At 75.0% G+C, this 111,859-nt stretch carries 101 protein-coding genes and 3 pseudogenes (2 of these 104 running past the window's edge); 50 read left to right on the top strand and 54 right to left on the bottom strand.

What is annotated here, in order from left to right; genetic code table 11:
- A protein-coding gene (locus KSE_RS35635; RefSeq protein WP_014140252.1) for a serine hydrolase domain-containing protein crosses the window boundary here: on the top strand, positions 1 to 1,226 show its 3' portion. Its footprint begins 274 nt before the window's first position; 1,226 of the gene's 1,500 nt are visible here — the last part of the coding sequence; the start codon falls outside the window, past its left edge; it ends in the stop codon at positions 1,224 to 1,226.
- A gap of 240 nt (positions 1,227 to 1,466) precedes the next feature.
- On the opposite strand, the gene KSE_RS35630 is transcribed toward KSE_RS35635, so the two are convergent.
- The 3 genes from KSE_RS35630 to KSE_RS35620 form a co-directional block, all read right to left on the bottom strand.
- Positions 1,467 to 2,753: a wax ester/triacylglycerol synthase domain-containing protein gene (locus KSE_RS35630; RefSeq protein ID WP_014140251.1), complete on the bottom strand. Its 1,287-nt coding sequence runs from the start codon at positions 2,751 to 2,753 to the stop codon at positions 1,467 to 1,469.
- Complete coding sequence (locus KSE_RS43170; protein WP_014140250.1) at positions 2,750 to 3,064, bottom strand: hypothetical protein; 315 nt, start codon at positions 3,062 to 3,064, stop codon at positions 2,750 to 2,752. Before KSE_RS43170 ends, KSE_RS35630 begins: the two co-directional genes overlap by 4 nt.
- Before the next feature lie 179 nt (positions 3,065 to 3,243).
- Positions 3,244 to 4,728, bottom strand: coding sequence for an MFS transporter (locus KSE_RS35620; RefSeq protein ID WP_014140249.1), 1,485 nt, complete (start codon positions 4,726 to 4,728; stop codon positions 3,244 to 3,246).
- A gap of 181 nt (positions 4,729 to 4,909) precedes the next feature.
- Here KSE_RS35620 and KSE_RS35615 point away from each other — a divergent pair, with 181 nt between their 5' ends.
- A complete protein-coding gene (locus tag KSE_RS35615; protein ID WP_014140248.1) occupies positions 4,910 to 5,908 on the top strand; it encodes an Lrp/AsnC family transcriptional regulator in 999 nt (332 codons plus the stop codon).
- A gap of 7 nt (positions 5,909 to 5,915) precedes the next feature.
- On the opposite strand, the gene KSE_RS35610 is transcribed toward KSE_RS35615, so the two are convergent.
- Positions 5,916 to 6,263 carry a MerR family transcriptional regulator gene (locus KSE_RS35610; protein ID WP_014140247.1) on the bottom strand — a complete coding sequence of 116 codons (348 nt, stop codon included), beginning with the start codon at positions 6,261 to 6,263 and terminating at the stop codon, positions 5,916 to 5,918.
- A gap of 64 nt (positions 6,264 to 6,327) precedes the next feature.
- Here KSE_RS35610 and KSE_RS35605 point away from each other — a divergent pair, with 64 nt between their 5' ends.
- Positions 6,328 to 6,666 (top strand): putative quinol monooxygenase, encoded by a 339-nt coding sequence (locus KSE_RS35605; RefSeq protein WP_014140246.1) that lies wholly within the window; start codon positions 6,328 to 6,330, stop codon positions 6,664 to 6,666.
- Between the two features lie 42 nt (positions 6,667 to 6,708).
- Here the strand turns inward: KSE_RS35605 and KSE_RS35600 are convergent, their stop codons facing one another.
- From KSE_RS35600 to KSE_RS35590, 3 genes are all read right to left on the bottom strand, one after another.
- Positions 6,709 to 7,437 (bottom strand): succinate dehydrogenase/fumarate reductase iron-sulfur subunit, encoded by a 729-nt coding sequence (locus KSE_RS35600; RefSeq protein ID WP_014140245.1) that lies wholly within the window; start codon positions 7,435 to 7,437, stop codon positions 6,709 to 6,711.
- Positions 7,434 to 9,380, bottom strand: a complete 1,947-nt coding sequence (locus tag KSE_RS35595; RefSeq protein ID WP_014140244.1) for a fumarate reductase/succinate dehydrogenase flavoprotein subunit — start codon at positions 9,378 to 9,380, stop codon at positions 7,434 to 7,436. Before KSE_RS35595 ends, KSE_RS35600 begins: the two co-directional genes overlap by 4 nt.
- Before the next feature lie 76 nt (positions 9,381 to 9,456).
- Positions 9,457 to 10,188, bottom strand: a complete 732-nt coding sequence (locus tag KSE_RS35590; protein WP_014140243.1) for a succinate dehydrogenase cytochrome b subunit — start codon at positions 10,186 to 10,188, stop codon at positions 9,457 to 9,459.
- 84 nt (positions 10,189 to 10,272) lie between these two features.
- Here KSE_RS35590 and KSE_RS35585 point away from each other — a divergent pair, with 84 nt between their 5' ends.
- From KSE_RS35585 to KSE_RS35575, 3 genes are all read left to right on the top strand, one after another.
- The gene (locus KSE_RS35585; RefSeq protein ID WP_014140242.1) at positions 10,273 to 11,187 is read left to right on the top strand and encodes a LysR family transcriptional regulator; all 915 of its coding nucleotides are present in this window, start codon (positions 10,273 to 10,275) and stop codon (positions 11,185 to 11,187) included.
- A 121-nt stretch (positions 11,188 to 11,308) separates the two neighbouring features.
- The gene (locus tag KSE_RS35580; RefSeq protein WP_231873273.1) at positions 11,309 to 11,851 is read left to right on the top strand and encodes an MOSC domain-containing protein; all 543 of its coding nucleotides are present in this window, start codon (positions 11,309 to 11,311) and stop codon (positions 11,849 to 11,851) included.
- Positions 11,852 to 12,288: 437 nt separating this feature from the next.
- A complete protein-coding gene (locus KSE_RS35575; protein ID WP_014140240.1) occupies positions 12,289 to 14,448 on the top strand; it encodes a M4 family metallopeptidase in 2,160 nt (719 codons plus the stop codon).
- An 81-nt stretch (positions 14,449 to 14,529) separates the two neighbouring features.
- Here the strand turns inward: KSE_RS35575 and KSE_RS43165 are convergent, their stop codons facing one another.
- From KSE_RS43165 to KSE_RS35555, 4 genes are all read right to left on the bottom strand, one after another.
- Positions 14,530 to 17,319, bottom strand: coding sequence for a helix-turn-helix transcriptional regulator (locus KSE_RS43165; RefSeq protein WP_014140239.1), 2,790 nt, complete (start codon positions 17,317 to 17,319; stop codon positions 14,530 to 14,532).
- Between the two features lie 182 nt (positions 17,320 to 17,501).
- Positions 17,502 to 19,658, bottom strand: a complete 2,157-nt coding sequence (locus tag KSE_RS35565) for a M4 family metallopeptidase (RefSeq protein ID WP_014140238.1) — start codon at positions 19,656 to 19,658, stop codon at positions 17,502 to 17,504.
- Positions 19,659 to 19,980: 322 nt separating this feature from the next.
- Complete coding sequence (locus KSE_RS35560; protein ID WP_014140237.1) at positions 19,981 to 21,015, bottom strand: formylglycine-generating enzyme family protein; 1,035 nt, start codon at positions 21,013 to 21,015, stop codon at positions 19,981 to 19,983.
- A 104-nt stretch (positions 21,016 to 21,119) separates the two neighbouring features.
- Complete coding sequence (locus KSE_RS35555; protein WP_014140236.1) at positions 21,120 to 22,541, bottom strand: sulfatase family protein; 1,422 nt, start codon at positions 22,539 to 22,541, stop codon at positions 21,120 to 21,122.
- Between the two features lie 271 nt (positions 22,542 to 22,812).
- On the opposite strand from KSE_RS35555, the gene KSE_RS35550 reads away from it, so the two are divergent.
- Positions 22,813 to 23,271, top strand: a complete 459-nt coding sequence (locus tag KSE_RS35550) for a pyridoxamine 5'-phosphate oxidase family protein (RefSeq protein WP_014140235.1) — start codon at positions 22,813 to 22,815, stop codon at positions 23,269 to 23,271.
- Positions 23,272 to 23,381: 110 nt separating this feature from the next.
- Here the strand turns inward: KSE_RS35550 and KSE_RS35545 are convergent, their stop codons facing one another.
- Complete coding sequence (locus KSE_RS35545) at positions 23,382 to 24,014, bottom strand: hypothetical protein (protein WP_014140234.1); 633 nt, start codon at positions 24,012 to 24,014, stop codon at positions 23,382 to 23,384.
- A gap of 155 nt (positions 24,015 to 24,169) precedes the next feature.
- Positions 24,170 to 24,763, bottom strand: coding sequence for an RNA polymerase sigma factor (locus KSE_RS35540; protein ID WP_014140233.1), 594 nt, complete (start codon positions 24,761 to 24,763; stop codon positions 24,170 to 24,172).
- A 348-nt stretch (positions 24,764 to 25,111) separates the two neighbouring features.
- On the opposite strand from KSE_RS35540, the gene KSE_RS35535 reads away from it, so the two are divergent.
- On the top strand, positions 25,112 to 25,945 hold the full coding sequence (locus KSE_RS35535) for an SAM-dependent methyltransferase (protein ID WP_014140232.1): 834 nt from the start codon (positions 25,112 to 25,114) through the stop codon (positions 25,943 to 25,945).
- A gap of 209 nt (positions 25,946 to 26,154) precedes the next feature.
- Here the strand turns inward: KSE_RS35535 and KSE_RS35530 are convergent, their stop codons facing one another.
- On the bottom strand, positions 26,155 to 26,829 hold the full coding sequence (locus KSE_RS35530; protein WP_014140231.1) for a TetR/AcrR family transcriptional regulator: 675 nt from the start codon (positions 26,827 to 26,829) through the stop codon (positions 26,155 to 26,157).
- Positions 26,830 to 26,941: 112 nt separating this feature from the next.
- Between KSE_RS35530 and KSE_RS35525 the strand changes: the two genes are divergently transcribed.
- The gene (locus KSE_RS35525; protein WP_014140230.1) at positions 26,942 to 27,976 is read left to right on the top strand and encodes a zinc-dependent alcohol dehydrogenase family protein; all 1,035 of its coding nucleotides are present in this window, start codon (positions 26,942 to 26,944) and stop codon (positions 27,974 to 27,976) included.
- 10 nt (positions 27,977 to 27,986) lie between these two features.
- Positions 27,987 to 28,685: a hypothetical protein gene (locus KSE_RS42505; RefSeq protein ID WP_014140229.1), complete on the top strand. Its 699-nt coding sequence runs from the start codon at positions 27,987 to 27,989 to the stop codon at positions 28,683 to 28,685.
- 70 nt (positions 28,686 to 28,755) lie between these two features.
- On the opposite strand, the gene KSE_RS35510 is transcribed toward KSE_RS42505, so the two are convergent.
- Positions 28,756 to 29,523, bottom strand: a complete 768-nt coding sequence (locus tag KSE_RS35510; protein ID WP_014140228.1) for a GntR family transcriptional regulator — start codon at positions 29,521 to 29,523, stop codon at positions 28,756 to 28,758.
- Positions 29,524 to 29,792: 269 nt separating this feature from the next.
- Here KSE_RS35510 and KSE_RS35505 point away from each other — a divergent pair, with 269 nt between their 5' ends.
- A complete protein-coding gene (locus KSE_RS35505; protein ID WP_014140227.1) occupies positions 29,793 to 31,310 on the top strand; it encodes an alkaline phosphatase family protein in 1,518 nt (505 codons plus the stop codon).
- A gap of 120 nt (positions 31,311 to 31,430) precedes the next feature.
- Here the strand turns inward: KSE_RS35505 and KSE_RS35500 are convergent, their stop codons facing one another.
- Positions 31,431 to 32,603, bottom strand: coding sequence for an 8-amino-7-oxononanoate synthase (locus tag KSE_RS35500; RefSeq protein WP_051055559.1), 1,173 nt, complete (start codon positions 32,601 to 32,603; stop codon positions 31,431 to 31,433).
- A 119-nt stretch (positions 32,604 to 32,722) separates the two neighbouring features.
- Between KSE_RS35500 and KSE_RS39125 the strand changes: the two genes are divergently transcribed.
- Complete coding sequence (locus tag KSE_RS39125) at positions 32,723 to 33,460, top strand: HAD family hydrolase (protein WP_014140225.1); 738 nt, start codon at positions 32,723 to 32,725, stop codon at positions 33,458 to 33,460.
- 69 nt (positions 33,461 to 33,529) lie between these two features.
- On the opposite strand, the gene infA is transcribed toward KSE_RS39125, so the two are convergent.
- From infA to KSE_RS35480, 3 genes are all read right to left on the bottom strand, one after another.
- Positions 33,530 to 33,754 carry a translation initiation factor IF-1 gene (gene infA, locus KSE_RS35490; RefSeq protein ID WP_014140224.1) on the bottom strand — a complete coding sequence of 75 codons (225 nt, stop codon included), beginning with the start codon at positions 33,752 to 33,754 and terminating at the stop codon, positions 33,530 to 33,532.
- 123 nt (positions 33,755 to 33,877) lie between these two features.
- Entirely contained in the window at positions 33,878 to 34,642 is a 765-nt protein-coding gene (locus tag KSE_RS35485; protein WP_014140223.1) for a GNAT family N-acetyltransferase, read from the bottom strand.
- Positions 34,643 to 34,942: 300 nt separating this feature from the next.
- Complete coding sequence (locus tag KSE_RS35480) at positions 34,943 to 35,296, bottom strand: DoxX family protein (RefSeq protein ID WP_014140222.1); 354 nt, start codon at positions 35,294 to 35,296, stop codon at positions 34,943 to 34,945.
- Positions 35,297 to 35,443: 147 nt separating this feature from the next.
- Here KSE_RS35480 and KSE_RS35475 point away from each other — a divergent pair, with 147 nt between their 5' ends.
- The gene (locus tag KSE_RS35475; protein WP_014140221.1) at positions 35,444 to 36,295 is read left to right on the top strand and encodes a LysR family transcriptional regulator; all 852 of its coding nucleotides are present in this window, start codon (positions 35,444 to 35,446) and stop codon (positions 36,293 to 36,295) included.
- A 75-nt stretch (positions 36,296 to 36,370) separates the two neighbouring features.
- On the opposite strand, the gene KSE_RS35470 is transcribed toward KSE_RS35475, so the two are convergent.
- The 4 genes from KSE_RS35470 to KSE_RS35455 all read right to left on the bottom strand — a co-directional run bounded on the left by KSE_RS35470 (position 36,371) and on the right by KSE_RS35455 (position 38,898).
- Complete coding sequence (locus KSE_RS35470; protein ID WP_014140220.1) at positions 36,371 to 36,865, bottom strand: rhodanese-like domain-containing protein; 495 nt, start codon at positions 36,863 to 36,865, stop codon at positions 36,371 to 36,373.
- A gap of 307 nt (positions 36,866 to 37,172) precedes the next feature.
- Complete coding sequence (locus KSE_RS35465) at positions 37,173 to 37,442, bottom strand: hypothetical protein (RefSeq protein WP_014140219.1); 270 nt, start codon at positions 37,440 to 37,442, stop codon at positions 37,173 to 37,175.
- A 55-nt stretch (positions 37,443 to 37,497) separates the two neighbouring features.
- Positions 37,498 to 38,169 (bottom strand): class I SAM-dependent methyltransferase, encoded by a 672-nt coding sequence (locus tag KSE_RS35460; RefSeq protein WP_033257879.1) that lies wholly within the window; start codon positions 38,167 to 38,169, stop codon positions 37,498 to 37,500.
- Between the two features lie 69 nt (positions 38,170 to 38,238).
- Complete coding sequence (locus tag KSE_RS35455) at positions 38,239 to 38,898, bottom strand: DUF6928 family protein (RefSeq protein ID WP_014140217.1); 660 nt, start codon at positions 38,896 to 38,898, stop codon at positions 38,239 to 38,241.
- A 344-nt stretch (positions 38,899 to 39,242) separates the two neighbouring features.
- On the opposite strand from KSE_RS35455, the gene KSE_RS35450 reads away from it, so the two are divergent.
- Positions 39,243 to 40,004: an acyl-CoA thioester hydrolase/BAAT C-terminal domain-containing protein gene (locus KSE_RS35450; protein ID WP_231873272.1), complete on the top strand. Its 762-nt coding sequence runs from the start codon at positions 39,243 to 39,245 to the stop codon at positions 40,002 to 40,004.
- 739 nt (positions 40,005 to 40,743) lie between these two features.
- Here the strand turns inward: KSE_RS35450 and KSE_RS35445 are convergent.
- The 4 genes from KSE_RS35445 to KSE_RS35430 form a co-directional block, all read right to left on the bottom strand.
- On the bottom strand, positions 40,744 to 41,190 hold the full coding sequence (locus KSE_RS35445) for a hypothetical protein (protein ID WP_231873271.1): 447 nt from the start codon (positions 41,188 to 41,190) through the stop codon (positions 40,744 to 40,746).
- A 343-nt stretch (positions 41,191 to 41,533) separates the two neighbouring features.
- The gene (locus tag KSE_RS35440; RefSeq protein WP_033257882.1) at positions 41,534 to 41,953 is read right to left on the bottom strand and encodes a MarR family winged helix-turn-helix transcriptional regulator; all 420 of its coding nucleotides are present in this window, start codon (positions 41,951 to 41,953) and stop codon (positions 41,534 to 41,536) included.
- 198 nt (positions 41,954 to 42,151) lie between these two features.
- Positions 42,152 to 43,036: a nitroreductase/quinone reductase family protein gene (locus tag KSE_RS35435; protein ID WP_014140213.1), complete on the bottom strand. Its 885-nt coding sequence runs from the start codon at positions 43,034 to 43,036 to the stop codon at positions 42,152 to 42,154.
- Positions 43,037 to 43,321: 285 nt separating this feature from the next.
- Complete coding sequence (locus tag KSE_RS35430; protein ID WP_033257883.1) at positions 43,322 to 43,627, bottom strand: cupin domain-containing protein; 306 nt, start codon at positions 43,625 to 43,627, stop codon at positions 43,322 to 43,324.
- Between the two features lie 398 nt (positions 43,628 to 44,025).
- Here KSE_RS35430 and KSE_RS35425 point away from each other — a divergent pair, with 398 nt between their 5' ends.
- Both KSE_RS35425 and KSE_RS35420 read left to right on the top strand, forming a co-directional pair.
- On the top strand, positions 44,026 to 45,507 hold the full coding sequence (locus KSE_RS35425; protein ID WP_014140211.1) for a chitinase: 1,482 nt from the start codon (positions 44,026 to 44,028) through the stop codon (positions 45,505 to 45,507).
- A 32-nt stretch (positions 45,508 to 45,539) separates the two neighbouring features.
- Entirely contained in the window at positions 45,540 to 47,732 is a 2,193-nt protein-coding gene (locus KSE_RS35420; RefSeq protein WP_014140210.1) for an RICIN domain-containing protein, read from the top strand.
- Positions 47,733 to 47,890: 158 nt separating this feature from the next.
- On the opposite strand, the gene KSE_RS42500 is transcribed toward KSE_RS35420, so the two are convergent.
- Positions 47,891 to 48,265: a VOC family protein gene (locus KSE_RS42500; RefSeq protein WP_014140209.1), complete on the bottom strand. Its 375-nt coding sequence runs from the start codon at positions 48,263 to 48,265 to the stop codon at positions 47,891 to 47,893.
- Between the two features lie 337 nt (positions 48,266 to 48,602).
- On the opposite strand from KSE_RS42500, the gene KSE_RS35410 reads away from it, so the two are divergent.
- Complete coding sequence (locus tag KSE_RS35410; RefSeq protein WP_014140208.1) at positions 48,603 to 49,085, top strand: VanZ family protein; 483 nt, start codon at positions 48,603 to 48,605, stop codon at positions 49,083 to 49,085.
- Between the two features lie 75 nt (positions 49,086 to 49,160).
- Here KSE_RS35410 and KSE_RS35405 read toward each other — a convergent pair whose 3' ends face one another.
- From KSE_RS35405 to KSE_RS35385, 5 genes and pseudogenes are all read right to left on the bottom strand, one after another.
- Complete coding sequence (locus KSE_RS35405) at positions 49,161 to 50,063, bottom strand: class I SAM-dependent methyltransferase (RefSeq protein ID WP_014140207.1); 903 nt, start codon at positions 50,061 to 50,063, stop codon at positions 49,161 to 49,163.
- Positions 50,064 to 50,192: 129 nt separating this feature from the next.
- On the bottom strand, positions 50,193 to 50,771 hold the full coding sequence (locus tag KSE_RS35400) for a helix-turn-helix domain-containing protein (protein WP_014140206.1): 579 nt from the start codon (positions 50,769 to 50,771) through the stop codon (positions 50,193 to 50,195).
- A gap of 78 nt (positions 50,772 to 50,849) precedes the next feature.
- The gene (locus KSE_RS35395) at positions 50,850 to 51,329 is read right to left on the bottom strand and encodes a macro domain-containing protein (protein ID WP_014140205.1); all 480 of its coding nucleotides are present in this window, start codon (positions 51,327 to 51,329) and stop codon (positions 50,850 to 50,852) included.
- A 696-nt stretch (positions 51,330 to 52,025) separates the two neighbouring features.
- The gene (locus KSE_RS35390; RefSeq protein ID WP_014140204.1) at positions 52,026 to 54,314 is read right to left on the bottom strand and encodes a TerD family protein; all 2,289 of its coding nucleotides are present in this window, start codon (positions 54,312 to 54,314) and stop codon (positions 52,026 to 52,028) included.
- Between the two features lie 83 nt (positions 54,315 to 54,397).
- A pseudogene (locus KSE_RS35385) lies at positions 54,398 to 54,919 on the bottom strand (TIGR03842 family LLM class F420-dependent oxidoreductase); the annotation flags it as partial.
- 368 nt (positions 54,920 to 55,287) lie between these two features.
- Here KSE_RS35385 and KSE_RS35380 point away from each other — a divergent pair.
- Positions 55,288 to 56,040 carry a phosphatase PAP2 family protein gene (locus KSE_RS35380; RefSeq protein WP_014140202.1) on the top strand — a complete coding sequence of 251 codons (753 nt, stop codon included), beginning with the start codon at positions 55,288 to 55,290 and terminating at the stop codon, positions 56,038 to 56,040.
- Between the two features lie 40 nt (positions 56,041 to 56,080).
- Here the strand turns inward: KSE_RS35380 and KSE_RS35375 are convergent, their stop codons facing one another.
- The 5 genes from KSE_RS35375 to KSE_RS35355 all read right to left on the bottom strand — a co-directional run bounded on the left by KSE_RS35375 (position 56,081) and on the right by KSE_RS35355 (position 60,129).
- On the bottom strand, positions 56,081 to 56,695 hold the full coding sequence (locus KSE_RS35375; RefSeq protein ID WP_014140201.1) for a TetR/AcrR family transcriptional regulator: 615 nt from the start codon (positions 56,693 to 56,695) through the stop codon (positions 56,081 to 56,083).
- A 108-nt stretch (positions 56,696 to 56,803) separates the two neighbouring features.
- A complete protein-coding gene (locus tag KSE_RS35370; protein ID WP_014140200.1) occupies positions 56,804 to 57,283 on the bottom strand; it encodes a hypothetical protein in 480 nt (159 codons plus the stop codon).
- Between the two features lie 54 nt (positions 57,284 to 57,337).
- Entirely contained in the window at positions 57,338 to 57,760 is a 423-nt protein-coding gene (locus KSE_RS35365) for a hypothetical protein (protein WP_014140199.1), read from the bottom strand.
- A 128-nt stretch (positions 57,761 to 57,888) separates the two neighbouring features.
- On the bottom strand, positions 57,889 to 59,133 hold the full coding sequence (locus tag KSE_RS35360; RefSeq protein ID WP_014140198.1) for an FAD-dependent oxidoreductase: 1,245 nt from the start codon (positions 59,131 to 59,133) through the stop codon (positions 57,889 to 57,891).
- A 231-nt stretch (positions 59,134 to 59,364) separates the two neighbouring features.
- Complete coding sequence (locus tag KSE_RS35355; RefSeq protein WP_014140197.1) at positions 59,365 to 60,129, bottom strand: SDR family oxidoreductase; 765 nt, start codon at positions 60,127 to 60,129, stop codon at positions 59,365 to 59,367.
- A 102-nt stretch (positions 60,130 to 60,231) separates the two neighbouring features.
- Here KSE_RS35355 and KSE_RS35350 point away from each other — a divergent pair, with 102 nt between their 5' ends.
- Entirely contained in the window at positions 60,232 to 61,107 is an 876-nt protein-coding gene (locus tag KSE_RS35350) for a helix-turn-helix transcriptional regulator (protein WP_014140196.1), read from the top strand.
- A gap of 184 nt (positions 61,108 to 61,291) precedes the next feature.
- The gene (locus tag KSE_RS35345) at positions 61,292 to 61,552 is read left to right on the top strand and encodes a hypothetical protein (protein ID WP_033257886.1); all 261 of its coding nucleotides are present in this window, start codon (positions 61,292 to 61,294) and stop codon (positions 61,550 to 61,552) included.
- Positions 61,553 to 61,628: 76 nt separating this feature from the next.
- On the opposite strand, the pseudogene KSE_RS45350 reads toward KSE_RS35345, so the two are convergent.
- Positions 61,629 to 61,859: pseudogene (locus KSE_RS45350) on the bottom strand (IS110 family transposase); the annotation flags it as partial.
- 109 nt (positions 61,860 to 61,968) lie between these two features.
- On the opposite strand from KSE_RS45350, the gene KSE_RS35340 reads away from it, so the two are divergent.
- The 3 genes and pseudogenes from KSE_RS35340 to KSE_RS35330 all read left to right on the top strand — a co-directional run bounded on the left by KSE_RS35340 (position 61,969) and on the right by KSE_RS35330 (position 64,252).
- Entirely contained in the window at positions 61,969 to 62,502 is a 534-nt protein-coding gene (locus tag KSE_RS35340; protein ID WP_157850041.1) for a hypothetical protein, read from the top strand.
- Between the two features lie 224 nt (positions 62,503 to 62,726).
- Positions 62,727 to 63,188, top strand: a pseudogene (locus KSE_RS35335) (maleylpyruvate isomerase N-terminal domain-containing protein); the annotation flags it as partial.
- Between the two features lie 113 nt (positions 63,189 to 63,301).
- Positions 63,302 to 64,252 (top strand): beta-ketoacyl-ACP synthase III, encoded by a 951-nt coding sequence (locus KSE_RS35330; protein WP_014140191.1) that lies wholly within the window; start codon positions 63,302 to 63,304, stop codon positions 64,250 to 64,252.
- Positions 64,253 to 64,317: 65 nt separating this feature from the next.
- On the opposite strand, the gene KSE_RS35325 is transcribed toward KSE_RS35330, so the two are convergent.
- A complete protein-coding gene (locus KSE_RS35325; RefSeq protein WP_014140190.1) occupies positions 64,318 to 64,632 on the bottom strand; it encodes a hypothetical protein in 315 nt (104 codons plus the stop codon).
- Between the two features lie 200 nt (positions 64,633 to 64,832).
- Between KSE_RS35325 and KSE_RS35320 the strand changes: the two genes are divergently transcribed.
- Positions 64,833 to 67,325, top strand: coding sequence for a DEAD/DEAH box helicase (locus tag KSE_RS35320; protein ID WP_081539941.1), 2,493 nt, complete (start codon positions 64,833 to 64,835; stop codon positions 67,323 to 67,325).
- 34 nt (positions 67,326 to 67,359) lie between these two features.
- Here KSE_RS35320 and KSE_RS35315 read toward each other — a convergent pair whose 3' ends face one another.
- From KSE_RS35315 to KSE_RS35305, 3 genes are all read right to left on the bottom strand, one after another.
- The gene (locus KSE_RS35315) at positions 67,360 to 68,064 is read right to left on the bottom strand and encodes a hypothetical protein (protein WP_014140188.1); all 705 of its coding nucleotides are present in this window, start codon (positions 68,062 to 68,064) and stop codon (positions 67,360 to 67,362) included.
- Between the two features lie 60 nt (positions 68,065 to 68,124).
- On the bottom strand, positions 68,125 to 68,544 hold the full coding sequence (locus KSE_RS35310; protein ID WP_014140187.1) for a nuclear transport factor 2 family protein: 420 nt from the start codon (positions 68,542 to 68,544) through the stop codon (positions 68,125 to 68,127).
- Between the two features lie 112 nt (positions 68,545 to 68,656).
- Complete coding sequence (locus KSE_RS35305) at positions 68,657 to 69,505, bottom strand: helix-turn-helix transcriptional regulator (RefSeq protein ID WP_014140186.1); 849 nt, start codon at positions 69,503 to 69,505, stop codon at positions 68,657 to 68,659.
- A gap of 170 nt (positions 69,506 to 69,675) precedes the next feature.
- Between KSE_RS35305 and KSE_RS35300 the strand changes: the two genes are divergently transcribed.
- Entirely contained in the window at positions 69,676 to 70,449 is a 774-nt protein-coding gene (locus KSE_RS35300; protein ID WP_033257888.1) for an SDR family NAD(P)-dependent oxidoreductase, read from the top strand.
- Between the two features lie 58 nt (positions 70,450 to 70,507).
- Here KSE_RS35300 and KSE_RS35295 read toward each other — a convergent pair whose 3' ends face one another.
- Positions 70,508 to 71,053: a chloramphenicol phosphotransferase CPT family protein gene (locus tag KSE_RS35295; RefSeq protein WP_014140184.1), complete on the bottom strand. Its 546-nt coding sequence runs from the start codon at positions 71,051 to 71,053 to the stop codon at positions 70,508 to 70,510.
- Positions 71,054 to 71,073: 20 nt separating this feature from the next.
- The gene (locus KSE_RS35290; protein ID WP_014140183.1) at positions 71,074 to 71,610 is read right to left on the bottom strand and encodes a TetR-like C-terminal domain-containing protein; all 537 of its coding nucleotides are present in this window, start codon (positions 71,608 to 71,610) and stop codon (positions 71,074 to 71,076) included.
- A 246-nt stretch (positions 71,611 to 71,856) separates the two neighbouring features.
- Between KSE_RS35290 and KSE_RS35285 the strand changes: the two genes are divergently transcribed.
- A complete protein-coding gene (locus tag KSE_RS35285) occupies positions 71,857 to 72,867 on the top strand; it encodes a zinc-binding dehydrogenase (RefSeq protein ID WP_014140182.1) in 1,011 nt (336 codons plus the stop codon).
- Between the two features lie 160 nt (positions 72,868 to 73,027).
- Here KSE_RS35285 and KSE_RS35280 read toward each other — a convergent pair whose 3' ends face one another.
- Both KSE_RS35280 and KSE_RS35275 read right to left on the bottom strand, forming a co-directional pair.
- Complete coding sequence (locus tag KSE_RS35280) at positions 73,028 to 73,483, bottom strand: VOC family protein (RefSeq protein WP_014140181.1); 456 nt, start codon at positions 73,481 to 73,483, stop codon at positions 73,028 to 73,030.
- Positions 73,484 to 73,542: 59 nt separating this feature from the next.
- Positions 73,543 to 74,751 (bottom strand): MFS transporter, encoded by a 1,209-nt coding sequence (locus KSE_RS35275; protein ID WP_014140180.1) that lies wholly within the window; start codon positions 74,749 to 74,751, stop codon positions 73,543 to 73,545.
- 127 nt (positions 74,752 to 74,878) lie between these two features.
- Between KSE_RS35275 and KSE_RS35270 the strand changes: the two genes are divergently transcribed.
- The 10 genes from KSE_RS35270 (at position 74,879) to KSE_RS35225 (ending at position 89,319) form a co-directional block, all read left to right on the top strand.
- Entirely contained in the window at positions 74,879 to 75,868 is a 990-nt protein-coding gene (locus KSE_RS35270; protein WP_014140179.1) for a DUF5937 family protein, read from the top strand.
- A 166-nt stretch (positions 75,869 to 76,034) separates the two neighbouring features.
- Positions 76,035 to 76,820: a hypothetical protein gene (locus tag KSE_RS35265; protein WP_014140178.1), complete on the top strand. Its 786-nt coding sequence runs from the start codon at positions 76,035 to 76,037 to the stop codon at positions 76,818 to 76,820.
- A 68-nt stretch (positions 76,821 to 76,888) separates the two neighbouring features.
- Entirely contained in the window at positions 76,889 to 77,818 is a 930-nt protein-coding gene (locus KSE_RS35260; RefSeq protein WP_014140177.1) for a phosphotransferase, read from the top strand.
- Positions 77,819 to 78,009: 191 nt separating this feature from the next.
- Positions 78,010 to 80,952, top strand: a complete 2,943-nt coding sequence (locus tag KSE_RS35255; RefSeq protein ID WP_014140176.1) for a discoidin domain-containing protein — start codon at positions 78,010 to 78,012, stop codon at positions 80,950 to 80,952.
- 350 nt (positions 80,953 to 81,302) lie between these two features.
- On the top strand, positions 81,303 to 82,088 hold the full coding sequence (locus KSE_RS35250) for a maleylpyruvate isomerase N-terminal domain-containing protein (protein WP_014140175.1): 786 nt from the start codon (positions 81,303 to 81,305) through the stop codon (positions 82,086 to 82,088).
- 81 nt (positions 82,089 to 82,169) lie between these two features.
- Entirely contained in the window at positions 82,170 to 83,333 is a 1,164-nt protein-coding gene (locus KSE_RS35245) for an AAA family ATPase (protein ID WP_014140174.1), read from the top strand.
- Entirely contained in the window at positions 83,330 to 83,818 is a 489-nt protein-coding gene (locus KSE_RS35240; protein ID WP_014140173.1) for a bpX5 domain-containing protein, read from the top strand. Before KSE_RS35245 ends, KSE_RS35240 begins: the two co-directional genes overlap by 4 nt.
- Positions 83,815 to 85,542: a hypothetical protein gene (locus KSE_RS39120; protein ID WP_014140172.1), complete on the top strand. Its 1,728-nt coding sequence runs from the start codon at positions 83,815 to 83,817 to the stop codon at positions 85,540 to 85,542. The genes KSE_RS35240 and KSE_RS39120 overlap by 4 nt, the downstream gene beginning before the upstream one ends.
- A complete protein-coding gene (locus tag KSE_RS35230) occupies positions 85,539 to 88,544 on the top strand; it encodes a bpX6 domain-containing protein (RefSeq protein ID WP_014140171.1) in 3,006 nt (1,001 codons plus the stop codon). Before KSE_RS39120 ends, KSE_RS35230 begins: the two co-directional genes overlap by 4 nt.
- A gap of 283 nt (positions 88,545 to 88,827) precedes the next feature.
- A complete protein-coding gene (locus tag KSE_RS35225; RefSeq protein WP_014140170.1) occupies positions 88,828 to 89,319 on the top strand; it encodes a nucleotidyltransferase domain-containing protein in 492 nt (163 codons plus the stop codon).
- A 269-nt stretch (positions 89,320 to 89,588) separates the two neighbouring features.
- On the opposite strand, the gene KSE_RS39115 is transcribed toward KSE_RS35225, so the two are convergent.
- Positions 89,589 to 90,146, bottom strand: a complete 558-nt coding sequence (locus KSE_RS39115; RefSeq protein WP_014140169.1) for a hypothetical protein — start codon at positions 90,144 to 90,146, stop codon at positions 89,589 to 89,591.
- 103 nt (positions 90,147 to 90,249) lie between these two features.
- Positions 90,250 to 90,621 (bottom strand): ArsR/SmtB family transcription factor, encoded by a 372-nt coding sequence (locus KSE_RS35215; protein WP_014140168.1) that lies wholly within the window; start codon positions 90,619 to 90,621, stop codon positions 90,250 to 90,252.
- 100 nt (positions 90,622 to 90,721) lie between these two features.
- Here KSE_RS35215 and KSE_RS35210 point away from each other — a divergent pair, with 100 nt between their 5' ends.
- The 3 genes from KSE_RS35210 (at position 90,722) to KSE_RS35200 (ending at position 93,891) form a co-directional block, all read left to right on the top strand.
- Positions 90,722 to 92,725 carry a heavy metal translocating P-type ATPase gene (locus KSE_RS35210; RefSeq protein WP_014140167.1) on the top strand — a complete coding sequence of 668 codons (2,004 nt, stop codon included), beginning with the start codon at positions 90,722 to 90,724 and terminating at the stop codon, positions 92,723 to 92,725.
- Positions 92,726 to 92,891: 166 nt separating this feature from the next.
- Positions 92,892 to 93,305: a hypothetical protein gene (locus KSE_RS35205; RefSeq protein WP_014140166.1), complete on the top strand. Its 414-nt coding sequence runs from the start codon at positions 92,892 to 92,894 to the stop codon at positions 93,303 to 93,305.
- An 82-nt stretch (positions 93,306 to 93,387) separates the two neighbouring features.
- A complete protein-coding gene (locus KSE_RS35200; protein WP_014140165.1) occupies positions 93,388 to 93,891 on the top strand; it encodes an RrF2 family transcriptional regulator in 504 nt (167 codons plus the stop codon).
- A 102-nt stretch (positions 93,892 to 93,993) separates the two neighbouring features.
- Here KSE_RS35200 and KSE_RS35195 read toward each other — a convergent pair whose 3' ends face one another.
- The gene (locus KSE_RS35195; RefSeq protein WP_014140164.1) at positions 93,994 to 95,409 is read right to left on the bottom strand and encodes an MFS transporter; all 1,416 of its coding nucleotides are present in this window, start codon (positions 95,407 to 95,409) and stop codon (positions 93,994 to 93,996) included.
- Between the two features lie 8 nt (positions 95,410 to 95,417).
- Complete coding sequence (locus tag KSE_RS39110) at positions 95,418 to 95,669, bottom strand: hypothetical protein (RefSeq protein ID WP_014140163.1); 252 nt, start codon at positions 95,667 to 95,669, stop codon at positions 95,418 to 95,420.
- Positions 95,670 to 96,021: 352 nt separating this feature from the next.
- On the opposite strand from KSE_RS39110, the gene KSE_RS35185 reads away from it, so the two are divergent.
- The gene (locus KSE_RS35185) at positions 96,022 to 97,245 is read left to right on the top strand and encodes an MFS transporter (protein ID WP_231873269.1); all 1,224 of its coding nucleotides are present in this window, start codon (positions 96,022 to 96,024) and stop codon (positions 97,243 to 97,245) included.
- Positions 97,246 to 97,267: 22 nt separating this feature from the next.
- Here the strand turns inward: KSE_RS35185 and KSE_RS35180 are convergent, their stop codons facing one another.
- Complete coding sequence (locus tag KSE_RS35180; protein ID WP_014140161.1) at positions 97,268 to 98,002, bottom strand: hypothetical protein; 735 nt, start codon at positions 98,000 to 98,002, stop codon at positions 97,268 to 97,270.
- Between the two features lie 184 nt (positions 98,003 to 98,186).
- Here KSE_RS35180 and KSE_RS35175 point away from each other — a divergent pair, with 184 nt between their 5' ends.
- The 6 genes from KSE_RS35175 (at position 98,187) to ligA (ending at position 106,940) form a co-directional block, all read left to right on the top strand.
- Complete coding sequence (locus tag KSE_RS35175) at positions 98,187 to 98,483, top strand: hypothetical protein (RefSeq protein WP_033257892.1); 297 nt, start codon at positions 98,187 to 98,189, stop codon at positions 98,481 to 98,483.
- Positions 98,484 to 98,736: 253 nt separating this feature from the next.
- Positions 98,737 to 99,987 carry a biotin synthase BioB gene (bioB, locus tag KSE_RS35170; protein ID WP_014140159.1) on the top strand — a complete coding sequence of 417 codons (1,251 nt, stop codon included), beginning with the start codon at positions 98,737 to 98,739 and terminating at the stop codon, positions 99,985 to 99,987.
- Positions 99,987 to 101,336 (top strand): adenosylmethionine--8-amino-7-oxononanoate transaminase, encoded by a 1,350-nt coding sequence (locus KSE_RS35165; RefSeq protein ID WP_014140158.1) that lies wholly within the window; start codon positions 99,987 to 99,989, stop codon positions 101,334 to 101,336. The genes bioB and KSE_RS35165 overlap by 1 nt, the downstream gene beginning before the upstream one ends.
- Positions 101,337 to 101,414: 78 nt before the next feature.
- The gene (gene bioD, locus KSE_RS35160; RefSeq protein ID WP_014140157.1) at positions 101,415 to 102,146 is read left to right on the top strand and encodes a dethiobiotin synthase; all 732 of its coding nucleotides are present in this window, start codon (positions 101,415 to 101,417) and stop codon (positions 102,144 to 102,146) included.
- A 388-nt stretch (positions 102,147 to 102,534) separates the two neighbouring features.
- Positions 102,535 to 104,688 carry a vWA domain-containing protein gene (locus KSE_RS35155; protein ID WP_014140156.1) on the top strand — a complete coding sequence of 718 codons (2,154 nt, stop codon included), beginning with the start codon at positions 102,535 to 102,537 and terminating at the stop codon, positions 104,686 to 104,688.
- A 119-nt stretch (positions 104,689 to 104,807) separates the two neighbouring features.
- Positions 104,808 to 106,940 (top strand): NAD-dependent DNA ligase LigA, encoded by a 2,133-nt coding sequence (ligA, locus tag KSE_RS35150; RefSeq protein WP_033257893.1) that lies wholly within the window; start codon positions 104,808 to 104,810, stop codon positions 106,938 to 106,940.
- Positions 106,941 to 107,026: 86 nt separating this feature from the next.
- Here ligA and KSE_RS39105 read toward each other — a convergent pair whose 3' ends face one another.
- Positions 107,027 to 107,572: a DUF7919 family protein gene (locus KSE_RS39105; RefSeq protein ID WP_014140154.1), complete on the bottom strand. Its 546-nt coding sequence runs from the start codon at positions 107,570 to 107,572 to the stop codon at positions 107,027 to 107,029.
- 107 nt (positions 107,573 to 107,679) lie between these two features.
- On the opposite strand from KSE_RS39105, the gene KSE_RS35140 reads away from it, so the two are divergent.
- Both KSE_RS35140 and KSE_RS35135 read left to right on the top strand, forming a co-directional pair.
- Positions 107,680 to 108,171, top strand: coding sequence for a GNAT family N-acetyltransferase (locus tag KSE_RS35140; protein ID WP_014140153.1), 492 nt, complete (start codon positions 107,680 to 107,682; stop codon positions 108,169 to 108,171).
- 77 nt (positions 108,172 to 108,248) lie between these two features.
- A complete protein-coding gene (locus tag KSE_RS35135) occupies positions 108,249 to 110,132 on the top strand; it encodes a hypothetical protein (RefSeq protein WP_014140152.1) in 1,884 nt (627 codons plus the stop codon).
- A 72-nt stretch (positions 110,133 to 110,204) separates the two neighbouring features.
- Here the strand turns inward: KSE_RS35135 and KSE_RS35130 are convergent, their stop codons facing one another.
- Entirely contained in the window at positions 110,205 to 110,801 is a 597-nt protein-coding gene (locus tag KSE_RS35130) for a TetR/AcrR family transcriptional regulator (protein ID WP_014140151.1), read from the bottom strand.
- A gap of 95 nt (positions 110,802 to 110,896) precedes the next feature.
- On the opposite strand from KSE_RS35130, the gene KSE_RS35125 reads away from it, so the two are divergent.
- Both KSE_RS35125 and KSE_RS35120 read left to right on the top strand, forming a co-directional pair.
- A complete protein-coding gene (locus KSE_RS35125) occupies positions 110,897 to 111,478 on the top strand; it encodes a dihydrofolate reductase family protein (protein WP_014140150.1) in 582 nt (193 codons plus the stop codon).
- A gap of 56 nt (positions 111,479 to 111,534) precedes the next feature.
- Positions 111,535 to 111,859, top strand: partial view of a dienelactone hydrolase family protein gene (locus KSE_RS35120; protein ID WP_051055554.1) — the 5' portion only. Its footprint extends 440 nt past the window's final position; the window shows 325 of its 765 coding nt (coding positions 1-325); its start codon is at positions 111,535 to 111,537; its stop codon lies off the right edge, out of view.

Below are 111,859 nucleotides of genomic sequence, written 5' to 3'. Positions count from 1 at the left end.
TGGTCGACCTGCTGCCGGAGCACGTCCCGGCGGACGCCTCCGCGCAGGCCCGCCGGATCACCGTCCACCACCTGCTGACGATGACCGCCGGGCACCCCCGGAACAGCCTGGAGGAAGCCTGGCGGCGGGAGCCCGGCGACCTGGTCCGCGGCTTCCTGGGGCTGCCGTTCGACGCGCCCGAGGGGACCCGGCACGTCTACGACGACGCGACCGCCTTCCTGCTGGCCCGGATCGTGGAGCGGGTCACCGGCCGCGGCCTGGCCGAGTTCGTGGACGAGCGGCTGTTCGGGCCGATGGGCGTCGGGCCCGCCGAGTGGGACCGGGTGCGCGGTGGCGCGGTCTTCGGCTTCCAGGGCCTGCACCTGACCACCGAGGCGGTGGCGGCCCTCGGCGAACTGCTGCTGCGCGGCGGCAGTTGGGGCGGGCGGCAGCTCGTCCCGCGCGCGTGGGTCGAGCTGGCGACGCGCCGGCACATCGACTCCGAGCCGTTCATCGAGGGCGCGGACGACCCCGACTTCGCGTGCGGCTACGGCTACCAGTTCTGGCGCTCCCGGCACGGCTTCCACGCCAACGGCGCCTACGGGCAGCAGTGCGTGGTCGTCCCCGCGCACGACCTGGTGGTCGCGGTGACCGCGCAGGGCAGGTCCCAGACGGTGTTCGACGCCCTGTGGGAGTTCCTGCTGCCCGGCCTCGCCCCGCTGGAGGGCCCGGACGGCCCCGACACCGCAGCCGGCCCCGACCGCCTGGACACCGCCGACGGCCCGGAGCAGGACGCGCTGCTCGCCGAGCGGCTGCGGCGGCTGTCGCTGCCGCTCGTCCCGGGCACCGCCGAGCCGGGCCGGGCGGCCCGCGCGAAGCTGGACGCCGCCGCCGCGGAGTCGGCGCTGCCGGACGGCACGCAGGCCGCGGTCGAACCGGTCGACGGCGGCTGGCGGGTCAGCCTCGGGCCGCTGCCCGACACCGGGACGGTCCTCGACTTCGAGGTGGGCCACGGCGGTTGGCGGGAGAGCGCCCCGCTCGGCCGCCCCGTCGTCGCCGCCGGCGGCTGGCAGGACGGCCGCTTCCACGCCGACCTGTACGTGATCACCACCCCGCACCGGGTCCGGCTGACCCTCGACCCGGCGGCCGGGACGGCGACGGCGCTCTGGAGCACCCCGCCGCTGACCGGCCCCCGGCTCGAACTGCACCTGCGCGCACCGCTGCTGACCAGGCCGGACGTCTGCTGACCTGGCGCTCCGCCAGTGCCGCGTCAGGCAGCTTTTGCCGTCAAGGAGCGGCTCCCCAGCCCCCAGGGGGGGTTGGGAGGTGCCCCCTTGGGGCGTGCTCTCGGCGGGCCGGCCGGAAGCCCTCGTCCTGGATGTACTCGGGCTTCCGGCCGGTGCGACGAGCGGGCCCCTCCTGCCCGGTGGCGGGCAAGGAGGGCGCGTGCCGGGCGTCGCGACGGGCGAAGGCCGCCTGACGCGGCGCTAGGAAGCGCCGCCGTCGTGGGCCAGCAGCAGCGCGGCCCAGCGGTCCGGCACCCGGAGCAGGGCGCCGCGGCCGGGGTCGGCGGCGGCGTGGCAGCGGACCAGGCCGGCGGCCCGGGTGAAGGAGACGTAGGCGGGGAAGCCCTCGAAGGCGTGCACCAGCAGCCCGGCCCCGCGCAGCGGCGCGCCGAAGGCGGTGAGGCCGTCGGGCAGGGTGACGCTGCTGACCACCAGCGGGCTCGCGTCGGCGCGCAGCGCGGCCGCGTACAGCCGGACGCCGAGTCCCGGGGCGACCCGGGGGGCGAGCAGGGCGCGCAGCGCGTCGCGCCGGCGCCGGGAGCGGGCGGCGGCGGTGCGGCGGACGACCGCGGCGAGGGCCGCGTCCAGGGTGTCGGCGCGCTGCGGGAGGCGCAGGCGGTGGACACCGAGCCGGTTGCCGGGCAGGTGCCGTTCGGCGGGGGTACGGGTCGACATGACGACACTGGCCACGGCGGGGCGCCGGGCGTCGTCGGAGTGGTGTTCGCGGCGCAGGTCGGCGAGGACGGTGCCGAGCGCGGCCAGCGCGACCTGGTGGACGGTGGCGCCGTGGGCGTCGGCGATCCGGCGCAGCACCGGGAGCGGGACGTCCCGGCCGGCGGTCTGCCGGGCGCTGCCGAGGCCGGGGCCGGGGTCGGAGTCCGGGGCGGGCGGCGGCGTCCAGGCGCGCGGGCCGGCCAGGGTGCGGGCCAGCTCGTACAGGGTGCGGGCGGCGGCCCGGAGGGTGGGCGGCACGGACGGGTGCAGGCGGGCGCCCTCGGCGGGCGTGTCGGCGAGCAGCGCGGCGGCGGCGTGGGTGGCGCCGACCCCGTCGAGGAAGCCGTGGTGGGTGCGCAGGCAGATCCGGAACGTGTCGGGGCCGGTGATCAGGTGCAGGTCCCAGGGCGGCGGTTCGGTGCCGAGGTCGAACGGGAGCCGGGAGATCCGGTCGGTCTCCGCGTCGAGCGCGGCGGCGTCGGGGGCGCGGCCGGGCCGCAGGCGGGCGCCGGGGTCGGGCGTGGCGTGGAAGGCGGGCAGTCCGGGCGCGCGTTCGGCGAGGCGGCGGCGCAGGGCGGCCGGTTCGGGGGCCGGGCCGGGGAAGTCCAGCACGAGGGTGACCACGGGCTGCTGCGGGCCGTCGTGGGCGAGCAGCGCCCGGTCGAGCGGGTTGGGGCCGGGGATCCGGCCGGCGAAGACGGCGGGGGCGTCGGGGACGGCCGGGGCGGCCGGGGCGGAGGTCTCGACGGCGGGTGCGGGTGCGGGTGTGGTCACAGCAGGACGTCCAGGCGGGCGGGGCTGCGCTTGACGAAGCCGGTGCGGGTGGGGTCGAAGGCGGGCGCGGGGCGCAGCCGGGGGAAGGCGTCGAGCAGCAGGCCCGCGCCGGTGGTGAGTTCGGCCCGGACGAGGTGGGAGCCGAGCCGGAAGTGCCGGCCGTGGTCGAGAGCGTCGGTGCGGCCTGGGTCGAGAGCGTCGGCCGGTGACGGCGGCGTCTCGAACGGCAGGCGCAGCCGTGGCGGTGCCGGCGGTGCCGGCGGTGCCGGCGGTGCCGAGAGCGGACAGGACGGCGACAGCGACAACGGCACCCGGACGTCTCCTCGATGGCCACGACGGACGCCCCTCCGCGCCCGTACTTGGCACCGAGAACCGCCCGGGGAGCCGCCGGGGCACGGCCGGGGTCCGGCGGTCACCCGATCGCCCGCTCCGACTGCTCCGTCCGGGAGGCTCGGGCGGACGGCCCGGGCCGGGCTTTCCGGGCCGCCGATCAGCCTGTCGTACCGGCCGATACGGGCGCGTCGGCGGTCGGGCCGGCGGCGGTCGGCCCCGCTCCGGACGCCGGGGCGGGGGTCGGACGGCGGACCAGCAGGGCGGTCAGGGCGGCGGCGAGCAGGGCGGCGGCCGCGGCGGTCAGGTAGACGTGGTCGAGGGCGGTGGCGTAGGCGTGCCGGGGGTCGGTGCCGGGGCGGTCGCGCAGGGTGTTCTGGAAGACCGTGCCGAGGACGGCGATGCCCAGGGTGAGGCCGAGTTGGCGGGCGGTGTTGAAGGCGCCGGAGGCCATGCCGGCGCGTTCGCGCGGGACGGCCGCGAGGGCGGCGGACATCATCGGCGGGGTGGCCAGGCCGACGCCGACGCCGGCCAGCAGCTGGCCGGGCAGCAGGGCGGTCCAGCCGCCGGCGGGCGAGACCAGGGTGAGCAGCAGGGAGCCGGCGCCGATCAGGGTCAGGCCGAGGGTGATCGGCAGCACCGGGGGCCTGCCGCGCAGCAGGCGGGTGCCGGCCGGGGCGGTGAGGAACGCGGCGGCGGCCAGCGGGCTGAGTGCCAGGCCGGCGGTCAACGGGCCGAGCCGGAGGACCTGTTGGAGCCAGAGGCCGGTGTAGGTGAGTTCGGCGAAGGCGGCGGCGGTGAGCAGCAGTCCGGCGGCGGCGAGGCCGGCGAAGGCCGGGGTGCGCAGCAGGCGCAGGTCCAGCAGCGGGCGGGCGGTGCGGAGTTCGACGGCGGTGAAGGCGGCGAGGGCGAGCGCGGCGACGGCCAGCGGGATGAGCACCCGGGCGTCGCTCCAGCCGCGTTCGCCGCTCTCGATCAGGCCGTGGGTGAGGGCGGCGGCGAACAGCGTGAAGGCGGCGGCGCCGGGGAGGTCGAAGCGCCCGGCCGTCCCTGCCACTGCCCCTGCCCCTTCCGGGCGGGCGGCCGGGCGGGGCCGGTCGGCGGTGAGGTGGCGGACGGTCAGCCGGGCGGCCAGGGCGGCGATCGGCAGGTTGACCAGGAAGATCGAGCGCCAGCCGAACTGCTGGGTGAGCAGCCCGCCGAGCAGCGGCCCGGCGGCCGCCGCGGCGCCGTTGACCGCGCCCCAGAGGCCGAACGCGGTGGCCCGGTCGGGGCCCTGGTAGGCGGCGTTCAGCAGGGCGGTGGTGGAGGTCATCATGGCGGCGCCGCCGGTGCCCTGGACCGCGCGGGCGACGATCAGGGTGACGGCGTCGGGGGCGAGCGCGCAGCCGAGCGAGGCGAGGCCGAAGACGGCGAGGCCGGCCAGGTAGAGGCGGCGGTGGCCGAGGCGGTCGCCGAGCGAGCCGAAGGCCATCAGCAGGGCGGCGAGGGTGAGGGTGTAGACGTCGATCACCCACTGCAGGGCGGTGAAGGTGGAGTCGAGGTCGGCGGCCATCTTCGGCAGCGCGGCGTTCACGATGCTGGCGTCGACCAGCAGCATGAAGGCGCCGGCGCTGACCGCCGTCAGGGGGATCCACTTGCGCACGGGAGGGTCGTCCTTCCGGGACGGAGGGGTCGTCGACCGCGGGGTCGGCGACTGCGGGGCGTCGGCCGCGGGATGTCGGCCGCGAGGGCGTTCGTTCCTCCGCACTGTCCGCCGTCGGCGGCACTTCTCCCTACTCGATCGGCTTTCGGCGTCGCTTTCCGACACCGCGTACGCTGGTGCGGTGGGATCCGACACGTACGACGCGCTCGATCGGCAACTGGTGCACGCCCTGCAGTTGGCGCCGCGGGCGGCGTTCAGCCGGCTGGCGGCGGTGCTGGGGGTGTCCGACCAGACGGTGGCGCGGCGGTACGGGCGGCTGCGCGGGGCGGGGCTGGTCCGGGTGCTGGGGCTGTCCGATCCGGAGCGGCTGGGCGAGGCGCGCTGGCAGTTGCGGGTGCGCTGCACGCCGGATTCGGCGGGGGCGGTGGCGGCGGCACTGGCCCGCCGGGAGGACACCGTGTGGGTGTCGCTGAACTCGGGCGGCACCGAGATCGCCTGCTCGACCCGGACCCCGCCGGACCGTTCGGACCACTCGCTGCTGCTGCAGCACCTGCCGCGCACGCCCAGTGTGTCGAGCGTGACCGCGCACTGCGTGCTGCACACCTTCTTCGGCGGCGCGCAGAGCCTGGCGGTCAAGTCCGGTGCACTGACCGCCGGGCAGGTCGCGGCGCTGACCGAGGCGGGTCCGCGACCGGCCGAACCGGGCGGCCCGGCCGTGCAGTTGGACCGGACGGACCTCCGGCTGCTGGCCGTGCTGGCGGTGGACGGGCGGGCCCCGCTGGCCGAACTGGCCGCCGCCTGCGGGAAGTCGGAGACGACCGTGCGCCGCCGGCTGGACGAGCTGGCCGGCTCCGGCGCGCTGTACTTCGACCTGGACGTGGACTGGCGGATCTTCGGGCTGCGCACCCACACCTGGCTGTGGCTGAACGTGGTGCCGTCCGAACTCGCCGCCGCCGGGGCGGCGTTGGCCGAGCATCCGGAGGTGGCGTACGCCTGCGCGACCACCGGGCCGAGCAACCTGCACGCGGTGGTGATCACCCGTGGCGCCCGGGAGCTGTACGGCTACCTGACCACCCGGGTGGCGGCGCTGCGCGGGGTGCAGCACGTGGAGACCGCGCCGACCATCCGGATCGTCAAGGGCCCGGGGCCGCGCCCGCTCCAGGCCCCGCGCGACATCTGACGGAGCGTCAGGCAGGTTGCGGGATCCGGGCGGTGAGGTCGGCGAGGGCGTCCCGGGCGGTGGCGAGTTCGCCGATCCGGGCGTTCAGTTCGGCGAGTTGGGCATCCAGCCGGTCGCGGACGCAGGGGTGCAGTTCGCCGTCCTCGTAGCAGGGCATCAGTTCGCGGATGGTGCGGCTGGTGAGCCCGGCGGCGAGCAGCGCCCGGATCCGGCCGACCTGGACGGGCGCGTCGGCGGCGTACTCGCGGTGGCCGCCCGGGGTGCGGTGCGCGGAGAGCAACTCCTGCTGCTCGTAGTAGCGCAGCAGCCGGACCGGGACACCGGTGGCCCGGGACAGCTCGCCGATCCGCATCATGTGACCCACCCCACACCGTCGCGACTTGAACCTCACACCGGTGTCACATCCTACGGTTGCCGACATGACGACGAACCAGAACACGAACCAGAACACGGACGGAGCCGGCTCCGACGAGCCGGTGGCGCTCTACGGCTTCCTCACCCCGAAGGACGGCCACCGCGAGCAACTCCGGGAGCTGCTCGCCTCGTTGGTGGAGCCCTCGCGCTCGCACCGGGGCAGCCTGGTGTACCGGCTGCAGGAGCAGGAGGACGGCCGGTTCTTCCTGTACGAGCTGTGGGCGAGCCGGGCGGAGCTGGCGCTGCACCACGGGACGGCCGTCCTGAAGGACGTGCTGGCGCGGCTTCCGGAGCACCTGGCGGGCGCCCCGGAAGCGTACGAGGGACGGCTGGTCGGCGAGTGACACCCGCGGCGCCCCGCCACGCCCCTTTCAGCTCAGCTCAGCTCAGCTGCGCAGGAACTCGCGGTTGAGGCGGGCGATCCCGGTCAGCGGGATGCCCTTGGGGCAGGCGGTGGCGCACTCGCCGGTGTTGGTGCAGCCGCCGAAGCCCTCGTCGTCCATCGCGCCGACCATGTTCCGTACCCGGGAGGCGCGTTCCGGCGCGCCCTGCGGGAGGACGTTGAGGTGGACGACCTTGGCGGCGGTGAACAGCATCGCGGAGCCGTTCGGGCAGGCGGCGACGCAGGCTCCGCAGCCGATGCACTCGGCGTGCTCGAAGGCCAGGTCGGCGGCCTCCTTGGGGACGGGGGTGGCGTGCGCCTCGGGGGCGGAGCCGGTGGGGGCGGTGACGTAACCGCCGGAGCCGATGATCCGGTCGAGCGCGGAGCGGTCGACCATCAGGTCGCGGACGACGGGGAAGGCGCCGGCCCGCCAGGGTTCGACGTCGATGGTGTCGCCGTCGGTGAAGTGCCGCATGTGCAGTTGGCAGGTGGTGGTGCGTTCGGGGCCGTGGGCCTGGCCGTTGATGACCATGCCGCAGGCGCCGCAGATGCCTTCGCGGCAGTCGTGGTCGAAGGCGACCGGGCGCTCGCCGCGCAGGATCAGCTCCTCGTTGAGGGTGTCGAGCATCTCCAGGAAGGACATGTCCTCGCTGATGCCGGAGACCCGGTACTCGGTCATCTCGCCCGGGGTGTCCGGGCCTTGCTGGCGCCAGATGCGCAGGGTGAGGTTCACGCGTAGCTCCGCTGGGTGGGGTGGACGTGCTCGAAGACGAGCTCTTCCTTGTGCAGGACGGGGGCGGTGCCGGTGCCGGTGAACTCCCAGGCGGCGGCGTAGCCGAACTCCTCGTCGCGGCGGGCGGCTTCGCCCTCGGGGGTGGCGGACTCGGTGCGGAAGTGGCCGCCGCAGGACTCGGCGCGGTGCAGCGCGTCCAGGCACATCAGTTCGGCGAGTTCGAAGTAGTCGACCAGCCGGTTGGCCTTCTCCAGCGCCTGGTTGAGCTCCTCGCCGGTGCCGGGCACCTTGATCCGCCGCCAGAACTCGTCCCGGATCCGCGGGATCCGGTCCAGCGCGCGGCGCAGTCCGGCCTCGTCGCGGGCCATTCCGCACTCCTCCCACAGGAGTTCGCCCAGTTCGCGGTGGAAGGAGTCGGGGGTGCGGTCGCCGTCGACGGCCAGGATCCGCTCCAGCCGGTCGGCGGACTCGGCTTCCACGGCGGCGAGCTCGGGGTGGTCGGCGGGGACGGCGGGCAGCTTGGTGCGGCCCAGGTAGTCGTTCAGGGTGGGCGGCAGCACGAAGTAGCCGTCGGCCAGGCCCTGCATCAGGGCGCTGGCGCCGAGCCGGTTGGCGCCGTGGTCGGAGAAGTTGGCCTCGCCGATCGCGAACAGGCCGGGGATGGTGGTCTGCAGGTCGTAGTCGACCCACAGCCCGCCCATCGTGTAGTGGATCGCCGGGTAGATCCGCATCGGGACGGTGTACGGGTCCTCGGCGGTGATCCGCTCGTACATCTCGAACAGGTTGCCGTACTTGGCCTCGACGGCGTCCCGGCCGAGCCGGGCGATCGCGTCCGCGAAGTCCAGGTAGACGCCCTGCCCGCCGGGGCCGACGCCGCGGCCCTCGTCGCAGACCACCTTGGCGGCCCGGGAGGCGATGTCGCGGGGCACCAGGTTGCCGAACGCCGGGTAGATCCGCTCCAGGTAGTAGTCGCGCTCGTCCTCCGGGATCTGCCCGGCGGGGCGGGTGTCGCCCTTCGCCTTGGGGACCCAGATCCGGCCGTCGTTGCGCAGCGACTCGCTCATCAGGGTCAGCTTGGACTGGTGGTCGCCGGAGCGCGGGATGCAGGTCGGGTGGATCTGGGTGAAGCACGGGTTGGCGAAGTGCGCGCCGCGCCGGTGGGCCCGCCAGACGGCCGTCGCGTTGGAGTTCTTGGCGTTGGTGGAGAGGTAGAAGACGTTGCCGTAGCCGCCGCTGGCCAGCACCACGGCGTCCGCGGTGTACGAGCGGACCTCGCCGGTGACCAGGTCGCGGGCGACGATGCCGCGGGCCCGGCCGTCGACCACCAGCAGGTCGAGCATCTCGGTGCGCGGGTGCATCTCGACGTTCCCGGCGGCGATCTGCCTCGACAGCGCCTGGTAGGCGCCGAGCAGCAACTGCTGGCCGGTCTGGCCGCGGGCGTAGAAGGTGCGGGAGACCTGGACGCCGCCGAACGAGCGGGTGTCGAGCAGCCCGCCGTACTCGCGGGCGAACGGGACGCCCTGCGCCACGCACTGGTCGATGATCTCCACCGAGACCTCGGCCAGCCGGTGCACGTTGGACTCGCGGGCCCGGAAGTCGCCGCCCTTGACGGTGTCGTAGAACAGCCGGCGCACCGAGTCGCCGTCGTTGCGGTAGTTCTTGGCCGCGTTGATGCCGCCCTGCGCGGCGATCGAGTGCGCGCGCCGCGGGGAGTCCTGGAAGCAGAACTGGACGACGTGGTAGCCCTGTTCGGCCAGCGTCGCGCCGGCCGCGCCGCCGGCCAGGCCGGTGCCGACCACGATCACGGTGTGCTTGCGCCGGTTCGCCGGGTTGACCAGCTTCGCCTCGAACCGCCGCCGCTCCCAGCGCTGTTCGATCGGCCCGTCCGGCGCGGCGGCGTCACGGACGGGGTCGCCGACGGTGTAGTCGAGGTAACTGCTCATCGGGCGCCTCCGGCCGTCGCGGATGTGGTTGCGGGTGTGGTCGCGGGCGTGGTGACAGGCGGGCGGGTCATCGGGCTCACCGGACCAGTCCGGTCATCACGGCGACCGGCACCGACAGGAACCCGGCGGTCAGCAGCAGCGCCAGCCCGTTCGTGCCGAGCTTCAACGCCCGGTCGCGGCGCGGGTTGTTGACGCCGAGCGTCTGCGCGGCGCTCCAGAAGCCGTGCCGCACGTGCAGGCCGAGCGCCAGCATCGCCAGGCAGTAGACCGCGCCCGAGTACCAGGTCGAGAACGAGGCCACGATGTTCTGGTACGGGTGCCCCTCCTCGGCCGCCGGGTTCACCGTGAGGGTGGTCAGGTCGAGGATGTGCCAGACGATGAACAGCCCGAGGATCACCCCGCCCCAGCGCATCGTCCGGGTCGCGTACGTCGCCTGCCGCCGCCGGTGCGCGTACTTCACCGGCCGGGCCCGCAGGTCGCGCCGGGAGAGCTGGTACGCGGCGGTGCCGTGCGCGACCACCGCCGCCAGCAGGACGAACCGGGCCAGCCAGAGGAACCAGCCGTGGTGCAGCAGCGGCTGCCCGAGGGTGCGCAGCCAGTGCGCGTAGCCGTTGATGTCGTCCGGGCCGAAGAACACCTTCAGGTTGCCGAGCATGTGGGCGACCAGGTACGCCAGCATCAGCAGCCCGCTGACCGCCATCACGGCCTTCTTGCCGACGGAGCTGCGCCACAGCGCCGCCAGGGAGGACGGGGGCCGGCCGGGGGCCGGGGTCCGGGTCGTCCGGGTCGTCCGGTGAGCAGAAGCCATGAGCATGACCGTAGGCCGGGCCTGTCGCCGCTGTCCAAGACATGGAAGTGCTGATCACGATAGGCAGTGCCTATGCTGGCTGGTGTGCAGTTGCAGCAGCTCGCCTACTTCGTCGCGGTCGCCGACGCCCGGCACTTCACCCGGGCCGCCGAACTCAGCCACGTCTCGCAGCCCTCGCTCTCCCAGCAGATCCGGGCCCTGGAACGGGAGCTGGGCGCCGAACTGTTCCACCGCTCGCGCTCCGGAACGGCCCTGACCGACGCCGGGGAGGCGCTGCTGCCGCTGGCCCGGCGCATCCTCGCCGACGCGGACAGCGCCCGGCGGGCCGTCGCCGAGACCGTGCAGCTGCGCCGCGGCCGGGTCCGCTTCGGCGCGCCGCCCTCGCTCTGCGCCAGCCTGGTCCCGCAGGTGCTGCGGGCGTACCGTGCCCGGCACCCCGGCGTCGACCTGCGGCTCACCGAGGGCGGCTCCGGCGACCTGGTCCGCGACCTGGAGGCCGGGCAGCTGGACCTCGCGCTGGTCATCGCCCCCGCCACCGCCCCGCCCGCCCCGCTCGACGTCACCCCGCTGCTGCACGAGGACCTGGTCCTCGTCTCGGCCACCCCGCTCCCCCGCCGCGCCCGGATCACCGATCTGCGCGGCCAGGACCTGGTGATGTTCCGCGAGGGCTACGACGTCCGGGAGAGCACCCTGGCCGCCTGCCGGGCGGCCGGCTTCGAACCCTCGTACGCGGTCGAGGGCGGCGAGATGGACGCCGTCCTCGCCGCCGTCCGGGCCGGCCTCGGACCCGCCGTCGTCCCCGGCATGGTCGCCGCCAGCTCCGGCCTGCCCGCCACCCCCTTCGCCCCGCCCGGCCTCGGCCGCACCATCGCCCTCGCCCACGGCCGCGACCTCCCGCTCACCCACGCCGCGGCCGCGTTCCACGCCACCCTGCTCGCCTACCTCCGGGAGGCCGACCGCACCGACACCCTCCCGCCGGGGACCCGGCTGCTCCGGTAGCCCGCACCCGCCGCGTCCGTGCCGCGTCCGTGCCGCCCCGGCCCGGGGGCGCGCAGCCGGGCAGGCATAGGGTGAGTGCGCGAAGCATCCATGTGCGGGACGTGAGAGGAAGGTGGGCCGGGTGGCCGGGAGCGTGGTGGCGGTCGGCAGGAGCGAGGGGCACTCGTTCAGCAAGCCGAACCTGGACGGGATACGGCTGGTGGCGGGCATCGGCGTCGAGGGCGACACGCACGCCGGGGTGACGGTGCAGCACCGCTCCCGGGTCGCGCAGGACCCGACGCAGCCGAACCTGCGGCAGGTGCACCTGATGCACCAGGAGCTGTTCGAGGAACTGGCCGAGGCCGGATTCGCCGTCGCACCCGGCGACTTGGGCGAGAACGTGACCACCCGCGGCGTCGACCTGCTCGGCCTGCCGGTCGGGGCGCTGCTGCGGCTGGGCGAGGACGCCGTGGTCGAGGTGACCGGGCTGCGCAACCCGTGCGCGCAGATCGACGACTTCCAGCGCGGCCTGCTCAAGCAGCTGGTGCGGCGGGCCGAGGACGGGTCGCTGATCCGCCGGGCCGGGATCATGGGCGTGGTCCGCTCCGGCGGCGAGATCCGCCCCGGCGACGGCGTCACCGTCACACTGCCGCCCGAACCGCACCGCCCGCTCGACCGGGTCTGAGCGGGGCCACCGCGGCGGCACAGCACGGCGCGGCGCGGAAATCGCCGGGAAACGGTCGGGAATTGCGCGCGCCGGGGGAATGACGGGTCTCATTCGGGCAAAGTCCGGCCATCGGCGGGGTTCTTCCGCCCTCCTCGCCGGGGAATTGCGGGGGCCAAGACTCCTTGCGGTGACGGCCGCCGCGGGAGTAGCTTGACACCGTGCTCAACTTCCTTTTCCCACAGCTTTACTGAGGCTCCGACAGGTGCCGGAGGGAAAGGGCTCCCCTCGCCGGAGACGGCTTTTCCCTTGCGATTCCCTTGTTGATTGTCGGGGGCGTGTCGCAGCGTTCCGTCCCCGTCCTAGCGTCCTGCCGCCGAGCCGTCACCGGCCGCGACCCCACACCCATCGGAGTCGCGGCCGCCCCCATCGACCCCGGCTCGGCGGGAGGAATTGCGATGAACCGCAAGACCGCTCTGGCGGCGGCTGTCGCGGCGGCCCTCACCCTGGGCACCGTCGTGATGGCGAGTTCGCAGGACGTCGCGCTGGCGAGCGGCCCGGCCGTGCCCGGCGCCGGGTTCCGGGCGATGAGCGCTTCGGACCGGGCCTCGGCCCTGACGCAGGCCGGGCAGGAGGCCGGCGCGGTGGCGAAGGCGCTGGGCCTCGGCCCGGACGAGCGCCTGCTGCCGAAGGACGTGCTGGTCGACAACGACGGTGCCCGGCACGTGCGCTACGACCGCAGCTACCGCGGGCTGCCGGTGCTGGGCGGCGACCTGGTCGTGCACCGGGACGCCAAGGGCGCTGTGCTGTCGACGAGTTGGGCGCACCAGGGGGCGATCTCGCTGGCCGGCGTGACGCCGAAGCTGTCGGGCCAGGACGCCGCGGCGACGGCCGAGCGCAGCGCCAAGCACGTCCGGCAGGCGCGCACCACCAGCAAGGACAGCGGCCAACTGGTGGTCTGGGCACCGGCCGACGGTGCTCCGGTGCTGGCGTACCGCACCACCGTCACCGGCGCGGGCGAGGCCGGCGCCGACTCCCGCGAGGCGGTGCTGCTGGACGCGGGCACCGGCGCGGTGCTCGACCAGTACGAGGTGGAGCAGGGCGTCTCCGGAACCGGCAACGGCGTCAACGTCGGCCAGGTGACCATCGAGACCAGCCAGGGCGGCAGCGGCTACACGCTGACCGACGCGCTGCACGGCGGCACGATCGTCTACGACTCGTACAACAGCCCGCAGTCGAACCCGGCGCAGAACGCGCGGGCCTTCTCGAAGTCGTCCAACTCCTGGGGCAACGGCTCGACTTCGAGCCGGGAGAGCGCGGCGGTGGACGCCTCCTACGGGCTGGCGAAGACCTGGGACTTCTACCAGAGCGCCTTCAACCGCTCCGGCATCCGCAACGACGGCCGGGGCGCCCCGGCGTACGTGCACGTCGACAACCAGCTGCTGAACGCCTTCTACGACGACTCGTGCTTCTGCATGTCGTTCGGCGACGGCTCCTCGCAGAACGGCAACACCCCGCTCACCGCGCTGGACGTCTCGGGCCACGAGATGAGCCACGGCGTCACCGCCGCCACCGCCAACCTGAACTACTCGGGCGAGAGCGGCGGTCTGAACGAGGCCACCTCCGACATCTTCGGCACCATGGTCGAGTTCTACGCCGGCAACACCACCGACCCCGGTGACTACTACATCGGCGAGAAGCTGAACATGGGCAACGGCTACCTGCGGCGGATGGACAACCCGGCCGCCGACGGCAACTCGCTGTCCTGCTACAACTCCGGCGCGGGTTCGGTGGACGTGCACTACTCGTCCGGCATCGCCAACCACTTCTTCTACCTGACCGCCGAGGGGACGGGCGCGAAGACCATCGGCGGGCTGCCGCACAACGGCACCCCGTGCAACGGCGACAGCTTCAACGGCATCGGCCGCGACAAGGCCGCGCAGATCTGGTACCGCGCGCTGTCGACCTACCTGACCTCGACCAGCAACTACGCCTCGGCCCGCACCGCGACCCTCCAGGCCGCCGCCGACCTGTACGGCGCCAACTCGCAGGAGCGCTACATCGTCTCCAAGGCGTGGGCCGCCGTCTCGATCGGCACCGCGCTGCCCGACCCGGGCAACGGCAACCCGTCGCCGTCGCCGACGCCCACCTCCTCGCCGACCGGCAACCCGAACCCGGGCGGCAACGCGCTCACCAACGGCGACTTCGAGCAGGGCGCCACCGGCTGGACCCAGAGCGCCAACGACATCACCAACTCGACCCAGCAGTCCGCGCACGGCGGCAGCTGGTACGCGTGGATGATGGGCTACGGCTCGGCCGCCACCGAGACCCTGTCGCAGTCGAACATCGCGGTGCCGTCCACCGGCAGCCCGAAGCTCACCTTCTGGCTGAAGGTCACCACCCAGGAGTCCGGCACCACCGCCTACGACACCCTCAAGGTGAACGTCAACGGCCAGACCCTGGCGACGTACTCGAACGCCAACGCCAGCGCCGGCTACGTGCAGAAGACGATCGACCTGAGCGCCTTCCGGGGCCAGAACGTCAACCTGACCTTCGCCGGGCAGGAGGACGCCTCGCTGTCGACGATCTTCCTGCTGGACGACGTGAAGATCGGCTGACCCGCCGCCGCCGGGGGTGGGCGCTCGGAGCCCGCCCCCGGCGTGGCGCACCGCCGCCCGGTCCCGGTGGCGGGCCGCCGCTCAGTCCCGGTGGCGGGCCAGTTCGGCCCGGCCCCGGACGCCGTACTGGCGGTAGAGGCGGGTGAGGTTGGCCTCGACGGCCTTGACCGAGAGGTGCAGCCGGGCGGCGATCTCGCGGTTGGTGGCGCCGGCCCGGATCAGCGCGAGGATCTGCTGCTGCATGGGGGTGGGGTCGGCCTCCAGGGCGTCGAGGGCGGCGAGCGCGGCGGCGGTGTGCTGCTGCCAGGGCAGGCAGCCGGCCGCGGCGTACCGGGTGTGGGCCTCCTGGAGGGCGGCGCGGGCGGCGGCCCGGCGGCGGGCGCGGCGCTCCAGGGTGCCCAGGGCGAGGTGGGCGCGGGCGAGTTCGAGGGGGTAGGGGTGGCTGTCGGGGATCAGTTCGCGCAGCGTGTCGGCGGCCCGGCGGGGGTCGGCGGCGGCGGTGAGGTGGGCCTCGGCGCGGTGCAGGCCGAGGGTGAGGACGTCGCGGCCGAGGCCGGTGGCGCGTTCGCGGGCGTCGGCGAGGGTGGCGGCGGCCTCCTCGGGGCGGCCGGAGAGCGCGAGCGCCTCGGCGAGGTCGGCGTCGACCAGGAAGAACGCGGGGTCGGTGAACTCCATCCGGCGCAGCAGGTGCAGGCAGCGGCCGAGGTGTTCGGCGGCGGCCTGGTGGTTGCCGCGGAGCAGTTCGACCCGGCCGCGCAGGCCGTGCGCGTAGGAGAGCCACTCGCGGTCGTGGTCGTCCTCGGCGGCGCGGATCGCGGAGTCGAGGAGTTGGGCGGCGCGTTCGGCGGTGCCGCCGTTGAGTTCGGCGGCGCCGCCCAGGACGCGGGCCGGGCCGGGGCTGGGTTCGATGCGTTCGCGCAGGTCGTGCGCGGCGCGGCCGGCGGCGTACGCCTCGGTGCAGCGGCCGGCCCGTTCGTAGACGGAGGCGGTGATGTAGAGGACGTTGGCGAGGTCCTCGGTGCGGCCGGCCGCCTCGACCTCGGCGCGCAGGGCCTCGACCTCGGCGACGGCGCGGGGCAGGTCGCCGCTGCGCAGGGCGGCGACGGCGAGGCCCTCGCGGCAGAACACGGCGGCGGCGGTGGCGGGGCGTCCGGCGGCGAGGCGGCAGCCGCGTTCGAGTTGGGCGAGGCCGAGGGCGGGGTCGGTGAGCAGGGTGAGCGGGGCGCGCTGGGCGAGGAGTTCGACCAGCAGGTCGGGGTCGTCGGCGAGGTCGGCGTGCTTCTCGGCGGTGGCGAGTTCGGCGAGTCCCTCGGCCCGGTCGCCGCGGTGCAGGGCGCGGACGGCGCGTTCCTGGTGGACGGCGGCGGTGAGCGCGGGGTGGCCGCCGGTGTCCTCGGCGGCGGCGGTGAGCAGCGGTTCGGCGCCGGGGTGGTCGGGGCCGAGCAGGCGGGCGAGCAGCAGCCTGGCGTGCACCCGGACGTCGGCGGCGGGGGCGGTGGCCAGGCGTTCGCCGCAGGCGCGGGCGAGGTCGGGCAGGCCGGCGGCGGTGGCGTTGCGGGCGGCGGCGAGCAGGTGGCGGCCGGCGGTGTCGGGGTCGGGGGTGTGGTCGGCGGCGAGCCGGAGCAGTTCGGCGGCGGTGCCGGGGGCACCGCGGGTGAGGGCGGTGTCGGCGGCGGCGGCGAGCCGGTCGGCGAGGTCGGGGTCGGCGGCGTCGGCGGCGAGGGCCTGGTGGCGGACCTGTTCGACGGGGTCGTCGGTGAGGTCGGCGAGCAGCCGATGGGCGGCGCGCAGCTCGGCGGGGTCGGCGGCGGCGAGGACGACCTCGGCGACCAGCGGGTGGCTGAACTGGGGGTGGTCGGGGCGCGGGGTGCCGGCCGGGACGGGGCGGACGATGCCGTGCCGTCGGGCGGCGCCGAGCGGTTCGGTGACGGTGTCGGGCAGTGCGGTGCCGGGCCGGGCGGCGGCCAGGACGGTGAGCGACTGCCGTGCGGGGTCCGGGAGTTCGCCGAGCCGGGCGGCGACCAGGGCGCGCAGCCGGTGCGGGACGTCGAGCGGGCGGGCCGGGTCGGCGGCGAGCGCGCTCTCGCTGCCGTCGGCGGCCAGCGAGCGGCCCAGTTCCAGGGCGTAGTAGGGGTTTCCGCCGCTGACGGCGTGCACCCGGGTGAGGGTGAGGCCGCTGAGGCGCAGGTCGAGGCGTTCGCGCAGCAGGGCGCCGGTGCCGCGTTCGCCGAGCGGGCCGACCGGGATCTCGCGGGCGGCGGGCGGGCAGAGCGCGACCATCTCGGGTGCGGTGCCGGCCTGTTCGACGCCTTCGGTGCGTTCGGTGACGGCGAAGCGGACCTGCCGGTCGGTGAGCCGGCGGGCGGCGAAGGCGATGACCTGCCGGCTGGCCTCGTCGAGCCACTGGGTGTCGTCGAGCAGGACGAGGACGGGGCCGCGCTGGGCGAGTCGGCGCAGCGCTTCGAGGACGGCCACCCGGACGGCGAGCGGGTCGGTGGCGGTGCCGGGTGCGGGGGCGCGGTGCAGCAGGGCGCGTTCGAGGGCCTGCCGCAGGTGGTCGGGCAGGTCCTCGGCGAGGCCGGGGAGGGCTTCGCCGAGCAGGTCGATGAGCGCGAGGTGCGGCAGGTCGGCCTCGGCGGCGGTGGGGCTGCTGCGCAGGACGGTCTCACCCGCCCGTTCGGCGTCCCGGGCGAGTGTGTCGAGCAGCGCGGTCTTGCCGATGCCGGCCGGTCCGTGCAGCAGGACGCCGCCGGTGGCGGTGAGCGCGGCGCGGATCTCGGCGAGCAGGTGGGCGCGGTCGACGAGTGGGGGCTCGGTCGGCTCCGCCGGGGTGGTGGCGGGGCCGGCTCCGCCGGGGAGGATGCCGGTCATGGCGGTCAGTGTGCCGCCTCGGAACCGGCTGCGCGAGGGTGTCGCATGAACACGACACCCTCACGACCCGCTGTTAAGTCCCTTTTAAGGCTTGATCATTGGGGACTGTGCCGGGAACCTCCGGAACCTCCGATTCCGCTGGTCAGCTGCCCGACCGGTCAGGCGGTGGGGCGGTGGGGCGGTCAGCCGACGCTGACGTCGTCGAGCAGGAAGGTGGTCGCCAGGTAGGCGTCCTCCTGGCCGGCGAACGAGATGCTGACGTTCTGGCCCCGGAAGGCGCTCAGGTCGACGGTCTTCTGCACGTAGCCGGCGCTGGCGTTGGCGTTCGAGTACGTCGCCAGGGTCTGGCCGTTGACGTTCACCTTGAGGGTGTCGTAGGCGGTGGTGCCGGACTCCGCGGTGGTGACCTTCAGCCAGAAGGTGAGCTTCGGGCTGCCGGTGGACGGCACCGCGATGTTCGACTGCGACAGGGTCTCGGTGGCGGCCGAGCCGTAGCCCATCATCCACGCGTACCAGCTGCCGCCGTGCGCGGACTGCTGGGTCGAGTTGGTGATGTCGTTGGCGCTCTGGGTCCAGCCGGCGGTGCCCTGCTCGAAGTCGCCGTTGGTCAGCGCGTTGCCGCCCGGGTTCGGGTTGCCGGTCGGCGAGGAGGTGGGCGTCGGCGACGGCGACGGGTTGCCGTTGCCCGGGTCGGGCAGCGCGGTGCCGAGCGAGACGGCGGCCCACGCCTTGGAGACGATGTAGCGCTCCTGCGAGTTGGCGCCGTACAGGTCGGCGGCGGCCTGCAGGGTCGCGGTGCGCGCCGCGCTGTAGTTGCTGGTGGAGGTCAGGTAGGTCGACAGCGCGCGGTACCAGATCTGCGCGGCCTTGTCGCGGCCGATGCCGTTGAAGCTGTCGCCGTTGCACGGGGTGCCGTTGTGCGACAGGCCGCCGATGGTCTTCGCGCCGGTGCCCTCCGCCGTCAGGTAGAAGAAGTGGTTGGCGATGCCGGAGGAGTAGTGCACGTCCACCGAGCCGGCCCGGCTGCTGTAGCAGGACAGCGAGTTGCCGTCGGCGGCCGGGTTGTCCATCCGGCGCAGGTAGCCGTTGCCCATCCGGAGCTTCTCGCCGATGTAGTAGTCACCGGGGTCGGTGGTGTTGCCGGCGTAGAACTCGACCATGGTGCCGAAGATGTCGGAGGTGGCCTCGTTCAGGCCGCCCGACTCGCCGGAGTAGTTCAGGTTGGCGGTGGCGGCGGTGACGCCGTGGCTCATCTCGTGGCCGGCCACGTCGAGCGCGGTGAGCGGGGTGTTGCCGTTCTGCGAGGAGCCGTCGCCGAACGACATGCAGAAGCAGGAGTCGTCGTAGAAGGCGTTCAGCAGCTGGTTGTCGACGTGGACGTACGCCGGGGCGCCCCGGCCGTCGTTGCGGATGCCGCTGCGGTTGAAGGTGCTCTTGTAGTAGTCCCAGGTCTTCGCCAGGCCGTAGGAGGCGTCGACGGCGGCGCTCTCCCGGCTCGAAGTCGAGCCGTTGCCCCAGGAGTTGGACGACTTGGAGAACGTCCGGGCGTTCTGCGCCGGGTTCGACTGCGGGCTGTTGTACGAGTCGTAGACGATGGTGCCGCCGTGCGCCGCGTCGGTCAGCGTGTAGCCGCTGCCGCCCTGGCTGGTCTCGATGGTGACCTGGCCGACGTTGACGCCGTTGCCGGTGCCGGAGACCGTCGGGTTGACCTCGTACTGGTCGAGCACGGCGCCGGTGCCCGCGTCCAGCAGGACGGCCTCGCGGGAGTTCGCGCCGGCCTCGCCCGCGCCGGTGACGGTGTTGCGGTACGCCAGCACCGGGACCTTGCCGACCGCCCAGACCAGCAGCTGGCTGGTGTCCAGGTTGGTGGTGCGGGCCTCCTTGACGTGCTTGGCGCTGCGGGTGGCGGTGGACGCGGCGTCCTTGTCGGACAGCATCGGGGTCACGCCGTTCAGCTTGATCGCACCCTCGTGCGCCCAGCTGGTCGAGGTGATCCTGCCGTTCTTGGCCCGGTGCACGACCAGGTCGCCACCGACCACCGGCAGCCCCCGGTAGGTGCGGTCGTAGCGCACGTGCCGGGCGCCGTCGTTGTCGACCTGCACGTCCTTCGGCAGCAGGCGCTCGTCCGGGCCGAGGCCCAGCGCCTTCGCCACCGCGCCGGCCTCCTTGTCCGCCTGATCCAGGAGCGCGAGGCGGCCGACGGTGGTCATCGCCTGCGGTCCGGCACCGTTCGCGGTGGTACCGCTGGCCAGTGCGGGCGACTGGGAACTCGCGACCATCACGGTGCCCATGGTGAGGGCGGCCGCAACAGCTGCCGCCATGGCGGTCTTGCGGTTCATCGGGTTTCCTCCCACCGAGCCGGGGTTGATGGGGGACGGCCGTGACACCGGTTGGGGTGTGGTGCCACGGCCGGTTTCAGCTCGGCGGCAGGACGCTAGGACCGCGGACCACCCCGGCGACATGCCCTCGCCGAGTCGGCAAGGGCCGGTCAAGGGTGAGTCATCCCCTCCCCCAGGGAACCCCCGACGCCCCTTCGGCCCCACCCCGCCCGTGGCCTCCGGACGGGGCGGGGCCGGGCCGGGGGAACGTCAGGGCGGGGCTGGGCGGCCCGCCACCCGCCTGGCCGACCACCCGACCGCCCGTCTGCCCGGCCGCCTGCGGTCAGCGGGCCACCCGGAAGCCGATGTTGCCGCTGGAGCTGTCGGGGGTGTTGGAGGAGCGGGCGGCCAGCCGGTAGCGGTTGCAGTAGGAGGCGTGGCACATGTGGGAGCCGCCGCGCATGACCCGGGCGGTGCCGGTGGGCGGGCCGAGGGGGTCCTGGCGGGTGGCGGGGGTGTCGGGGCGGTGGTGGTCGGGGCTGAAGTGGTCGGCGCACCACTCCCAGACGTTGCCGAGCACGTTGTAGAGGCCGTGGCCGTTGGGCCGGTAGGAGCGGACGGGGGCGGTGGAGCGGTGCCGTCCGGTGTTGCGGGTCGGGAAGTCGCCCTGCCAGATGTTGAGCAGTTCCCGGCCGCCCGGGGCGAGTTCGTCGCCCCAGGGGTAGCGGGTGCCCTCGCTGCCGCCGCGGGCGGCGTACTCCCACTGGGCCTCGGTGGGCAGCCGGGTGCCGGACCAGGCGCAGTACGCCTGCGCGTCGTTCCACGAGACGTGCACCACCGGGTGCTGCTGCCGGGCGGCGAAGCCGCTGCCGGGGCCCTCCGGGGTGCGCCAGGCGGCGCCCTCGACGGCCCGCCACCACGGGGTGGCGGCGACCCGCGGGGAGCGGGCCCGCAGCCGTTCCGGCAGGAAGCCCTCGAAGACGAAGCTGGAGCCGAAGCGCTCGGCGTCCGTGACGTACCCGGTCTCCCGGACGAAGGACGCGAACTCGGCGTTGCTGACGGTCGTCGCGGCGATCGCGAACGGCCCGAGCAGCACCTCGCGGACCGGCCCCTCGCCGTCCCCCGCGATCCCGTCCGGGTCCTGACCGCCCATCCGGAACGCCCCGCCGGGCAGCTCCAGCAGCCCGCGCCCGGCCCGCACCGCGGCGGGCGAGAGCGCGGGTGCGGGCGCGGGCTCGGGCGGCGTCGGCACGGGCGGCGTCGGCACGGGCGGCGTCGGCACGGGCCTCGGCTGCAGGGTGAGCAGGGTCGACGGGGGCGACAGGGTCGGCAGGCCGAGGTCGGCGGGCTCGTGCCCGGGAGCGCAGCAGGAGGGCATGACGGCCTCGTTCCTTCACGGGAGTGCGGTGTGGTGCGGGTCCGGCCGGCCGCCGGGGAGACGACCGGCCGGGGCTCGGGGCGGGGCGGGTCAGGCGAGGCGGGTCAGGCGGCCCGGTGGGCGGCGAGCGCGGCCGCGAGGGCCGGGATGCCGAGCGCCTGCTCCTGCGCCGGGGTGGCCTGGTACAGCTTGTTGACCAGCTGGTAGGGGTCGGCGTCCAGGTCGTAGTACTCGCGGAAGTCGAGCGCCCCGGTGCCGACGGGCTGCCCGTTCGCGTCCGTGTGCAGCTTGTAGTACTCGGTGTACTGCTCGGTCTTCGACAGGTAGGAGGCCCAGGTGTGCGGCCGCCCGGCCTGGTGGACGCCCTGCTCCCAGTACTCGACCAGCAGGTGGTCGCGGCTGTACGAGCCGAGCAGCGAGTGCCCGTCGACCGCCCAGTCCGGGGTGATGCCGGCGGCGTCCAGGATGGTCGGGGCGAGGTCGATGTTGGCCACGATCCGGTGGTCGGCGGGGCTGCCCGCGCCGAGGCCGCCGGCCGGCCAGGAGACGTAGAACGGCACCTCGACGGACGGCAGGTAGGGGACCGACTTCTTCGACCAGCCGTGGTCGGCCCAGGTGTAGCCGTTGTCGCCGAGGTAGATGACCAGGGTGTTGTCCAACTGCCCGAGCGCGGCCAGCTTGTCGTGCAGCGCCTGCACGGCGTCGTCCACCGAGAGCAGGGTGCGCAGTTGGCGGGCCCGCAGCTGCCGGGCGGTGGCCAGGGTGCCGGTGGAGTTCTGGATCCACTCGGGCTTGTCGCTGCGGTCGGCCTCGTCGACGGACGGGCGGCCGTTCCAGACCGGGACGACCGTGTCGGCGTACTTCGGCTCCGGCGTGTTGGGCTCGTGCGAGGCCTTCGGGGCGACGAACGCGAACCACGGGCGCGGGTCGGTGGCGGCCTTGTCGAGAAAGGCCAGCGCGTGGTCGCGGATCACCGAGGTCGAGTAGCCGGGGATGGTGTGGACGGTCCCGTTGTCGTTGTACTGCCCGTCGTTGTAGACCACCGGCGCGGACAGCAGCCACTCGTCGAAGTGCGGCGGGTTGTCGGCCGGCTGCCAGGCGTTCAGGTACTTGCCGAACAGGCCGGTCCGGTAGCCGGCCTGGTGCAGCGCCCGCTGGACGGTGTCGTGCTGGTCGAGGTTGTACGGGTGGCCGTTGTCCCGGACGCCGTGGTGGTGCGCGTACTGGCCGCTGAAGATCGACGAGCGGGACGGCGCGCACAGCGGCGTGGTGACGTGCCCGGAGGTGAACCGGACGCCGTGGCCGACCAGCCAGTCCACCGTCTTCGGGGTGGCCCACTCGGTCTGCTTCGGCTGGTCGTCGGTGAGGATCACCAGGATGTTCGGCCGGGCCCCCGCCGCGGCGGCGCCCCCGGCGCCCACGGTCAGCGGCAGCGCGGTCGCGGCGGCCACCGCGGCGGCCCCGGCGAGGAATTCACGGCGGCCGAGCTTCGACCGGTCGCGCGGCGGTTCGGTGTTCCGACTCATGGCGTGCGTACCCTTTCGACGGCGTGCGGGAGGGCGGACGGGAGGGCGTGCGGGCGGAGCGAGTCGGCGGGCGTCCCCGGCCGGGCGGAGCGTTGAACGGTGTGCGGCGCGCTTGACCGTGAACCTACGGGCGCCGCTGAGCAGGCCGCAATTGCCTGCGGACAGACAACGCACGCTGTTCACGGCCCCGTTGCAATGTTTCGCACACTGTCCGAAATCCTTGCGAGCCCCCGTCAGGAACATCCGCCCCACCGGTGCCGTTGCTCACGTCATGACCAAATCCGTACCGCCCCGCAGGCTCTCCGAGGACGCCCTCTCCGACCTGCTCGCCCGCCAGCGCTTCGGCACCCTCGCCAGCGTCCGGCGCAGTGGCCACCCGCACCTGACCACCATGCTCTACGGCTGGGACGCCCCCGCCCGCACGCTGCGCTTCTCCAGCACCGACGACCGCGCCAAGGTCGCCCACCTGCGCGCGAACCCGCACGCCTCGCTGCACGTCCAGGGCGAGGACGTCTGGTCGTTCGCCGTCGCCGAGGGCGAGGCCGAGGTCTCCGCACCGACCACCGTCCCCGGCGACGCGGTCGGCCGCGAACTCCTCGCCATGTTCCCGCCCGACCTGCGCCCCGCCGACGAGAACGCGTTCTTCGCCCAACTGGTCGCCGAACGCCGGGTGGTCGTCCGCCTCCGGGTCACCCGCCTCTACGGCACCGCCCTGGACATCGAGGGCTGAACCACCGCCAACCGCCGCCGCGAGGCACCGTCAGCCACCGCGCAGGCCCCAGTCGTCCAGGCCCTCGTAGACGAGGGCGAGCCGGGAGCGGTCGTGCGCGCGGGGCGCCCTCAGCCGGCCAGGTCGCGGACCAGGGTGCTGCTGACCTGCGGGAGTTCGCCGTACTCGGGGTCGTCGCAGTCGACCGGCAGCTGGTGGATGACGGCGGCCAGCCGGGGCGGGAGCTTCACGTCGAGGCCCTCGTGGCAGAGGGTGAGGATCTCGGCGAGGACCCCGGCCGGCAGCAGCGCGTCGCGGACCCCCAGGACGCGCGGGGGCCGGCGGGGGCCGGTGGCGAGGGCCTCGGCCTGGCGGCGCCAGAGCTCGGCGTCGAGGAACTCCCCGAGGCTGCGGTGCAGCAGGCTCAGACAGGACGCGGCGGTGTAGGAGCCGCCGCCGGCCGCGAACTGCCACCAGAACTGGGCGGCGTCGCGGTGCCGGGCGGTGTGCAGCAGCGCGCCGAGGACGAGGGCGCCCTCGGGGTGGATCCGCCGGTCGTTGACCAGCAGGTCGAGCGAGGCGGCGGCGGTCGGCATCGCGAGGACCAGGGAGGCGGCGAGGTCCAACTCGTGGGCGGCCTGCAGGTTCTCGGACGGGAACGGCCGCGGGGCGGTCAGCAGCCGCTCCCAGGACACCCCCTCGTCGTCGGGGCGCGGCGGCGCGGAGCGGGTGGGTGAGTGGAGGCTGTCGCTCCCGGCGCTCATCTGGTTCCCCCGTCCGTCCGTCGTCCTGCGGCCGGTAGTGCCGCGCTCGGTCGTACTGCGTTCAGTGGTCCTGCGTTCGCGTTCTGCGGTGCTGGGTTCGCGTTCGGTGGTGCGGTGTTCGGTGGTTCCGCGTGCCCGTCACCGGCCACCGTGGGTCACCACTGGTCCCGGTACTCCCGGCGTTCGCGGTGGCCGCCGCCGAGGGCGGCGGCCAGGCGGTCCAGGGCCTGGAACGCGGTGGAGCGGACGTGGGCCTCGGTGGTGGCCAGGCAGTCGGCGATCTGGGTGTCCGTCAGGCCGAGCAGGTAGCGCAACACCATGACGTCGTGGCGCCGTTCGGACAGCCCACACAGCGCAGCGTACATCCGCTCGTGGCCGACGCCGGTCTCCGGCAGGTGCCGGGCGCGTTCGGCGGCGGCGCGCAGGGCGCCGACCCAGTGCGGGACGGGCTCGGGGGACCCGTGGGGTTCGAGGGGTATCGCTCCGCCGTCGATCATCCGGTGCAGCAGGGCGGCGGCGACCTCCTCCTTGAGGATCGTCCAGGCCTGGAAGGCCGGGTACTGGTCGCGCAGGATCCGCGGCCACTCCCGCCAGACCCGGTCCTTCGCGGTGTTCACGGCCTCGCGCGCGGTGGCGGTGTCGCGCAGGCGGGTGCCGGCGAAGCCGGACCACGTCCGCTGGTGGGTGTCGCAGAACGCGTCGAACGTCAGCCGGTGCCGGTCTCCGACTGCCCGGTCGCTCTCGTTCATGCCGTTCCTCCTTCCCGGACCGTCGGCGCGGCGGGGGAACTCGCGTCCCCTGGAGGAACATTAAGACGCATCAGGTGTCCAGATGCTAATCCGGCACAAGGGGTTTCAAGATCAGACATAAGTCGTTCGAACCGACAAGCTGCCCATCTTCAACTCTGAACGTTCATTGGCGATATGAGATCGATACCGACCGTTTCGGTCACGGCGGCCACCGAACCCGGTCGAAGCCCTTGATTGCCCGTTCGCCCGCATGGGCATAGTGGGTGCGATCGACGGAAGATCAGCGGAAGACCGACGGCAGCGCGACGGAAGCACGACGGAAGACCAGCGGGCGATCAGGGGGAGCAGATGGCAGACGCACACGGCACGGCCGACGGGGCCGGACTGGAGACCGGGGTCGAGGTCAACCTCGACATCCACCTGGCGCACTCGGCCCGGATGTACGACTTCTACCTCGGCGGGACCACCAACTTCCCCGCCGACCGGGAGGCCGCCGGGCGCGCGCTGGCCGTCTTCCCGTACGCCCGCTCCGCGGCCCGCGCCAACCGCGCCTTCATGCGCCGCTCCACCCGGCTGCTGGCCGAGCGGGGCATCAGGCAGTTCCTCGACATCGGCACCGGCATCCCGACCTCGCCGAACCTGCACGAGGTCGCCCAGCGGGTCGCGCCGGACGCCACGGTCGTCTACGCCGACAACGACCCGATCGTCCTGCTGCACGCCCAGGCGCTGCTGCGCGGCACCGACCAGGGCGTCACCGCCTACGTCCAGGCCGACGTGCGCGAACCCGAGGCCCTGCTGGAGGCCGCCGCCCGCACCCTGGACTTCGACCGGCCGATCGCGCTCAGCATGAACGCCCTGCTGCACTTCGTCCCCGGCCGGGCCCACGGGATCACCGAGTACTTCAAGGACCGGCTGCCCAGCGGCTCCGCCCTCGTGATGAGCCACCTCACCCCGGACTTCGCCCCGGACGAGACCGCCCGGCTGATCCAGGTCTACACCGCCGCGGGAACGCCCGTCGCGTCCTGCACCAGCGAGGAGTTCGGCCGCTTCTTCACCGGCTGGGACGTCCTCGACCCCGGCATCGTCGCCACCCCCCGCTGGAACCCGTCCCCCGACGACGACACCGAACGGATCAGCGACGCCGGCGCCTCCTGCTACGGGGCGGTCGCCCTCCGCCCCTGAGGCAGAGGGGTTCCGGCAGGTACGGAGCCCCGGCAGCCCGTCGCCGCCCAGCGGCCCCTCGGGGGCCTCGGCGAGGGGCGCCGCCTCCGCCTCCGCGCAGGCCGCGCGCAGCCGTTCCGGCGCGGAGGCGAGCGAGGGAGGCGCGGGGCAGCCGGCGACGGCAGGGCCGTGAGCCCGCCGCCCCGCTCCCCCGCGACGCCTCGGCCCGGCTACTCCCCTTCGGCCGGGGCGGATTCGGCAGGGGCGGATTCGGCCGGGACGGCTTCCGGCGGCACGGATTCCGCCAGCACGCGTTCCGCCATTTCGCGGGCGACGGCGACCGGCTCGGTCCCCGGGCGGGTGGCCGCGGCGGCCATCGCACCGTCGATCAGCAGCAGCAGTTGGGCGGCGGCGCGGTCGGGGCGGGGGTGGCCGAGGGCGCGCAGTTCGTCGGCCAGTAGCGCGGCGACCTGCTCGCGGTAGCGGCGGGTGACCTCGTGGCCGGGGTGCTCGGGGTCGGTGAGGGCGAGGTCGGCGGCGAGGTAGCGGCAGCCGCGGAAGCCGGGTGCGGCGACGACGACGGCGAGCCGGTCGAAGACGGCGAGCAGCCGGGTGCGCGGGTCGTCGCCGGCCGCGCCGAGGGTGCGCCGGTAGTCGGCGGCATCCTCGGCGGTGCTGCGGCGGAGCACTTCGACGATCAGGCCGTCCTTGCCGCCGAAGTGCTCGTACAGCGAGCGGCGGGCCACGTTCGCGCCCTTGAGCAGCGCGTCCACGCCGACGCCCATGCCGTGGCGGTACGTCAGCTCCTGGGCGGCCGCGAGCAGTCGTTCGCGCGGCCCGGGCCCGACCGCCGCGCCTGCCGCACCCGTCCTGTCGGTCCTGTCCGTCCCGTTCGCCGTGGCCATGGGTGTCAGCCTGCCAGGGGTTGACCGGTAGATCAAACGGTCTATACATTCACGCCCCATATAGACCGACCGTTCTATCTACTGCTCTCCAGCCCACCGGAGGAACCAGCCCATGCGCAGCTACCACCTCGACAGCGGTGCCGGGATCGACGGCCTCACGCTCCGCGAGCACCCGGATCCGGAGCCGGGGCCCGGGCAGGCCCTGGTCGCCGTCCGCGCCGTGTCGCTGAGCTTCCGCGACCTGATGGTGCTGCGCGGCGACTACGTGCTGCCGGTGAAGCCGGACGTGGTGCCGGTCGCCGACGGCGCGGGGGTGGTGGCCGCGGTCGGGCCCGGCGTCACGGCGGTGCGGGTCGGCGACCGGGTGGCCGGCAACGTGTTCCCGAGCTGGCGGGACGGGCCGTTCGACCTCCGGCACCTGGCGCAGCTCGGCGGCTCGCTGGACGGCACGCTCACCGAACTCGCCCTGCTGGACGCCGACTCGCTGGTGCCGCTGCCCGCGCACCTGTCCTTCGCGGAGGCCGCGACGCTGCCCTGCGCGGCCGTCACCGCCTGGAACGCGCTGACCGGCGACGGCGTGGGGCTGCGTCCGGGACAGACCCTGTTGACCCTCGGGTCGGGCGGGGTCTCGCTGTTCGCACTGCAGCTCGGCCGGGCGCTCGGGGCGCGGGTGATCGCCACCACCAGCGGCCCGGCCAAGGCCCGCCGGCTGGTCGAGCTGGGCGCGGACGAGGTGATCGACTACCGGACCGTCCCCGACTGGGCGGGCCGGGTCCGCGAGTTGACGGACGGCCGGGGCGCGGACCGGGTGGTCGACGTGGCGGGCCTGCTGGAGCAGTCGCTGCGGGCGGTACGGGTCGCGGGCCACGTCGCCTGCGTCGGCTTCGTCTCGGACACCGCCCCGCCGCTCGACCCCCGGGCGCTGTTCGGCTCCGGCGCCACGGTGCGCGCGCTGGCCGTCGGCAGCCGGGCCCAGTTCCTGGAGCTGAACGCCTTCCTCGAACGCCACCGGCTCCACCCGGTGCTCGACCGCTCGTTCCCCTTCGACCGGGCCGCCGACGCCTTCCGGCACTACGCGTCGGGGGCCGCGTTCGGCAAGGTGACCATCGGCCTCCCGGCCTGGTCACGCCCGCACGGGGCGCTGTAGCGTGCCCGCCATGGCGATCGGCAGCACGACGGACGGCGACACCGCGAACAGCGACTCGGCGGGCAGTGACTCGGCGCGCAGCGACTCGGCGCGCAGCGACTCGGCGGTGCGGACGGCGGCGCCCGGCGTGGTGCCCCTGGTCCTGGCGGCGGCGGTGGCCGGCGCGTGGGGCTTCGGCGCGGCCGCAGCCGGGGCGTCCTGGGCGGACGGGGCGCGCGCGGCGCTGCGCGGGGACGGCCTCGCGGTGTTCGCCGGGTACGCGGCGGCGGTGGCGGCCGGGAGCCTGCTGCGGACGGCGGCGCCGGCGTACCGCACCCGGCCGGTGGGCGCGGTGTGGGCGGGGGCCGTCGTGGCGCTGCTGTTCGGGGCGCTGGTGGCGCTGCTGGCCTGGCCGGTGGCGGGGATCGCGCCCGCCTCGGGCCACGACCCGGTGTCCAACCGGGACCCAGGCTTCGTCTACCCGCTCTGGCTGGCCTCCACCCTGTTGCCGCCCGCGCTGGCCACGGCCGGCGTCCGGATGGGTCTGCCGTACTCCCCCCGGCGCCCTCCCGCCCCGAGCCCCTCTCCGGACTGCTCTCAGGCCGCCGCCCCGGCCGCCGCGCCGCGCCTCCCGCTGCCCGCCGACGGGACGGTGCGACGCGGCGTGCTGCGCGGACTGGCCTGGGGCGCGGCCCCGTTCGTCCTGCTGCTGTTCCTGTCGGCGCTCTGATCACCGCGATCGCGCCCGCGTCCGCGCCCGCGTTCCCGCCCCTGCCCGCGTCCCCGTCCCCCCTCCGCCGTCAATCGGTGGTGGGGGCGGTCAGGTCGAGGGTGAAGCTGAACCGGTCGCCCCGGTAGAGGGTGCGGACGAGTTCGAGCGGGTGCCCGTCGGCATCCCGGCTGCGGCGGTGCAGCAGCAGCATCGGGAGGGCGGGCGGGGTGCCGATCAGCAGTGCCTCGCGCGGGGTGGCGAGCACGGTCTCGATCCGCTCCTCCGCTCTGGCGAGGCGCACGCCGCGTTCGCGCAGGTGCTCGTAGAGCGAGCCGGCCGGGTCGAACTCGGCGGCCAGGTCGGGTACCCGGGCCACCGGCAGGTAGGTGGATTCCAACCCGACCCGCTCCTCGTCGGCGCGCAGCACCCGTTCGAGGTGCCAGAGTGGTTCGCCGGCCGGGACGGCGAGCCGTTCCGCCGCCACCGGGTCGGCGGGCAGCCGGTCCAGCGCGATCAGGGTCCGGCCGGGGCGCAGGCCCTGCCGGGTGACGCCCTCGGTGTAGCTGGCCAGCGACAGCGGCTGTTCGATCTTCGCCCCGGCCACCACCGTGCCGCGCCCCTGCCGCCGCAGCCGCCCCTCGATCAGCAGGTCCCGCAGCGCCTGCCGGACGGTCGCCCGGGCCACTCCGTACCGCTCCGCCAGCCCGGCCTCGGTGGGCAGCCGGCCGCCGGGGCCCAGCTCGCCGATCAGCTCCTCCAGTTCGGCCTTGACCAGGTAGTACTTGGGCACCCGGCCGTGCTCGGGCACCCCCGACCTGGCGGGGGCGAGGGGGGTGCGGGGCGCGGCGTGGTTCACCTCCCCAGCGTAGCGAGCGCCCTCCCCCCGAGTGTCCGGCCCCGAACGTCCGGCCCCGACCCCGAGCGTCCGGCCCGCCCCGTCCTCCGCTTGCTTCCGCCACCACTCGCATCGTCGGCGAATCATCACGGAACGATAACTGGTCTGGACTGAATTTTGACGCTTGTTCATACAACCGTGGATTCGGTGCGGGCTCGCGCTCGCCCGCCCGGCCCATCCTCGGTTGCCGGTGCAACCGCACCGCGTCGCTTTCCCGTTGGGAGCCCCCCGTGCGCAACTCCCGTTCCACCATGGCCCTCTCCCTCTCCGCCGCGGCCGTCGTCGCGGCCGCGCTGGTACCGCTGAGCGGTTCGTCCGCCGTGGCGGCGACCGGCGCCTACAACGGCCTGCCGAACGGCAGCAAGCAGGCCAAGACGCTGGTGATCGGCATCGACGGCACCCGGTACGACAAGATCGCGGCGGCGGACGCGCCGAACCTGAAGGCGCTGATGGCGTCGGGCACCACGGCGACGTCCAACCTGTACGCGAACCCGCTGGCGCCGACCCTCTCCGGGCCGGGCTGGTCGACCATCGCGACCGGTGTGTGGCCGGACAAGCACAAGGTGCTGGACAACAACTTCACCGGCTCGCGCTTCGACCTGTACCCGGACTACGCGAGCCGGCTGGAGGCCGCCGACCCGTCGAACTCGACGCTGGTGATCGGCTCCTGGAACCCGATCACGGCGAACGTCTTCAACGGCACCGCCGACCTGCGGATCCCGGAGAGCGAGAACGACGCGAAGACCGCCTCGGACGCCGCCGACTACCTGGCGCACGGCAACCCGGACTCGGTGTTCCTGCACTTCGACGAGGTCGACGAGGCCGGGCACTCGTACGGCGGCGCGTCCGCCCAGTACCTGTCGGCGATCCACGGCGCGGACGCCCTGCTCGGGCAGGTGCTGACCGCGCTGAAGTCCCGCGCCACGTACGCCGCCGAGGACTGGCTGATCGTGGTCACCACCGACCACGGCCACACCGACGCGGGCGGCCACGGCGGCAACAGCGCCAACGAGCGGCAGACCTGGATGGTCCTCAACGGCCGGGGCCACGCCGCCGGGGCGCGCCGCTACGACGTGAAGCCGGTCGACATCGCGCCGACCGTGCTCAAGCACGAGGGCGCGCCGATCGACCCGGCCTGGGGGCTGGACGGCAAGCCGGTCGACGAGATCGCGCCGGACGAGTTCGACGCGCTGCGGCCGAGCCTGCAGACCCGGGTCGACGAGACCGGCATCGGCTCGACGGTCAAGGGCTTCACCCACACCCCGCCGGCCGGCTGGACCATCGACAACTCGCGGATGCCCACCGGCGGCGTCACCGAGTGGCGCGGCTGGGCGTTCGCCACCGACGAGTTCTGGACGGCGGCGCAGCTGGGCCAGAGCCGCGAGACCAACGTCCGGGCCCGCAACGTGTTCGCGGTCGCCGACTCCGACGAGTGGGACGACAAGACCCACGGCGCCGGCCAGTTCGACTCGACGCTGGTCAGTCCGGCCTACCCGGTGGCGGGCCGCACCCGCGGCACGCTGTCCTTCGCCACCGACTACAAGGTCGACGGCCCGCAGACCGGCGACGTGTACGTGTCCTTCGACGGCGGCGCCGCGCAACTGGTGAAGTCCTACCGGGCCGACCTGAACACGGTCGAGCACCTGGACGTGACCGTGCCGGCCGGGGCGTCCACGGCCCGGTTCCAGTTCCGCTACACGGGCACCAACTCGGCGTTCTGGACGGTCGACCAGGTGGTCTTCAGCTGACCCGCGCTCCCGGAGCGGGCGGGCGTCCTCGTCCGGCCCGCCCGCTCCGGGGCCGCCACGGGTCCGGGGCCCGACCCGCCCCGGACGCGTGACGGCCCGGCCTCACGGGCCTCACGGGCCTCAGCGGGTCTTCAGCACCACGCCGGCCGCGAACGCGACCTGCTCGGCCGTCAGGTCGGCGCGGGCGGTGAGCCGCAGGCGCGGGACGCCGTCGGGGACGGACGGGGGGCGGAAGCAGCCGACCGCCAGGCCCTCGCCCCGGCAGGCGGCGGCCCAGCGCACGGCGTGTTCGGGATCGTCGGCGCGGACGGAAACCACCGCGCCGTCGGGGGCGGAGGCGTCCAGGCCGGCGTCGGTGAGCCGGTCGGCGAGTTCGCGGGCGACCCGGAGGGCGTCGGCGGCCCGGCCGGGTTCGGCGCGCAGCAGGCGCAGCGCGCCGAGGGCGGCGCCGACGGCGGCGGGGGCCAGGCCGGTGTCGAAGATGAAGGTGCGGGCGGCGGAGACCAGGTGGCGGATGACCCGTTCCGGGCCGAGGACGACGCCGCCCTGCGAGCCGAGGGACTTGGAGAGCGTCGCGGTGGCGACCACGTCGGGCTGTCCGGCGATGCCGGCGGCGGCCCCGGCGCCCGCGCCGCCCGGGCCGAGGACGCCCAGGCCGTGGGCGTCGTCGATGACCAGCGCGGCGCCGTGCGCGCGGGCGGCGGCGAGGTGGCCGGCCAGCGGGGCGGCGTTGCCGTCGACCGAGAAGACCGAGTCGGTGACCACCAGGGCCCGGGGTTCGGCGCGGGCGGCGAGGGCCGCGCGCACCGAGGCGGGGTCGCAGTGCGCGGCGCGGGCGACCCGGCCCCGGGCGAGGCGGCAGCCGTCGATCAGCGAGGCGTGGTTGTGGGCGTCGGAGACGATCAGGGTGTCGGGGCCGGCGAGCGCGGTGAGGACGGCGAGGTTGGCGGTGTAGCCGGAGGAGAACACCAGGGCGGCCTGGTAGCCGCAGAACTCGGCGAGTTCGCGTTCCAGCGCGGTGTGCTGCTCGGTGGTGCCGGTGACCAGCCGGGAGCCGGTCGCGCCGCCGCCCCAGCGCAGGGCGGCCTCGGCGGCAGCGGCGGTGACGGCCGGGTGGCGGGTCAGGCCGAGGTAGTCGTTGGAGGCGAGGTCGAGCACCGGGTCGTCGGCGGGGCGGCTGCGCAGCCGCCTGGTCAGCCCGGCGGCGTCGCGGACGGCCGCGGCCCCGTCCAGCCAGTCGAACACCCGCTGCGGAGCCTCGTCCGCTCCGCTGACCTGCGCGTCTGCCACCATGCCCGGCACTCTTCCACCCGGCGCGCGACCGGGGCAACGCGTACCGTCCCGATGTGCGGTGTCCCACACTTCGGGACGACGGCGGGCGGCGGTGCGGCCGGTTCCGGCAGACTCCCCCGATGGATGATCTTCGTCGCCCCACCCACCTGCTGTTCGACTTCTTCGGCACCCTGGTGGACTACTCGCCCAGCCGCACCGAACAGGGCTACCCGCGCTCGCACGCGCTGCTGCGCGGTTTCGGCTCCACCCTCGACTACGACGGCTTCCTCGCCGCCTGGTCGGCCGTCAGCGCGCGCTTCGACCGGGAGACGGCGGCGGACGAACGCGAGTTCTCGATGGACGAGCTGACCGCCGCCTTCCTCACCGAGACGCTGCCCGCGGCGCCGACGGAGGGCCAGGTCGCCGGGTTCGTGGCCGCGTACCTGGCGGAGTGGGGCGCCGCGATCCGCCCGGTCGAGGGCGTCGCCGAGCTGCTGCGCACCCTGGCCGGGCAGTACCGGCTGGCGGTCGTCTCCAACACCCACAGCCCGACCATGGTGCCCGCGCTGCTGGACGATCTGGGCGTGCTCGACCTGATGGACGCGGTGGTGCTGTCCGTGGACACCGGCCACCGCAAGCCGCACCCGTCCATCTACCGGGCCACCCTGGAGCGCCTCGGCCTCTCCCCCGCCGACGCCTGGTTCATCGGCGACTCCGCCGCCCCCGACTACCACGGCCCGCGCCGCACCGGCATCCCCGCCCTGCTCATCACCCCCGCCGACGCCGCCGGCACGGCCGACACCGCCCCCGACGTTCCCCCCGCGCACCGGATCCCCTCCGTCCACGCCCTCCCGGGCCTGCTGGCGGCGGTCTCCTGACCCAGGAGGGACGTGCGCGGGGCCCACGGGACCCACGGGACCCGTGGGATGGCGGGGCCTGAGCGCGGGTCAGTTGCGGTAGCGGAACAGGATGCGTCCCCTGGTGAGGTCGTACGGGCTGAGCTCGACCAGGACGCGGTCGAACGGGAGGATCTTGATGTAGTTCTTGCGGATCTTTCCGCTGATGTGGGCCAGTACCTGGTGGCCGTTCTGCAGCTCAACCTTGAAGGTGGCGTTGCGCAGGCATTCGAGGACGGTGCCCTCGAGTTCCAGGCCCTTTGCTACTCGTGGCAAGAGTGGTCTCGATTCTCTGGTGGGAAGAGCGGGATGTCTGCCGGGTACGCCGGTCCGCGCCGCCCGGTGAAGGCCGGTGAAGGCCGGTGGTAACCAGTGGTGGCCGGTGGTGATCGGTGGCGTTCAGTCGCGGATCAGTTGCAGGACGTGGCCGGCCCGCTGCGCGCCGAGGCCCTCGAAGAGGGCGGTGGCGGCGGCGTGGGACTGGTCGACCTCGGCCCGGGCGGTGGCGGTGCCGGATTCGTGCAGGGTGTGCAGGGCGTGCGCGAGCAGGGTGCGGCCGAGACCGTGCCGCCGGTGGGCGGCGCGGACGGCGAGCAGGCCGATCCGGGCGGGGCCGCGGTGACCGCGGACCACCCGGACCAGGCCCGCGTACCGGCCTTGGTGCACGGCGACGGCGTACAGCGAGGGGTCGATGAGAGTGTCCCCCGGAGGGCCGGGTCGAACCTCCGCGGGCATGGTGTGCCAACCGGGTCCGGCCGCGACCTCGGCCCGGATCTCGCGGTCCAGCACCCGCAGCCGGCCTTCGTCGGCCGTCCCGGCGGGCAGGACGGCCACGTCCGGGGCCGGACTGGGCAGGTCGACGGCGGTGGACAGGACGTACTCCCACTCCCGCCGCTCGGGGACGAACCCGGCCCGCTCCCAGCGGGCGGCCGCGTCGGTGTCACCACCCTCGACCAGGGTACGCAGCGGGGTGGCGGGGAGGGCGGCGAGCATCGCGGCGGCGAGCGGTTCGAAGGCCGCGTCGTCCCACACGTCGACGCTGACGAAGTGTCGGCGGTCGGGGCGGACGGAGACGTCGGCGTGGCCGACGACCACGCCGTCGGCCAGGGCCTGCCACCGGGTCTCGTCGACCCGGGCGATCTGCACGGTGTTGTCAGTGTTCATGGCTTTCGCCTTTCGGGAGTGCCTGCGTTGTCACGCGAGCGCTCCCGACGACACCTGTGTCAGTCGTTGCACCGTGGGAAAGGGGGGAGCACCCGCCTGGATCCTGCTCTCATGGGGAACTCACCTCCTCGTTTCCGTTCACGGCGATCCGAACAGTAGCAACCTCCGGCGGCCCCTCCAACTCATTTATTCTCCACCGTTCTCCGTCCCGTTCTTGATCCGGCTCCCTGTGACCCCTGCCAGCCCCTGACTGCCCCGGCCCGTCCCCGGCCCGTCCCCTGCAAGCCACCTGACGGTTGCTCAGAGCGACAGCGCGAGGCAGCCGGCCGCGACGGCGAGCAGGGCGAGGTTGAGGCCGATCCGCCGGTCCCCGCCGGTCAGGTGGACCGGTATCGCGCCCAGTTGCAGCAGGAGCAGCCCGCTCGCGGCGGCCGGGGCGAGCCAGCCGGCGGTGCCGGTCAGCGGGGGCAGCAGCAGGCCCGCGGCGCCGAACAGTTCGGCCGCGCCGAGGGCGCGCGGCGCGGGGCGCGGGACGCGGTCGACCCAGGCCATCATCGGGCGCAGCCGCTCGGGGTCGCGCAGCAGCTTGAGCGTGCCCGCGTAGGCGTAGAAGAGGGCGAGCGGGTCCGCGAGGGTCCAGTAGGCGATGTCCATGGTTCCCGTCCGTCCGTGGGGCCCGGTCGACCGGGCCCGTCGTCGGCGCCGGCCGGACCGGCCGCGCCCCACGAGTCCACCGCCGGGGCCGGGCCGCTGTCCAAGACCCGTTCCGCACGGCCGATACCGGATGGGTATCGTCGCAGCGTGGAGCTACGGACCTTGCGCTACTTCGTGGTGGTCGCCGAGGAGCTGCACTTCGGCCGGGCCGCCCGCCGCCTGCACCTCAGCCAGCCGCCGCTGAGCCGGGCGGTCCGGCGGCTGGAGGACGACCTCGGCACGCCGCTGCTGGTCCGCTCCCCGGCGGGCGTCGCGCTGACCCCGGCGGGGGCGGTGCTGCTGGCGGAGGCCCGGGAGCTGCTGGCCCGGGCCGACCGGGTCCGGGCCAGGGTCGGCACGGCCGCCGGGCGGGCGGGTCTGACCGTCGGCCTCCTGGGCGACGGCACCGACCCGGGCGTGGCCCGGCTGGCGGCCGCGTTCCGCCGTGACCACCCCGGCGTGGACGTGCTGGTCCGGGAGACCGACCTGACCGATCCGACCTGCGGACTGCGCGCGGGGCTGGTCGACGTCGCGCTGACCCGGGCACCGTTCGACCCGGACGGCCTGGCGGTGCGGGTGCTGCGGTCCGACCCGGTGGGGGTGGTGCTGCGCGCGGACGACCCGCTGGCCCGCCGCGAGCGGCTGCGGCTGGCCGAGCTGGCCGACCGGCGCTGGTTCAGCTTCCCGCCGGGCACCGACGTCCGCTGGCAGTCGTACTGGCACGGCGGCGTCCCGCGCGAGGGCCCGGTGGTGCGGGGTGTCCAGGAGTGCCTGCAGGCCGTCCTGTGGAGCGGGACGGTCGGCCTGGCCCCGCTCGGCCACGACCTGCCCGCCGAACTGGCCGTGGTCCCGCTGGCCGACCTGCCCCCGAGCCGGGTGGTGGTGGCCTGGCCGGAAAGCCGGACCGACCCGCTGCTGCACTCCTTCGTCGAGGCCGCGACCGCCGCCTACCGGCCCTGACTCCCAGCAGCCTTCCGGCGCGGTCCGCTGGACGGCCAGCGGACCGCGCCGGGTTTCCACAGGGCTGAGCAGGGCTCAGCAGGCGCAGGAGATGCCCGAGCGCGGAGCGGTCAGGTCGTCGACCGGGCGCTGCTCGCTGCCGCCGGCGGTGTCGTACGCGAAACCCTCACGGGCCCAGTACTCGAAGCCGCCGAGCATCTCCTTGACCCGGTAGCCGAGCCGGGCGAAGGCCAGCGCGGCCCGGGTCGCGCCGTTGCAGCCCGGGCCCCAGCAGTAGGTGACCACGGTCAGGGCCGGGTCGATGCTCCCCGGCGCGAGCTCGGCGATCCGCGCAGTGGGCAGGTGGAGGGCCCCGGGGATGTGCCCCTGGTCCCAGGCGGCCTTGCTGCGGGTGTCGACCACCACGATCCCGGGCACCCCGGCCGCCAGGTCGGCGTGGACGTCGGAGACGTCCGCCTCGAAGGCGAGCCGCGCCGCGTAGTGGGCGGCGGCCTCGGCCGGGTCGGCAGCGGGAACGTTCAGGACCGCGCTGGTGACGGCGGTGGCGCTGACGGTGGCGGTGGCGGACATGGGGTGCCTCGTTTCTGGTGGTGCGGCGGGGCGGCACAGGTTGCGGCGGCGACACAGGTCCCCGGCGGTGCGGGGTCCGGTGGGCCTTCCTGGTTTCCCGGCCCGGTGGCGACGACCTTGAGTCTTCCGCCTCGCCTCCACCCCCCACGAGTGGCGTGAGCGCCTATGGCCATCAAGATCCCGCCAAGCCCTCCGCGTCCTCCTCACCAGCGCTCCATCGCGCGCAGGGCCCGTTCGAGCTCGCCCAGGTACTGCCACAGCTCGAAGCGGACCTCCTCAACGATCCGGTCGTCGGCCCCGGGGTACATCAGTCCGCTCCAGACCACCATCCGCCCCCGGAACCCGACTGCCGCACCCACTTCCTCCCCCGCCCCGCCTCCATCACGTCCACGGTGCGGGCCCGGTCGGTCGGCCAGAGCTGGCCGCCGGGGCGCAGCAGCCGTCCCGGCACGGCACCGCGGGCGTTGACGTTGCTGCGGCTGATCAGGTCGAGGCCGTCCACGAAGAGGTACGTGTGGGTGGCCGTGCACTGCGGCGGCCCCGGACAGACGCCGAGCAGCAGCGTACTGATCGGCAATGTGCCGTTCTGTCCGTACGCCCGGCGACTGCCGGCGCTGCCCGCGTGCAGGAGGCTACGCGGTACCGGACACCGGGGCGGCCGCCGGGCGCGGATCCGCTCCGGCCGGGGCTCGGTAGAGCAGCAGGTAGCGCCAGAAGAGCAGCCGCCGCATCCGCGCACCGGGCAGCAGCCTGGCGGCCTCCTGCCGCGTCCATGCGTAGGTCATCGTCGGCGGGGCGACCGGTGCCCGTACCGCGTTCGGGCCGGTCGGACGGGTGCGGCGGGCCCGTTCGATGAACGCGACGACGGCGCGCGCGGCCGCATTGACGGGGACGGCGGCCAGGCTCCACAGCCAGTCCGTGCGCGACTTCTCGGGGTAGCAGCCGAGGATGACCAGCACCCCGCCCGGGGCCAGCGAATCGCGCAGCGCCCGGACGGTCTCGAACGGCATGTGGTGCAGGCTGGCCAGGCAGGAGACGAAGTCGTAGTGCCCGGAGGGTAGTTCGGCCCGGGTGGCGTCCTCGCACCGGAACCTCGGCGCCGGCCCCTCTGCGGCGGACGTGACCGCCCGGGCCGCCTCGATCGCCTCCGCCGAGGGGTCGACGGCGTCCACCTCCACTCCCCGCGCGGCCAGTCGCCGTGCGAAGCGGCCCGTCCCGCAGCCGACGTCGAGCGCGGTCCGAGAGCCTACGGGGAGGTGCCGCAGCAAAAGGCGGTGGTAGTGGTCGTTGTGGTCGAAGGGCATAACTCCGACCCTGCCACAGCCCAACCACGCCGCCGGCAGTGTCCCGCGGATCCACAGGCACCGGCCGGCTCAATCCGTGATCGGACCGCGCATCAGGAAGTCGTGCAGCCCGACGGCCGCGGTGTCGATGTCGGTGGGACCCGGTGGGCCGGTCAGGTTGATCCTGCACAGGGCGCGCAGCGCATCCGCGCCCAGTGCCAGGGCGTGGAAGGGCAGCGCGTTCGGGTCCTCGGCCCGGTCAGGCCAGGAGTCGCCGACGACGGCTCGGTCGGCCTCCTGGTACGGAACCTCGAAGAGGAGCGGTTCGCCGATGTCCTCGATGATCCCCTCGTCCGGACAGAGACTCAGTGAACGGACCAGCCGCCGGTCCTCCCAGACCCCGAAGGCGGACCAGTCGACGACGCTGTGCATGGAGTGCGCCACCAGCCGCCGACCGGCGCTGGCGGCGATCAGCCGGACAGGGAGTGCGGACGGCCGTTCACCGACCAGTCGCTGCGCACAGATGACGTCGATCCCGGGAAAGCTCCCCGCGCAAACCCGCCCGAAGGGCGGCCACATACCTTCTGCGAGGGAGGCCGGACCCATGAGCTCGATCGCGCAACCTGGTAGCAGCCGCCGCAGCATCGTGGTGGTCCGCCCGAGGTCCGCCGGGCCGGCAGGGCTGACCGTTCTCGGGCGGTCAGCCACGTCGCCATCGGTATAGACCAGCAGGCTTGTCCTGAACCCCACGGTCTTCCCCTTCCCGGCATACGCCCCGGCCCCTCCGGCAGACTAACCGGCCGCGCCGACGGCGGGATCGGCCTCCCTTCCGCCTCCGGTGCCCGTTCGCCGGGGCGTTCGCCACACGCCGCGTTCCCCGGTGGGAACCCGCTCTCGCCCCGTCGTCCGAGCGGCGCTTGCCAGGCGTACCGAAGACGGGTGAGGGTGGGGTCTTGAACCGGAACTGGTACAGGGGAGATGGACGGGTGGAGGTCGTCGAGCGCGCGGTGACGGCGCCTTGGGAGGGAGTACGGTGCACGCCGGTCGGAGGGAGTGACGTCGGGGTGGTGGTGCTGTCGGGGTCAAGCGGGCGGGTGGAGCTAGCCCGGGCCCGGGTGCTGGCCGCAGCAGGGTTCGACGTGCTGACGTTCCGCTGGTTCGGCGGGCCGGGGCAGCCGCCGGGAGTGTGTGAAGTCCCGTTGGAGACCTTCACGGCGGCGGTCGACCTGCTGCGGGCGGAAGGAGCGCGGCGGATCGGCTTCCTCGGGACGTCGAAGGGTGCAGAGGCCTCCCTGCTGACAGCGGTGCACGACCCGCGGGTGGACGCGGTGGTGGCACTGGCACCGACCTCCCTGGTGTGGTGCAACGTGGGACCGGGCGCGGACGGTGCGAACCGCCCGTTCCGCTCGTGCTGGACGTGGCGCGGGCAGCCACTGCCGTTCGTTCCGATGGACGAGACCTGGACGCCCACCGAGCCGGAGGGCACCCCGGCCGCCATCCGCGGCTGGTACGAGCAGAGCGAGCGGACGTTCGCCGACGCGCTGCCCGCCGCGACGATCCCGGTGGAGCGGGCCCGTGCCGACCTGCTACTGATCGCGGGCGGCGCGGACGCGATGTGGCCCTCGCTGCCGTTCGCCGAGCAGCTGCGCGCCCGACGCGAAGCCGCCGACGCGTCCGTCCGCTTGCTCACCGACCCGGAGGCCGGCCACCGCCTGTTGCTGCCAGGCGAGTCGCCGCTGCCCCCGTCCCTGGTCTTCGAACACGGCGGCGGCCCGAAAGCGGACGCCCGCCTGGGCACGGCGGCCTGGCCGTACGTCCTGGCCACACTCGGCGGCGGACTACCGCAGACGAACTGAGCGACTGACGCTGCATCAGCTCCCGCCGCCCAGAGGGCGGCCCCGCAGAGCCCGATGGCGGACCGCCGCCCCCGCACGCGGGCAACCGGGGCCGGGCCTGCGCGGGTGCTACCCCGAGACGGCGGCCGTCCACCGTCGCCCGCGCCCGAGCGGCCACCGAGAGCCGGAGCCAAGACCAGACCCGGACCCGGGACCGGGACCGGGACCGGGACCGGGACCGGGACCGGGACCGGGACCGGTCCTGACAGCAGGGACGCCACACGGCGGAACCCAGCCGCCAGGCGAGTCGTGAGCCACCGTACGGCGCCGCGCCACATCTTCTTCGTTTTCACTCCGACAAGAGTTCGCATGCCCTCAAGGTAGTCAGCCGCACATCTGCTGTCTCTGGAGGTAGGTTCCGTCTTTTCGGTGTAGCCAGCCCCACCGAAAAGACGGAACCTACCTCCAGAGACAGCGCCTCGCCGATCAGTGAACCTTGGATCCAGTGAGCGCCAGGACGATACAAGGCCATGGAAATTCAATGATTTTGATTTTTCATCAGACAATCGGAGGAATACATGACGGCGAACATGCGCGCAGTGCTCAGCAGGCCCGCGGTGCGCTGGGGCGCGACTGCACCGACTACCGCAACCGCCATGGCACTCGGTGCGACCGCTAGGCGGGTGATGGTCGGCTGGCTCTTCGGCTGTTTGGAGCCCCGCCGCTCAGCGCGGTCCCACGACACCCCGAGCACGGAGGCTCACATACCGGCCCGGTAGCCGACCTCCGCGATGCAACCGGCGAGTTCGGCGAGCTCAAGCTTCGGGTTCAGTGTCCGGACGACGTCCGACGCGAACGGCCGCAGGACGTACACATGGCGGACGGCATGAAGATCAAGGTCCGTCTCGTGACAGTCCTCCGCGAAGCTCTGGTACACCTCGGGACTGCCGTCCAAAAGCAACTGGAACAGCGCGGCAGCACCGCCGCCGTCCGGCCCGGGCGCGAAGTTGTCGCCACACCAGGCGGCGTCGGCCGTCTCAGGCCAGAAGCACACCGTGGCCTCCGGCACCCCGTCGAGCAATCCGGGCCACGACTCCGCCGATTTCCGCCGGTACCGGCTCAGGATGGATTCGTGGTTGAACCCACGAGCGAAGACCCCGGCCTCCGCAAAGACAATCGAATGCGCGTTTCCGCTGCCATCCCGCATCAAGGACATCACCTCGCCGGGCGCCCAGCGCGAGTCGCACGAGTAGTACCTGTCCCCCCAGTTCGGGCTCAGGACAGCGTCCAGCATCGCGAAGACGCGGCAACACTGAAGGACGACCGAGACCTCGGGCAGGCGGAGGAATCAGTGCTGCGATGTGCGCCCGCCCATCGCAGCACCCTGCGCCGACACCTCTGTCGCCACTGCGCGCACGGGGCGGCACGGCCGGCGTTGCTCTGCCCCGCGTCCGTCACGGGCCTGCCCCTCCCCGCGGGAGGCGGTGCCCGGTCCACGCTCGCGGCGGACGGCACGGCCGTCCTGCGGCGGGAGCCGAAGCGAGCGGCGTTCAGGCACCGCCTGCGGTGCCCTGCTCGTAGGCGGCCATGGTGCGAACGAAGAGGGCGCGTTCGGCGGGGGTGAGCGGGGCGAACGCGGCCTGCCAGGAGGCGGAGCCGTTGGCGAGCCAGCGTTCGATCGCGGTACGGGTGGCGGGGTCGGCGGTCAGCGAGACGATGGTGCGCCGCCGGTCAGCCGGGTCGGAATTGCGGTCCAGAACGCCCTGGCGAGCGAGGTCACCGACCATCAGGCTGGCGGTGGTGTGCGCGACTTCGAGGCGTTCGGCGAGCGCGCCGACCGGCATCGGGCCGTCGAAGACCAGGTAGGACAGCAGCGACAGGTGACGGGGCGCGAGTTGGAACCCGGCCAGCGCCTCGGGCACGGCGGTCCGCTTGACCCTGGCGGCGACCCTTGGCATCAGCAGCAGCATGGCCCGGACGGCGTCGTCCGCGCCGAGGCCAACGGGGTTCGCGCTGCCTGCACCGCCCGCCGCGCCTTCGCCCCCTCGCGGGGCACCCCCGGCAGGTGGGGTGGACGGGCCGGCCATGCGCCCTCCTGGTCGGTACGCGTAGAGGTCCGGTCCGCCGACGGTAGCAACGAACCGGGCCTCACCGTACCGGACGGCCGCTCAGCGCTCCGGGTGCGGGGCGGACGTGGCGATCAGGTGTTCCTCCTCGTAGGCGAAGTGCGCTTCCAGTCCCTCGGTGAGCCGGTCGAGTTCGGCGCGCAGGACGGCGGGGCCGGAGGCCTGGCCGGCGGGGTCGACGGGCGCCGCGAGGTGGGCCTCGAAGCGGGCGAGCGCGTCGGCGACGGTGCGGTGGTCGGCGCGCAGCCGGGTGATCGCGGGGGTCAGTTGCGGGTATCGGCGTTCGAAGGCGGTGAAGGCGCCCTCCTCGCGGATGTGGTGCATGTCGAGTCCGTGGCAGAAGCTCAAGCAGCGTTCGCGCAACTGGGCGGCAAGGTCGGGGCCGGGCAGCGGGTCGGCACCGTCCAGACGGGCACGCAGGTCGGCGAGTTGGCGGCGCAGATCCTCGTGGTGGAGCCGGAGTCCGGCGACGATCGCGGCGGGCAGCCCGGGGTCGCCGGCCAGGTCGAGGGGGTGCAGGGCGATCACCGGAATGACCCGGTCGGCAAGGTCGGCCCGATCGGCGTACTCGGCGAAGCTGGGAACGCGACGGGCCTGCTCGACGTACTGGCGGGCGCGTTCGTCCGGGGCGAGTTCGACGGGGCGGACCGCGAGGGCGACGATGCCGTCCTCCCCGTCGGACAGTTCGACGGTGCCGCCGCCTGCGGCGAGCACGTTGTGGTACCAGAGCGGGTGCGCGGCGGCACCCCCGTTGGAGCCGAACACCAGGTAGCGTCCGGCGTCCTCGCGGTAGGCCAGCGGCGTGGTGCGGGGCCGGCCGGTGCGCCGGCCGGCGGCAGTGAGCAGCAGGAGGTCGGGGAATCCCTCGACTTTGCCGCCGTTCGCCCGGAACTGTGCGATGACCTGCCGGTTGAAGTCCTCAGCCATGGTGGTGTGCCCTCCCCGTTTCCCGCGACGCAACGCGGCACAGCGCGACCAGGCATCGCTCGCGCGACACCGCAGAGCACAGCGCCGTATGGCGCGGCGCCACACGGCGCGGCATGGCGCGCCGCCGTCGATTTACATTTGCAAGCAAATACAATCTAGGCACGCCCCACCCCGGCGGTCAACAGCGACCCACCCCGCGCACCGCCCACCACCCCCCGCCCCCTGACCGTCACCCTTCGACCGCCAGCCCTCGACCGTCACCCTTCGACCGCCAGCCCTCGACCATCACCCCTCGGCCGCCTCCACGATCACCAATGTGCCACGGCTCCCGGGCCGGACAGCATGCACAGCGCCCGCCGCGACCACGCACAGTTCGCCGGCGCGAACCGTCAGTGGCGCACCGTCCACCTCCAACTCCAGGCGGCCGTCCAGGACGAGCAGGGCCTCGTCCACCTCGTGGCACTCCGCCGACAGCGGCAGGTCGTCCATCCGCAGCACCTTCACGGAGGCTTCCCCCACCCGGGCCAGCGCGCGCGAGTTCCATGCCAGCGGCAGTTCGGCGGCTGCCTCCGCCAGGTCGATCGGGTTCACGACACACTCCTCCCCGCGAGGCCCCAGGGCCTCGCGCACCAGGTTTCGACGGATGTTCGGAAGCTATCCGGCCAGCCGCCCGAAGTGGTCGACCGTTTGGCAAAAACCGGCGCCGGACGGATCCGAGCCACCGCTCGGCCCGCCCTTCCCGCCTTCGAGCGCTCCGCATACAGCCTTCGAGTCCTGTACGTACGGGGGGTTGACGTGACCGCGCAGACGCCCCTAACTTCACGTCTTGAAAAAGGTCCAGACCAAAGCCGCCAGGGCTAATGGCCACCACCACTGATCCTCCATCAGGAGGACGCGCCGCCCTGCCCGGACCACTCCGGACACCCTCTCAGGCATCGCTTCGCGTTCACTTCATGAACGAGTGAACGTTTCCCCCACGAGGAGCCGCCTTGATCCGCGCACACACCCGCACCCATTCCCTCACCGGGGCCCAGACCCGCACCCGGGCCCGCACCCTGCTGCGCGCGACCGCCGCCGCCGTCGCGCTGCCCGCCACGGTGGCCGGCCTGCTGGTGAGCGGCGCCGGCCCGGCCTCGGCTGCGGCCAACGCCGGGCCGGGCTTCCCAGCGCACTACGCGGCGCCGTACCTGGAGACCTGGAACTCGCCGAACACGCTGGCGGACGCCCGCAACAACGGCGGGCTGAAGTACGTCACGCTGGCCTTCGTGATCAGCGACGGCAGCTGCAACGCCACGTTCAACGGCAACACCTCCATCACGGACGCCGGTTGGACCAACGCGGTCAACGCCCACCGGGCGGCCGGCGGCGACGTGATCGCCAGCTTCGGCGGCGCCTCCGGCACCGAACTGGGGCAGGCGTGCGGCAGCGTCTCCGCGCTGCAGGCGCAGTACAAGCGAGTGGTGGACGCGCTCAACCTGACCAGGATCGACCTGGACATCGAGGGCGGCGCGCTGAACGACACCGCCGCCAACGACCGCCGCAACCAGGCCCTCGCCGCACTCCAGCAGGCCCAGGCGGCGGCGGGCAAGCGGCTGGACGTCAACTACACGCTGCCGGTGAGTCCTTCGGGTCTCGAATCCAACTCGATCAGCCTGCTGACCAACGCGAAGAGCCGCGGCCTGACCGTCAACGCCGTCAACATCATGACGATGGACTACGGCTCGCCGATGGACATGGGCCAGGCCGCGATCAGCGCCGCCAACGGCCTGCACACCCAGCTCGGCCAGATCTGGACGTCCAAGACCTCCGACCAGCTGTGGGCGATGGAGGGCAACACCCCGATGATCGGGGTCAACGACACCACCTCCGAGGTGTTCTCCACCGCGAACGCGCAGACCCTGGAGTCGTTCGCCGCCTCCAAGGGCATCCAGTTGCTCGCCTTCTGGGCGGTCGGCCGTGACAAGGCCTGCGCGACCAGCGGAACGCTCTCCGACAGCTGCAGCGGCACCCCGCAGTCGGCGTACCAGTTCTCGAAGACCTTCAACGCGCTCACCGGCGGCTCCACCACCCCGCCGCCGAGTGGCGGGCGCACCGGACAGATCACCGGCTACGGCGGCAAGTGCGTGGACGTGGCGGCCGCGAGTTCGGCCAACGGCACCGCCGTCCAGCTGTACGACTGCAACGGGACCACCGCCCAGCAGTGGACGGTCGGCACCGACGGTACGGTCCGCGCGCTCGGCAAGTGCCTGGACCTGACCTCGGGCGGCACCGCCAACGGCACCCAGGCCCAGCTCTACGACTGCAACGGCACCGGTGCCCAGCAGTGGCAGGCGCAGTCGAACAAGACCCTGGTCAACCCGGTCTCCGGCCGCTGCCTGGACGCCACCGGTCCGTCCTCCGCGAACGGCACCCGGCTGCAGCTCTGGGACTGCTTCGCCGGCGCCAACCAGCAGTGGAACCTGCCCGCCTGATCGCCCGTCGGCCCGAGAAAGGAGCGACTCCCTTGCGCAGCAGAAGACTCCTCCCCACGACCACCACCACCACCGCCGCGACCGTCGGCCTGCTGGTCTCCTCGGTGGTGCTGCTCTCGCCCGCCCCCGCCGCGCTGGCCGCCGTCCCGACCGGGGCGACCACGCTGGTGGCGCAGCACTCCGGCAAGTGCGTGGACGCCGCCGCGGCCGCCACCGCCAACGGCACCGTCGTCCAGCAGTACGCCTGCAACGGGACGACCGCCCAGCAGTGGCAGGTCCAGGACCTCGGCAACGGGTACGTCCGGATCAACAGCCAGAACGACACCTCGAAGGTGCTGGACGTCGTCGACGTCTCCACCGCCGACGGCGCGAAGGTCCAGCTGTGGGCGTACGGCGGCGGCCTGAACCAGCAGTGGCAGGCGGTCGCCGAGGCGAGCGGCGCGTACCACTTCGTCAACCGCAACAGCGGCCGGTGCCTGGACGTGCCGAGCGCCTCCACCGCCGACGCGGTGCAGTTGCAGCAGTACGCCTGCAACGGCACCGCCGCGCAGTCCTTCACCTTCGGGAGCACCGTCACGAACCCGCCCGGCACGCCCGACTTCGGGCCGAACGTGACCGTCTTCGACCCGTCGATGCCCGCCGCGACCGTCCAGGCCAAGCTGAACGCGGTCTTCGCGCAGCAGGAGACCAACCAGTTCGGCGCCCAGCGCCAGGCCCTGCTGTTCAAGCCGGGCAGCTACGGCGTGGACGCCAACGTCGGGTTCTACACGCAGGTGGCGGGCCTCGGCCTGTCCCCCGACGACGTGACGATCAACGGCGCGGTGCACGCCGAGGCCGACTGGTTCCAGGGCAACGCGACGCAGAACTTCTGGCGCTCCGCCGAGAACCTGTCCGTCAACCCGACCGGCGGCACCGACCGCTGGGCGGTCTCCCAGGCCGCGCCGTACCGCCGGATGCACGTGCGCGGCAACCTGCAGCTGGACGACGGCGGCTGGTCCTCGGGCGGCTTCATCGCCGACTCGAAGGTCGACGGCCAGGTCCGCTCCGGCTCGCAGCAGCAGTGGCTCTCGCGCAACGCGCAGTGGGGCAGCTGGACCGGATCCAACTGGAACATGGTGTTCGTCGGCGACGTCAACGCGCCCGCCAACTCCTTCCCCAACCCGCCGTACACCACCGTCAACCAGACCCCGGTGGTCCGCGAGAAGCCCTTCCTGTACGTCGACTCCGCGGGCGCCTACCGGGTGTTCGTCCCGGCGTTGCGCTCCAACAGCTCTGGCACCAGCTGGGCGGCCGGGGCGCAGGCGGGCGGCTCGCTGCCGATCGACCAGTTCTTCATCGTGAAGCCGGGCGCGACCGCGTCCGCGGTCAACGCGGCGCTGGCGCAGGGCAAGAACCTGCTGTTCACCCCGGGCGTCTACCACCTGGACCAGACCCTGAACGTCACCCGCGCCGACACCGTGGTGCTCGGCCTGGGCCTGGCCACCCTCGTCCCGGACAACGGCGTCACCGCCGTGAACGTCGCGGACGTGGACGGCGTCAAGCTGGCCGGCCTGCTGATCGACGCCGGGACGGTCAACTCCCCGGTGCTGATGCAGCTCGGCGCGGCGGGCTCGTCCGCCGACCACTCGGCGAACCCGACCTCGCTGCACGACGTGTTCTTCCGGATCGGCGGCGCGGGCGTCGGCAAGGCGAGCCAGTCGCTGGTGGTCAACTCGAACAACGTGATCGGCGACCACATGTGGCTGTGGCGCGCGGACCACGGCAGCGGCGTCGGCTGGACCAGCAACACCGCCGCCAACGGGCTCATCGTCAACGGCCGCAACGTCACCATGTACGGCCTGTTCGTCGAGCACTACCAGCAGACCCAGGTGATCTGGAACGGCGACAACGGCCGGACGTACTTCTTCCAGAACGAGCTGCCGTACGACCCGCCGAACCAGGCCGCCTGGATGAACGGCTCCACCCGCGGCTACCCGGCCTACCAGGTCGCGCCCGGCGTCACCGCGCACGAGGCCTGGGGCCTGGGCTCCTACGCCTACTTCAACGTCAACCCGGCCGTGGTGGAGGACCACTCCTTCGAGGCCCCGAACCGCACCGGCGTGCGCTTCCACGACATGGTGACCGTCTCGCTCGGCGGCACCGGCACCATCGCCCACGTCATCAACTCGACCGGCGGCCCGTCCAACTCGGCCACCAACGTGGCCAACCTGGTCGCCTACCCCTAAGCCCGGCCCCCACCGGAGAAGACCGGGGCCGCCCCTCCGTGCGGGAGGGGCGGCCCCGGCGCGTCCCCGCACCGGACAGCGGCCAGGCCGGACCAGGCCGGACCAGGGCAAGCCGAGACAGCGTTCAGGCCCTGGCGGCGTTCGGGCCCGGACGGCGGTCAGGCCCGTTCGGCCGCGCTGCGCAGGACGCAGAACTCGTTGCCCTCCGGATCTGCCAGGACCGCCCACCCCGTGCCGTCGGGGTTGCGGCGGTCGGCGACCAGGGCGGCGCCGAGGGCGAGCAGCCGGTCGACCTCCGGGTCGCGGGCCGTGTCGGGGCGCAGGCAGAGGTGGACGCGGTTCTTGGTCGTCTTCGGCTCGGGCACCTGGTTGAAGTACAGCACCAGCCCGCCGTCGGCGAGTTCGACCTGGGTCTCCCGGTCGCCCGGCGCGCTGTCCGGGTCGATCGGGCGGCCGGTCACGGCGCTCCAGAAGCGGGCCAGCCCGAAGGCGTCCGCACAGTCGATCGCGACGTTCTGCACTACTGAGACCATGCCCGCGAGTCTCCCCCACCAGCGCTCCGGCAGGCGAGCGGAACGCACCGGACCGGCCCCGGCGGACCGGCATGACGGCAGCGGCCCGGGGTATCCGGTGCGGGCGGGAAACCGGTAGCGGAGGATCGGACGCGCGATGGGGAGGACCTCGACGATGGGCTACGAACGGGCGGCGAGCGGCAGACCGACGGCGGACAGCGGACGGGCAGTAGCTGGTGGACGCGGAGAGCCGCCGCAGGCCGGCACCGGTCGGGCGGACGGGAGCACTCGCTGGTGGAGCCGGAAGCACCCGGACACCGGGTCCGGCCCCGGACCCGCGCTCGGCGCCCGGCGGGCGGTGCGGACCGGGCAGCCGCTCGCGCGCCGGTGGGGGCCGCTGGCCCCCGCCGTCCGGTGGCTGGTCCTGCTGGCCGGGTTGGTGCTGACCGTGGTGTTCGCGGTCGGGCTGGCCCGGGTGACGCTGGTACCGGTGCCCGGTGCCCGGGACCTGGTGCACCCCAACTTCCACCTCGGCGCCTCGCTCCGGGGCTACCTGGACCAGCCCGCCGTCCGGGCCGCGGCCCAGCAGGTCGGCGGGAACGTCCTGCTGGGCGTGCCGTTCGGCGTGCTGCTGCCGGTGCTGTTCCCCCGGCTGCGCGGCGTCCTGGCCGCGACGGCGCTGACCGCGCTGGTGATGGTCACGGTCGAGGCGGCGCAGGGGCTCCTGGTGGAGGGCCGGGCGTTCGACGTGGACGACGTGCTGCTCAACACCCTCGGCGCCCTGCTCGCCCACCTCCTGGTGGGCCGCCGGATCGGTCGCGCCCTGCACCCACGACCCTGACCACCCCGGCGGGACAGGTAGGACGGGCGGGACGGGCTGGACGGGCTGGACGAACAGGGCAGGCCGGACGGGCGGTCAGCGGCGGGCGGCCCAGACCTGGCGTTCGGTGCGCGCCGCCAGGTCCGGGCGCAGGGCGATGCTGCCGGGGCCGTCGGCGTCGGTCAGGCGGTCCAGGGCGGCGAGGTCGGCGGGGTCGAGGTACTGGGCGGCGGCGGTGCGGATCCGGCGCAGCCCGGCCAGGGCGTAGCGGCCGACGGAGGGGTGCTCGGTGGCGGCGATGTCGACGGTGACGGTGCGTTCGCCGGTGACGGTGAGGCCGGCGGCGGTCAGCAGCGGGCCCCAGTCGGCGCCGCGGTGCGGGACGTGCGCGGCGTGCAGGTGGTCGGTGGCGGCGTGGCAGCGCTCTTCCAGGCCGGGACGGTCGGCGGGGGCGTCGGCCGGCAGGAACCGCGGGAAGCCCGCCAGTTCGACCAGGGCGAACAGGCCGTGCGGGGCGAGCAGGTCGCGGATCCGGCGCAGGGCCCGTCCGGGGTCGGCCATGTGGTGCATCGAGGCGGACGCCCAGACCAGGTCGGGGGTGCCGAGCTCGGGCCACCGGTCGGCGTCCAGGTCGGCCTGCACGGTGGCGACCCGGTCGGCGAGGCCCAGCGCGTGGGCCTTCTCGCGCAGGCGCAGCAGGTGGCCGGGCGAGGCGTCGACGGCGGTGACCCGGGCCGTGGGGAAGCGGTGCAGCAGCGCGAAGGTCCCGGCGCCGGTGCCGGCCCCGAGGTCGAGGACGTGCCGGGGTTCGGCGTCCAGCGGCAGCCAGTAGATGATCGCGGCGAGGTGGTCGGCGAGTACCTCGGCGTCGAGGTCGAGGACCTCGGCCAGGGCGGCGTCGTCCTCGACCGGGTGCGCGTGCTGCTGGTGGCCGTGCTGGTGGTGGCCACCGAGCTGGTGGTGGGCGGGCGCGTGGGCGGGGGTGCGGGGGTCGCTCATGGGGTCACCGTACGACCGCCCATGCGCGTGGGGCACGCACCCTCCCGGAACACGCAAGAGAGTGGTGCTCCGGCATGCGGCAGGCGCAAGCCGCGACCGCGCCCTCGGCCGTCAACAGTCGCGCGGGCCTCAGCAGTCGCGCGGGCCGGGGTCGGGCTGGTGGCCGCGGCGGGCGTCGCGGTCGAAGATGCCGAGGACCTCGCACGGGCCGCCCTCGGCGCCGATCGCGTGCGGCATCATCGTCGGGAACTCGGCGGCCTGGTGGGTGGCGAGGCGGATCCGGCGGTGGCCGAGCATCAGGATCGCGGTGCCGGAGAGCACGACCAGCCACTCCCGGCCGGGGTGGGCGCGCATCCGGGCGGGGTTGTCGGGCGGCGGTTCGGTCATCCGCTGGCGGACCACGCTGATGCCGGGGTCGCCCTTGACCGGCCAGCGCATGATGCCGTGCGGGCCGTCGACGGTCGGGCTGATCACCACGTCCTCGGCGGCGGTCTCGACGAGTTGGTCGAGCGTGGTGTCCAGGGCATTGGCCAGGGTGACGAGCTGGTCGAGGGCGAGGCGGCGCTGCCCGTTCTCGATCCGGCTCAGCGAGGACTGGCTGAGGTTGGCGCGGGCCGCCAGCTCCTCCAGCGACCAGCCCTGGGCGACCCGCAGCGCGCGGATCCGCTTGCGGACCAGTCCGTCCAGGTCACCGGGGTCTTCGGTCATACCCGGCATCGTAAGGGGCCGCGGATCCGCCCGAGGACCGTACGGGCCGGCGACCGTAACGGGAGGGCGGCCGGACGCTCAGTGGTCGTAGACCGTCACCGGGACGCCCCGCGCGGTGAGGCGTTCGGCGATCAGCGGTTCGACCCGTTCCCACCTGCCGCCGGCCAGGCCGCAGCCGATCCGCGGCATGTGCACGGACGCACCGAGCCGCCGCGCCTCGGGGGCGAGCCTGGCGAGCGCGGCGTCGATCGCCTCGTAGCGGACGGGGACGCCGGTGGAGCGGCCGGTGCGGATGCCGCGCTGGCCGACCATGTTGGCCACCCACAGCTGCGGGCCGACCTGGACGAGTTGCAGCGCGCCGAGGCCGAAGTCGTTGCCGGCCCGCTCGCGGTGCCAGCGACGGAACGCGGCCTCCGGTTCGGGCCAGCGGCGGGAGAGCGCGAGCACGAAGCCCTTGCCCCAGCCGCCGAGGTCGTTGCACACGTGCGCGATGATCCGCGCGCCCTTGCCCTGCGGCGCGGTGGCGTCGCCCCGCAGATAGGTGATCGTCTCCGCCATGCCGGCATTCTCACAGCCGCCACCGACAGCACGCGAAGTGTTTGTCGTACGAGCGGTGCCACCGTAACGGCCGGCCGGCAGGTACGGACCGCGGCACGACGGACGGCGCCGCTCACCGGACGGACGGTTCGCCTTCCCGCAGCCCCGACGGCTTCTCGGACCGGACGCCGGACAGCGCGATCGGGGTGAACCCGGCGGCTCCTGGTCGGGCCCGAGCACGGTCGGGCCGCAGCTCCCGTCGGTGAACGCGTAGTCGTCGACGGCCCGTCCGCGCAGGACGGCATTGCGCCGGTGGCGGGCCTCGCCGAACGGTCCTGAGCCGTGCGGCTCAGGGTCTGCGAAGTCCTGGGCGAGGAGAGCGAACGGGCTGTCATCAAATTCGCCAGAAGCAAACGGTGGGAGAAGGAAGCCCGTCCATGGCCTCGCCTGGCCCACACGTTAGCAGCGCGCCCACGGTCCGGTCGCCCGAATTCCCGGCCCCGCCCCACCCCTCCCCGCCCCGACGCACGGAGCCGGGGCACCCCGTCGCAGGGTGCCCCGGCTCCGGGTCGACGGCGAGGAAGGCGAGCGGGCCGCGTTTTGCAGACGGTGGAGAAGGAGGCCCGCTCATGGCCTCGCCAGCGCACACGTTATAGCACCGGCCCGGCAACCGCCGAGCGCTGGGCGCCGGGCGCCAAGCGGGCGGGCGTCGGCCGCTCAGGCCGGGATCAGCTCGCGCAGGTTCCCGGGTGTGATCACCCGCGAACCCTCCGGCAGGCCCTCGGGGTGGTCCAGGCCGAGGTAGGTGACCGGGCCGTCCGGCGCGGGGCCGTCCCAGGGGAGCAGTTCGGCGCCGTTCGCGACCATCAGGCCGACCAGGTGGCGGACCGTCAGGTACGTGGGCTCGGTGCCGGCCCGGAGCAGGTCGGCGACGGTGACCCGGTTGCCCTCGACGCGGTTGCCGACCGGCTCGCCGCGCAGGTACACGTGCAGCCAGCGGGCGTACCACTCGCCGTCCGCCCGCCGTTCGAAGACCAGCGGCAGCGCGACCCGTCCGGCGCCGCGCAGGTCGGACTTCATCCGGACGGTGCGCGGCTCGAACGGGCGGCCCCGCTGCTCGTCCTCGCGCAGCATCCAGCCGAAGAACGACTCCTCGACCTCCGCGAAGCCCTCGCCCCTGTACACGTTGACCTGCGGCACGATGAACGCGCCGGGCACCTTCGCCAGCCGCAGGTTGATGAACTCCGAGGCGCCCTCGGGCGCTTCGATGACGTCGCCGGAGTGCTCGCCGGCGACGGAGCTGAGCTCGGTGTAGGACAGCCAGGTCGGGTTGTCGTACGACTCGTCCAGCATCAGCGCGGACAGGTCGAAGTCGGTGGCCCGCTCGCGCTGCTTCCAGTAGACGAAGAAGCGCAGCAGTTCGCCCCGGACCGGCTGGAGCGAGCCGCGCGGCAGCACGCCGAGGCCGGCCGCGCTCGCGTTGCCGCTGAGCGGGAGGGCGACGTCGAGGAGTTCGGGGTCGACCAGCAGGCGCGGCGGGTCGACGGGCAGTCGGCGGGCGGTCTCGGCGTCCAGCGCGGCGACGAGGCGGGCCCGGGCGGTGGCGGGCAGCGGCGGGCGGAGGTCGGCGGTGACGTGGCTGCGGGCGTCCCGGTTGACGAAGACCCGCCGCCCGGTGCCGGGTGCGCCGGCCCCGTCCGGCGCTTCCGCCTCGTCCGAGCGCCGGTTGTCCAGGTGTTCGCGCAGCGAGAGCAGCAGCCGGCCGGAAGCGGCGGGCAGGGCGCGTTCGGCGGCGGCGGTGACGGCGGCCCGCTCGGGTTCGGTGCGGGCCGTGCGCAGCAGGCGGTCCAGGGCGCGCAGCAGCTTGCCGGGCGCGGCGGCGGCCAGCAGTTCGGCGGCGGCGCCGGGTTCGCCGGCGGCGAGGAGTTCCTCGACCCGGCCGTCCACGCCCTGGGCCCGCTGCTCGCCGCGGGCGACGGCGAACACCTGGGCGGCGTGCGGCCACTTCGGGTACTCGTGCGGGTGCAGGCGTTCGCCGAGCCGCTTGAACCGCTCGCGGTGGCGGAGCACGTCGGCGAGCTTGCCGGGCGCGGCGGCCACCACGGCGTCGAGGGCGGCGAGCAGGGCGCGGCGCACCGGGCGCGGCAGCGGGCCGAACCGGGTCGGCGTGGCGAGTGTGGCGTCGCCGTCGGCCAGCGCGCAGGCGGCGCGCAGCACGTCGGTGACGGTGTCCACCGGCAGCAGGCCCGAACCGGCCTTCAGGCGGGCGGCGTTGACCACGGCACGGTTCTCCCGGACGGGTATCCCGGCGGGCTGCGGGCCGTCCGCGCAGTGCCGGGCGAGGGCGGCCAGGTCGCGCAGCGCGTCCGCGCCGAGCGGGGTGGTGCTGCCGGCCAGCGCCAGGTAGAGCGTCTCGGCCTCCCGCTCGGGGGCGCCGCCGAGGTGCAGCACGGTGACCCGGTCGCCCGCTCCGGCGATCAACTCCTCGTGCGCGGCCAGCAGTTCCTCGTACCCGTGCCGGTAGCGCCCGTAGCCGGGCAGGGCCAGCAGGTCGAGCCCGCCGAACCGGTCGAACGGCTCCGCCGCCTCTTCCTGCTCCCCCTCATCCTCTTCCTCGGCCCCGATCAGCTCGGCCAGCAGTCGGCCCCAGAACTCCTCGGTGTCGGGCACGTTCCGCGGGAAGTCCACGAAGTACGTGTTGTGCCGCACGTGGTCGCCGAGCAGTTCCCGGACGGCCGCCAGCCCGCCCGCCGCCAGCTCGCGCACCGGCGCCTCCGGCAGCTCGGACAGCCGGGCCAGCAGCTCCCCCGACAGCTTGAACCCGACCGACATCAGCGCGGCGTCGAACTGCCGCGCCAGCACCGCCCCCTGCCCGTCGACTCCGCCCGCCCCGCCCTCGTCGGGGGCGGCCGGGGCCGCCGGAGCGGCCGGAACGGCCGGAACGGGCAGTCGGCAGGTGTGGCGGACGACCAGCGGAACGAACAGGGCGACGGCATCGTGCGGCATGCCCCGCATGCTCGCAGACCCCCTCCCCCACCCGCACCCCGGTTTCCTCTCCCGCGCTGACACCCGCCCGCGCGGAGGGCCGCTCAGGCCAGCGCCGGGATGACGTGCTCCCCGCACGCGTCGATGACGGCCTCCCGGGCGTCGTGCATGGCGTACAGCGCGAACTGGTCGACGCCCAGTTCGCGCAGTTCGCGGAGCTTCTCGACGTGGGCGGCGGTGGGGCCGAGCAGGCAGAAGCGGTCGACGACGGCGTCGGGGACGAAGTCGGTGGAGGGGTTCCCGGCCCGGCCGTGGTGGCTGTAGTCGTAGCCGTGCCGGTCCTTGACGTAGGCGGTGAGCTCCTCGGGGACGAGGCCGGAGTGCTCGCCGTAGCGGGCGACCAGGTCGGCGACGTGGTTGCCGACCATGCCACCGAACCAGCGGCACTGCTCGCGGGCGTGGTCGAGGTCGTCGCCGACGTAGGCGGGGGCGGCGACGCAGACGGTGACGGCGGCGGGGTCGCGGCCGGCTTCCTCGGCGGCCCGGCGGACGGCCTTGACCATCCATTCGGTGAGGTAGGGGTCGGCGAGTTGGAGGATGAAGCCGTCGGCCTTCCGTCCGGCGAGGGCGAGCGCCTTGGCCGGCGGCGTCCCGGGCGGCCCGCTAGGCGGCGTCCAGCATCGATTCCTTGTCGCCCGTCCACGCGGTCTGGAACAGGGCGGCCCTGACGACACGACTCATGGCCGTCTCCTCGGCTCGGAGGCGCAAAGGCCCGGCGGTAAGGAGCGCCGTAGCGCTGTAGACCGTTGAGACTAGGAGCTCTGCGGCGCATGGGTGGGTGCCACGCGGGGCCGGGGGATAAATCGGTCCGGCGGGATGCGCCGTGCGCCGGAGGGTGCTCCGGCGAGGGGGCTAGGGTGGGCGGCGTGACGGCATCCGGGGGGCGGGCGTGACGGGCGGGCGTGACGGGCATAGCGGGCGTGACTGGCGGGGCGTGCTGGTGCGGGGGGTCCGGGGGCGGCCCGGGGCGCTGGTCGAGGTGCTCGGCCTGCTGCTGTGGCTGTGGCTGTTCACCCGGCTGCACGCGGCCGCGGGCAAGGACGTCGCGGCCGCGACCGCGCACGCGCTCTCGCTGCGGTCGGCGGAGCGGGCGCTGCACCTGGCCGTCGAGCCGGCCGCGAACGGCTGGCTGGCCGGGCACCCGCTGCTGTGCCACCTCGCGGTGTACGTGTACCGCGGCTACTACCTGGTGGTGCTGGGCGTGCTGGTCTGGCTGTTCGTCCGGGACGGCGCGGCCTACCGCCGGGCCCGCCGGGCGCTGCTCGCGATGACGGCGCTGATCCTGCCGGTGTACTGGGCGGTGCCGATGTCCCCGCCGCGCTTCGCCCTGCCGGGCGCGGTCGACGTGGTCGCCCGCTACGACGTCCTGTCCGGCGCCGACGGCGGGGCCGGCGGCACCGGCGGGAACCACTACTCGGCGATGCCGAGCCTGCACGTGGGCTGGGCGCTGTGGTGCGCGTACGCCGCCTGGTCGGCGCTGCGGCCCGCCCGGCCCCGACTGGCGCTGCTGCCCTGGGCGTTCCCGGTGCTGATGACGGCGGTGGTGATCGCCACCGGCAACCACTACGTGCTGGACGTGGCGGGCAGCGTCGTCCTGGTGTCCGCCGCCGTCGGGGCCGCCGCGCTGTACGGGCGCCTCGCCGAGCGGCGCCGCGACCGGGCCCGGCCCGCCGCCCAACCCGCCTGACGGTCGGCCGCCTGAGGGTCGGCCGGCGGCACAGGGCGGATCAGCAGCCCGCGGCGGGCAGCAGCCGGTCCAGGGCGCGGCGGGTGCGGGTGGCCGCGAGCGGGTCGCGGAGCAGTTGCAGGGCCTGGTTGAGCGCGAGGTAGATGCCGGTCAACTCGTGGACGACCTGCTCGGGGTCGGTGTCAGCGGGCAGTTCGCCGGCCTCGACGGCGAGCCGGACCTCGCCGGCCAGTCGGCGGCGCCAGACCATCAGCAGGCGGGCGACGTTGCGGCGGACCGGGCCGTCGTGGGCGTCGAACTCGACGGCGGCGGTGGTGAACAGGCAGCCGCCGGGGAAGATCTCGCGGGCGTGCTCCAGGTAGTCGATCCAACTCCGGCAGACCGCCCGCAGCCGGCACAGGCCGGGCCGGACGGCGGCGGCCGGGTCCCAGACCAGGGCGGTGAAGAGGGCGCAGGCCCGTTCCAGGGTGGCCAGTTGCAGGGCCTCCTTGGTACCGAAGTGGCCCAGCACGCCGGCCTTGGAGAGGCCGAGGTCGCTCGCCAGCCGCCCGATGGTCAGCCCTTCCAGCCCGTCGACCGAGGCGAGGGCGACGCTCCGGTCGATGATCCGGGCCCGAGTGCGGCGGGTCTCCGCCACGGTGCTGCGCGGGCTCATCGCTCCTCCTCCGCGGTCCGTTCCGCCGGAGGCCGCGTACGCCGGTCCGGTCGGTCCGGTCGGTCCGTTCTGTCCGGGTGGGCGCTGTCCCGCCCCTGGCCTGGAATCCTACGACGCGCGGCGGCCGGACGGGCCCGGCCGGGCGGACGGGCTGGGCGAGCCCGTCGCCCTGGTCAGCAGGTAGCCGCCGCAGGGGTCGTCGATCTCGGCGGCGAAGGCGCACAGGGCGGGCCGCCCGTTCGCGCGGGCCGAGACCAGGACCAGCCGGGCGGTGTCCGATCCGTCCGGGGGCCGGAAGAAGCCGAGTTCGACCGAGGTGTCCGGGGCGTTGCCGCGGTCGCCCAGCCGCCAGCGGCCGTCGCGGGTCTCCGGGGCCGGGCGGAGGGCCGTTCCGGCCGGGGCGGCGTTGGTGGAGAAGCCGCCGTCGGCGCGCAGGACGAGCGTGACGCCGTCGGCCGACTCCCAGCGGCCGGCCAGTTCGTCGGCCGTCAGTCCGGGGCCGCTGACCGGCGGGCGGAAGCAGCACCGGTCGACGGCGTCGCAGGCGGCCGGGAGCAGGACCAGGCAGGCGCCGAGCGCGACGGTCACGGACAGGGCTCTTCGCACGTCGGACACTCCGTTCCGTTCGAAGGGGGTGGGCGGTCAGCCGTTCGGCCGGACCGGCAGGGTGGCCAGGCACAAGGCGGCCCAGCCGAGGGCGGCGACCGCCGCCGGGACGCCGACCAGCAGCGGGCGAAGCCCGGGCTCGGGGCGGGCCAGGGTTCCCGCCGCGACCAGGGCGAGGGCGGGGACGGCGAGCACCAGCAGTCCGGACAGGGTGCCGAGCACCGAGAGGACGAAGACGATCCAACCGATGACGGGGCAGACGAACCGGAAGGAGTTCTCCTGCCGGGCGGCCGACGGCAGGGCCAGCAGCAGCACGCCGACCAGCAGTGGGCCGCAGGCCGCCGAGCCGCCGGGCGAGAACAGCACCGAGCCCGCCCCGGACAGCGCGGACAGCACCGCCAGGACCGCCAGCCCCCGGGCCGGCCCGGGCACCGGCCGGTCCCCCTCCGAGCTCCCCACCCCGCCCACCCCATTATTGAACGCGTTCAGATCTGGCGGGAGGACCGTACCAGAACCATTTCTCCCGCCGACACCCCGGCCCAGGCCGGGCCGCTCCGCGTCACATCCCGCCGGGCCGGCACCCCTGGTCAGCGGCCCGGGCCGCCCGCCAGGTCGGCCAGCACCTCGCGGGCGGCCCGCGCCCCCGACGCCAGCGCGCCCTGGACCGATCCGGTCGCCCGGTGGTCGCCGCACACGTGACGGCCGGGCGCCCACCGGCTGGTGCGGGTGAGCGGGTGCGGGGCGGGCATCGCGGGGAGGGCGGCGGGGATCCGGTAGGCGGCCAGCGGCTCCCAGGACGAGGTGTCGCAGCCGTACAGCTCCGCCAGCCGGGCCCGCACCGGCCGCTCCTCGGCCGTCGTGCCGAGCACCGACGTCGAGACCAGTGACAGCCCGCGCGGCGCGCAGCCGGGGACCACCTCGGAGAGCACCACCGAGTTCAGCAGCTCGCGGTCGCCGTCGACCAGGAGCGTCGGCTCGGCCAGCGGGCTGCGTTCGGCCGCGTGGTAGAAGGTGGTCACCCCGCGCCCGGGCGGGACCGGGAGGCCGGGCAGCAGCCGGGCCGCCGCGGCCGCCTCGGTGGCCACCACCACGCGACGCGCCCCGACCTCCCGGCCGTCCGCCAGCAGCACGCCGTCCTGGTGCACCCGCTCCACCGGGGCCTCCAGCTCCAGTGCCCCCGGCGGCAGCAGGGCGGCGAGGGCGGCCGGCACCGCGCCGATCCCGGCGGCGGGCAGCGCCAGGGTGCCCCGGACCATGCTGCGCCAGTACAGGTGGAGGACCCGGCTGGAGGTGTCCAGCTCGTCCTCCAGGAAGACGCCGGACAGGAAGGGGCGCAGCACCCCGTCGAGGGTCGCCCGCGAGAGGCCGGCCCGGCGCAGCGCCGCCGCCGCCGGCACGTCGCGGCCCCGGCGCAGGAGCGCGGCGGGCAGCAGCGCGTCCCGGGCGGTCAGGGCGGCGAGCACGGCGGCGTCCCCGGCGGGCAGCGCGCGGCCGGTCAGCAGGTCGCCCGCCTGGCCGGGCCGACGGGTGGGGTCGACGAGCCGGCGCCGGCCGGAGCGGCCCGCCAGGACGAAGCCCGGGGTGAACGGCCGCAGGCGCAGCGGGCGCAGGTCGAGTCGGCGGCGCACCTGCGGGTAGCAGGTGTTGAACACCTGGAAGCCCCGGTCCAGCCGGAAGCCGTCGCGCGGGTCGGTGCGCATCCGGCCGCCCACCGCGTCCGACGCCTCCAGCAGCCGCACCCGCTGCCCGGCGGCCGCGAGGTCCAGCGCGCAGGCGAGGCCCGCGACCCCGGCTCCGACCACCACGACGTCCACCGCACCGTTCGCGTCCACCGTGCTCCTCCTCGCCTCGCCGCCGGGGCCGTCCCGTACGAGTACGCCCTCCGGGACGTCCTCGTACGACCGTTTCGGAGCCGGCGCGCCGCACGGATGGGCGGCGGTCCGGCAGGCAGCCGGGCGGGTGACGGGCAGCCGGGCGGGCGGGCAACCGGGCGGGTGACGCGGGCAGCCGGGCGGGCGGCAGGCGGGCTGGCAACCGGGCGGGCGGCGGATCGGCCGTGGCGGCTACGCGTCGCCCGCCCCGGCCGGGTTGAGCGCGGCGACCACCCGGTCGTAGTCGCCGCGGGCCTCGCCGTAGCGCAGGAACTTCACCCGTTCGACCTGGATCTCCTTCGCGTCCGGCCGGTTCTCGATCAGGTCGACCACCTCGGCGGTGAACTCCGCCAGCGGCATGGCCGCCTCGCTCTCCTCGTGCCCGGGCATCAGGGCGGTGCGGACGGCCGGCGGCACCAGTTCGACGACCTTGACGGAGGTGTCGGCGAGCTGGAGGCGGATCGACTCGCTGAGCATGTGGACGGCGGCCTTGGTCGCGTTGTAGGTCGGCGTGATCTTCAGCGGGGCGAACGCCAGGCCGGAGGAGACGGTCATGACGGTGGCGTCCGGCCGCCCCTGGAGGTGTTCGAGGAAGGCCGCGATCAGCCGGATCGTGCCCAGCAGGTTGGTGGTGACCATGGCTTCGGCGTCGGCCAGGAAGGACGCGGGGCGGTGCCAGTCCTCGGGGATCATCACGCCGGCCATGGTGACCAGGACGTTCAGCCCGGGGTGGCGGGCGATCACCTCCTGCGCGGCCGTCTCGATGCTCGCCGGGTCGGCGGCGTCGATCCGCACGGTGTCGATGCCGGGGTGCTCGGCGGCGATCCGCTCCAGCAGGTCGGCGCGCCGGCCGCCCACCACGACGGTGTTGCCCTTCTCGTGCAGGGCGAGGGCCAGCGCCAGGCCGAGGCCGCTGGTGGCGCCGGGGATGAAGACGGTGTTTCCGGTGATGTCCATGGCTCCGAATATCGCCCTCCCGGGCGGGCGGCGGCAGAGACCCGTTATCGGGGGACCGGCGGTCCCTGGCTGAGCCGCGGCGGCCGGACCACAATCGGAACCATGGACCGCACCGCACTCGCCGACTTCCTGCGCCGCCACCGCGAGGCCCTCCGGCCCGAGGACGTCGGCCTGCCGCAGGGCGCCCGCCGCCGGGCGCCGGGCCTGCGGCGCGAGGAGGTCGCCTCGCTCGCCGTGATGTCGACCGACTACTACACCCGGCTGGAGCAGCGGCGCGCGCCCCAGCCCAGCGCGCACATCCTGGGCTCGCTCGCGCGGGCGCTGCGGCTGACCGGCGACGAGCGCGACTACCTGTACCGGATCGCCGGGCACAACGCCCCGGCCGCGCCGTCCGCCTCCCCGCACGTCGCCCCCGCGCTGCTGCGGGTGCTCGACCGGCTCGCCGACACGCCCGCGCTGGTGCTGAGCGACCTGGGCGAGACCCTGGTGCAGAACCGGCCGGCCGCCGCGCTGTTCGGCGACACCTCGCACCTGACCGGCCTGGCCCGCAGCGGGATCCACCGCTGGTTCACCGACCCCGCCGCCCGCACCCTCTACCCCGAGGAAGACCGCGACCGGCAGAGCCGCGCCCAGGTCGCGAGCCTGCGCGCCGCCTACGGCGTGCACGGACCGCACTCCCGGGCGGCCGAACTGGTCCGGGTGCTCGGCCGGGCCAGCGACGAGTTCGCCGACCTGTGGGCGCGCCACGAGGTCGCCCGGCGCTTCGAGGACCACAAGACCCTGGTGCACCCCGAGGTCGGGCCGATCGAGGTCGACTGCCAGGCCCTGTTCACCGAGGACCAGTCCCAGGTGCTGCTGGTCCTCACCGCCGCGCCCCGCAGCGAGAGCGAGGAGAAACTGCGCCTGCTCGCCGTCCTGGGCCACGACCGCTTCGCCGGCACCGCCGCGACAGCGACCGCTACCGCCACCGACCACTGACCGTCCGGCGCCCGGGCACCGACGACGACGTCAGGCACGCGCACGGGACGCACCCGGTCCACGACGCCCCGCGGCGGGTACGTCGTGGCCCTTGTCCCGTCTCAATCGATTCCTGATGCCTTATGTCAAGGCCACTGGCACGAATGAGCGCCGTCGCCCCGGCACCGGGGAGCGTGGAACAGCGGTGTCCACCTTGATCGGGGCGAGTCGTTGGGGGAGGCGGGATCCGGCCCTGGCCTGCCAGCTCACGTTCTTCTGTCGGGCGGGCGAGGAGAGCGGGCAGGCGGCAATCAGTCGGCTGCTGGATGAACTCCTGCCGGCCGGTGACCTCATAGGGGTGGGGTGGATCGCGGAGTCGGTGATCGCCGCATCGCCCGGCAACGAGCAGGGCATCTGGGGCTGCGACCTGCTCGCAACGGTCACCCTCACGGGGAACGTCCCCTGACTGGCCGCTCGTCGACCGCGTCTGGGAGGGCCGAGGCGAGTACGGCCTGGGTGTGGCGCTTGCCCTCGGACTGACCGGCGCTACGAACGCCGCGGTTCCGCGGCCAGGTCTCCAGCCGTTTCGCGCCCAGCCGGCGCTGGGCGGCCGGGGTCCGGCAGCCGGTCAGCAGTGTCAGCGGCCCGGCGTTGGTGAGGTCCAGGGCCCGGTCCAGCGCGGGGAAGACGTCGGTCAGGAGGCCGCGGAGGCGGTTGACGGTGCGGGTGCGGTCGGCGACCAGGTCCGTTCGGTGGGCGGCGAGGAGCTGGAGGAGCTCCGGCTCGTCGTTGGCGACTCGTCGCGACAGCAGCCGAAGACCAGTACAGGCACGAGAGCACCCTCCTGTGGATGCCGGCCGACCCGGCCGGATGATGGTCGGTATGAGAAATGCGCGGGTTGAGCTCTCGGCGGATCGCGCGGACCTGTACGAGCCGCTGATGAGGTCCGCCTGGTTCCAGAGCGAGTACGAGGCGGCCATCAGGCTGGTCTTCCGGGTCGAGGAGCTGTGGGACTGGCTGATGCGATGGGGATGCGTCGAGCACGTCTCGCAGGAGCGCTACGACATCCTGGAAGTCCGCTTCGCCAAGGCGCTCGAGCTCTACCGGGCAGGGAGCAGCACCAAGCCGGGCACGGCCGCCTCCGAACTGAGCGACTCCCTTGCCTCGGTCCTGCTCGTGGCCGCGAGCCTGGCCGGCAAGGAGCAGCTGACGATGAGGTTCGCCTTCTACCTCCTGGAAGAGGATCACGCGCGGTACGTCGCCGAGGCCGTTCTGCACAGCGCCGGGTTCCTGGACGCGACAGCCGATCCCTGGGGCGGCGAGCCCGAAGGCTGCCCCCGTGGCTGGGGACCGCACAGCACCGCCCGGGAACAGCGCTGGTGGGAGGACATGACGCAGCCCGACGAACCACGTTGAGGCGGAGTCCAGCTGGTCGAACTTCGCCGAGACGGGTCACCCGATGACCTTGTGTCAGGCGATCTTGACCGATCGACAGGCGAGTTTGACCGCCGGTTCAGGCTCCGGGGCCGAGAACGGAGCGCCTGGTCGGTGAACTCCCGCAGTCGGGCGCGCCGGTGTTCTTCTTCGGCGATCCGAGCGGCGAGGACGTTGCTGTCGACGTGCGGTGAGAGACAGCCGTGGTGCAGAAGAATCTTGAGCTTCCCGACCTGCTGCGGCTGATCGACGAGCGGGCGACGGCCTTCCGGGCCGTGGCGGCGCGCACCGAGGCGCGGGCGCCCCGGGAGCGTGAGGCGTTGGCGGCCTGGCTGGCCGCGTCGACCCAGCAGCTGCTGGACACCCTGCGGGAGGCAGGCCCGGACGCCGAGTGCTGGACGTGGTGGGGCGCCTCGCAGTCGCCGCGGACCAGCGGCGCCGTCGCCCGGCACCAGCTCCAGGAGATCGCGATGCACACCTACGACGCCCAGCTCACCGCGGGCACCGCGCAGCCACTGCCGACGGAGGTGGCGCTGGACGGCGTCGAGGACTTCCTGTTCACCTGCTGCGCGTGGTCGGGCACCTGGCCGCACGAGCCGGCCGTCGTCGACTACCACGCCACCGAAGGCCGCTCCTGGCGCTTCACGGTCGAGGCGGACGGCGCCCGCGGCCCGCCGTCCACCGTGCGGCCCGGCCTTTAGCTTCCGATCGGTCGGTTGCTATATTCCAGGCCGTCGCCCCCGGCACCGGTCGGGTGCCGTCGTGGAGTAAGGGGAACGCCATGCCCGGAGTCCGGATCGCCGCTCTCGGTCACCACCAGCCCAGCCGGGTGCTCGGCAACGACGAGTTGGCGACGATGGTGGACACCAACGACGAGTGGATCCGGCGCCGGACCGGGATCGTGACCCGGCGGATCGCCGGGGCGGACGAGTCGGTGGCGGACCTGGCCGCCGCGGCGGCGGCGAAGGCGCTGGCGGCGTCGGGGCTGGATCCGGCGGAGATCGGGCAGGTCACGGTGGCGACCTGCAGCGCGGTAGACCGCTGTCCGTCGATCGCCGCGCAGGTCGCGGGCCGGCTGGGGATACCGTCCGCCGTGGCGTTCGACCTGAACAACGGCTGCGCGGGTTTCTGCACCTCGCTGTCGGTGGCGAGCCACTCGCTGCTGGCGGGGGCCGCGAAGCACGCGCTGGTGATCGGCGCGGAGAAGATGTCCGACCTGGTGGACTGGACGGACCGGCGCAGCTGCATCCTGCTCGGCGACGGCGCGGGCGCGGCGGTGCTGTCGGCGACCGGGGGCGCGGAGAGCGCGGTCGGCCCGGTGGTCTGGGGCTCGGACCCGTCGCGTTCCAGCGCGGTCCGGCTGGTGGACGCGTGGCACCCGCGGTTCGAGCAGGACGGCCAGGCGGTGTTCCGCTGGGCCACCACCGAGCTGCCCGCCCTGGCCGAACAGGCGTGCCGGGCGGCCGGTTTGAGCCCGGCGGAGCTGGACGGGGTGGTGACCCACCAGGCGAACCTGCGGATCATCGAGTCGCTGGTGCAGAAGCTCGGCCTGTCCGAGGACGCGGTGATCGCCCGGGACGTGGTGGACTCCGGCAACACCTCGGCGGCGTCGGTGCCGCTGGCGCTGGCGAAGCTGGTGGAGCGCGGCGAGCTGCGCCCGGGCGCCCGGGTGCTGCTGTTCGCGTTCGGCGGCGGCCTGTCCTGGGCCGGCCAGGTGGTCACCTGCCCGTGAGGCCGGCCCGGGCGGGGGTGCGGGGCCGGCGCCCGGGCCCGCCGGTCAGCAGGTACGGCTGGCGGTCAGCAGGTGCAGCTGACGGTCAGCGCGATGCTGTCCGGCGGCGGCGGGGAGCCGTCGTACGGGGCGATCCAGGCGGCGACGCCCTGGCCGCCGTCGATCGCGGTGATCCGCCAGCGCTGGTCGGGGCCGAGCGGGGAGCCGTCACCCTTGGTGACGTGTGCGTCGGCGGGGGTGAGGCCCTGCGGACAGATCGCCTCGACCCCGCCCGGCGAGCCGACGGCGGTGACGGTCTCCGGTTCGAGGGCGGCGGCTGGTCCGGCGCCGATCGCCAGCAGGGCGGCGGCCAGGCCGAGGCCCGCGATGCGCTTGCGCATGGGTGTCCTTCCGTGCGGGCGCCCCCGTCGGTCCGGGGGCGGTCGGGCGGATACCTCTCCGTGACTCTGTGCGATATTCCGTGCGCGTCGGGAAACCACCCGTTCGGTCAGGCGCGGGACGCGCGGAACCGGCGGGCGCCCGAGCTTTGCCCAGGGTGATCGAGTACGGGCAAGATAGCGGGGTGACCCTCCTGGACCTGATGCCGAAGCCCGCCACGCCCGACTCGCTGTTCGAGACCTTCGCCGAGTGGGCGTCGGATCGCGGCATCAGCCTCTACCCCGCCCAGGAGGAGGCGCTGATCGAGCTGGTCTCCGGGAACAACGTGATCCTGGCGACCCCGACCGGCTCCGGCAAGTCGCTGGTCGCGGCGGGCGCGCACTTCGCCGCGCTGGCCGAGGGCAAGCGGACGTTCTACACCGCGCCGATCAAGGCGCTGGTGTCGGAGAAGTTCTTCGACCTGTGCAAGATCTTCGGCACCGAGCAGGTCGGCATGATGACCGGCGACGCCTCGGTGAACCCGACCGCGCCGATCATCTGCTGCACCGCCGAGGTGCTGGCCCAGATCGCCCTGCACGACGGTCCGCGCGCCGACATCGGCCAGGTCGTGATGGACGAGTTCCACTTCTACGCGGAGCCGGACCGCGGCTGGGCCTGGCAGATCCCGATCCTGGAACTGCCGCAGGTGCAGTTCCTGCTGATGTCGGCGACCCTCGGCGACGTCCGCCGCTTCGAGGAGGACCTGACCCGGCGCACCGGCCGCCCGACCACGGTCGTCCGCTCGGCGACCCGCCCGGTGCCGCTGTTCTACGAGTACCGGCGCACCAACCTGCACGACACGCTGGAGGAACTGCTGACCACCGGCCAGGCGCCGGTGTACGTCGTGCACTTCACCCAGAAGGAGGCGGTGGAGCGGGCGCAGTCCCTGATGAGCATCAACATGTGCTCCAAGCAGGAGAAGGACGCGATCGCCGCGCTGATCGGCAACTTCCGCTTCACCACCAAGTTCGGCCGCAACCTGTCCCGGTACGTGCGGCACGGCATCGGCGTGCACCACGCCGGCATGCTGCCCAAGTACCGCCGCCTGGTGGAGCGGCTCGCGCAGGCCGGCCTGCTGAAGGTGATCTGCGGCACCGACACGCTGGGCGTCGGCGTCAACGTGCCGATCCGCACGGTGCTGTTCACCGCGCTGTCCAAGTACGACGGGCAGCGGGTGCGGATCCTGCGGGCCCGCGAGTTCCACCAGATCGCCGGCCGGGCGGGCCGGGCCGGGTTCGACACCGTCGGCCAGGTCGTCGCGCAGGCGCCGGAGCACGTGGTGGAGAACGACCGGGCGCTGGCCAAGGCCGGCGACGACCCGAAGAAGCGCAAGAAGGTGGTCCGCAAGAAGGCCCCGGACGGCTTCGTCTCCTGGACCGAGGAGACGTTCGAGCGCCTGATCGGGGCCGACCCGGAGCCGCTGGTCTCCCGCTTCAAGGTCAGCCACGCGATGCTGCTGTCGGTGATCGGCCGCCCGGGCAACGCCTTCGACGCGATGCGCCACCTGCTCACCGACAACCACGAGGACCGCGCCTCCCAGCGCCGCCACATCCGCACCGCGATCGCGATCTACCGCTCGCTGCGGGAGGGCGGCGTGGTCGAGCAGTTCGACCAGCCGGACGCCGAGGGCCGGATCGTCCGCCTGACCCTCGACCTGCAGGAGAACTTCGCCCTGAACCAGCCGCTGTCCACCTTCGCGCTGGCCGCCTTCGACCTGCTCGACCCCGAGTCGCCCTCGTACGCGCTCGACGTCGTCTCGGTGGTCGAGGCGACCCTCGACGACCCGCGGCAGATCCTCGCCTCGCAGGAGAACAAGGCGCGCGGCGAGGCCGTCGCCGAGATGAAGCGGGACGGGATCGAGTACGAGGAGCGGATGAACCGGCTCCAGGAGATCACCTACCCGAAGCCGCTCGAGGAGCAGCTCGGCCACGCGTACGAGGTCTACCGCCGGGCGCACCCGTGGATCGGCGACCACCCGCTGCGGCCGAAGTCCGTGGTGCGCGACCTGTACGAGCGCGCGATGACCTTCACCGACTACGTGGGCTTCTACGAGCTGGCCCGCACCGAGGGCATCGTGCTGCGCTACCTGGCGGGCGCGTTCAAGGCACTGGAGCAGACCGTCCCGGACGACATCAAGACCGACGACCTGAAGGACGTCATCGCCTGGCTCGGCGAACTCGTCCGGCAGGTCGACTCCTCGCTGCTCGACGAGTGGGAGGCGCTCGCCAACCCGACCGAGCCGGAGGCCGCCGAGGTCCGGATCGAGGACAAGCCCGCCCCGGTCACCGCCAACGCCCGGGCCTTCCGCGTCCTGGTCCGCAACGAGCTGTTCCGCCGGGTCGAGCTGTGCGCCCTGGAGCAGTACGACGCGCTGGCCGAACTCGACGGCGAGGACGGCTGGAACGCCGACCGCTGGGCCGACGCGATGGACGGCTACTGGGAGGAGTACGACGACCTCTCCACCGGTCCGAACGCCCGCGGCCCCAAGATGCTGCTGATCGAGGAGGTCGACGACGAGGGCCTGTGGCGCGTCCGTCAGATCTTCGACGACCCGAACGGCGACCACGACTGGGGCATCTCCGCCGAGGTCGACCTCTACGGCTCGGACGAGGAGGGCCGCGCCGTCGTCAAGGTCACCTCGGTCGGCGCGCACTGACCCGCCCCGCTTCGGGCCCCCGGCGGCCGGCCTGCTACGCGTAGTGCGCGAGGTAGGCCAGCAGTCGGGGGTCCTGCGGCTGCTCGCCGTCCAGGTAGGCCCGGCAGATCCGGCTCTCCGCCCAGTACCGGTAGGCGAACTCCTCGAACGAGGGCGCGCACCAGCGGATCGCCGCCGGATCGGACAGGTCCTCATCCGGCTCCTCGCCGTCCTCGACCAGCCCGGGTTCGTACTCGTAGTCGAGCCAGGAGTGGACCACGAAGGCGTCGGCGCCCGGCCGCAGGTACAGGTACCAGATCACGCAGTCCTGCTGGTCGCGAAAGAACCGGAGCAGGTACGCGCCGGGCTCGACCGGGCTGGGCAGCGGCGCCGAGAAGTCCTGCCAACAGGCGGTCGGCGAGACGGTGTCGAGCTCCCCGTACAGCCGCGCGTCGCGGTGGTAGGCCAGGAAGTCGGTCGGCAGCGCTAACCCGAGCGCGGCCACCGCCCGCGCCAGACCGGCGAGTTCGGCCACCGCCCCGGACGGCTCGCCGCTCGGGCCGCCCAGCCAGTCGAACGCCCCCGTGAACAGCGCGGGGTCGAGCGGCGGCACGCTGTCGTACGGGTAGCACTCGTAGGTGGCGGCGCAGTCGCGGTGCGGACCGAGGTCGGTGCTGTACCAACCGGCTTCGAATCGAACAGTCATCAGGGCCTCGGCGGTCGGCGGGATGTCGGCGTCCCGCAGGCTAGCGGCGCGCACTGACAGTCGGCCGGGCGCTGGACGGCCTCTGACGTGCGGGCGTGCGGGCGGCGGCGGGGTTCAGCCGGCTCGGCCGCCCGCGTCCAGGTAGTCGCGGACGTGGACGATCAGCCCGTGCCGGACCCGGAGCACCAGCAGGCCCGGCACCTCGAAGGTGCCCCGGCCGTCCGCGAGTTCGCCCCGCACGACCTGTTCCGCCACCAGCACCTCGGGGTCGGTCGAGACGTGCAGCGCGCGCTCCTCGACCTCGGTCGGCCGGGCCGGGCTCGCCCGCCAGGCCGCCCGGTAGCCGGCGCGCACCGCCTCCCGGCCCTCGTAGCGGGGCGGGAAGCCCGGGAAGCGGAACGGGAACTCGTGCACGGCGTCCGGCGCGTACAGGTCGGCGAGGGCGTCCGCGTCCAGGTCGAGCATGGCCCGGCGGTAGCGCGCCAGCACGTCCTGCGGGGTGCGAGCGGACGGGGCGGGGGCGGTGGAGGGCACGGTGGACTCCGGTGGCGGGTGGGGCGGTCGGTGTGCCCGCGAGCCTACTGCGGGCGGGCGCCGGGCCGGGCGGGGTGCCGGATCGGCGGGGGTCGGCGGATCCGGCGGCGCGTCACCAGGTGGGGCCGGCGGTGGCCGTGCTGGCGGCGAAGGCGTCGCGGGCCCGGCTGCCGGGCGGGGCGAGGCAGGCGAAGACGTGGCGGCCGGGTTCGGGCAGCGCGAGGACGGTGTACTCCAGGACCTCGGTGTCCAGCGCGGGGTGGTTGACGTGCAGGCGGCCGGGGCCGGGCGGGCCGGCCCGGTGCTGGGACCAGAGCGCGGCGAAGGCCGGGCTGGCGGCGGAGAACCGGCCGACCAGGTCGGCGAGCGCCCGGTCGGCGGGGCGGTCGGCGTGGTGGGCGCGCAGCGAGGCGACCAGGTCGGCGCCGATCGACCGGTCCGGGGCGTGGTTGTCGGCGGCGCGGGAGCCGTACGGGCAGCAGAACACCTGCCAGAGCAGGTTCCGTTCGTGTGGGGGGCGCTGGGCGGGCTCGGCCATCAGCAGCGCGGCGGGCCGGTTCCAGGCCAGCAGGTCGAAGGTCGGGCCGGTGACGAACGCGGGTGCGGCGTCCAGCGTGTCGAGCAGCGCCAGGGTGCTCGCCGAGACGGCGGCCCGGGCCGCCCGGTCGCCCTCCCGTTCGCGGAGCGGCCGGCCGCCCGCCAGCCGGTGCAGGTAGGCCCGTTCGGCGTCGGCCAGGTGCAGGGCGTCCGCGATCCCGTCCAGCACCGGGCCGGTGGGCACCCGCTGCCGGCCCTGCTCCAGCCGGGCGTAGTAGTCCGGTGAGATCCCGGCCCGCGCCGCGACCTCCTCCCGCCGCAGGCCGGGGGTGCGCCGCCGCCCGCTGACGGCGTATCCCGCCTCGGAGGGCACCAGTCGGGCACGGCGGGCGCGCAGGAACGCCCCCAGTGGGGTCTCGGGCATGCCCGCCACCCTCCCACACCCGCCCCGGCCGCAACCAGGACCTGGCAGGTCCCGGCTACCGCCCGGACGGGGACGGCGCGCGCTGCCGGGACCTGGCGGGTCCGGGACCGGCGGTCCCCGGTGCGGGTGGCCGCTGGTGGGGCGGGGTGGGAGCGGTGAGCCTTGGGGACATGGGACTTCTTGAGGACAAGGTCACGATCGTCACCGGCGCGGGACGCGGCATCGGGGCGGCCGCCGCGCGGCTGTTCGCCCGGGAGGGGGCGGCGCTGGTGCTGGCGGCGCGGAGCGGGGGCGAAGTGGAGGCGCTGGCCGCCGAGTTGCGGGCGGACGGGGCGCGGGCGGTGGGGGTCGCGGTGGACCTGACCACGGCGGCGGGCGCGGACCGACTGGTGGAGGTCGCGCTGGAGGCGTACGGCCGGCTGGACGCGGCGTTCGACAACGCGGGCAACGGCCTGCCGCCCGCCCCGCTGGCCGAGCGGGCCGAGGACGACTGGGACGCCGTCCACGCGCTGAACCTGCGCGGCACCTGGCTGTGCCTGCGGGCGCAGCTGGCGGCACTGACGGCGGGCGGCCGGGGCGGGTCGATCGTGGTCAACTCGGGGGTGGGGGCGCTGGTCGGCGGGTTCGGGGACGGGGTGCAGCAGGCCGCGAAGCACGGGCTGACCGGTCTGGTCCGGGCGGCGGTGGCGGACTACGCGCCGCTCGGGATCCGGGTCAACGCGGTGGCGCCGGGCGTGGTGCGCACCCCGGGCACCGCGGACTTCTTCGCGCTCGGCCCGGCCTTCACCGACCTGGTGGCCCGCTCGACCCCGCTGGGCCGCCCGGCCCGGGACGAGGAGGTCGCGGAGGCCGCGGCCTGGCTGCTCAGCGACCGCGCCTCGTACGTGACGGGCGTGACGCTGCCGGTGGACGGCGGCATCACGGCGACCCGCCGCTTCGACTGAGCGGCGGCCCGGCGCGCCGGGAACGGCCGGTCGGGAACGGCGCGCCGGGAACGGTCCGTCAGGAGGGGTCGGCCAGGAACGCGGTGACGGCGCGGGCGCAGTCGGCGGGCGGGGTGCGGGTGGTGTCGACCCGGAGGTCGTAGTGGACGCCGTGGTGGACGCGTTCGGCCTGGTCGGCGGCCATGCCGGGGATCCGGTCGGGGCGGGCGGCCTCGCGGGCGGCGGCCGCGGCGGGGTCGCAGTGGACGGCGACCCAGAGCACGTCGAGGCCGTGCAGGGCGTCGCGCCAGCGTTGTTGGGAGGCGGGGCCGGACAGGAAGACGTCGTCGACGATGACGGGTGCGCCGGCCCGGACGGTGGCGGCGACGCCGGCCATCCAGGCGGTCTCCAGGGCGCGGAAGGCGTCGCCGACCGAGACGGTGCCGTCGGCGGCGAGATCGAGGCCGAGGCCGCCGTCGCCGGCGGCCGGGGGCATGGCCTCGAGCAGGCCGTCGATGCCGAAGGTCAGCCAGGGTTGCAGCAGGAGGAGGCTCTGGAGCGCCCGCGCGAGGCTGCTCTTCCCGCTGCTGGAGCCGCCGTTGAGGACGATCACGCGCGTGTTCACCGCCGTACCCTAACAATCCGTCAGCGCGGGGCGAGGCCGTCCAGGACGAGGTCGACCAGGGCGTCGGTGAAGGCGGGGGTGACGGGTTCGCCGAGCAGCAGGTGGCGGGCGAACAGCGGGCTCATCAGGGCTTCGACGGCGGCCCGGGGGTCGGCGTCGGGGCGGACCTCGCCGCGGGCGGCGGCGCGGCGCAGGAGCCGTTCGGCGCGGTCGAGGCGGTCGGCCCAGTAGGCGTCGCGTCCGCTGCGGGTCTCGGCGGTGGCGGGGGCGATGCTCAGGTGGAGCAGGGCGGGGCCCTCGGGGGTGGCGAGGAAGGCGGCGAGGGCGGTGAGCATCCGGCGCAGGTCCTCGCGCAGGCTGCCGGTGTCGGGCAGCGGCATGGCCTGGTCGGTGTAGTCGGCGAGGGCTTCGCGCAGGAGCTGTTCGCGGGTGCCCCAGTTCCGGTAGACGGAGGTCTCGTGGACGCCTGCGGCGGCGGCGACCGCGGCGACGCTGGCGGCGTCGAGGCCGCCCTCGGCGAGCAGTCGGACGGTGGCGTCGAGCACGGCCCGGCGCATCGCGGCGCCGCGTCGGCGGAGTGGTGCGGCGGCTCTGGCCTGCGGTTCGGCTTCCTCGGCTGGTTCTGCGGGCACGTTCCGATCCTAACGCAGGTCTCCTTGCGTTGCATCGGCTCGCGACGTACGCTCGACAACGCAAGTCACCTTGCGATAGCCCTCCGCCCGGGGGCGTCGCGACCGCTCGGCGATGAGGCCGACGACGGCCCGCCCACCTGCCCGCCCGCCGTCGACCGGAGAGGAACGACCATGGCCACCATGCGTGCCGTCCGTCTGCACGTCCCCACCCGCACCCTGCGCGTGGAGGAGGTGGAGCGCCCGGTGCCCGGCCCGGGCCAGGTGCTGGTGAAGGTGGAGGCGGCGGGCGTCTGCCTGTCGGACGTCCACCTGATCGACGGTTCGCTGACCCCGCTGTACCTGCCCGGCGAGAGCGTCACGCTGGGCCACGAGATCGCGGGCACGGTCGCCGAGCTCGGCCCCGAGGCCGGCCGCCGGCAGGTCGGCGACCGGGTGGTGCTGCAGGCCGGCGAACAGCGCGACGGGATCACCTGGACCCGCGGCGTCGACTACGACGGCGGCTGGGCCGAGTACGCGCTGGCCCGCACCGACACGCTGTTCACGCTGCCCGACGCGATCCCGTTCGAGCAGGGGGCGATCATCCCGGACGCGGTCTCCACCCCGTGGGGCGCGGTCACCGCGACCGGCGCCGTCCGCCCGGCCGAGCCGGTCGGCGTCTGGGGCGTCGGCGGCCTCGGCGCGCACGGCGTGCAACTGCTGCGGGTGATCGGCGCCAACCCGATCGTCGCCGTCGACCCCTCCCCCGCCGCCCGCGAGCGGGCCCTCGCCTTCGGCGCGGACCTCGCCCTGGACTCGGCCGACCCCGAACTCGCCGCGAAGATCGGCGCGGCCACCGGCGGCACCGGCCTGGCGGCCGCGTTCGACTTCGCCGGGGTGCCCGCCGTCCGCGAGCAGGCGATGACGGTGCTCGGCGCGCACGGCCGGCTGGTGCTGGTCGGACTGACCGACCAGCCGCTGACGGTCGCGAACAGCATCCGCTTCTCGTACCTGCAGCAGCAGATCCTCGGCCACTACGGCTCGGAGGACACCGCCGTCCCGGAGCTGATCTCCCTCGCGGCGGGCGGCCGGCTGGACTTCTCCCGCTCGATCAGCGGCGTGCTGCCGCTGGAGCAGGCCGCCGAGGCCGTCGAGCGGCTGCACACCAAGCAGGGCGACCCGATCCGGCTGATCCTCAAGCCCTGAGGGTCCCGCGAACGCCGGAACCGGACCCCGGGCGGCGCGCAGGGCGTCGACCGCGCGGGCCTCGGTGCGGGCGGACTCGCCGACCGGCTCGGCCGCGCGACTTCCCTCGCCGGCAGGGCAGTCGAACGGTCGTCGGATCACGTCATCACCGCGGGACGTTTCAGACCACGTCGAACTCGTTGCCCTCGGGATCACGCATAGCGACGGCGTAGCGGCCCGCGTCCGGCTCGTCCACGACCCGCAGCACGCTCGGGCCGGCCCCGACCAGCCGCTCCACCGCCGCCCTGACCCGCTCCGCGCGGACGCCCGGGGGAACGTCCGGCCCGCCGCCGACCTTCAGGTCGAAGTGCCAGCGGTTCTTGGCCGTCTTCGGCTCCGGGACCTGCTGGAACCACACCCGCGGACCGCGCCCGGCGGGGTCGACGATCGACTCCGGCACGTCCCCCGCGCCAGGGGGCAGCTCCTCCTCGGGCACGCCCAGCGCCGTCCAGTGGGCGCGCCAGGTGGCGTGCCCGGCGGGCGGCGGCTCGGGCACGTACCCCAGGGCCGGTGCCCAGAAGGCCACCATCCGCTGCGGGTCGGCACAGTCGATCGTCAGTTGCAGGGTCGGCTCCATCCGGGCAGTGTGCCGGACGGGTCCGACAAACCGTCAGGCGCCGGAGCGGCGGGCCGCCGTCAGGCCGGTTCGAGGAGGGCGGGGGGCGAGGTGGGGCGGTGCCAGCTGGTGATCCAGAGGGCGGTGAGGGTGGCGGCGGCTCCGGCGGCGGCCATCGCGGGGCCGGTGCCGGTGAGGGTGGCGGCGGCGCCGAAGAGGGCGGGGCCGACGCCCTGGAGGGTCATGCTGCCGGAGCCGAGCAGGGTGAAGGCCTGACCCCGGCCGTCCGCCGGGAGGGCGTCCAGGAAGGGGCGCTGCAGGCCGAGCGCGTACGCGAAGCCGAACCCGGCCGCCAGCAGCGCGGCCGCGCACAGCGGGAGCGGGGCGGGCAGGGCGAACACCAGCAGCGGCAGGCCCATCAGCGCGGCCAGCGGGGCCACCAGCCGCTCCCGGGTCGCGGGGGCGGCGAACCGGCCGACCAGCAGGTCGCCGGCCAGCATCCCGACCGGCAGGCAGGCCAGCAGGAACCCGTACCCGCCCGGCGGGAAGCCCCGGGCCCCGGCGTACGCGATGACCAGCGACTCCGCGCCGGTGACCGCCGCGGACGGCAGCCACTGGGCGAGCAGCAGCCGGCGGACCGGCACCCGGCGCAGCAGCGCGCCGTTGCCGCGCCAGCTCTGCCCGAGCACCGACCCGCCGCCCGCCGACCGGGCCGGCGGGAGGTCCGGCAGGCGCAGCCGGATCGCCAGCGCGTTGCCGAGGTGCAGCGCGGCGGCGGCCAGCAGCGCGCCGCGCGGGCCGAGCAGTGCCACGGTGACGCCGCCGCCCGCCAGGCCGAGCAGTTGCGCCCCGGACGCGGCGAGCTGGGTCAGCGACCGGCCGAGCACGTAGGCGTCCCCGTGCAGGGTCTGCGCGACCAGCCGGCCGGAGGCCCCGTTGAACACCGGCGTGAGGACCGCGACCGCGCCGACCAGCAGCAGGCAGGCCGCGACCGGCATCCGGACCAGTCCGAGCAGCGCGGCGGCGGCCGCGTCCAGCAGGTGGCCGGCGGTGATCAGCGGGCGGGGGCGCAGCCGGTCGGTCAGCGAGCCGAGCAGCATCGAGCCGAGCAGTTGCGGCAGGAACCCGATCCCGAAGGCGACGGCGCTCAGCAGCGCGGAGCGGGTGCCCGCGTAGATCAGCACGGCCAGGGTGGTGATCCGCAGCGAGTCCCCGACGATGCCGAGGGTGCGGGTGGTGAACAGCAGCCGGAAGCGCGGGTCGCCGAGGACCTCGCGGTAGGTCGTCATGCCGGTGAGCCTCCCGCCGGGGCCGGCGGCGGGCGAGAGATTCGTCCAGGGACGTAAGGTCGTGGGGTCGTCGGCGGGAGCGGGCGGGGACGGGCGAGGACGGGCGAGGACGGGCGAGGGGGCGCGGATGCTGCGGTACGAGGTAGCGGCCGAGGACCTGGTGCGGAGCCGGTTCGCGCTCTCGCCCGCGTTCGAACTGGCCCATCTGCTGCGGCGGTTGGACCGGGGCGGGGAGCGGTCGCTGCCGCCCGGGTGGCGGGAGCGGCTGCGGCCGGCGTTCCTGCGGCTGCGGGCGGATCCGGCGGTGCGGGCGGCGCTGGCGCTGCACAACCCGCGCTTCGGGGCGGACTTCATCGCGATCCCGCCGCGCGGCATGGCCCAGACCTGGACGGACGACCTGGCCGCGATCCGGGCCGCGCCGGCCGGTCCGGCCCGGGCCGAGATCGCGCGGTGCCTGGCCGCCCGGCCGGAGACCGACGCCGGGGCCCGGGCGGTGCTGACCGGGCCGGACCCGATCCGGCTGGTCGCGGAGGCGCTGGACCGGGCCTGGCACGAACTGCTGGCGCGCGACTGGCCGCAACTGCGGGCGCTGTGCGAACGGGACGTGGTGCACCGGGCGGGCGAGTTGGGCCGGCGCGGCTGGGCGGCGGCGCTGGCGGGGCTGCACGAGAACGTCCGCTGGCGGGACGGCGGCATCGACATCCCGCCGTTCGACGCCGCGTCCACCTACCCGCTGCGCGGGGAGGGGCTGCTGCTGGTGCCCTCGGTGTTCGTCTGGCCGGGCGTCGCGGCGCACCACGACGCGCCGTGGCCGTGCACGCTGATCTACCCGGCGCGCGGCATCTCCGCGCTCTGGGAGCCCGGCGGGCCCGTCCCGCCCGGCGCGCTGGCCGCGCTGCTGGGCCGCTCCCGGGCCCGGATCCTGGCCGCGCTGGACTCCCCCGCCAGCACCACCCAGCTCGCCCGCGCCCTCGACCAGGCGCCCGGCGCCGTCGCCGACCACCTCGCCGTGCTGCGCACCGCCGGCCTGCTCTCCCGGGCCCGCGCGGGCCGTTCGGTGCTCTACCGGCGCACCCCGATGGGCGACGCGCTGATCGGTTCGGCGGGCCCGGAGTGACCGGGCTGCTCGCGCGCTCCCCCGAACTCCTGGACGGTGGAACGCGGGTGGAGTGCGCCGCCCCGCACGCCCAGCCGTCCGCACGCCCATCCGTCCGGCCGTCCACTCGGCCGGTCGTCCGGCCGTCCGCAACCCGGCTGTGGGCGGGCGCCGTTACAGTGCGGCCATGACCAACACCACTGCTGCGAAACCCGATTGGGAGCGCCGGCTCTCCGAGGGCTTCGCCGTCCTGCTCGGGCGGCCGCTCGACGCGTACGACCCGGGGGCCGTGTACGCGGCCGAGCTCGGCGGGAACCTGCCGGCCGAGACCGGGTTCCGGACCGATCCGGCCTGGGTGCGGCCGGCCGCGCTGCGCGGGGCGGAGGACGTGCCGGGGTTCTGGGTGTTCGACGCGGCGCGGGAGGTGCCGAGGTTCGACGCGAGCCGGTCGGTGTTCGACTTCTCGGGGGCGGGGCGGGCGGCGCTGCCGGCCGGGTTCGCGGCGGCGGTCGAGGCCGCCTGCTTCCGGCCGTCGCTGGTCCGGGGCGCGGACCTGGCGCCGCTGCTGGAGGAGCACGGGGTCGACCTGGCCGACCCGGCGTTCGCGGGGGCCTGGTCGGTGCTGTTCGCCCGGCTGGTCTCGGACGGGACGCTGTTCGGGGCGCTGGTCGCCGCGCTGCAGACCGGGCGGGGGCCGGAGGAACTGCTGGAGTTCGAGTTCGACCCGGACGACGAGGTCGAGGAGTCCTGGCAGGAGGGCCTGGCCGGGATCGGGCACCCGGAGCTCCGGCACCACCTGGCGTTCTTCTGCACCGAGGGCGAGTCGGGCCTGATGCCGGTCGCCCCCGGGGAGTCGGCCCACCCGCTGGCGGCGGACGGCTGCGCGGAGGTGGCCGGCTGGGAGGACGGGTACGGGCAGGTCGAGCTGCGCGTCGTCCGGCTGAGCGGGCTGGTGGCGGGGCCGCGCCGCTGAAGCGGTGGAGGAGGGCGCGGGGGGAAAACGGTTCGCCCGGGTCGCCGCCGGGCGGGGATGCTCGTCCCATGACACTGCACGAGGACGAGGTGGCGGCGGACCGGGCGACGGTCCGGGCGCTGCTGCGCGAACAGCGCCCGGAGTGGGCGGAGTTGCCGGTGGCGGAGGCGGGGGCGGGCACCGACAACCGGATGTTCCGGCTGGGCGCGGAGCTGCTGGTGCGGCTGCCGCGCACGGCGGAGACGGCCCGGGCGCTGCGCAAGGAGCGGCGCTGGCTGCCCGCGCTGGCGCCGCACCTGGCGCCGTACGCGGTGCCGGAGCCGGTGCACGAGGGGGTGCCGGGGGCGGCGTTCCCGCTGCCCTGGTCGGTGTACCGGTGGATCGAGGGCACTGTGCCCGCCCCGGACTCGGTGCGGGACTGGGCGGCGCTGGGCACCGCGCTGGCCGGCGCGGTGCGGACGCTGCACGCCGCGCCGGTGCCGGACGAGACCGCGCGAGAGGGCCTGGACTGGTACCGGGGCGGCGAGTTGGGCCCCTGCGACGAGTGGGTCGGGGCGTACTTCGCGGAGCTGGCGGCGGCCGGCGGGGCGGGCCTCGGCCCGGGGCGGCTGGCCCGGCTGGCCGGGGTCTGGCGGGAGGGGCTGCTGCTGCCCGCGCCGGACGGCCCGGCGGTCTGGCTGCACGGCGACCTGAAGCCGAGCAACCTGCTGGTGCGGGACGGGGCGCTGCACGCGGTGATCGACTTCGGCGGCCTGTCGGTGGGTTTCCCGGACGCGGAGCACGCCCCGGTGTGGGACCTGCCGGCGGCGGCCCGGCGGGCGTACTGGCGGGCGGCGGCGCTGTCGCCGGAGACCTGGCGGCGGTCCCGGGCCTGGGCGGTGGCGGTGGGGGTGGCCGGGCTGTCGTACTACCGGGAGAGCGATCCGGCGTTCGCCGCCGAGTGCAGGTCCCGGCTGCTGGCGGTGCTGGACGGGGCCGGGGAGGAGGTGGCGCCGTAGCGGCGGCGCGGCGGGTGCGGCGCGCCCGCCATGGGCACCACAATCGGGTTTCGTCGCACCTTCGCAACTGATCTTGCGTCAATCTGTATCTTTTTTGCACTCACCCGTGGACTTCCTGCCGAGCCGGGCCCTACGCTCGGCACGCCCGGCCACCACCCGGGCCCTCCCCCATGCAGGAAGCACGGTCATCCATGCTGAATCCCCCCACTCGCGCCAGGCGGACCGTCGCGTCCCTGGCCACCCTCGCGCTGGGCGCGAGCGGCCTGTTGGCGGTGGCGTTCGTCAACGCCGGCACCGCGCACGCCGCCGCCGTCCCCGCGCTGTCGCCGCTGGCCGTCCCGGGCCGCGGCGCGAGCGTGCCGTTCGTCGAGCAGGAGGCCGAGTACGCGGCCACCAACGGCTCCGTGGTCGGTCCGGACCGGCAGTACGGGCACCTGGCGTCCGAGGCGTCGGGCCGCCAGGCGGTGACCCTCGGCTCGGTCGGCCAGTACGTGGAGTTCACCCTCACCGCGCCCGCCAACTCGATCGACTTCCGCTACAGCCTGCCGGACTCCGCGGACGGCAAGGGCCGGGACGCCTCGATGGACCTGCTGGTCAACGGGCAGAAGCTGAAGAGCGTCGACGTGACCTCCAAGTACAGCTGGTACTACGGCGGTTACCCGTTCAACAACAACCCGGGCGACACCAACCCGCACCACTTCTTCGACGAGACCCGCACCCTGCTCGGCACCACCTACCCGGTCGGGACGAAGATCCGGCTGCAGGTCTCCTCCACCGCGCAGTCGCCGACCTTCACCATCGACCTGGCCGACTTCGAGAACGTCGCCGCGCCGATCGCCAAGCCGGCGGGCGCGATCGACGTGGTCGCGGACTTCGGCGCCGACCCCACCGGCGCCGCCGACTCGACCGCCAAGTTCCAGGCCGCGGTGGACGCGGGCGCGGCGCAGGGCCGGACGGTCTACATCCCGCAGGGCACCTTCACGCTGTACGACCACGTGGTGGTCGACAAGGTGACGCTGGCCGGCGCGGGCCCCTGGTACAGCGTGCTGGGCGGGCGCGACCCGATCAACCGCAACCGGGCGGCGGGCATCTACGGCAAGTACGTGGCCGGCGGCGGCTACGGCGGCGGGATCCGCCCGCAGGAGGCCGGCGGCCCCAGCCAGAACGTCACGCTGAAGGACTTCGCGATCATCGGCGACGTGCGCGAGCGGGTCGACGACGACCAGGTGAACGGCCTGGGCGGCGCGATGTCCAACTCCACGGTCGACAACCTGTGGATCCAGCACACCAAGGTCGGCGCCTGGATGGACGGTCCGATGGACCGCTTCACCATCAAGAACAGCCGGATCCTCGACCAGACCGCGGACGGCGTCAACTTCCACACCGGCGTGACCAACTCGACGGTCACCAACACCTTCCTGCGCAACACCGGCGACGACGGCCTGGCCTCCTGGCCGGAGCGGGTGCCCAACACCAACGACAGCTTCACCCACAACACCGTGGTGCTGCCGATCCTCGCCAACAACATCGTCACGTACGGCGGCCGGGACTTCACCATCTCGGACAACGTGATGGCCGACACCATCACCAACGGCGGCGGCCTGCACATCGCCAACCGCTACCCGGGCGTCACCTCCGGCAACGGCACCGCCGTCGCCGGCACCATCACCGCCGCCCGCAACACCCTGGTCCGCACCGGAAACAGCGACTACAACTGGCAGTTCGGCGTCGGCGCGATCTGGTTCGACGGCCTGAACGAGCCGATCAACGGCGCGACCATCAACGTCACCGACACCGACATCCTGGACAGCTCGTACGAGGCGATCCAGACCATCGAGGGCGGCGTCACCGGCGTCAACCTGACCAACGTGAACATCGACGGCGCGGGCACCTACGCGATCCAGGCGCAGGCCAACGCCCAGATGAAGTTCACCAACGTCAAGGCCAAGAACATCGCCCAGGCCGCCACCCCGATCCACAACTGCGTGGGCACCGGCTTCCAGATCACCGACGGCGGCGGCAACTCCGGCCTGACCGGCTCGACCTGCACCGGCCAGTGGCCCGCGCCGGTCTGGACGTACAACGGCGTTCCGGTCGGCGGCGGCTCCACCTCCTCGCCGACCCCGACCCCGTCGCCGTCCGCCTCCACCTCGACGCCGGCCTCGCCGTCCCCGTCGCCCTCCGCGTCCGCCACCTGCCCGAGCGGCACCGGCAACCTCGCCCAGGGCCGCCCGGCCACCGCCTCCGGCACCAACGCGGGGCTCGGCGCGGGCAACGCGGTCGACGGTGACGCCAACTCCTACTGGGAGAGCGCCAACGGCGCGTTCCCGCAGTGGATCCAGGTCGACCTGGGCTGCGCGACCAGCCTGACCAAGGCCGTGCTGAAGCTGCCCCCGGCGACCGCCTGGGCCGCCCGCACCCAGACCCTCACCGTCCAGGGCTCCACCGACGGCACCACCTTCACCACCCTGGTGGCCTCCGCCGGCTACACCTTCGACCCCGCCACCGGCAACACCGTCACCGTCAACCTCCCCGCCACGCCCACCCGCTACCTCCGACTGACCGTCACCGGCAACACCGGCTGGCCCGCCGCCCAGCTCTCCGAACTGCAGGTGTTCGGCGGCGGCAGCGGCACCTCGTCGCCGTCCCCGTCCGCCTCGGCCCCGACCTCGCCGTCCCCGTCGCCCTCCGCGTCCGCCACCTGCCCGGCGGGCAGCGGCAACCTGGCGCAGGGCCGTCCGGCCACCGCGTCCGGCACCAGCCAGAGCTACGGGCCGGGCAACGCCGTCGACGGTGACGCCAACTCCTACTGGGAGAGCGCCAACAGCGCGTTCCCGCAGTGGATCCAGGTCGACCTCGGGTGCTCCCGCGCCCTCACCAAGGCCGTGCTGAAGCTGCCCCCGGCGACCGCCTGGGCCGCCCGCACCCAGACCCTCACCGTCCAGGGCTCCACCGACGGCACCACCTTCACCACCCTGGTGGCCTCCGCCGGCTACACCTTCGACCCCGCCACCGGCAACACCGTCACCGTCAACCTCCCCGCCACACCCACCCGCTACCTGCGACTGACCGTCACCGGCAACACCGGCTGGCCCGCCGCCCAGCTCTCCGAACTCCAGCTGCTCGGCTCCTGATACGCGGCCGCCGTCCGAAGCCCGCACGGGCCGGGAGCCCCCTTCGGACTCCGGACGGCGGCCGTCCCCCACCGGACCCCGCCCGGTCACCACGACCGGGCGGGGTCCGGTGCGCCCGGCGACGCGCCTGCGCGCAGCCGCCGGGCAGGAGCGGCGAGCCGGTGCGTGTCCCGCCGAGGAGGACCTCCTGGCGGTCCTGCGGGGAGTCGCCGGGCTCGCGGCGTCGGCGCTGGGGTCGGGCGGCCGCATCTACAGCTGGAGCTACTGACCCTCCCTCGGTTCCGCCGGCGGCCGCCGGACCCGGTGGTCTCCCTTCGTCGGCCGTCGGTCGGACGTGATAGGCAGGCGCCATGGCCACCTCACTGACCTTCCCTGAACTGCTGGACCTCGTCGACGAGCGCTCCGCCGTGCTGCGCGCCGCCGCGGCGGGGGCGTCCGATCCCGGGGCGCCGGTGCCCAGTTGCCCGGACTGGACGCTGGCGGACCTGGTCGACCACCTCACCGTCGTGCACCTGTTCTGGGCGTCCGCCGTCCGCGCCGGGGCCGGCTTCACGCCCGCCGCGCCCGAGATCGCGGGCGGCCTGACGCTGGAGCAGGCGCTCGAACGTTCGGCGGCGGCGACCGCCGACCTGCTGGCCGCGCTCCGCGAGGCCGGCCCCGACCGCCCGTGCTGGACGTGGTGGCAGGCCGCCGGCGGCCCGCAGGACAGCACCGCGGTCGTCCGCCACCAGGTGCAGGAGGCCGCCGTGCACGCGCACGACGCCCAACTCGCCGTCGGCGCGCCGCTGCCCGTCCCGGCGGAGGTCGCCCTGGACGGCATCGACGAGTTCCTCGCCCTGTCCTGGGGCACCGCAGGCCCCTGGCCGCACGACCCCGCCCTGGTCCGGCTGCGCACCACCGAGGGCACCGACTGGACGATCGCCCTGACTCCCGAGGAGCCCACCGGTTCGGCGGGCTCGGCCGGTTCGGCCGGTTCGGCCGGTTCGGCCGGTGACGCCCCCGCCGTGCTGGAGCTCACCGGCACCGCGAGCGAGCTGCTGCTCGCCCTGCACCGGCGCCGCCCCGCCGCCGACCTGCTGGCGGCCGGCGCCCCCGCCGTCCTGGAGCGGCTGGTGGCCTGGCCCCGGCTGGGCTGAGGCGGCAGCCGACCGTCCCCGAGCCGTCGGTGATCAAATCGGATGGTGTGCCCGGAGCGGGGGCCCGTACACTCCGGCCTCGTGACTGAGCTCTGGGACGCGGACCTGACGGCCGATGCGAAGCGGGTCGGCGAGGCGGTCGCCGTCGCCGGCGCCGGGATGGTGGACCGCGAGGTGCCGGCCGAGGTGGTGGCGCTGTGCGCCGTCGCGGGAGAGCACCTGCTGGTGGTCGGCCCGCCCGGCACCGCGAAGTCCGAGGTGGTGCGGCGGGTCGCCGGACAGCTCGGCGGGCGCTACTTCGAGTACCTGCTCGGCCGGTTCACCGAGCCCAACGAGCTGTTCGGCTCCGTCGACCTGGCCCGGCTGCGCGAGGGCCGGGTCGAGTACGAGACCGGCGGCATGCTGCCGGAGGCCGAGATCGCCTTCCTCGACGAGGTCTTCCTCGGCTCGACCGCCGTCCTGAACACCCTGCTCGGCCTGCTGAACGAGCGGGTGTTCCGGCGCGGCGCGACCGTCCTGGCGAGTCCGCTGCGGATCTGCGTCGGCGCGGCCAACAGCCTGCCCGAGGACCCCGCGCTGGCGGCCTTCGCGGACCGCTTCCTGGCCCGGCTGTTCGTCTCCCCCGTGCCCGACGACCGGCTGGAGGAACTGCTGGAGGCCGGCCGCCGCCCCGCCCCCGTCCCGCCGGGCGGCCCCGGCCTGGTCCCCGTCCTCGACCGGCTGGCCGCCGCCGCCCGCCACTGCGCGCTCGACCCCGTCACGCCCGTGCTGGCCACCGCCGTCCGCCGGCTGCGCGCCGCCGGCGTCCCGATCAGCGACCGCCGGGCGGTCCGCTCCCAGCGGCTGGTCGCCGCCGCCGCGACGCTCGACGGGCGCACCGCCGCCTCCGAACGCGACCTGTGGGTGCTGCCGCTGATCGCCCCCACCCCCGACGCCCAGGCCCTCGCCCGGAACACCCTCACCGACCTGGTCGGCGCCGCCGCCAACCACGGCCTGGCGTACGCCGCCGAGGAGCTCTCCCGCGGCCCGCTGGCCCGCGCCGGACGGCTGGCCCGGGTCGGCACCGCGCTGCTCGCGGAGACGGAGAGCGCGGCGGCGGCACCCGCCGGGGCGCCGGTCGGCGGTGACCTGCGGCTGCGGCTGGAGGCGACCCTGCGGGAGATCGACGCCTCCTTCACCGCCGCCGACCTGCCCGCCGAGCTGGCCGCCGTCCGAAGCCGCCTGGTCGCGGCGGTCCGGCCGTGACGGCGGCGGGCGGCCCCGCGCCCGTCCGGGTCGCCCTGCGCTGGGAGCACCGCGAGCCGCCGCTGCCGCCCGCCGCGGTGGCGGGCCTCGGCCCGGCCGCGACCGCGCTGGCCGCCGCCGCCCGGGACCGGCTCGCCGCCGGCGCGACGCTGCGCGCGGCGGCGGCGGGGACGGGAGCGGGGGCGGGAGCGGGGGCTGCCGGGGACGAACCGGTGCTGGTGGTGCTCGGCGACCCGGCCGATCTGCCGTGGGCCGACGGCGTCCGCTACCTGGGCTGGGACGACGGCGTCCTCGTCCCGACCACGGCCCGCCCGCTGCCGTCCCCCGCCCTGTGGCGCGACGCGCTGGCGTCCGCCGCCGAGCGGCCGCTCGCCGAGCCGCTGCTCGTCCTGCTGCCCCCGGGCCTCGCCCTGCTCACCGAACTCCCCGTCCGCCCGGCCGCGTTCGCCACTCCGGCGCCCACCGTCCCGGAGCCCGCCCCGTGAACCCGACCCCGCCCGTCCCCACTCCCCCCGCCGCGTCCGCCACCGCGTCCGCCGCCGGTCTGCTGCCGGCGGCGCTCGCGCCGTGGGCGGCCGAACTGTCGGCGCTGTCCCGGGGGTTGGCGGTCGGGCTCGGGCCGCTGGTGCTGGGGGTGGACGCGCTGGTCGGCGCGGAGCAGCCGCGGACGGCGGAGCGGGGCGAGCCGGACGGGTACGGCGGGTTGCGGCGGCGCGGGCGGCCGGAGCAACTGCGGCCGGCCGAGTGGCTGCTGGCCGAGGAGTGGCCGGAGGAGTTCGTCCGCCGCCACCTGGAGGGTGAACTGCTGTACACGGCACCGGAGTTCCGGTTGCCTCCGGCGACCGGCCGGGTCGTCGCGCTGGTGGACGCGGGGCCGCGGGCGGCCGGGCCGGCCCGGCTGGTGCAGCTCGCCGCGCTGATCGTGCTGCACCGGCGGGCGGCGGCCCGGGGCAGCGCGCTGGCGGTACGGGTGCTCGGCGCCCCGGCGGAGGAGGAACTCTCCGGTGAGCTGAGCGAGTTGCTGCCGCGCTGGCGGAAGGCCAGGAGCCTCGTCGAGCCGGACGGCGCCGCGGTGGCGAGGGCCCGCGCGGCGCTGGAGGCCCCGGACGAGGCGTGGCTGCTGACCACGCCCGCCCTGGCCGGACGGCTCTCACCCGCACCGCCCCGGACGCTCACCGCCGAGCCGGCCGGCTGGAGCCCGTCCGGGGCCCGCTCGGTCCGGCTCACGCTCGGCACGTCCGTCAGCGAACTCCCAATCCCGGAGAGCGGGTTGGCGGTCCGGACGCTGCGCGGCGGGGAGTTCCGGCGGCGGGCGGAGCAGGTGCCGCAGACGGTGCCCGGGGCCCGGCTGCCGGTCTTCACCGGGCTGGCGCCGACCCTGCTGGGCCGGGGCAGGGGGCCCGAGCAACTGGTCGCCGTCCGGGTCCGTCCCGACGGCAACGGGCAGTCGGGGCGGCCACGGACCCACGGTTTCGGACTGCCGGTCCTCGCGGCGGCCCGGATCGGGCGGCGGCTGATGGCGCTGGTGGACGGCAGCAGCGAGCTCCGGCTCATGCTGGTCGGCAGCCCGCCCGCCGAGCCGTTCCCGACCTCGATCGACCGGGCCCCGTTCGGCCTGGACCCGGCCCGGCTGAACGCCCTGCTGTCCGCCCCGGTGCTGCCGCTGCTCTGGCAGGACGGCACGCTCGCCCTCCCACTCGCGGGCCGCTGGTGGTCGATCGCGGAGGACGGCGCCGTCCGCGACGACGGCCCGGCCGGCGAGGGGACCGACGGCGGGCCGGCCGGCTTCCGCTGGGCCCGCGAACCCCGGCTGTACGAGGGCGGATCGTCGGCGGCGGCAGACCCGGGGGCGCCGCACCGGCTGTACGCCCGGGACGCGGTCGCCTGGTCGCACGACGGCCTGGAGTGGCAGTTGGCCGCCCCCGGCCGGCACGTCCTGCGGGCCATCGTCCCGGCGGACTCCGAGGCGATCGGCCTGGTCCGGCAGGGCGACGGCCTCGCGCTGGTCACCTGCTCCACCGCCGGAGTCCTGGTCCGCAGCGTCCGGACGGACGGCTCCCGGACGCTGAGCCAGCTCTCCGGCGGCACCGTCCCGCCCTCGGTCCACCCCGCCCTGCCACTGGTCGCGGCCGAACCGCGCCCCGGACAGGTGGTGGTCGGCGACGCCTTCACCGGCCTGGTCCGGATGACCCTCGGGAGCAGCACGTGAACGAGACGGCCGTCGGCCGCCACCGGGCCTCGGTCGAGGCGGCGGGCTTCCTGCTGGACGTCCCGCTGCTGGGGTCGGGGGAGGCCGCCGCGCGAGTGCTACGGCTCTGGCGGGACGGCGCCCGGCTGAGCGAACTTCCGTGCGGCGCCTGGCTGTTGCAGTTGCCCGAGCCGGTCGCGGTCCGGGCCGACCGGGCGCCCGGGCTGCCGTTGCTGGCCCGCTCCGGCGGCCTGGTCTCGTTCGACCTGCCGGAGGCCGGGCCGGGCCCCGGACACGGCTCCGGCCCCGTCCTCGGACACGGCTCCGGCCCCGTCCTCGGACACGGCTCCGGCCCCGTCCTCGGACACGGCTCCGGCTCCGGCTCCGGCTCCGGCTCCGGCTCCGGCTCCGACGAGGAACCGGCGGTCGGGGCCGGGGAGTTGCTGGTGCTGCGCGGCGGCCGGCCGGAGCGGTACCGGCTGGCCGCGCTGCCTCCGGTGGCGCCCGTCCGGTGGCTCGACCCGTCGGGCCTGGTGGTCCGTCGGCTGGAGCCGCTGTCGGCGGCCGGGCCCGAGCCGGGGCCGGTGGTCGAGTCGCTGCTCACGCCGCCCTGGTCCGATCTGCGGGCGGCGGCCGGGGTCCGGCCGGTGTCCCCTCGGCTGCGGCGGCTGCGGGGGGACCGGCCGCCGGGTCCGCTCTCCCGGAAGGGCCCGCTCTCCCGGAAGGGTCGGCTCCCCGCCCGCCGGGCGCGCCGGTGGGGCGCGTGGGCGGTGTTGCCGCTGGCGGCGACGCTGTTCCTGCTACTGGGTTCGTCCGCCGTCCTGTTCGGCGCCTCCCGCTCCGTGGCGGCGTGGGTCGGCGGGGTCCTGGCCTGGATCGGCACCGCCCTGGTGGTCGGCGCGGAGTCCCGCCGGGCCAGGCTCTCCGTCAGCGACGCGGGCGACGCCGGCAATCCGGGCGACGCCGGAGGGACGGGCGGCAGCGCCCTCACCCGCCCCCGGGCCCGCCGCACCCTGCGCCGGGCGCTGAACGGCGTGCTGGCCGTGCTCGCGCTGCGCACGCCCGCGGCGGCCCAGGTGGTGCGCGGCCGGCAGGCGCGCTACCTGCGCGAGCTGACCGCCGCGTTCCGGCAGCGCCGCTGGGAGGAGGCGCTGCGCGACGCGCTCGCGCTGGGCGGGCGGCCGCCGTCGTCGGGCCGGGACTCCTGGCTGACCCTGGCACTGCCGTCCCGGCGGACCGGTGCGCTGCGGCCCGCCGCGCACCGCGATTCCGGCGGGCCGGTCTCGGCGCTCTCGGGTGCGAGCGTCCACGAGCACCTGACGGCGCTGTACCGGGCGGCGGCCGAGGCGCTGGAGCGTGAGGGCCGGATCGACGAGGCGGCGTTCGCGCTGGCCGACCTGCTGGCCCGCCCGTCCGAGGCGGTCGCGCTGCTGGAGCGGCACGGCCGCCACCGGGACGCGGCGGTGCTCGCCGAAGGGCGGGGCCTGGAGCCGGAGTTGGCGATCCGGCCGTGGTGGCTGGCGGGCGAGCGGGGGCGGGCGGTCCGGCTGGCCGAGCGGCACGACGCCTTCCTGTCGGTGGTGACGCGGCTGGAGCGGGTCGACGAGGGCGCGGCGCGCGAGCTGCGGACGGCGTGGGTGCGTTCCCGGCAGGCGGCGGGCGACCGGCTGGGCGCGGTCGAGGCGGCCTGGCCGGACGAGCGGCTGCGTCCGCTGGTGGTGGCCGACCTGCGGGACGGGGTGGCGCTCGGCGGGGTCGTCCGGGCCCGCTCGCTGGCGTACCTGCGGGCACTCGACGCGGGCGAGCGGGTGGCGCCGATGATCCGCGCCCTGCTGGCCGGGGACGAGCCGGAACTCCGTTCGCAGCGCGGCGAGTTCGCGGCGGCGATGGCGGTGCTGCCGGGCGGCGCGGCGGCCCTGGACCGGGAGCTGGCCACGGCGGCGGCGCTGGCGGTGGTCCGGGACGGCGGGTTCGGGGACCGTCCCGAGCACAGCCGTCGGCAGCTGTTCGGGGCGCTGCTGGAGCGCGCGGACCCGCTGGTGGCGGCCGACCTGCCGCCGCTGTCCGACCTGCCGCCGCTGCCGGAGCGGGCGTCCCGGCCCGGCGGGCCGGGCACCGTGCACGCGGACCGGCTGCCCGGCCGGGTCCGGCTGCACGACGCGGCGGCCCTGGAGTCCGGCGCGGTGCTGGTCGCCTGCGGGCAGGCGGGCGTCCGGCTGCTGACCGGGGACGGCCGCACCAAGGCCCGCTGGAGCACCCCGGCGGACCGGCTGGTGCTCGCCGACCACGGCGGCGCCGCGCTGCTGGTCGCCCGCTACGGGGACGCCCGCGCGATCGCCCGGCTCGACCTGGCGACCCGGCGGGTGCGGCCCTGGGCCACCCTGCTGGGCGCCGAACCGCTGTCGTCCTTCGACGGCCGGCTGCTCACCGTGGTCGAGGACGGCGCGCTCGCCGTGTACGACACGCTGGCCGCCGTCCCGACCGTGGTGTGGCGCGAACTCGACCACGGCGCCCAGGTGTTGGGCCCGCCCGCCCGCAGTCCGGGGAGTTTCGCGGCGCTGGTCGCCGAGCAGCCCCTGGTCGAACGCTGGCGCTGGGACGCCCCGGGCTGGCAACTGCGCTCCCGGCACGGGCTGGACCTGCCGGTCGAGCCGCTCCCCCGCGTCCTGGCCGAGGGCAGCCTGCTCTCGATCGACCGGGAGGCCGGCGAGCTGGTCCGCTCCGGCGAGAACGGCACCGCCCGCCGCCCCCTCTCCGGCCCGCCGGAGTCCTCCACCCTGCTGGCCGACGGCGACCTGTACGCCGTGGCGACCGCCGAACCCGGCGGCACCACCCTCGACCTGGGCCTCGGCCCCGGTCTGCCGGTCCGCGCCGTCCTGCGCTTCCCGTCCGCGACCCCCGACGACCTCGCCCTGCGCCACCACGCCGGCCTGGCCACCGTCCACCACCGCGACGGGCGCCTGATCGCCCTGACCGCCGACGGCTCCCGCCTGCTCGCCAACCTCCGGCTCACCGACGGGTAGCACAGGGTAGCGACCGGCAGCGACCGGCGCTCCACGACGACCCGGTTGCCGTTGCTCGCGATGCTGCCGCAGACGTGCTGCGGGCCATCCGGGATCGACGCCTCACCAGTTCCTCCGCACGCGCGGATCGGTCCCGATCCGTCCCGCCGGGAGCGGGTCCGCAAGCTCCGCCGACTCCGACTCCGGCGGCGGCCAGGAGGGCGCACTTGCAAATAACAGCCAGCTTTACGCAAATTGATTTAGCATCGGCTGTCGGAAAATCACCAAGAGGGGAGCGCACGCCATGCGGGACGCGGACGTGCTGGAGGTGCTGGACGCGCTGCGGGCCGCCGGGGCGCAGGTCTGGATCGCCGGGGGGTGGGGCATCGACGCCCTGCTGAGGGAACAGACCCGCCCGCACCGGGACCTCGACCTGCTGCACCGCCGCGAGCAGGAGCCGGCCGCACTGGCGGCGCTGGCCGAGCTCGGCTTCGCGGAGCGGACCGACCTGCGGCCGGTCAGGTTCGTGCTGGTGGACGGCCGGGGGCGGGAACTCGACCTGCACCCGCTGGTGTTCGGGCCGGACGGGGACGCGCTGCAGGAGTCGCACCGGGCGGGACAGCCGTTCCACTACCCGGCCTCGTGCTTCGTCACCGGGACGATCGGCGGACGGGAGGTGCCCTGCCTCTCGGTGGCGCAGCAGGTGTCCTTCCACCAGGGGTACGAGCCGGCCGAGCGGGACCGGCAGGACATGGCCCGGCTGCGCGCGGCCTTCGGCGTCGAGACCCACTTCTGAGCCGCGAAGCCGCGAAGCCGTGGGCCGGGGCCCGTGGGCCGGGGCCCGTGGGCCGGGGCCCGTGGGCCGGGGCCCGTGAGCCGGGGCCCGTGAGCCGGGGCCCGTGAGCCGGGGCCCGTGAGCCGGGGCCCGTGAGCCGGGGCCCGTGAGCCGGGGCCCGTGAGCCGGGGCCCGTGAGCCGGGGCCCGTGAGCCGGGGCCCGTGAGCCGGGGCCCGTGAGCCGGGGCCCGTGAGCCGGGGCCCGTGAGCCGGGGCCCGTGAGCCGGGGGTCAGACCTCCGAGCGCCGCCCGCCGCCCGGGCGGGGACGGGCGACGGCCTCGTCGGCGCCGTACGCGATGTCGCCGGAGAGCAGGACGAGGAAGCTGCCGATCACGCACAGCCCGGCCGGGATGCCGCTGGCGAGCCGGACCAGCGCGCCGCGCTTGGCCTCGTACGCGTCGCGGGTGAGCGGCGTCCGGGTGTCGTGGTGCTCCAGGTAGTAGCCGGCGGCGTCCTTGCGGACGTCCTCGGCGCCGCCGGCGGTGGCCAGGCCGATGCCGACCAGGCAGAGCGCGATGCCGTACCAGACCTTCAGGCCGCGCGGCAGGTGCCAGACGTACAGCACGGGGTCGAACCAGCCGCCGTGGCGCGGGAAGGGGAGGAGCATGCAGCGCAGGACCGCGGCGGCCAGCAGCAGGCCGACCGCGCCGGCCAGGCCCGCCCAGAGCCAGACCGGGGCGATCAGCCGCAGGGGCGGGGCGGTCGCCGCCAGGCAGAGCAGTTCGGCCGCGAAGAGTATCCAGACCGCGGTGAAGTACACCCGGTAACCGCCCGTCAGCGCTTCCACGCCACGCCCCCGTTCCCGATCTTGTGAAGCCGGGGCAGCCTACCGCCGCGCCCGCCCCCGCCGTCCGACCGGGTGCCGGCACGGGCACCGACGCGGGTACGAGTCAGTCGAGGCCGTCGGGCTCGGCGTCGCTGAGGCCCAGGCGCAGGTGCTCGATGTGGTAGACGGCCTGGTCGAGGAGGCCGGCGACGTGGTTGTCGTACAGCTCGTAGACGATGGAGCGGCCGTTGCGGCGGCCGACCACCAGGCCGAGGTTGCGCAGCAGGCGCAGCTGGTGCGAGCAGGCGGACTGTTCGAGGCCGGCGGCGTGGGCGAGTTCGGTGGCGGCGCAGGGGCCTTCGCGCAGGCGGGAGAGGATCAGCAGGCGGGAGGGCGTGGCCAGGGCCTGGAGGGTGGTGGCGACCCGGGCGGCGCTGTCGGCGTCCAGCGGGGTGCGCGGGACGGCGCTCTTGACGGGGGAAGCTCCATGACCCATGCCGACCATCGTACAACCGATGCATGAATGAGCCTTCATATGTTCATGTATGGTGGCCCGGTCGCCCACCCCCGCCCACACCCCGAGGTCTGCCACCGCCATGTCCGCCACCCTGATCGAGCACCCGGCCGGGGCCGCCCCCGCCCCGGCCGGGCCCGCCGCCCCGCGCCGGCGCACCCGGGTCCTCGCCCTGCCGGAGGCCCGCTGGGCCGCCGCCGCGCTGGCCGCCTTCCTGCTCGCCCTGCCGCTCCAGCTCGCGGGCGCCCCCGCCTGGGCCTGGGGCCCGCTGTACGCGCTCGCCTACGCGTGCGGCGGCTGGGAGCCCGGCTGGGCCGGGCTGCGGGCGCTGCGCGAGAAGACCCTGGACGTCGACCTGCTGATGGTGGTGGCGGCGCTCGGCGCGGCCGCGATCGGGCAGGTGCTGGACGGCGCGCTGCTGATCGTCATCTTCGCCACCTCCGGCGCGCTGGAGGCCCTGGCCACCGCGCGGACCGCCGACTCGGTCCGCGGCCTGCTCGACCTGGCCCCCGCCACCGCCACCAGGCTGCTCGCCGACGGCACCGAACAGACCGTCCCGGTCGAGGAGTTGGCGGTCGGCGAACTGGTACTGGTACGCCCCGGCGAGCGGATCGGCGCGGACGGCACGGTGCTGGACGGCGTCAGCGAGGTCGACCAGGCGGGCATCACCGGCGAGCCGCTGCCCGCCGCCAAGCGGGCCGGCGACGAGGTCTTCGCCGGGACGCTGAACGGCACCGGCGCGCTCCGGGTCCGGGTCGGCCGGGACGCCGCGGACTCGGTGATCGCCCGGATCGTGCGGATGGTCGAGGAGGCGTCGGAGACCAAGGCCCCCACCCAGCTGTTCATCGAGAAGGTCGAACAGCGCTACTCGCTGGGCATGGTGGCCGCGACCCTGGCGGTGTTCAGCGTCCCGCTGCTGGTCGGCGCGGCCTTCGCGGACTCGCTGCTGCGCGCGATGACCTTCATGATCGTGGCCTCGCCGTGCGCGGTCGTGCTGGCGACCATGCCGCCGCTGCTGTCCGCGATCGCCAATGCCGGGCGGCACGGCGTGCTGGTGAAGTCCGCCGTGGTGATGGAGCGGCTGGGCCGGGTGGACGCCGCCGCGCTCGACAAGACCGGCACCCTCACCGAGGGCGCCCCGCAGGTCACCGACGTCCGCCCGCTGCCCGGCTCCGGCCTGGACGAGGACGCCCTGCTCGCGCTGGCCGCCGCCGCCGAGCACGCCAGCGAACACCCGCTGGCCCGCGCCGTGCTGGCCGCCGCCCGCGGCCGCGGCCTGTCCCCCGCCCCGGCGACCGGCTTTGCCTCCACCCCCGGCGTCGGCGTCAGCGCGACCGTCGACGGACGGCTGGTCGCCGCCACCGCACCCTCCGGCGCGGAGGCTGGCGCGGAAGCCGCCGCAGGGGCCGTCGCCGAGTTGGAGGAGGCCGGCCGGACCGCCGTGCTGGTCACCCGGGACGGCGCCCCGGTCGGCGTGCTCGGCATCGCCGACCGCCTCCGCCCGGACGCCGCCGCCACCGTGGCCGCGCTCGGCGCCCTGACCGGGACGGCCCCGGTGCTGCTCACCGGCGACAACCCGCGCGCCGCGCGCCGGCTCGCCTCCGAAGCCGGCCTCACCGACGTCCGGGCCGGGCTGCTGCCGCAGGACAAGGTCGCGGCCGTCCGCGCCTGGGAGGCCGCCGGACGGCGGGTGCTGGTGGTCGGCGACGGCGTCAACGACGCGCCCGCGCTGGCCGCCGCGCACGTGGGCGTCGCGATGGGCCGGGCCGGCTCCGACCTGGCGCTGGAGACCGCCGACGCGGTGGTCGTGCGCGACGAACTGGCCACCGTACCGGCCGTGGTGGCGCTCTCCCGGCGGGCCCGCGCCCTGGTGGTGCAGAACCTGGTGCTGGCGTCGGTGTTCATCACCGTGCTGGCGGTGTGGGACCTGGTCGGCACCCTGCCGCTGCCGCTCGGCGTGCTCGGCCACGAGGGCTCGACCGTCCTGGTCGGCCTGAACGGGCTGCGCCTGCTGCGCGACGCCGCCTGGAACCGGGCGGTCGCCGAGGGCCGGACGGCCACCGGGGACGCGACGGCCGCCCGGTGAACCGGCGTCCCCGGGGTAGGGTCACCGCCGTGACCCGACCCGTGCGCCGCCTCGTGCCCCGTCCCGTCAGCCGTTCCGCATCCCGTCCCGTCAGTCGTCCCGTACCCCCTTCCGTACCGCGCCCAGTGACCCGATCCGGGTCCCGACCGACCGCAGGAGCCGTCCGATGAGCCGCCGTTCCCGGGTGAAGGCCGCCGAGCAGGCGCCGAGCGCGCCCGCCCGCTGCACCGTCTCGGTCTGCCGGGGCTGCTGCTGCGGCACGCCGAAGGTCCCGGTGCTCGACCACGCCGCCCAGCTCGCCGACCTGCGTTCCTCGCTCGCCGACGTGGCCGCCGTCCGGCCCGTGGCGTGCCTGGACGCCTGCGAGCACGCCAACGTGGTCGTGGTCCAGCCCTCCGCCGAGGGCCGGCGGGCGGGTGGGCGGCCGGTCTGGCTCGGCCTGGTCAACGACCGCGACGCGTCCGCCGACATCACCGCCTGGATAGCGGCGGGCGGCCCGGGCCTGGCCCCGCTGCCCGACATCCTCGACCTGTACGTCTTCTCCCCGTCCCGCCGGATCCGGGAGCAGCTGGGCGGCTGAGGCCCGGCGGAGGGCCAGCGGCACGACCGCGCTGGTCGGGCCGCTGGCGCGGGCCGGTTCCGGATGGCTAGCATCCAGGATCATGCGGACGAGCGAAGGCGTGGAGTGGGCCCTGCACTGCTGTCTCACCCTGGTCTGGGTGGGCGGCGCGGAGGCGGCGCCGGAGCCGGTGCCGTCGGCCCGGCTGGCGGCGATGTTCGAGTTGTCGCCGACGTACCTGAACAAGGTGCTGCAACGGCTCACCCGGGCGGGCCTGCTGACGTCCGTCTCGGGGCCGCGCGGCGGCGTGCGGCTGGCCCGGGCGCCGGAGCGGATCACCGTGATGGACGTGGTGGCCGCCGTCGAGGGGCCCGACCCGCTGTTCGCCTGCGCCGAGATCCGGCAGCGCGGCGCCTCCGCGGTGGGCGCGGGCCCGCGCGAGTTCGCCCGCCCCTGCGGCGTGGCCGGCGCGATGCGCCGGGCCGAACTGGCCTGGCGGCGCGAACTCTCCGCCCAGACCGTCGCCGACCTGGCGGCCGCCGCCTCGGCCGCCTCGGTCTCCCGGGTCCGGGCCAACCACGCCCGGCTGGCGGGCCGCAGCGGCTAGGCGCATGGGCGTCCTGCCGGTCTTCGGTGTGGTGCGGCGTGGTGCGGGGATGTGGCGGGGCCCCGGGCGCGGGCGCGTCCGGGGCCGGTGACCGTGCTGGGGTCAGTGGGCGGTGCCGGAGACTTCGGTGCCCTTGGGGGTGAGGAAGAAGACGGTGGCGGCGACGGCGAGCATGAGGAGGCCGCCGATGAGTCCGGCGCTCTGGAGGGAGTGGGTGAAGGCGTCGGTGGCGTGGGTGGCGAGGCCGGGCAGGTGGAGTTCGTCGGCGATGGTGACGGCGGCGCCGAGGGATTCCCTGGCCTGGTCGGCGAGGGCCGGGTCGGCCCGGTGGAGGGCGTCGTACTGGGGGCTGTCGGTGAACTGGGCGCGGAAGAGGAGGGTGGCGATGCTGCCGAGGATGGTGACGCCCAGGGTGCCGCCGAATTCGTAGGCGGTCTCCTTCAGGGCGCCGGCGTTGCCGGCCTTCTCGGTGGGGGCGCCGCCCATGATCATGGCGGAGCCGATGGCGAGGGCGCCGGTGCCCGCGCCGACCAGGCACAGGGCGACGGTCATGTGGGTGAGGGTGAGGTGGCCGCCGACGAGTCGGAGGTAGAGCATGCCGACGCCGGCGAGGGCGAGTCCGCCGGCCAGCACGGCGCGGGAGCCGATGCGGGAGCCGATGCGGCGGCTGAGGATCGGGGCGACGAGGGCGGAGAACTGCCGGTTCTTGAAGAGCCCGAGGTCGAGCAGCGGGTGGTCGCTGCGCAGGCAGCGCCGGACGAACCAGGTGAGGGTGATGGCGGCGAGGGCGAGGGCGGCCCAGGCCGAGGGCACGGCGAGGCTGGACTCCTCGCCGAACTGCTTGATCGCCCAGACCAGCGCGACCATGCCGACCAGGGAGAGCAGGGCGGCGGGCGCGTCCCAGCGGCCGGGGTTCGGCGAGCGGGGCTCGGTGAGCAGGAACAGCGCCGCGACGATGCCGACGGCCATGAGGGGCACGTTGACGAGGAACGCGGCGTGCCAGGAGAAGTGGTCGAGCAGGAAGCCGCCGACCAGCGGGCCGACGACGGCGCCGAGTCCGGAGACCGAGGCCCAGATGCTCAGGGCGGTGGCGCGTTCCTTGGGGTCGGTGAAGACGACGCGGATCAGCGAGAGGGTGGTGGGCATGACCATCGCGCCGCCGATGCCCAGGAGCGCGCGGACGGCGATCACCTCGCCGGCGGTGTCGGCGGCCAGCACGAGCAGCGAGGCGCCCGCGAAGACGGCGTAGCCGAGCATCAGCATGCGTTTGCGTCCCCAGCGGTCCGCGATGGCGGCGACGGAGACCAGCAGGCCGGCCAGGACGAGGGAGTAGACGTCCACCAGCCACAACTGCTGGGCGGAGGTGGGGTGGAGTTCGGCGGCCATGCTCGGCAGCGCGATGTTCAGGATCGTCATGTCCATCGTGATGACGAGCAGGCTGGCGCTGAGCACCGCGAGGGCGGCCCAGCGCCGGCCGCGCGACAGCGCGGGGGCGGGCGCGGTCGGTTTCGTGAGCATCGACACGGTCACCGCCCTCCCGTCTCGGGCATGGCGAGGATCGCGCGCAGGGCGCGGGTGACGGCCTCCCGGGTGAGGGGTTCGTCGTGCAGCGCGGCGTGCATCATCGCCCCGTCGAGGTAGAGCTCGGCGACCTGGGCGCGCTCCGGGCCGACGTGCGCGGCGAGCAGGTCGGTCAGGCGGTCGGTCCAGCGGGCCGCGAGCGAGCGCAGGTTGGCGTCGGTGGCCGCGGCGGTGACCAGCGCCATGGTGGCCTGCACCTGCCGGGGGGTCGGCCAGGAAGCCGTACATCGCCGCGGCCAGGCACTCCGCCAGGTCGTCGCAGGACGCCAACTCCCGTCCCATTGCGGCGAGGTGGGCGTCGACCTCGCCGCCGAGCATCCGCAGCGCCGCCGCGCGCAGGTCGTCGATCGACTCGAAGTAGCGGGTGGTCGACCCCAGCGCCACCTGGGCCCGGACCGCGACCATCCGGTGCGTCAGTGCCGCCGGACCGGCCACCTGTCGGACACGCCCTTTCGCGGGCGGCGATTCCGGATAAGGTCAGTCCCGAATCATCCGGGATGCCGGACATCCCGAATACCGCCCGCACACCTGCCCGAGGAGCGCCCTCCCGTGACCGACGTGCTCAAGGCCCCGCCCCGCCGGACCCCCGCCCCGTACGGTCTCGGCACCGTCGCCGTGCTCGCGCTGGGCACGTTCGCGGTCGGCACCGACGCCTTCGTCACCGCCGGGTTCCTGCCCGCGATGGCCGCCTCGCTGCACGTGTCGACCTCGGCCGCCGGGCAGTCGGTCAGCCTGTTCGCCGCCGGGTACGCGATCGCCTCGCCGCTGCTCGCGGTGGCCACCGCCCGGCTGCCCCGGCGGACCCTGCTGGTCGGCGCGCTCGTGCTGCTGGCCGTCGCCAACGCGCTGACCGCGCTCGCGCCGAACTACCCGGCGCTGCTGGCGGCCCGGCTGTTCGCGGCGCTGGGCGCGGCGGCGTTCACGCCGACGGCGGGCGCGACGGCGGCGGCGCTGGTCCGGCCGGAGCTGCGCGGGCGGGCGCTGGCGGTGGTGATCGGCGGGCTGACGGCGGCGACCGCGCTGGGCGTGCCGCTCGGCCGGGTGGCCGCCGTCGGGCTGGGCTGGCGCTCCGCGCTGGGGGTGGTCGCGGGGCTGACCGCGCTGGGCGCGCTCGCGGTGCGGCTGGCGCTGCCCGCGCTGCCGGGCACCGAGCCGGTCCCGCTGCGGACCAGGCTGGCGGCGCTGCGCCGCCCGGGCGTGCTGGGGGTGCTGCCGCTGACGGTGCTCGGGATGACCGCCTGCTACGTCCCGTACTCGTACAGCGTGCCGGTGCTGGCCGCGGTCGGGGTCTCGGGGCGGACGGCGGTGGTCGCGGCGCTGGTGCTGTACGGGGCGGGCGCGGTGGCGGGGAACCTGCTGGCCGGGCGGTTCGCGGACCGGCGCGGACCGGTCCGGGTGCTGGCGGCCGGGTACGTGGCGATGGCGGCGGCGTTCGCGGCGCTGGCGGGCCTGGCGGCCGGGCACGCGCGGGCCGGGGTGGTGGCGGTCGGGGCGCTGGTGTTCCTGTGGGGCGCGAGCAGTTGGTGCCAGACGCCGCCGCAGCAGTTGCGGCTGCTGGCGGCCGCGCCCGCGCAGGGGCCGCTGCTGGTGTCGCTGAACGCGTCCGGGGTCTACCTGGGCATCGGGGCGGGCAGCGTGCTGGGCGGGCTGGTGCTGCCGGCCGGGGCGGCGGCGGTGTTCGCACTGGCGGCGGTGCTGGCACTGGCGGCCGGGGCGCTGCTGCGGGCGACGGCGGGGCGGACGGGCGACGGGGCCGGGATCGGAGCCGGCTGAGGGAGCTGCTCCCGAGCGGGCGCTACTGCATCCACATGAACGGCTGGCCGGCGGCCGCGGCGGCGGAGCGGTTGCTGGCGGTGAGCAGCGCGTCGGGGCCGTCCCCGGGGCGCTGGTCGACGTAGCGGGTGACGGTGACGGTGAGGTGGTGGCCGACCAGGTCGACCCGGGCCGCCGCCATCGGCCTGACGCCGCCGGCGGGGGCGAACAGCCCGTCCGGGTAGGTGAATTCGAAGTCCCCGGCCTTGTCCCGGATGGCCTGCAGGGCCTTGGCGGCGGCCTCCGGGTCGAGGAAGCGCAGCACCGTGACACTGGAGATCACCGGCTGGTCGGCGCGGGTCAGCGCGATGCCGAGCCAGCCCTGGCAGCCCAGCTCGGCCAGCACGTCGCGGGTCTTGTCGTTCTGCACGGCCCGGCAGTCCGCGCCGTCCCGGGCGGCCGAGCGGCGGGCCCGGTAGCCGCCGTACTCGTAGGCGCGCTGGGACGGGAAGTAACGCTCCGACAGGAAGGACTGGGACTCCGTCAGCGGCGGCACGGGCTGCCCGACGGCGGCGGACGCGGCGGGCTTGTCGCCGCCGCCCTGGCCGGCCGGCGCGGCGCTCTGCTTCGGGGTCGCGACCACCCAGACCCCGCCGGCCGCGAGCACCGCGACGACGCTCCACAGCACGGCCAGCCGGCGCCGCTCGCCCGCCGCCCGGTGCCCGGCCGGCGGTTGCTCGTCGTCCGCGCGCGCGGGCGCCTCCCGCTGGATGGTCATGGCGCAGATTGTAAGCAATTGATCAGACGGTCATCCCTTCGGGTCGGACGCGTCCGTACGGTGCCCCGGGCGCCGCGCGGTGCGCCCCGCCGCCCCGCCCGTCCGGAGTGCCTCTTGCCAGGGGCGCCGGCGGGTGGCGACCATGGACGGGGGCGTCGGAGGACGGCCGGGGAGGAGGCTCACCGTGGACGCTTCGCTGGAGTTGGCGGTCGACCTGACACCGAACGGCGTGCCGGTGATCGGCCCGGTGCTGATGCTGCTGCTGGCGGCGGGGATCGTCGTGGAGGCGCAGCTGCGGGGTTCGGGGAGCCGGTGGGAGCACGTCGCCCCGGTGGGGGTGCTGGTGATCCTGGGCGGGATCCTCGCCCGGAGCGTGTGGGTGGGTGTCGCCGGGGCGCTGGTGATGGCCGTCGGCTGCGGCATGTCGAACATCAGGCGGTGGGCCCGGGCCGAACGGCACCGGTCACTGCCCCCGCTGTGACCGGTACGACCGGTACGACCGCTGCTCCCGCCGCGAACGCCATGACCGCCGCGACCGCCGCGACCTCGCCGGGCCGGGTCGGCCTGGTCGGCAGGGTCGGCGGGGTCGGCGGGGCCTCCCGGTCGGCCGGTTCCGCTGCGGAGTCGGCCGGTCACCGTCAGTCGGGAAACTGTGACAACTCGCACAGACCGCGGGCGATCTTCTAGCGGGTTTCCTATGGCGGACGCCAGCGTGCCCCGGGCAAGATCGGGCCATGGACCTCCTCGACATCCTGACCGACAAGGGCCTTCGCCGGGAACTTCCCACCCGGGAGGAGGCGCTGGCCGTGCTGGCCACCACCGACGACCAGTTGCTGGACGTGGTCGCGGCCGCCGGCCGGGTGCGCCGGCAGTGGTTCGGCCGCCGGGTGAAGCTCAACTACCTGGTGAACCTGAAGAGCGGCCTGTGCCCGGAGGACTGCTCGTACTGTTCGCAGCGGCTCGGTTCGAAGGCGGAGATCCTCAAGTACACCTGGCTGAAGCCGGACCAGGCCGCCGAGGCGGCCGCCGCGGGTGTCGCGGGCGGGGCGAAGCGGGTCTGCCTGGTGGCCAGCGGGCGCGGCCCGACGGACCGGGACATCGACCGGGTCGCGGACACCATCGCGGCGATCAAGGGCGCGGACGAGAGCGTCGAGGTGTGCGCCTGCCTGGGCCTGCTCTCCGACAACCAGGCCGAGCGGCTGAAGGCGGCCGGCGCGGACGCGTACAACCACAACCTGAACACCTCCGAGGCCACCTACGGCGACATCACCACCACCCACACCTACGCGGACCGGGTGGACACCGTGACCAAGGCGCACGGCGCGGGCCTGTCGGCCTGCTCGGGCCTGATCGCGGGCATGGGCGAGAGCGACGAGGACCTGGTCGACGTGGTGTTCGCGCTGCGCGGGCTGGACCCGGACTCGGTGCCGGTCAACTTCCTGATCCCGTTCGAGGGCACCCCGCTGGCCGAGGAGTGGAACCTCACCCCGCAGCGCTGCCTGCGGATCCTGGCGATGGTCCGGTTCGTCTGCCCCGACATCGAGGTCCGGATCGCCGGCGGCCGCGAGGTGCACCTGCGCTCGATGCAGCCGCTGGGCCTGCACATCGCCAACTCGATCTTCCTGGGCGACTACCTGACCAGCGAGGGCCAGGCCGGACAGGCCGACCTCGACATGATCAAGGACGCGGGCTTCGAGGTCGAGGGCGCCGACCAGGTCACCCTCCCCCGCCACCGCGCCCACGCGGCGGCCGGCTGCGGCGGCCACCAGGAGAGCGCGGGCGCCTGCGGCAGCGGCGGTGGCGGTGGCGGCTGCGGCCCGTGCGGCGGCCACGGCGAGCCGGCCGACGAGGCCCCCGCCGTCTCCGTCCCCGCCGCCCCCGCCGTCCCCGACTCGGGCGCGTCGGCCCCGGCGGACGAGGTGCGCACCGACCTGGTCCGGGTCCGCCGTCGCGGCGCGGGCACCGAGCTGGCCCCGAACGCCTGATGGATCGTCAGCACACCCCGGACACCGCCCGGTTGCTCGAACTGGACCGGGCGCACGTCTGGCACCCGTACGGCCCGATGCCGGGCACCGCGCGGCCCCTGCTGGTCGAGTCGGCCGCGGGCGTGCGCCTGCGGCTGGCCGAACCGGTGGGCGGGCACCGGGAGTTGGTCGACGGCATGTCGTCCTGGTGGGCGGCGATCCACGGCTACCGGCACCCGGTGCTGGACGCGGCGGTGCGCGGCCAGCTCGACGCGATGAGCCATGTCATGTTCGGCGGGATCACCCACCGTCCGGCCGTCGAACTCGCGGCCAAGCTGGTCGAGTTGACGCCCGAACCGCTACAGCACGTGTTCCTCGCCGACTCCGGCTCGGTGGCGGTCGAGGTCGCGCTGAAGATGTGCCTGCAGTACTGGCGGTCGCTCGGCCGGCCGGAGAAGCACCGGGTGCTGACCTGGCGCGGCGGCTACCACGGCGACACCTTCCACCCGATGTCGGTGTGCGACCCCGACGGCGGCATGCACCACCTGTGGGGCGGCGTGCTGCCCCGGCAGCTGTTCGCCGCCGAACCGCCGGCCGGCCACGACGCCCCGGCCGACCCGGCGTACGTCGCGCAGCTGGCCGAGCTGATCGGGCGGCACGCCGGCGAGCTGGCCGCCGTGATCGTCGAACCGGTGGTGCAGGGCGCGGGCGGGATGCGCTTCCACTCCCCCGCGTACCTGCGCGCGCTCCGGGAGCTGTGCGACGCCCACGACGTGCTGCTGGTCTTCGACGAGATCGCCACCGGCTTCGGCCGCACCGGCGAACTCTTCGCCGCCGACCACGCGGGCGTCTCCCCGGACGTGATGTGCCTGGGCAAGGCCCTCACCGGCGGCTACCTGACCCTGGCCGCGACCCTCTGCACCGGCCGGGTCGCCGAGGGCATCTCGCGCGGCGAGGTCCCCGTCCTGGCCCACGGCCCGACCTTCATGGGCAACCCGCTCGCGGCCGCCGCCGCCAACGCCTCGATCGACCTGCTGCTCTCCCAGGACTGGCGCGCCGAGGTCCGCCGGATCGAGACCGCCCTGCGCACCGCGCTCGCACCGTGCGCCGGACAGCCCGGCGTCGCGGACGTCCGGGTGCTCGGCGCGATCGGCGTGGTCCAACTGGACGCCCCGGTCGACATGGCCGCCGCCACCGCGGCGGCCACCGAACAGGGCGTCTGGCTACGGCCGTTCCGCGACCTGATCTACACCATGCCGCCGTTCGTCAGCACGGACGCGGACATCGCCGCCATCGGCCGGGCGATCACCGCGGCGGCCGCGGCCTCCACCGCCGCCACCCGCGCGCACGCCGGCACCGGAACCGGCTAGAGCACCGGGCTGCCGGGCGCCTCCGCCACGCCATCCCCAGCACCCAGCACCAAGCACCCAGCCAGGAGCACCAACGCCATGTCACCCGTCCTGTTCGTCACCGGCACCGGCACCGAGGTCGGCAAGACCCTGACCACCGCCGCGGTCGCCGCGCTCAGTCCGGAGCCGGTGGCGGTGCTGAAGCCGGGCCAGACCGGGCTGGGGCCGGACGAGCCGGGGGACGTGGCGGAGGTCGTCCGGCTGGCCGGGCCGCTGGTGCACGGGGTGGAACTGGCCCGCTACCCGGAGCCGCTGGCGCCCGAGACGGCGGCCCGCCGGGCGGGACTGCCGCCACTGGCACCGGACGACGTGGCGAAGGCGGTGGCCGAACTGGCGGCCGAGTACGGCACCGTGCTGGTCGAGGGCGCGGGCGGGCTGCTGGTGCGCTACGACGAGCGGGGGCGCACCCTCGCCGACTACGCGCTGGCCTGCCGGGGGCTGGGCCTGGACGTGGAGTTCCTGCTGGTCGCGGCGGCCGGCCTGGGCACCCTGAACGCGACGGCGCTGACCGCCGAGGCGCTGCGCCACCGCGGCCTGCCGCTGCGCGGCGCGGTCGTCGGCTGCTGGCCCGCCGAGCCGGACCTCGCCACCCGCTGCAACCTCGCCGACCTGCCCACCGCGGCCGGCGCCCCGCTGCTCGGCGCCCTCCCGTCCGGCGCGGCCGCCCACACCCCCGCGACCTTCCGTCCGCTCGCCGCCGCCGCCATCGCCCCGTCGCTGGGCGGCAGTTGGGACGCGGCCGCGTTCGCCGCCGCCCACCACCCGGCCTGATTCGACACGCCCCCCGACGACTCCGACACCGCTGCCGTCCCCGCGCGGGCGATGCAGTTCGCCTGCCGGCCCGACCCGGCCCAGCGCCGGAGACGGCCGCCCGGAGGCCGAACCCGCCGGGCCACCCGCCGCCCGGGCACCCGCCGTGGCCGGGCCCGGCCGGCACCCCCGATCCGCCGGCACACCGCCCCCGGCCGCCTACCGCACCACGACGGCCTCGCCTCGTCCGCCCCGCCTGAGCGCCTCGCCTCGTCCGCCCCGCCTGAGCGCCTCGCCTCGTCCGCCCCGGTGACCCGCCCGCGCGGCCTCCCGGCACGGCCCGACCGGCTGGCATAGCGTCGGTTCGACCTGCGGCGTTCCGGCCCGCGGCGTGACGAGAGGACCAGCGATGCGACGGGCCACCGTGACAGCTTCCGCCCTGGCCGTACTGGCCGCGCTCGGCGCCGCCGGGGCGGCCCCGGCGGCGGTGCCCCCGCCCGGGGCGGGGGAGGCGGTGGTGACGGTGCGCACCGGCGGCGACCGGACCGGCGCGCAGGCGGTCGGCCCGCTGGCGGGCGTCCGGCTGGGGCTGTTCGCGGCGGCGGGGGACGCCGCACCGGTCGACCCGGGGTGGGGCGTGTGTGTCTCGGACGCCGCCGGCGACTGCTCCTTCACGGTGCCGGACACCGGCCCCGGCGGGGCGAACGCGGGGCGCGAGCTGACGGTGCGACAGCTGGACGGCGGGGTGCCGGCGGGCTGGTTCACCAACCCGGTGCTGCGGACCGGGCCGGGCAGCGGCTCGGACTCGGTCGCCTCCCCGTACGCCTTCACCACCCCCGCGCTGGCGGCCGGGAACACGTACCGCTCGACCGCCGACTTCATGATCAGCGACGACTACCGGAACCTGCCGACGGCCTCCGGCGGCGTGTGGCAGGACTCGCGGGACAACCCGCCGCTGCCCGCGCGCTGCGGCCTGGACGTGGCCCTGGTGCTGGACCTGTCGGCCTCGGTCGGCAGCGAGCTGCCGTTCCTGAAGACCGCCGCCGACCGCTTCACCGACGCGCTGACCGGCACGCCCTCCCGGCTGGCGGTGTTCTCCTTCGACCAGGCGTCCCCGGCGACCAGCGTGAGCGCGAACCACCCCGAGCTGCACCCGGTGTCGACGCCGGCCGGCGCGGCGGAGTTCAAGGCGCTGTACGCCGGCTGGACGCTCGGCAAGGGCACCAACTGGGACACCGCGCTGTGGTCGGTGGCGAACGCCGCGCCGAGGTACGACGCGGTGGTGGTGCTGACCGACGGCAACCCGACCCGGTTCGCGGACGACGCCCAGGGCGACGGCTCGCGGACCCACTTCCGGGACGTCGAGAACGGGATCTTCTCCGCCAACGCGGTGAAGGCGGAGGGCAGTCGGCTGATCGCGCTGGGCGTCGGCAAGGGCGTCGCGGGCGACTCCGGGCTGAACCTGCGGGCGGTCTCCGGGCCGACCGCGTACGCCGACGGCGGCGACCTGACCGCCGCCGACTACTTCCAGACCAAGGACTTCGCCACTTCCGGGCAGCAGTTGCACGACCTGGCGCTGTCGCACTGCGACAACAGCGTCACGGTGGTCAAGCAGCTCGTCCCGGCCGGCACCACCGGCGAGGACACCACGGGCGCGGTGAACGCCCCGGCGGGCTGGACGTTCGGGGCGACGACCGGCACGCCGGGCGTCGGCGGGCTGCCCCGGGAACTGACCACGACCGACGACGGGACCGGCTCGGTGGTCTTCCAACCGGAGCTCGGCGACCTGCCGTCCGCAGCCCTGGAGATCAGCGAACTCCAGCAGGACGGCTACGAGTTGGTCACCAAGAACGGCAAGAACGCGGTCTGCGTGAACCTCGACACCGGACAGCCGGTGGACGTCTCCGACAGCGGCACGGCCGACCGACCGGCCTTCGCCCTGGAGCTGCCCCGGCTCGCCGCCGTCAGCTGCACGGTCTACAACCGGCCCGCCACCGCCCCGGCCGTGCTCCCGGCCGATCTGACGGTGGAGAAGACCTGGCGGATCGACGGCGCCGTCCACCCGGAGGGCGAGCAGCCCGCCGGGTTCACCGCCACCGCCGCGCTGACCGGGCCGGACGGCGCCGCCGCCACCCCGCAGCCGTGGGGCACCGCGCGCATCGGCTACCGGATCGGCGACCGGGCCACCGTCACCGAACAGGCCGAACTGGCCGACCCCGCCTGCGTGTTCACCGACCGGCGGATCACCGCGCTGAACGGCTCCCCGGTCGACCTGCCGCTCGGCAGCACCCTCGCCCTCGACACCGCGCACACCCGGGCCGAGATCACCAACACCGTCGAGTGCCACCGCACCAGCCCCTCCCCCTCGCCTTCCCTTTCGCCCTCTCCCTCGCCCTCGCCCTCGCCCGCTCCCCCGGGCGGCGGACACCTCGCCGCCACCGGCGGCGGGGGCGGGGCCGTACTGCTCCCGGCCGCCGGCGGTGCCGCCCTCGCGGGCCTCGCCCTGCTGGCCCTCCGGGCTCGGCTCGACCGGCGGCACACCCGGCGGCGCGACGACGACTGAACGGGCCGCCCGGGCCCGCGCGAGCGGCGTGAGCGGCGGCGCGAGCGGCGGCGTGACCACGACCGAACGGGTCGATCGGGACCGGTCGACTGTCAGTGCGGGACGGAAGAATAACGGTCATGAACAACGCCGCTCCGCTCTCTTCCGGCGACTACGCCGACGCTGTTGCCACTGCCACCCGGGCCGCCGCCGCCTACTACGGGGACGGGACGACGACGCTGGGGGACGACGAGTACGACGCCCTGGTCCGGGCGATCGCGGCCTACGAGGAGGCCCACCCGGAGGAGCTGCTGGCCGACTCGCCGACCGGCAAGGTGGCCGGCGGCGCGGCGGAGGGGGACGTACCGCACAGCGTGCCGATGCTCTCGCTCGACAACGTCTTCTCCGGGGAGGAACTCGCCGACTGGGCGGCCTCGTTGGAGCGCCGGCTGGGCCGGGCGCCGGCCGGCTGGTGCGTGGAGCCGAAGCTGGACGGGCTGGCGATCGCGGCCCGGTACGAGGGGGGCGCGCTGCGCCGGGTGCTGACCCGCGGCAACGGCCTCGCGGGCGAGGACATCACGCACACCGCGGGCGACGTACTGGGCCTGCCGGCCGTGCTGGCCGAGCCGGTCGACGTCGAGCTGCGCGGTGAAGTGCTCCTGACGCACGCCCAGTTCGAGCGGGCGAACGAGATCCGCACGGCGCACGGCGCGGTGCCGTTCGCCAACGCGCGCAACGGCGCGGCGGGCACCCTGCGGGCCAAGGACCGGCCGTACCGGATCGAGCTGACGTTCTTCGCCTACGACGCGGTCGGCCTGGACGAGAACCCTGGCGAGAAGCCCGGCGAGACCCCGGACGAGACTCCGGGCCAGGCCCCGAGCCGGGCCCTCGACCACAGCGCGCTGCTGGAGCGGCTGGCCGCGCTCGGCGCGAACACCGCGGCTTCGACGGCGGCGGCCCCGCTGCGCTGCGAGAGCATCGAGGAGGTGCAGCGGCGGATCGAGCAGATCACCGCGCTGCGCCCGCAGCTCCCGTTCGGCATCGACGGCGTGGTGGTGAAGGCGGACGCGGCGGCCGACCAGGAGCGGGCGGGCTCCGGTTCACGGGCGCCGCGCTGGGCGGTGGCCCGCAAGCTCGCCGCCGAGCACAAGGTGACCCGGCTGCTGGAGGTGGAGTGGGCGGTCGGCCGCACCGGCATCATCGCGCCGCGCGCCGTCCTGGAGCCGGTGGTGATCGACGGCGTGACCGTCACGTACGCGACGCTGCACAACCCGGCCGACATCGAGCGGCGCGGCCTGATGCTGGGCGACCGGGTGTTCGTCTACCGCGCGGGCGACGTGATCCCCCGGGTGGAGGCGCCGCTGGTGGAGGAGCGCACCGGCGAGGAACGGCCGATCGTCTTCCCCGCCGCCTGCCCGCGCTGCGGCGAGGCGATCGACAGCAGCGAGCAGCGCTGGCGCTGCGTGCGGGGCCGCAACTGCCAGGCGGTGGCGTCGATCATCTACGCGGCGGGCCGCGACCAGCTCGACATCGAGGGCCTCGGCTCGACCCGGGCCGTCCAGCTCGTCGAGGCCGGCCTGGTCCGCGACCTGGCGGACGTGTTCACCCTGACCCGCGAGCAACTGCTCGGCCTGGAGCGGATGGGCGAGACCAGCACCGACAACCTGCTCGCCGCGATCGCCACCGCCCGCACCCGCCCGCTGGGCCGCGTCCTGTGCGCGCTGGGCGTGCGCGGCACCGGCCGCAGCATGTCGCGCCGGATCGCCGCGCACTTCGGCTCGATGGCCGCGATCCGCGCGGCGGACGCCGAGACGCTGGCCGCCGTCGAGGGCATCGGCCCAGAGAAGGCCCGCCTGGTCGTCTCCGAACTCGCCGAACTCACCACTCTGCTCGACCGCCTGGCCGAGCTCGGCGTCGGCACCCAGGTCACCGCACCCCAGCGCCCCACCGCACCCAAGCCCGCGGCCGAGGAGACCGGAGAGGCCGCCGAGGACGCCGACGCCCCCGCCGCCGGCCCGCTCAGCGGCGAAGCCGTGGTCGTCACCGGCTCGATGACCGGCGCCCTCGCCGCCCTGACCCGCAACGAGATGAACGAACTCGTCGAACGCGCCGGCGGCAAGGCGTCCTCCGCCGTCTCCAAGCGCACCACCCTCCTGGTCGCCGGCGAGAAAGCCGGCTCCAAGCGCGCCAAGGCCGAAGAGCTGGGCATCCGCATCCTCACCCCCGAGGACTTCGCCACCCTCCTCGCCGACCACCTCCCCGCCACCGTCTGACCCGGCAGCGTACTCGCGGGACGAGCTTCGCGCTGGCGGCCCTGCCGGAGGGGGCCGGGCCGGCGCGGTGGCGCGGGCCCGCAGCATCACCAGGGCCGTGGCCGGGGCTCCCCCGCAGCCGGCCGTTCGAGTGCGGCGGTGTCGATGATCCGCGCGTCGGCCGGCACGCCCGGCGCGTCGGTACCGGTCAGCCAGCCCTCGGGGCAGGCCAGGACCGCGTCGACGAAGGCGGCCGGCGGGAGGTAGCGGTGGTGGAGCACGTAGTGGGCGATCAGGTTCGGGGCGGCGTACAGCTCGTCGGAGCGGCCCGGGACGCGGATCTCGCAGTTGCCCAGGTGGAGGGTCTCGCCGGCGTGCTCGATGGTCGGCTGGCACCCCAGGGTCCGCAGGCAGCCCGGGCGTTGGCAATTGTAGAAGCCCCGCATGACGTTCACCCGCTGCTCCCGGACGAGGTCGAGGAGCCGGGTCCGGAAGTCCTCCGGGCTCGGCCCCTTGGGGTAGCGGTGCCAGCCGTCGAGCCAGCCCACGTTGAGGCGCCGCCCGGCGGGGACGAAGGAGGCGAAGCCGCGCCCGCCGGAGACGGTGTCCTCGAAGCGGTAGGTGTAGGGGGTCAGATCGCGGAAGAAGGTCACCGGAGCTGTCTGGCAGGGCGTTCGGAGGGCCGCGCGTCCCGGCCCCCCGGGCGGCGGCCGCCGAAAAGCGGTTGGCGCGGGCTGCGGGCTCCGGGTAGAGAACTCCCATGACTTCCTGGCACCTCACCCCCGAAGCCTTCGACAGCGCGGACGCGGCCGGCCTGCGCCGCGACTTCTACGACGAGGTCGCCAGCCGGTACTGGAAGCGGCCCGCGACCGCCGAGGAGGTCGACCGGGGCCTGGCCGGTGACGGTGTGGAGCTGCTCGCGCCGCCCACCGGCCAGTTCGTCGTGGGCCGCCACGGCGGCGCGGCGGCCGCCTGTGGCGGGGTGCTGATGCTGGATCCGGAGCGCGCCGAGCTCACCCGCGTCTACCTGCGCCCCGCCTTCCGCGGCCGGGGCGGCGCGGGCCTGCTGCTGGAGGCGCTGGAGCACGAGGCCCGGCTGCTCGGCGCCTCCCGGATGGTCCTCAACACCCGGCTCGACCTGGTCGAGGCCCGCGCGGTCTACGTCCGCCACGGCTACCGCGAGATCCCGGCGTACTGCGCGGGCCCGTACGTGGAGATCTGCTACGCCAAGGACCTCGGCGGGGTCGGCTGACCTCCGCGCCGCCGGCCCCGCGTCCTCTTCCCGCCGCCCTTCTCTTCCGCCCCTTCCTCGTATCGGAGAGCCCCGACGTGCCCGACTCCAACACCGCCACCGCCTCGCCGCCGGCCTACCAGCCGCATCCGTACCTGGGCGGGCGGGCGGTGGCGTTGCGCGCGCTGGCCGGCTGGCGGGCCGCCGGGGCGGACGGGCCCGGGGTGGTGCTGGTGACGGGTGGTCCGGGCAGTGGGCGGTCCCGGTTGCTGACCGGGTTCCTGATGCTCTGTGAGCCGTCCGAGCGGGAGCGGTTCGACCTGTCCGCGCTGGATCCGGCGACCGTGCCGCCGGGCGGGCCCGGCGGGCCGGACGCGCCGCCGGTGTTCGACGCCACCGGGCTGACCGCGCTGCAGCTGCGCTGGCTGGTGGCGGACCACTTCGCGCCCGGCGCGGTCCTGGCCGCCGAGCTGGCCGGGCGGCTGGCCGGGATCGGCTCGCCCGGGCGGCCGGTGACGGTGGTGGTCGCGGACAGCGACCGGGCCGGGGTGCTGACCGGCCCGGAGGAGTCCGCGCGGGTCACCGAGCAGGTGCTGCTGCCGCTGGCCCTGGCGCCCGGGGTCCGGCTGCTGGCCGACGTGGACCGGGCCGAGGCGGAGCGGCTGGCCGCGGCGCTGCCCGCCGGACGGCTGCTGGTGATCGACCTCGACCGGGCGCCGTGGCGGGACGAGGAGGGGCTGCGGCTACAGGCCGCGCACATGCTCCAGGACCCGGACGGTGCGGCCGAGTTGGCGCGGACGGCGGCCGGTCCGCTGGTGGTCCGGCTGGCCGCGTGGTCGTCCCGCAGCCGGCCGGACGGGCCCGCCGGGACGCCGGTACCGGTGCCGCCGCCCCGCACCGTCGGGGACGTGCTCGACCTGCACGCCGGGCTGCACGGCGCCGACGAGCCGACCCTGCGCCGGCTGCTCGCCCCGCTGGCGCTGGCCGGACCCGGTGAGCCGCTGCCGCTCGAACTCTGGGCGCCGCTGGCCTCGGCGGTCGCGGGCAAGGACCTCGGGCCGGCGCTGGCGGGCGGGCAGCGCCTGCTGCTGCCGTTCTTCGAGCTGGCCTCGACGGCGGAGCGGCCCCCGGCCGTCCGGATCGTGCACCCGGCGGTCGCCGCCGAGCTGCGCGAGCGCTTCGGCGGCACCGTCCGCGAGGCGCGGCGCCGGCTGGCGTCCGCCCTGCTCGCCACCCTGGACGGCGACGGGAACGGGGACGGCCCCGGGCGGTGGGCGCGGGCCGCGCCGTACGTCCGGGAGCAGGTGGTCGGGCACGCGCTGGAGGGCGGTGTGCTGCCGGAGCTGCTGGCCGATCCGGGGTTCCTGGTGCACGCCGAGCAGCTGCGACTGCGCGCCGCCGTCGATCAACTGACTGCCGCTGGCAAGGAGTTGCCTCCGCTGGCGGTGACCTGGCGGCGACTGGCGACGCTGTTCATCCGACAGCGGCTCGGACCGGAGCTGCGGGCCGCCCTGCTGGAGCACGGCGCCCGCCAGGACGGCCTGCCCGCACCGGAGTTCGGCCTCGCACTGCCCTGGCGGACGCTGTGGGCCCGGCCGCTGACCGGGGTGCGCGCCGTCACGGCGGCCTCCGGACCTACCGGCGGCAGCCTGCTGGTGGCCCACCGGCCCGGCGCGGAAACCGAGTTGGCACTCTACGACGCGCTGACCGGCGAGCCGGTCACGGCCGACCCCGCCGGGCTGGCCCGCCCGGGCGAGGAGGAGCGGATCGCCACCCCGCTGGGCATCAGCACCGGCGTCGACTACCTGCGCCTGTGGACCCGGGGCCGGGACGGGCGGCCACCCGAACAGGTCGCGCTGTTCCTCTCCGGCGAGCCGCTGGGCGGCGCCGACCTGACCCCGGACGGCCTGCTGCTACTGGCCGACTCCCGGGGCGTCGCGGCCCTGCTCCCGGCCGCACTGCCCGCGCCACACGCCGGCTGAGCCGCACGCGGCTCCCGCCCACACCGCACACGCCCCACCGACAACCCGTCAGCCCGTCAGCCCGTCAGCCCGTCAGCCCGCCGCGATGACGCCCTCCCCCGCGAGCAGGCGGGCCACCAGCGTGTCCACCAGGCGGGCGCGCTGCTCGGGGGTGAACAGGTCGGGGAGGGTGAGGCGTTCCAGGATCAGCCAGTTGAGGGCGAGGACCAGCAGGTGGACGGTGGTGGTGTCGCCGGGCAGGCCGACGGCCTGGTGGTAGTCGGCGTTGAAGCGGAGGTCGGCGCCGATCCGGCGGGTGAGGACTTCGCGTAGTTCGGGGCGGCGCAGCGCGGCGAGGCGGAGTTCGAGGAGGGCGAGGAAGCCGGTGGGGAAGGCGGCGACCCGGTCGACGACCTGGTGCATGAGGGCGGTGACCCGGGCGGCGTCGCGCGGGCCCTCGGCGCCCTGGGCGAGGGTGTCGGCGTCGGGTTCGAGGCGTTCGTAGACGCGGTCGGCGCACTGGGCGAGCAGGGCGTCCCGGTTGGCGAAGTAGTTGGAGGCGGTGCCGGCGGGGACGGCGGCGCGCTGGTCGACGGCGCGGAAGGTGAGGCCGCGGGCGCCGTCCTCGGCCAGGACTTCGAGTGCGGCGTCGAGCAGGGCGGCTCGGCGTTCGGGGTTGCTGCGTGCCATCGCTTGTGACCACTCCATTCGTAGTGCTACGGTCTTACCACTTCACCCAGAGTACTACGGATGAAGTTCCTGTTCCCTGCCGAAAAGGTTCCTGGATGCGAAAGCTCGTGTACTACGTCGCCGTCTCCGTGGACGGCTTCATCGCCGGCCCGTCCGGCGAGTTCGACTTCTACCCGGCGGCGCCCGACATGGCGGCGCACCAGCTGGCCGAGTACCCGGAGACCATCCCGGTGCAGGCCCGTCCGCAGCTCGGTCTGACGGACACCCCCAACAAGCGCTTCGACACCGTCCTGATGGGCCTGGGCGCCTACCGCCCGGGGCTGGACGCGGGCATCCCCAGCCCGTACCCGCACCTGACGCAGTACGTGGTCTCCTCCTCGCTGCCCGCCGTGGACGATCCGGCGGTGCGGCTGGTGCGCGCCGACCCGCTGGGCCTGGTGCGGGAGTTGAAGCGGCAGCCGGGCGACGGCGGCGACATCTGGCTGTGCGGCGGCGGCCTGCTGGCGGGCCAACTGCTGCCGGAGATCGACGAGTTGGTGCTCAAGCGGTACCCGGTGGTGGCGGGCGGCGGCATCCCCGCGTTCGCCGGGCCGCTGCGGCCGCGCCCGTTCGCCCCGGTGGAGACGCTGGACTTCAGCCACGGCGGCACCGTCACCACCTACCGCCCCGCCGGGTAACGTGGGCCCCAGGAGGCCCGGCCGGGTGCCGGGCCGCACGGGGGGAGCAACCAGCGATGAACGACAGTGATGTGACGACCCGTTGGGCGGCGCCGGACGGCGGCGGCCCGGAGCTGTTCCTGGCCGCGCCCGCGCACGCGGCGCCACGGGCCACCGTGGTGGTCGGCCAGGAGCTGTTCGGGGTCACCGCCTGGGTGCGCGGCGTCTGCGAGCGGCTGGCCGCCGCCGGGTACGCCGCCGTCGCGCCGGACTTCTACGGGCGGGCGGCGCGACGCGTCGAGCTGCCGTACGACGACGCGGGGCGGGCCGAGGGCTTCGCGCTGCTCGGCACCCTGACCGCCGAGCGGGTGGCCGCCGACACGGCGGCGGCCCTCGCGGCGG

This window comes from Kitasatospora setae KM-6054 (assembly GCF_000269985.1).
In the GTDB taxonomy this organism is placed as follows: domain Bacteria; phylum Actinomycetota; class Actinomycetes; order Streptomycetales; family Streptomycetaceae; genus Kitasatospora; species Kitasatospora setae.
The sequence above is the reverse complement of the archived record's forward strand: the minus strand, read 5'-3'. Positions and strand labels throughout refer to the sequence as shown.

What these genes read in the sequence shown, in the direction of transcription:
- KSE_RS35610 (WP_014140247.1), bottom strand. Translation starts at nt 6,263, where the DNA reads ATGATGCGGATCGGCGAGCTGTCCCGGGCCACCGGTGTCCCGGTCCGG.
- KSE_RS35605 (WP_014140246.1), top strand. Translation starts at nt 6,328, where the DNA reads ATGACGACGAACCAGAACACGAACCAGAACACGGACGGAGCCGGCTCC.
- KSE_RS35595 (WP_014140244.1), bottom strand. Translation starts at nt 9,380, where the DNA reads ATGAGCAGTTACCTCGACTACACCGTCGGCGACCCCGTCCGTGACGCC.
- KSE_RS35590 (WP_014140243.1), bottom strand. Translation starts at nt 10,188, where the DNA reads ATGGCTTCTGCTCACCGGACGACCCGGACGACCCGGACCCCGGCCCCC.
- KSE_RS35575 (WP_014140240.1), top strand. Translation starts at nt 12,289, where the DNA reads ATGAACCGCAAGACCGCTCTGGCGGCGGCTGTCGCGGCGGCCCTCACC.
- KSE_RS43165 (WP_014140239.1), bottom strand. Translation starts at nt 17,319, where the DNA reads ATGACCGGCATCCTCCCCGGCGGAGCCGGCCCCGCCACCACCCCGGCG.
- KSE_RS35565 (WP_014140238.1), bottom strand. Translation starts at nt 19,658, where the DNA reads ATGAACCGCAAGACCGCCATGGCGGCAGCTGTTGCGGCCGCCCTCACC.
- KSE_RS35560 (WP_014140237.1), bottom strand. Translation starts at nt 21,015, where the DNA reads ATGCCCTCCTGCTGCGCTCCCGGGCACGAGCCCGCCGACCTCGGCCTG.
- KSE_RS35555 (WP_014140236.1), bottom strand. Translation starts at nt 22,541, where the DNA reads ATGAGTCGGAACACCGAACCGCCGCGCGACCGGTCGAAGCTCGGCCGC.
- KSE_RS35550 (WP_014140235.1), top strand. Translation starts at nt 22,813, where the DNA reads ATGACCAAATCCGTACCGCCCCGCAGGCTCTCCGAGGACGCCCTCTCC.
- KSE_RS35545 (WP_014140234.1), bottom strand. Translation starts at nt 24,014, where the DNA reads ATGAGCGCCGGGAGCGACAGCCTCCACTCACCCACCCGCTCCGCGCCG.
- KSE_RS35540 (WP_014140233.1), bottom strand. Translation starts at nt 24,763, where the DNA reads ATGAACGAGAGCGACCGGGCAGTCGGAGACCGGCACCGGCTGACGTTC.
- KSE_RS35535 (WP_014140232.1), top strand. Translation starts at nt 25,112, where the DNA reads ATGGCAGACGCACACGGCACGGCCGACGGGGCCGGACTGGAGACCGGG.
- KSE_RS35530 (WP_014140231.1), bottom strand. Translation starts at nt 26,829, where the DNA reads ATGGCCACGGCGAACGGGACGGACAGGACCGACAGGACGGGTGCGGCA.
- KSE_RS35525 (WP_014140230.1), top strand. Translation starts at nt 26,942, where the DNA reads ATGCGCAGCTACCACCTCGACAGCGGTGCCGGGATCGACGGCCTCACG.
- KSE_RS42505 (WP_014140229.1), top strand. Translation starts at nt 27,987, where the DNA reads ATGGCGATCGGCAGCACGACGGACGGCGACACCGCGAACAGCGACTCG.
- KSE_RS35500 (WP_051055559.1), bottom strand. Translation starts at nt 32,603, where the DNA reads ATGGTGGCAGACGCGCAGGTCAGCGGAGCGGACGAGGCTCCGCAGCGG.
- KSE_RS39125 (WP_014140225.1), top strand. Translation starts at nt 32,723, where the DNA reads ATGGATGATCTTCGTCGCCCCACCCACCTGCTGTTCGACTTCTTCGGC.
- KSE_RS35485 (WP_014140223.1), bottom strand. Translation starts at nt 34,642, where the DNA reads ATGAACACTGACAACACCGTGCAGATCGCCCGGGTCGACGAGACCCGG.
- KSE_RS35480 (WP_014140222.1), bottom strand. Translation starts at nt 35,296, where the DNA reads ATGGACATCGCCTACTGGACCCTCGCGGACCCGCTCGCCCTCTTCTAC.
- KSE_RS35470 (WP_014140220.1), bottom strand. Translation starts at nt 36,865, where the DNA reads ATGTCCGCCACCGCCACCGTCAGCGCCACCGCCGTCACCAGCGCGGTC.
- KSE_RS35460 (WP_033257879.1), bottom strand. Translation starts at nt 38,169, where the DNA reads ATGCCCTTCGACCACAACGACCACTACCACCGCCTTTTGCTGCGGCAC.
- KSE_RS35445 (WP_231873271.1), bottom strand. Translation starts at nt 41,190, where the DNA reads ATGCGGGATGGCAGCGGAAACGCGCATTCGATTGTCTTTGCGGAGGCC.
- KSE_RS35440 (WP_033257882.1), bottom strand. Translation starts at nt 41,953, where the DNA reads ATGCTGCTGCTGATGCCAAGGGTCGCCGCCAGGGTCAAGCGGACCGCC.
- KSE_RS35435 (WP_014140213.1), bottom strand. Translation starts at nt 43,036, where the DNA reads ATGGCTGAGGACTTCAACCGGCAGGTCATCGCACAGTTCCGGGCGAAC.
- KSE_RS42500 (WP_014140209.1), bottom strand. Translation starts at nt 48,265, where the DNA reads ATGGTCTCAGTAGTGCAGAACGTCGCGATCGACTGTGCGGACGCCTTC.
- KSE_RS35405 (WP_014140207.1), bottom strand. Translation starts at nt 50,063, where the DNA reads ATGAGCGACCCCCGCACCCCCGCCCACGCGCCCGCCCACCACCAGCTC.
- KSE_RS35400 (WP_014140206.1), bottom strand. Translation starts at nt 50,771, where the DNA reads ATGACCGAAGACCCCGGTGACCTGGACGGACTGGTCCGCAAGCGGATC.
- KSE_RS35395 (WP_014140205.1), bottom strand. Translation starts at nt 51,329, where the DNA reads ATGGCGGAGACGATCACCTATCTGCGGGGCGACGCCACCGCGCCGCAG.
- KSE_RS35390 (WP_014140204.1), bottom strand. Translation starts at nt 54,314, where the DNA reads ATGCCGCACGATGCCGTCGCCCTGTTCGTTCCGCTGGTCGTCCGCCAC.
- KSE_RS35375 (WP_014140201.1), bottom strand. Translation starts at nt 56,695, where the DNA reads ATGAGCCCGCGCAGCACCGTGGCGGAGACCCGCCGCACTCGGGCCCGG.
- KSE_RS35355 (WP_014140197.1), bottom strand. Translation starts at nt 60,129, where the DNA reads ATGGACATCACCGGAAACACCGTCTTCATCCCCGGCGCCACCAGCGGC.
- KSE_RS35350 (WP_014140196.1), top strand. Translation starts at nt 60,232, where the DNA reads ATGGACCGCACCGCACTCGCCGACTTCCTGCGCCGCCACCGCGAGGCC.
- KSE_RS35340 (WP_157850041.1), top strand. Translation starts at nt 61,969, where the DNA reads ATGAGAAATGCGCGGGTTGAGCTCTCGGCGGATCGCGCGGACCTGTAC.
- KSE_RS35330 (WP_014140191.1), top strand. Translation starts at nt 63,302, where the DNA reads ATGCCCGGAGTCCGGATCGCCGCTCTCGGTCACCACCAGCCCAGCCGG.
- KSE_RS35325 (WP_014140190.1), bottom strand. Translation starts at nt 64,632, where the DNA reads ATGCGCAAGCGCATCGCGGGCCTCGGCCTGGCCGCCGCCCTGCTGGCG.
- KSE_RS35320 (WP_081539941.1), top strand. Translation starts at nt 64,833, where the DNA reads ATGCCGAAGCCCGCCACGCCCGACTCGCTGTTCGAGACCTTCGCCGAG.
- KSE_RS35305 (WP_014140186.1), bottom strand. Translation starts at nt 69,505, where the DNA reads ATGCCCGAGACCCCACTGGGGGCGTTCCTGCGCGCCCGCCGTGCCCGA.
- KSE_RS35300 (WP_033257888.1), top strand. Translation starts at nt 69,676, where the DNA reads ATGGGACTTCTTGAGGACAAGGTCACGATCGTCACCGGCGCGGGACGC.
- KSE_RS35290 (WP_014140183.1), bottom strand. Translation starts at nt 71,610, where the DNA reads ATGCGCCGGGCCGTGCTCGACGCCACCGTCCGACTGCTCGCCGAGGGC.
- KSE_RS35285 (WP_014140182.1), top strand. Translation starts at nt 71,857, where the DNA reads ATGGCCACCATGCGTGCCGTCCGTCTGCACGTCCCCACCCGCACCCTG.
- KSE_RS35280 (WP_014140181.1), bottom strand. Translation starts at nt 73,483, where the DNA reads ATGGAGCCGACCCTGCAACTGACGATCGACTGTGCCGACCCGCAGCGG.
- KSE_RS35275 (WP_014140180.1), bottom strand. Translation starts at nt 74,751, where the DNA reads ATGACGACCTACCGCGAGGTCCTCGGCGACCCGCGCTTCCGGCTGCTG.
- KSE_RS35270 (WP_014140179.1), top strand. Translation starts at nt 74,879, where the DNA reads ATGCTGCGGTACGAGGTAGCGGCCGAGGACCTGGTGCGGAGCCGGTTC.
- KSE_RS35265 (WP_014140178.1), top strand. Translation starts at nt 76,035, where the DNA reads ATGACCAACACCACTGCTGCGAAACCCGATTGGGAGCGCCGGCTCTCC.
- KSE_RS35260 (WP_014140177.1), top strand. Translation starts at nt 76,889, where the DNA reads ATGACACTGCACGAGGACGAGGTGGCGGCGGACCGGGCGACGGTCCGG.
- KSE_RS35255 (WP_014140176.1), top strand. Translation starts at nt 78,010, where the DNA reads ATGCTGAATCCCCCCACTCGCGCCAGGCGGACCGTCGCGTCCCTGGCC.
- KSE_RS35250 (WP_014140175.1), top strand. Translation starts at nt 81,303, where the DNA reads ATGGCCACCTCACTGACCTTCCCTGAACTGCTGGACCTCGTCGACGAG.
- KSE_RS35225 (WP_014140170.1), top strand. Translation starts at nt 88,828, where the DNA reads ATGCGGGACGCGGACGTGCTGGAGGTGCTGGACGCGCTGCGGGCCGCC.
- KSE_RS35215 (WP_014140168.1), bottom strand. Translation starts at nt 90,621, where the DNA reads ATGGGTCATGGAGCTTCCCCCGTCAAGAGCGCCGTCCCGCGCACCCCG.
- KSE_RS35210 (WP_014140167.1), top strand. Translation starts at nt 90,722, where the DNA reads ATGTCCGCCACCCTGATCGAGCACCCGGCCGGGGCCGCCCCCGCCCCG.
- KSE_RS35205 (WP_014140166.1), top strand. Translation starts at nt 92,892, where the DNA reads ATGAGCCGCCGTTCCCGGGTGAAGGCCGCCGAGCAGGCGCCGAGCGCG.
- KSE_RS35200 (WP_014140165.1), top strand. Translation starts at nt 93,388, where the DNA reads ATGCGGACGAGCGAAGGCGTGGAGTGGGCCCTGCACTGCTGTCTCACC.
- KSE_RS35195 (WP_014140164.1), bottom strand. Translation starts at nt 95,409, where the DNA reads ATGCTCACGAAACCGACCGCGCCCGCCCCCGCGCTGTCGCGCGGCCGG.
- KSE_RS35180 (WP_014140161.1), bottom strand. Translation starts at nt 98,002, where the DNA reads ATGACCATCCAGCGGGAGGCGCCCGCGCGCGCGGACGACGAGCAACCG.
- bioB (WP_014140159.1), top strand. Translation starts at nt 98,737, where the DNA reads ATGGACCTCCTCGACATCCTGACCGACAAGGGCCTTCGCCGGGAACTT.
- KSE_RS35165 (WP_014140158.1), top strand. Translation starts at nt 99,987, where the DNA reads ATGGATCGTCAGCACACCCCGGACACCGCCCGGTTGCTCGAACTGGAC.
- bioD (WP_014140157.1), top strand. Translation starts at nt 101,415, where the DNA reads ATGTCACCCGTCCTGTTCGTCACCGGCACCGGCACCGAGGTCGGCAAG.
- KSE_RS35155 (WP_014140156.1), top strand. Translation starts at nt 102,535, where the DNA reads ATGCGACGGGCCACCGTGACAGCTTCCGCCCTGGCCGTACTGGCCGCG.
- ligA (WP_033257893.1), top strand. Translation starts at nt 104,808, where the DNA reads ATGAACAACGCCGCTCCGCTCTCTTCCGGCGACTACGCCGACGCTGTT.
- KSE_RS35140 (WP_014140153.1), top strand. Translation starts at nt 107,680, where the DNA reads ATGACTTCCTGGCACCTCACCCCCGAAGCCTTCGACAGCGCGGACGCG.
- KSE_RS35130 (WP_014140151.1), bottom strand. Translation starts at nt 110,801, where the DNA reads ATGGCACGCAGCAACCCCGAACGCCGAGCCGCCCTGCTCGACGCCGCA.
- KSE_RS35125 (WP_014140150.1), top strand. Translation starts at nt 110,897, where the DNA reads ATGCGAAAGCTCGTGTACTACGTCGCCGTCTCCGTGGACGGCTTCATC.